General features: G+C 44.6%; 122 protein-coding genes, 11 pseudogenes, 2 riboswitches and 1 other annotated feature (2 of these 136 running past the window's edge). Of the genes and pseudogenes, 89 read left to right on the top strand and 44 right to left on the bottom strand.

Features of this window, described 5'->3' with window-relative positions:
• The 7 genes and pseudogenes from BXP28_RS14655 to BXP28_RS14625 all read right to left on the bottom strand — a co-directional run.
• Positions 1-1569, bottom strand: the 5' portion of a protein-coding gene (locus BXP28_RS14655; protein WP_040931538.1) for an ABC transporter permease. It extends 378 nt beyond the left edge of the window; the window shows 1569 of its 1947 coding nt (coding positions 1-1569); its start codon is at positions 1567-1569; the stop codon falls past the left edge of the window.
• Positions 1556-2326: an ABC transporter ATP-binding protein gene (locus BXP28_RS14650; RefSeq protein ID WP_036654156.1), complete on the bottom strand. Its 771-nt coding sequence runs from the start codon at positions 2324-2326 to the stop codon at positions 1556-1558. Before BXP28_RS14650 ends, BXP28_RS14655 begins: the two co-directional genes overlap by 14 nt.
• 514 nt (positions 2327-2840) lie before the next feature.
• A complete protein-coding gene (locus tag BXP28_RS25625; RefSeq protein WP_046655389.1) occupies positions 2841-3059 on the bottom strand; it encodes a fibronectin type III domain-containing protein in 219 nt (72 codons plus the stop codon).
• 33 nt (positions 3060-3092) lie between these two features.
• Positions 3093-4466: a S8 family peptidase gene (locus BXP28_RS14640; RefSeq protein WP_023484457.1), complete on the bottom strand. Its 1374-nt coding sequence runs from the start codon at positions 4464-4466 to the stop codon at positions 3093-3095.
• Between the two features lie 292 nt (positions 4467-4758).
• A pseudogene (locus BXP28_RS25215) lies at positions 4759-5040 on the bottom strand (DDE-type integrase/transposase/recombinase); the annotation flags it as partial.
• Complete coding sequence (locus tag BXP28_RS14630) at positions 4949-5317, bottom strand: IS3 family transposase (RefSeq protein WP_023484170.1); 369 nt, start codon at positions 5315-5317, stop codon at positions 4949-4951. The pseudogene BXP28_RS25215 and the gene BXP28_RS14630, both read right to left, overlap by 92 nt.
• A gap of 47 nt (positions 5318-5364) precedes the next feature.
• Complete coding sequence (locus BXP28_RS14625) at positions 5365-5652, bottom strand: transposase (protein ID WP_036655393.1); 288 nt, start codon at positions 5650-5652, stop codon at positions 5365-5367.
• A 671-nt stretch (positions 5653-6323) separates the two neighbouring features.
• Between BXP28_RS14625 and BXP28_RS14620 the strand changes: the two genes are divergently transcribed.
• From BXP28_RS14620 to BXP28_RS14605, 4 genes are all read left to right on the top strand, one after another.
• Positions 6324-6980 (top strand): DJ-1/PfpI family protein, encoded by a 657-nt coding sequence (locus BXP28_RS14620; RefSeq protein WP_023483999.1) that lies wholly within the window; start codon positions 6324-6326, stop codon positions 6978-6980.
• Between the two features lie 518 nt (positions 6981-7498).
• Positions 7499-7594 (top strand): IS3 family transposase, encoded by a 96-nt coding sequence (locus BXP28_RS14615; protein WP_237087276.1) that lies wholly within the window; start codon positions 7499-7501, stop codon positions 7592-7594.
• A 120-nt stretch (positions 7595-7714) separates the two neighbouring features.
• Entirely contained in the window at positions 7715-7978 is a 264-nt protein-coding gene (locus BXP28_RS14610) for a helix-turn-helix domain-containing protein (protein WP_046655388.1), read from the top strand.
• Positions 7945-8847: an IS3 family transposase gene (locus BXP28_RS14605; RefSeq protein WP_036655391.1), complete on the top strand. Its 903-nt coding sequence runs from the start codon at positions 7945-7947 to the stop codon at positions 8845-8847. Before BXP28_RS14610 ends, BXP28_RS14605 begins: the two co-directional genes overlap by 34 nt.
• Before the next feature lie 230 nt (positions 8848-9077).
• On the opposite strand, the pseudogene BXP28_RS14600 reads toward BXP28_RS14605, so the two are convergent.
• Positions 9078-9555 (bottom strand): annotated as a pseudogene (locus BXP28_RS14600) (DUF2798 domain-containing protein).
• 327 nt (positions 9556-9882) lie between these two features.
• On the opposite strand from BXP28_RS14600, the gene BXP28_RS14595 reads away from it, so the two are divergent.
• Entirely contained in the window at positions 9883-10020 is a 138-nt protein-coding gene (locus BXP28_RS14595; protein WP_024093187.1) for a transposase, read from the top strand.
• 696 nt (positions 10021-10716) lie between these two features.
• Here BXP28_RS14595 and argS read toward each other — a convergent pair.
• Positions 10717-12419: pseudogene (argS, locus tag BXP28_RS14585) on the bottom strand (arginine--tRNA ligase).
• A gap of 48 nt (positions 12420-12467) precedes the next feature.
• Positions 12468-12731: a binding site (T-box leader), on the bottom strand.
• A 183-nt stretch (positions 12732-12914) separates the two neighbouring features.
• Positions 12915-12959: riboswitch (PreQ1 riboswitch) on the top strand.
• A gap of 8 nt (positions 12960-12967) precedes the next feature.
• Between argS and queC the strand changes: the two are divergent.
• The 7 genes from queC to BXP28_RS14550 all read left to right on the top strand — a co-directional run bounded on the left by queC (position 12968) and on the right by BXP28_RS14550 (position 18832).
• Entirely contained in the window at positions 12968-13639 is a 672-nt protein-coding gene (gene queC / locus BXP28_RS14580) for a 7-cyano-7-deazaguanine synthase QueC (protein WP_023483606.1), read from the top strand.
• Positions 13636-14121 carry a 6-carboxytetrahydropterin synthase QueD gene (queD, locus tag BXP28_RS14575; protein ID WP_023483607.1) on the top strand — a complete coding sequence of 162 codons (486 nt, stop codon included), beginning with the start codon at positions 13636-13638 and terminating at the stop codon, positions 14119-14121. The genes queC and queD overlap by 4 nt, the downstream gene beginning before the upstream one ends.
• Entirely contained in the window at positions 14114-14851 is a 738-nt protein-coding gene (queE, locus tag BXP28_RS14570) for a 7-carboxy-7-deazaguanine synthase QueE (protein ID WP_024093191.1), read from the top strand. Before queD ends, queE begins: the two co-directional genes overlap by 8 nt.
• A gap of 53 nt (positions 14852-14904) precedes the next feature.
• Positions 14905-15396 carry a preQ(1) synthase gene (queF, locus tag BXP28_RS14565; RefSeq protein ID WP_036655389.1) on the top strand — a complete coding sequence of 164 codons (492 nt, stop codon included), beginning with the start codon at positions 14905-14907 and terminating at the stop codon, positions 15394-15396.
• Between the two features lie 408 nt (positions 15397-15804).
• Positions 15805-16608, top strand: a complete 804-nt coding sequence (locus BXP28_RS14560; RefSeq protein ID WP_023483610.1) for a class I SAM-dependent methyltransferase — start codon at positions 15805-15807, stop codon at positions 16606-16608.
• 124 nt (positions 16609-16732) lie between these two features.
• Positions 16733-18175, top strand: coding sequence for a dipeptidase PepV (gene pepV, locus BXP28_RS14555; RefSeq protein ID WP_023483611.1), 1443 nt, complete (start codon positions 16733-16735; stop codon positions 18173-18175).
• 255 nt (positions 18176-18430) lie between these two features.
• Positions 18431-18832 carry a hypothetical protein gene (locus tag BXP28_RS14550; RefSeq protein ID WP_023483612.1) on the top strand — a complete coding sequence of 134 codons (402 nt, stop codon included), beginning with the start codon at positions 18431-18433 and terminating at the stop codon, positions 18830-18832.
• Between the two features lie 105 nt (positions 18833-18937).
• Here BXP28_RS14550 and nhaC read toward each other — a convergent pair whose 3' ends face one another.
• Positions 18938-20350 (bottom strand): Na+/H+ antiporter NhaC, encoded by a 1413-nt coding sequence (gene nhaC / locus BXP28_RS14545; RefSeq protein ID WP_046655172.1) that lies wholly within the window; start codon positions 20348-20350, stop codon positions 18938-18940.
• A gap of 244 nt (positions 20351-20594) precedes the next feature.
• Between nhaC and BXP28_RS14540 the strand changes: the two genes are divergently transcribed.
• Both BXP28_RS14540 and BXP28_RS14535 read left to right on the top strand, forming a co-directional pair.
• Positions 20595-21143: an RNA polymerase sigma factor gene (locus BXP28_RS14540; RefSeq protein WP_036655387.1), complete on the top strand. Its 549-nt coding sequence runs from the start codon at positions 20595-20597 to the stop codon at positions 21141-21143.
• A complete protein-coding gene (locus BXP28_RS14535; protein WP_036655386.1) occupies positions 21130-21747 on the top strand; it encodes a hypothetical protein in 618 nt (205 codons plus the stop codon). The genes BXP28_RS14540 and BXP28_RS14535 overlap by 14 nt, the downstream gene beginning before the upstream one ends.
• Before the next feature lie 117 nt (positions 21748-21864).
• On the opposite strand, the pseudogene BXP28_RS24360 reads toward BXP28_RS14535, so the two are convergent.
• Positions 21865-22217 (bottom strand): annotated as a pseudogene (locus BXP28_RS24360) (ABC transporter substrate-binding protein); the annotation flags it as partial.
• A gap of 534 nt (positions 22218-22751) precedes the next feature.
• Between BXP28_RS24360 and BXP28_RS14520 the strand changes: the two are divergent.
• The 10 genes from BXP28_RS14520 to BXP28_RS25210 all read left to right on the top strand — a co-directional run bounded on the left by BXP28_RS14520 (position 22752) and on the right by BXP28_RS25210 (position 30560).
• Positions 22752-23264 carry a zinc ribbon domain-containing protein gene (locus tag BXP28_RS14520; protein ID WP_036655384.1) on the top strand — a complete coding sequence of 171 codons (513 nt, stop codon included), beginning with the start codon at positions 22752-22754 and terminating at the stop codon, positions 23262-23264.
• Between the two features lie 67 nt (positions 23265-23331).
• Positions 23332-23434, top strand: a riboswitch (TPP riboswitch).
• Between the two features lie 241 nt (positions 23435-23675).
• Complete coding sequence (locus tag BXP28_RS14515) at positions 23676-24308, top strand: thiamine phosphate synthase (RefSeq protein ID WP_023483617.1); 633 nt, start codon at positions 23676-23678, stop codon at positions 24306-24308.
• Positions 24292-24996, top strand: a complete 705-nt coding sequence (locus tag BXP28_RS14510; protein ID WP_023483618.1) for an NAD(P)/FAD-dependent oxidoreductase — start codon at positions 24292-24294, stop codon at positions 24994-24996. Before BXP28_RS14515 ends, BXP28_RS14510 begins: the two co-directional genes overlap by 17 nt.
• Before the next feature lie 65 nt (positions 24997-25061).
• Positions 25062-25256: a sulfur carrier protein ThiS gene (thiS, locus tag BXP28_RS14505; RefSeq protein WP_023483619.1), complete on the top strand. Its 195-nt coding sequence runs from the start codon at positions 25062-25064 to the stop codon at positions 25254-25256.
• 1 nt (position 25257) lies between these two features.
• Entirely contained in the window at positions 25258-26058 is an 801-nt protein-coding gene (locus tag BXP28_RS14500) for a thiazole synthase (RefSeq protein WP_024093200.1), read from the top strand.
• Entirely contained in the window at positions 26055-26981 is a 927-nt protein-coding gene (gene thiD / locus BXP28_RS14495) for a bifunctional hydroxymethylpyrimidine kinase/phosphomethylpyrimidine kinase (protein WP_023483621.1), read from the top strand. The genes BXP28_RS14500 and thiD overlap by 4 nt, the downstream gene beginning before the upstream one ends.
• Complete coding sequence (gene thiE, locus BXP28_RS14490; RefSeq protein ID WP_036655381.1) at positions 26953-27651, top strand: thiamine phosphate synthase; 699 nt, start codon at positions 26953-26955, stop codon at positions 27649-27651. Before thiD ends, thiE begins: the two co-directional genes overlap by 29 nt.
• A gap of 82 nt (positions 27652-27733) precedes the next feature.
• Positions 27734-29491 (top strand): phosphomethylpyrimidine synthase ThiC, encoded by a 1758-nt coding sequence (gene thiC, locus BXP28_RS14485; RefSeq protein ID WP_144029627.1) that lies wholly within the window; start codon positions 27734-27736, stop codon positions 29489-29491.
• A gap of 87 nt (positions 29492-29578) precedes the next feature.
• Positions 29579-30259 (top strand): phosphatase PAP2 family protein, encoded by a 681-nt coding sequence (locus BXP28_RS14480; protein WP_052752965.1) that lies wholly within the window; start codon positions 29579-29581, stop codon positions 30257-30259.
• Between the two features lie 55 nt (positions 30260-30314).
• Positions 30315-30560: a hypothetical protein gene (locus BXP28_RS25210; protein WP_158225745.1), complete on the top strand. Its 246-nt coding sequence runs from the start codon at positions 30315-30317 to the stop codon at positions 30558-30560.
• A 149-nt stretch (positions 30561-30709) separates the two neighbouring features.
• Here the strand turns inward: BXP28_RS25210 and BXP28_RS14470 are convergent, their stop codons facing one another.
• The 6 genes from BXP28_RS14470 to BXP28_RS14445 form a co-directional block, all read right to left on the bottom strand.
• Positions 30710-31060 (bottom strand): hypothetical protein, encoded by a 351-nt coding sequence (locus BXP28_RS14470; RefSeq protein WP_051427942.1) that lies wholly within the window; start codon positions 31058-31060, stop codon positions 30710-30712.
• Between the two features lie 130 nt (positions 31061-31190).
• Entirely contained in the window at positions 31191-31805 is a 615-nt protein-coding gene (locus BXP28_RS14465) for an ABC transporter ATP-binding protein (protein WP_036655379.1), read from the bottom strand.
• Between the two features lie 20 nt (positions 31806-31825).
• Complete coding sequence (locus tag BXP28_RS14460) at positions 31826-32281, bottom strand: hypothetical protein (protein WP_036655377.1); 456 nt, start codon at positions 32279-32281, stop codon at positions 31826-31828.
• A 14-nt stretch (positions 32282-32295) separates the two neighbouring features.
• A complete protein-coding gene (locus tag BXP28_RS14455; RefSeq protein WP_257125642.1) occupies positions 32296-33129 on the bottom strand; it encodes a hypothetical protein in 834 nt (277 codons plus the stop codon).
• Positions 33130-33424: 295 nt separating this feature from the next.
• Entirely contained in the window at positions 33425-33724 is a 300-nt protein-coding gene (locus BXP28_RS14450; RefSeq protein ID WP_036655374.1) for an uberolysin/carnocyclin family circular bacteriocin, read from the bottom strand.
• A gap of 154 nt (positions 33725-33878) precedes the next feature.
• The gene (locus tag BXP28_RS14445; protein WP_036655372.1) at positions 33879-34061 is read right to left on the bottom strand and encodes a hypothetical protein; all 183 of its coding nucleotides are present in this window, start codon (positions 34059-34061) and stop codon (positions 33879-33881) included.
• A 111-nt stretch (positions 34062-34172) separates the two neighbouring features.
• Here BXP28_RS14445 and BXP28_RS14440 point away from each other — a divergent pair.
• A pseudogene (locus BXP28_RS14440) lies at positions 34173-34740 on the top strand (recombinase family protein).
• A gap of 790 nt (positions 34741-35530) precedes the next feature.
• Here BXP28_RS14440 and BXP28_RS22875 read toward each other — a convergent pair.
• Positions 35531-35698 carry a hypothetical protein gene (locus BXP28_RS22875; protein ID WP_024093204.1) on the bottom strand — a complete coding sequence of 56 codons (168 nt, stop codon included), beginning with the start codon at positions 35696-35698 and terminating at the stop codon, positions 35531-35533.
• Between the two features lie 364 nt (positions 35699-36062).
• Between BXP28_RS22875 and BXP28_RS14425 the strand changes: the two genes are divergently transcribed.
• From BXP28_RS14425 to BXP28_RS24350, 6 genes are all read left to right on the top strand, one after another.
• Entirely contained in the window at positions 36063-36440 is a 378-nt protein-coding gene (locus BXP28_RS14425; protein WP_036655370.1) for a lactococcin 972 family bacteriocin, read from the top strand.
• A gap of 858 nt (positions 36441-37298) precedes the next feature.
• Entirely contained in the window at positions 37299-37994 is a 696-nt protein-coding gene (locus BXP28_RS14415) for an ABC transporter ATP-binding protein (RefSeq protein ID WP_036655368.1), read from the top strand.
• Positions 37991-38347, top strand: coding sequence for a hypothetical protein (locus BXP28_RS14410; RefSeq protein ID WP_024093209.1), 357 nt, complete (start codon positions 37991-37993; stop codon positions 38345-38347). The genes BXP28_RS14415 and BXP28_RS14410 overlap by 4 nt, the downstream gene beginning before the upstream one ends.
• Before the next feature lie 346 nt (positions 38348-38693).
• The gene (locus BXP28_RS14405; protein ID WP_257125641.1) at positions 38694-40160 is read left to right on the top strand and encodes a bacteriocin-associated integral membrane family protein; all 1467 of its coding nucleotides are present in this window, start codon (positions 38694-38696) and stop codon (positions 40158-40160) included.
• Positions 40097-40666 (top strand): bacteriocin-associated integral membrane family protein, encoded by a 570-nt coding sequence (locus tag BXP28_RS24355; RefSeq protein WP_257125640.1) that lies wholly within the window; start codon positions 40097-40099, stop codon positions 40664-40666. Before BXP28_RS14405 ends, BXP28_RS24355 begins: the two co-directional genes overlap by 64 nt.
• Before the next feature lie 98 nt (positions 40667-40764).
• On the top strand, positions 40765-40833 hold the full coding sequence (locus BXP28_RS24350; protein ID WP_237087286.1) for a hypothetical protein: 69 nt from the start codon (positions 40765-40767) through the stop codon (positions 40831-40833).
• Positions 40834-40917: 84 nt separating this feature from the next.
• Here the strand turns inward: BXP28_RS24350 and BXP28_RS25205 are convergent, their stop codons facing one another.
• From BXP28_RS25205 to yxiS, 5 genes are all read right to left on the bottom strand, one after another.
• Positions 40918-41091, bottom strand: coding sequence for an IS3 family transposase (locus BXP28_RS25205; protein WP_077585106.1), 174 nt, complete (start codon positions 41089-41091; stop codon positions 40918-40920).
• Positions 41046-41741: an IS3 family transposase gene (locus BXP28_RS14395; RefSeq protein WP_313769642.1), complete on the bottom strand. Its 696-nt coding sequence runs from the start codon at positions 41739-41741 to the stop codon at positions 41046-41048. The genes BXP28_RS25205 and BXP28_RS14395 overlap by 46 nt, the downstream gene beginning before the upstream one ends.
• Before the next feature lie 41 nt (positions 41742-41782).
• The gene (locus BXP28_RS14390; RefSeq protein ID WP_077585104.1) at positions 41783-42172 is read right to left on the bottom strand and encodes a helix-turn-helix domain-containing protein; all 390 of its coding nucleotides are present in this window, start codon (positions 42170-42172) and stop codon (positions 41783-41785) included.
• Positions 42169-42471, bottom strand: coding sequence for a helix-turn-helix domain-containing protein (locus BXP28_RS14385; protein WP_158225750.1), 303 nt, complete (start codon positions 42469-42471; stop codon positions 42169-42171). The genes BXP28_RS14390 and BXP28_RS14385 overlap by 4 nt, the downstream gene beginning before the upstream one ends.
• 110 nt (positions 42472-42581) lie before the next feature.
• On the bottom strand, positions 42582-42887 hold the full coding sequence (gene yxiS, locus BXP28_RS14380; protein ID WP_023483570.1) for a protein YxiS: 306 nt from the start codon (positions 42885-42887) through the stop codon (positions 42582-42584).
• Between the two features lie 324 nt (positions 42888-43211).
• Between yxiS and BXP28_RS14375 the strand changes: the two are divergent.
• Positions 43212-44200: pseudogene (locus BXP28_RS14375) on the top strand (MBL fold metallo-hydrolase).
• Between the two features lie 175 nt (positions 44201-44375).
• Here the strand turns inward: BXP28_RS14375 and BXP28_RS14370 are convergent.
• Positions 44376-45512 carry a conserved virulence factor C family protein gene (locus BXP28_RS14370; RefSeq protein WP_036655364.1) on the bottom strand — a complete coding sequence of 379 codons (1137 nt, stop codon included), beginning with the start codon at positions 45510-45512 and terminating at the stop codon, positions 44376-44378.
• A 277-nt stretch (positions 45513-45789) separates the two neighbouring features.
• Positions 45790-46374 (bottom strand): guanylate kinase, encoded by a 585-nt coding sequence (locus BXP28_RS14365; protein WP_023483567.1) that lies wholly within the window; start codon positions 46372-46374, stop codon positions 45790-45792.
• A 538-nt stretch (positions 46375-46912) separates the two neighbouring features.
• On the opposite strand from BXP28_RS14365, the gene coxB reads away from it, so the two are divergent.
• From coxB to BXP28_RS14335, 6 genes and pseudogenes are all read left to right on the top strand, one after another.
• Positions 46913-47920 (top strand): cytochrome c oxidase subunit II, encoded by a 1008-nt coding sequence (gene coxB / locus BXP28_RS14360; protein ID WP_036655362.1) that lies wholly within the window; start codon positions 46913-46915, stop codon positions 47918-47920.
• Positions 47921-48109: 189 nt separating this feature from the next.
• On the top strand, positions 48110-49918 hold the full coding sequence (ctaD, locus tag BXP28_RS14355; RefSeq protein ID WP_077585260.1) for a cytochrome c oxidase subunit I: 1809 nt from the start codon (positions 48110-48112) through the stop codon (positions 49916-49918).
• Complete coding sequence (locus BXP28_RS14350; RefSeq protein ID WP_046655223.1) at positions 49915-50532, top strand: cytochrome (ubi)quinol oxidase subunit III; 618 nt, start codon at positions 49915-49917, stop codon at positions 50530-50532. The genes ctaD and BXP28_RS14350 overlap by 4 nt, the downstream gene beginning before the upstream one ends.
• A gap of 4 nt (positions 50533-50536) precedes the next feature.
• Entirely contained in the window at positions 50537-50851 is a 315-nt protein-coding gene (locus BXP28_RS14345) for a cytochrome C oxidase subunit IV family protein (protein ID WP_024093219.1), read from the top strand.
• Positions 50852-50977: 126 nt separating this feature from the next.
• On the top strand, positions 50978-51844 hold the full coding sequence (locus tag BXP28_RS14340; RefSeq protein WP_024093220.1) for a cytochrome c oxidase assembly protein: 867 nt from the start codon (positions 50978-50980) through the stop codon (positions 51842-51844).
• Positions 51845-52077: 233 nt separating this feature from the next.
• Positions 52078-52227, top strand: a pseudogene (locus BXP28_RS14335) (helix-turn-helix domain-containing protein); the annotation flags it as partial.
• Between the two features lie 145 nt (positions 52228-52372).
• Here BXP28_RS14335 and BXP28_RS25620 read toward each other — a convergent pair.
• Positions 52373-52509 (bottom strand): annotated as a pseudogene (locus BXP28_RS25620) (transposase); the annotation flags it as partial.
• 605 nt (positions 52510-53114) lie between these two features.
• Between BXP28_RS25620 and BXP28_RS22860 the strand changes: the two are divergent.
• The 4 genes from BXP28_RS22860 (at position 53115) to BXP28_RS14320 (ending at position 57539) form a co-directional block, all read left to right on the top strand.
• A complete protein-coding gene (locus tag BXP28_RS22860; protein ID WP_155116267.1) occupies positions 53115-53255 on the top strand; it encodes a hypothetical protein in 141 nt (46 codons plus the stop codon).
• Positions 53256-53400: 145 nt separating this feature from the next.
• Positions 53401-54306, top strand: coding sequence for an ABC transporter ATP-binding protein (locus tag BXP28_RS14330; protein ID WP_023483562.1), 906 nt, complete (start codon positions 53401-53403; stop codon positions 54304-54306).
• Positions 54299-55567 carry an ABC transporter permease gene (locus BXP28_RS14325; RefSeq protein ID WP_023483561.1) on the top strand — a complete coding sequence of 423 codons (1269 nt, stop codon included), beginning with the start codon at positions 54299-54301 and terminating at the stop codon, positions 55565-55567. The genes BXP28_RS14330 and BXP28_RS14325 overlap by 8 nt, the downstream gene beginning before the upstream one ends.
• A 334-nt stretch (positions 55568-55901) precedes the next feature.
• A complete protein-coding gene (locus BXP28_RS14320; protein WP_023483560.1) occupies positions 55902-57539 on the top strand; it encodes a pyridoxal phosphate-dependent decarboxylase family protein in 1638 nt (545 codons plus the stop codon).
• Positions 57540-57763: 224 nt separating this feature from the next.
• On the opposite strand, the pseudogene BXP28_RS14315 reads toward BXP28_RS14320, so the two are convergent.
• Positions 57764-58582 (bottom strand): annotated as a pseudogene (locus BXP28_RS14315) (MFS transporter); the annotation flags it as partial.
• Here BXP28_RS14315 and BXP28_RS14310 point away from each other — a divergent pair.
• Positions 58562-59047 carry a hypothetical protein gene (locus tag BXP28_RS14310; RefSeq protein ID WP_023483558.1) on the top strand — a complete coding sequence of 162 codons (486 nt, stop codon included), beginning with the start codon at positions 58562-58564 and terminating at the stop codon, positions 59045-59047. The pseudogene BXP28_RS14315 and the gene BXP28_RS14310 sit on opposite strands and share 21 nt — an antisense overlap.
• A 242-nt stretch (positions 59048-59289) precedes the next feature.
• A complete protein-coding gene (helD, locus tag BXP28_RS14305) occupies positions 59290-61650 on the top strand; it encodes an RNA polymerase recycling motor HelD (RefSeq protein ID WP_023483557.1) in 2361 nt (786 codons plus the stop codon).
• A 48-nt stretch (positions 61651-61698) separates the two neighbouring features.
• Here the strand turns inward: helD and BXP28_RS14300 are convergent, their stop codons facing one another.
• The 3 genes from BXP28_RS14300 to BXP28_RS14290 all read right to left on the bottom strand — a co-directional run bounded on the left by BXP28_RS14300 (position 61699) and on the right by BXP28_RS14290 (position 65147).
• Positions 61699-62877 carry a MalY/PatB family protein gene (locus tag BXP28_RS14300; protein ID WP_023483556.1) on the bottom strand — a complete coding sequence of 393 codons (1179 nt, stop codon included), beginning with the start codon at positions 62875-62877 and terminating at the stop codon, positions 61699-61701.
• Positions 62878-63059: 182 nt separating this feature from the next.
• Positions 63060-63866 carry a polysaccharide deacetylase family protein gene (locus BXP28_RS14295; RefSeq protein ID WP_023483555.1) on the bottom strand — a complete coding sequence of 269 codons (807 nt, stop codon included), beginning with the start codon at positions 63864-63866 and terminating at the stop codon, positions 63060-63062.
• A gap of 447 nt (positions 63867-64313) precedes the next feature.
• Positions 64314-65147: a helix-turn-helix transcriptional regulator gene (locus tag BXP28_RS14290; RefSeq protein ID WP_023483554.1), complete on the bottom strand. Its 834-nt coding sequence runs from the start codon at positions 65145-65147 to the stop codon at positions 64314-64316.
• 127 nt (positions 65148-65274) lie between these two features.
• On the opposite strand from BXP28_RS14290, the gene fabF reads away from it, so the two are divergent.
• The 3 genes from fabF to BXP28_RS14275 all read left to right on the top strand — a co-directional run bounded on the left by fabF (position 65275) and on the right by BXP28_RS14275 (position 68260).
• Complete coding sequence (gene fabF, locus BXP28_RS14285; RefSeq protein WP_023483553.1) at positions 65275-66513, top strand: beta-ketoacyl-ACP synthase II; 1239 nt, start codon at positions 65275-65277, stop codon at positions 66511-66513.
• Positions 66514-66995: 482 nt separating this feature from the next.
• Positions 66996-67565: a maltose acetyltransferase domain-containing protein gene (locus tag BXP28_RS14280; protein WP_023483552.1), complete on the top strand. Its 570-nt coding sequence runs from the start codon at positions 66996-66998 to the stop codon at positions 67563-67565.
• A 269-nt stretch (positions 67566-67834) separates the two neighbouring features.
• Positions 67835-68260, top strand: coding sequence for a MarR family transcriptional regulator (locus BXP28_RS14275; RefSeq protein WP_023483551.1), 426 nt, complete (start codon positions 67835-67837; stop codon positions 68258-68260).
• A gap of 159 nt (positions 68261-68419) precedes the next feature.
• Here the strand turns inward: BXP28_RS14275 and BXP28_RS14270 are convergent, their stop codons facing one another.
• Positions 68420-69643 carry an IS256 family transposase gene (locus BXP28_RS14270; protein ID WP_023483236.1) on the bottom strand — a complete coding sequence of 408 codons (1224 nt, stop codon included), beginning with the start codon at positions 69641-69643 and terminating at the stop codon, positions 68420-68422.
• 192 nt (positions 69644-69835) lie between these two features.
• On the opposite strand from BXP28_RS14270, the gene BXP28_RS14265 reads away from it, so the two are divergent.
• The gene (locus tag BXP28_RS14265) at positions 69836-70204 is read left to right on the top strand and encodes a GNAT family N-acetyltransferase (RefSeq protein WP_024093231.1); all 369 of its coding nucleotides are present in this window, start codon (positions 69836-69838) and stop codon (positions 70202-70204) included.
• 145 nt (positions 70205-70349) lie between these two features.
• Here the strand turns inward: BXP28_RS14265 and yedF are convergent, their stop codons facing one another.
• Positions 70350-70577 (bottom strand): sulfurtransferase-like selenium metabolism protein YedF, encoded by a 228-nt coding sequence (gene yedF, locus BXP28_RS14260; RefSeq protein ID WP_036655359.1) that lies wholly within the window; start codon positions 70575-70577, stop codon positions 70350-70352.
• The gene (gene yedE / locus BXP28_RS14255; RefSeq protein WP_036655358.1) at positions 70567-71778 is read right to left on the bottom strand and encodes a selenium metabolism membrane protein YedE/FdhT; all 1212 of its coding nucleotides are present in this window, start codon (positions 71776-71778) and stop codon (positions 70567-70569) included. Before yedE ends, yedF begins: the two co-directional genes overlap by 11 nt.
• A gap of 641 nt (positions 71779-72419) precedes the next feature.
• Here yedE and BXP28_RS14250 point away from each other — a divergent pair.
• Together BXP28_RS14250 and BXP28_RS14245 are read left to right on the top strand one after the other, a co-directional pair.
• Entirely contained in the window at positions 72420-73013 is a 594-nt protein-coding gene (locus BXP28_RS14250; protein ID WP_158673673.1) for a sigma-70 family RNA polymerase sigma factor, read from the top strand.
• Positions 73014-73078: 65 nt separating this feature from the next.
• Complete coding sequence (locus BXP28_RS14245) at positions 73079-73330, top strand: helix-turn-helix domain-containing protein (RefSeq protein ID WP_024093234.1); 252 nt, start codon at positions 73079-73081, stop codon at positions 73328-73330.
• A 208-nt stretch (positions 73331-73538) separates the two neighbouring features.
• Here the strand turns inward: BXP28_RS14245 and BXP28_RS14240 are convergent, their stop codons facing one another.
• A complete protein-coding gene (locus BXP28_RS14240; protein ID WP_036655354.1) occupies positions 73539-73730 on the bottom strand; it encodes an FIMAH domain-containing protein in 192 nt (63 codons plus the stop codon).
• 209 nt (positions 73731-73939) lie between these two features.
• Between BXP28_RS14240 and BXP28_RS14235 the strand changes: the two genes are divergently transcribed.
• From BXP28_RS14235 to BXP28_RS14170, 13 genes are all read left to right on the top strand, one after another.
• Positions 73940-74353, top strand: coding sequence for a phage holin family protein (locus tag BXP28_RS14235; protein ID WP_036655352.1), 414 nt, complete (start codon positions 73940-73942; stop codon positions 74351-74353).
• Positions 74354-74709: 356 nt separating this feature from the next.
• A complete protein-coding gene (locus tag BXP28_RS14230) occupies positions 74710-75135 on the top strand; it encodes an SRPBCC family protein (RefSeq protein ID WP_024093236.1) in 426 nt (141 codons plus the stop codon).
• A gap of 1 nt (position 75136) precedes the next feature.
• Positions 75137-75508, top strand: a complete 372-nt coding sequence (locus BXP28_RS14225; RefSeq protein ID WP_024093237.1) for an ArsR/SmtB family transcription factor — start codon at positions 75137-75139, stop codon at positions 75506-75508.
• A 263-nt stretch (positions 75509-75771) separates the two neighbouring features.
• Positions 75772-76086, top strand: a complete 315-nt coding sequence (locus BXP28_RS14220) for an MGMT family protein (RefSeq protein ID WP_104932611.1) — start codon at positions 75772-75774, stop codon at positions 76084-76086.
• 956 nt (positions 76087-77042) lie between these two features.
• Positions 77043-77528 carry a hypothetical protein gene (locus BXP28_RS14210; protein WP_036655346.1) on the top strand — a complete coding sequence of 162 codons (486 nt, stop codon included), beginning with the start codon at positions 77043-77045 and terminating at the stop codon, positions 77526-77528.
• A gap of 410 nt (positions 77529-77938) precedes the next feature.
• Positions 77939-78421: a hypothetical protein gene (locus BXP28_RS14205; RefSeq protein WP_036655344.1), complete on the top strand. Its 483-nt coding sequence runs from the start codon at positions 77939-77941 to the stop codon at positions 78419-78421.
• 523 nt (positions 78422-78944) lie between these two features.
• Positions 78945-79244 (top strand): hypothetical protein, encoded by a 300-nt coding sequence (locus tag BXP28_RS14200; RefSeq protein ID WP_024093243.1) that lies wholly within the window; start codon positions 78945-78947, stop codon positions 79242-79244.
• An 84-nt stretch (positions 79245-79328) separates the two neighbouring features.
• On the top strand, positions 79329-80369 hold the full coding sequence (locus BXP28_RS14195; RefSeq protein WP_036655340.1) for an oxidoreductase: 1041 nt from the start codon (positions 79329-79331) through the stop codon (positions 80367-80369).
• A 277-nt stretch (positions 80370-80646) separates the two neighbouring features.
• Positions 80647-81708 carry a type I glyceraldehyde-3-phosphate dehydrogenase gene (gap, locus tag BXP28_RS14190; protein WP_024093245.1) on the top strand — a complete coding sequence of 354 codons (1062 nt, stop codon included), beginning with the start codon at positions 80647-80649 and terminating at the stop codon, positions 81706-81708.
• A 123-nt stretch (positions 81709-81831) separates the two neighbouring features.
• The gene (locus tag BXP28_RS14185; protein ID WP_024093246.1) at positions 81832-82422 is read left to right on the top strand and encodes a TetR/AcrR family transcriptional regulator; all 591 of its coding nucleotides are present in this window, start codon (positions 81832-81834) and stop codon (positions 82420-82422) included.
• A 65-nt stretch (positions 82423-82487) separates the two neighbouring features.
• Complete coding sequence (locus tag BXP28_RS14180) at positions 82488-83705, top strand: MFS transporter (protein ID WP_036655338.1); 1218 nt, start codon at positions 82488-82490, stop codon at positions 83703-83705.
• 257 nt (positions 83706-83962) lie between these two features.
• Positions 83963-84946, top strand: coding sequence for a phosphotransferase (locus BXP28_RS14175; RefSeq protein WP_051427941.1), 984 nt, complete (start codon positions 83963-83965; stop codon positions 84944-84946).
• Positions 84947-85277: 331 nt separating this feature from the next.
• Positions 85278-86180: a DMT family transporter gene (locus BXP28_RS14170; protein WP_024093249.1), complete on the top strand. Its 903-nt coding sequence runs from the start codon at positions 85278-85280 to the stop codon at positions 86178-86180.
• Here BXP28_RS14170 and BXP28_RS14165 read toward each other — a convergent pair.
• On the bottom strand, positions 86177-86968 hold the full coding sequence (locus tag BXP28_RS14165) for a YwmB family TATA-box binding protein (RefSeq protein ID WP_036655336.1): 792 nt from the start codon (positions 86966-86968) through the stop codon (positions 86177-86179). The genes BXP28_RS14170 and BXP28_RS14165 overlap by 4 nt on opposite strands.
• A gap of 399 nt (positions 86969-87367) precedes the next feature.
• Between BXP28_RS14165 and BXP28_RS14160 the strand changes: the two genes are divergently transcribed.
• Positions 87368-88099 (top strand): VOC family protein, encoded by a 732-nt coding sequence (locus tag BXP28_RS14160; protein WP_024093251.1) that lies wholly within the window; start codon positions 87368-87370, stop codon positions 88097-88099.
• A 50-nt stretch (positions 88100-88149) separates the two neighbouring features.
• Positions 88150-88632, top strand: coding sequence for a hypothetical protein (locus BXP28_RS14155; protein ID WP_024093252.1), 483 nt, complete (start codon positions 88150-88152; stop codon positions 88630-88632).
• Positions 88633-88705: 73 nt separating this feature from the next.
• Here the strand turns inward: BXP28_RS14155 and BXP28_RS14150 are convergent, their stop codons facing one another.
• The 6 genes from BXP28_RS14150 to BXP28_RS14125 form a co-directional block, all read right to left on the bottom strand.
• Positions 88706-89227 carry a C40 family peptidase gene (locus BXP28_RS14150; protein WP_024093253.1) on the bottom strand — a complete coding sequence of 174 codons (522 nt, stop codon included), beginning with the start codon at positions 89225-89227 and terminating at the stop codon, positions 88706-88708.
• A gap of 157 nt (positions 89228-89384) precedes the next feature.
• Positions 89385-90764 (bottom strand): sensor histidine kinase, encoded by a 1380-nt coding sequence (locus tag BXP28_RS14145; protein WP_036655335.1) that lies wholly within the window; start codon positions 90762-90764, stop codon positions 89385-89387.
• The gene (locus tag BXP28_RS14140; RefSeq protein ID WP_024093255.1) at positions 90754-91455 is read right to left on the bottom strand and encodes a response regulator transcription factor; all 702 of its coding nucleotides are present in this window, start codon (positions 91453-91455) and stop codon (positions 90754-90756) included. Before BXP28_RS14140 ends, BXP28_RS14145 begins: the two co-directional genes overlap by 11 nt.
• A gap of 201 nt (positions 91456-91656) precedes the next feature.
• The gene (locus BXP28_RS14135; protein ID WP_237087288.1) at positions 91657-92526 is read right to left on the bottom strand and encodes an IS3 family transposase; all 870 of its coding nucleotides are present in this window, start codon (positions 92524-92526) and stop codon (positions 91657-91659) included.
• 20 nt (positions 92527-92546) lie between these two features.
• Entirely contained in the window at positions 92547-93230 is a 684-nt protein-coding gene (locus tag BXP28_RS14130; protein ID WP_077585102.1) for a helix-turn-helix domain-containing protein, read from the bottom strand.
• A 92-nt stretch (positions 93231-93322) separates the two neighbouring features.
• Positions 93323-93916 (bottom strand): undecaprenyl-diphosphatase, encoded by a 594-nt coding sequence (locus tag BXP28_RS14125; RefSeq protein ID WP_023484761.1) that lies wholly within the window; start codon positions 93914-93916, stop codon positions 93323-93325.
• 226 nt (positions 93917-94142) lie between these two features.
• Between BXP28_RS14125 and BXP28_RS14120 the strand changes: the two are divergent.
• The 6 genes and pseudogenes from BXP28_RS14120 to BXP28_RS14100 all read left to right on the top strand — a co-directional run bounded on the left by BXP28_RS14120 (position 94143) and on the right by BXP28_RS14100 (position 97841).
• Positions 94143-94872, top strand: a pseudogene (locus BXP28_RS14120) (ABC transporter ATP-binding protein).
• Between the two features lie 45 nt (positions 94873-94917).
• Positions 94918-95106, top strand: a complete 189-nt coding sequence (locus tag BXP28_RS23340) for a hypothetical protein (RefSeq protein ID WP_023484763.1) — start codon at positions 94918-94920, stop codon at positions 95104-95106.
• 5 nt (positions 95107-95111) lie between these two features.
• Positions 95112-95414 (top strand): annotated as a pseudogene (gene tnpA, locus BXP28_RS14115) (IS200/IS605 family transposase); the annotation flags it as partial.
• Positions 95415-95418: 4 nt separating this feature from the next.
• Complete coding sequence (locus BXP28_RS14110) at positions 95419-96432, top strand: RNA-guided endonuclease TnpB family protein (protein WP_024093261.1); 1014 nt, start codon at positions 95419-95421, stop codon at positions 96430-96432.
• A 455-nt stretch (positions 96433-96887) separates the two neighbouring features.
• Positions 96888-97400 (top strand): ABC transporter permease, encoded by a 513-nt coding sequence (locus tag BXP28_RS14105; RefSeq protein ID WP_023485184.1) that lies wholly within the window; start codon positions 96888-96890, stop codon positions 97398-97400.
• A 72-nt stretch (positions 97401-97472) separates the two neighbouring features.
• On the top strand, positions 97473-97841 hold the full coding sequence (locus BXP28_RS14100; RefSeq protein WP_023485183.1) for a hypothetical protein: 369 nt from the start codon (positions 97473-97475) through the stop codon (positions 97839-97841).
• 98 nt (positions 97842-97939) lie between these two features.
• Here BXP28_RS14100 and BXP28_RS14095 read toward each other — a convergent pair whose 3' ends face one another.
• Positions 97940-99163: a BaiN/RdsA family NAD(P)/FAD-dependent oxidoreductase gene (locus BXP28_RS14095; RefSeq protein WP_023485182.1), complete on the bottom strand. Its 1224-nt coding sequence runs from the start codon at positions 99161-99163 to the stop codon at positions 97940-97942.
• A gap of 44 nt (positions 99164-99207) precedes the next feature.
• Complete coding sequence (locus tag BXP28_RS14090; RefSeq protein ID WP_051427940.1) at positions 99208-100230, bottom strand: metallophosphoesterase family protein; 1023 nt, start codon at positions 100228-100230, stop codon at positions 99208-99210.
• A gap of 139 nt (positions 100231-100369) precedes the next feature.
• On the opposite strand from BXP28_RS14090, the gene BXP28_RS14085 reads away from it, so the two are divergent.
• The 12 genes from BXP28_RS14085 to acpS all read left to right on the top strand — a co-directional run bounded on the left by BXP28_RS14085 (position 100370) and on the right by acpS (position 109259).
• Entirely contained in the window at positions 100370-101056 is a 687-nt protein-coding gene (locus BXP28_RS14085; RefSeq protein ID WP_023485180.1) for an SHOCT domain-containing protein, read from the top strand.
• 259 nt (positions 101057-101315) lie between these two features.
• Positions 101316-101606 carry a LiaF transmembrane domain-containing protein gene (locus tag BXP28_RS14080; protein WP_024093265.1) on the top strand — a complete coding sequence of 97 codons (291 nt, stop codon included), beginning with the start codon at positions 101316-101318 and terminating at the stop codon, positions 101604-101606.
• Between the two features lie 54 nt (positions 101607-101660).
• Complete coding sequence (locus tag BXP28_RS14075; protein ID WP_036655324.1) at positions 101661-102326, top strand: PspA/IM30 family protein; 666 nt, start codon at positions 101661-101663, stop codon at positions 102324-102326.
• Positions 102327-102332: 6 nt separating this feature from the next.
• A complete protein-coding gene (locus BXP28_RS14070; RefSeq protein ID WP_023485178.1) occupies positions 102333-102851 on the top strand; it encodes a PspC domain-containing protein in 519 nt (172 codons plus the stop codon).
• Between the two features lie 2 nt (positions 102852-102853).
• Complete coding sequence (locus tag BXP28_RS14065) at positions 102854-103576, top strand: PspA/IM30 family protein (RefSeq protein WP_023485177.1); 723 nt, start codon at positions 102854-102856, stop codon at positions 103574-103576.
• A 117-nt stretch (positions 103577-103693) separates the two neighbouring features.
• A complete protein-coding gene (locus BXP28_RS14060; RefSeq protein ID WP_023485176.1) occupies positions 103694-104560 on the top strand; it encodes a prolipoprotein diacylglyceryl transferase in 867 nt (288 codons plus the stop codon).
• A 3-nt stretch (positions 104561-104563) separates the two neighbouring features.
• Complete coding sequence (locus BXP28_RS14055; protein WP_023485175.1) at positions 104564-104917, top strand: DUF3905 domain-containing protein; 354 nt, start codon at positions 104564-104566, stop codon at positions 104915-104917.
• A 144-nt stretch (positions 104918-105061) separates the two neighbouring features.
• Positions 105062-105490 carry a BrxA/BrxB family bacilliredoxin gene (locus tag BXP28_RS14050; protein WP_077585259.1) on the top strand — a complete coding sequence of 143 codons (429 nt, stop codon included), beginning with the start codon at positions 105062-105064 and terminating at the stop codon, positions 105488-105490.
• A gap of 446 nt (positions 105491-105936) precedes the next feature.
• Positions 105937-106743 (top strand): NAD(+) synthase, encoded by an 807-nt coding sequence (gene nadE / locus BXP28_RS14045; protein WP_023485173.1) that lies wholly within the window; start codon positions 105937-105939, stop codon positions 106741-106743.
• A 204-nt stretch (positions 106744-106947) separates the two neighbouring features.
• Positions 106948-107874: an ABC transporter ATP-binding protein gene (locus BXP28_RS14040; RefSeq protein ID WP_036655321.1), complete on the top strand. Its 927-nt coding sequence runs from the start codon at positions 106948-106950 to the stop codon at positions 107872-107874.
• A complete protein-coding gene (locus tag BXP28_RS14035; RefSeq protein WP_036655319.1) occupies positions 107867-108772 on the top strand; it encodes an ABC transporter permease in 906 nt (301 codons plus the stop codon). The genes BXP28_RS14040 and BXP28_RS14035 overlap by 8 nt, the downstream gene beginning before the upstream one ends.
• 94 nt (positions 108773-108866) lie before the next feature.
• Positions 108867-109259 (top strand): holo-ACP synthase, encoded by a 393-nt coding sequence (gene acpS / locus BXP28_RS14030; protein ID WP_023485170.1) that lies wholly within the window; start codon positions 108867-108869, stop codon positions 109257-109259.
• 78 nt (positions 109260-109337) lie between these two features.
• Here acpS and BXP28_RS14025 read toward each other — a convergent pair whose 3' ends face one another.
• Positions 109338-109826 (bottom strand): hypothetical protein, encoded by a 489-nt coding sequence (locus tag BXP28_RS14025; RefSeq protein WP_023485169.1) that lies wholly within the window; start codon positions 109824-109826, stop codon positions 109338-109340.
• A 158-nt stretch (positions 109827-109984) separates the two neighbouring features.
• Here BXP28_RS14025 and mutY point away from each other — a divergent pair, with 158 nt between their 5' ends.
• The 6 genes from mutY to BXP28_RS13995 all read left to right on the top strand — a co-directional run.
• Positions 109985-111145 (top strand): A/G-specific adenine glycosylase, encoded by a 1161-nt coding sequence (gene mutY / locus BXP28_RS14020; RefSeq protein WP_036657135.1) that lies wholly within the window; start codon positions 109985-109987, stop codon positions 111143-111145.
• Positions 111146-111253: 108 nt separating this feature from the next.
• On the top strand, positions 111254-111556 hold the full coding sequence (locus tag BXP28_RS14015) for a hypothetical protein (protein ID WP_036655317.1): 303 nt from the start codon (positions 111254-111256) through the stop codon (positions 111554-111556).
• 311 nt (positions 111557-111867) lie between these two features.
• Positions 111868-112023: an IS3 family transposase gene (locus BXP28_RS14010; RefSeq protein WP_077585258.1), complete on the top strand. Its 156-nt coding sequence runs from the start codon at positions 111868-111870 to the stop codon at positions 112021-112023.
• A 349-nt stretch (positions 112024-112372) separates the two neighbouring features.
• Complete coding sequence (locus BXP28_RS14005) at positions 112373-112582, top strand: hypothetical protein (RefSeq protein ID WP_024093336.1); 210 nt, start codon at positions 112373-112375, stop codon at positions 112580-112582.
• A gap of 171 nt (positions 112583-112753) precedes the next feature.
• The gene (locus BXP28_RS14000; RefSeq protein WP_198963608.1) at positions 112754-113689 is read left to right on the top strand and encodes an ABC transporter ATP-binding protein; all 936 of its coding nucleotides are present in this window, start codon (positions 112754-112756) and stop codon (positions 113687-113689) included.
• Between the two features lie 15 nt (positions 113690-113704).
• Positions 113705-114357, top strand: the 5' portion of a protein-coding gene (locus BXP28_RS13995) for an ABC transporter permease (RefSeq protein ID WP_023485164.1). It continues 124 nt past the right edge of the window; 653 of the gene's 777 nt are visible here — the first part of the coding sequence; it begins with the start codon at positions 113705-113707; the stop codon falls past the right edge of the window.

Here is a 114357-nt window from a genome sequence, read left to right as displayed (position 1 = left end):
ACCGGACCGGTAAGGATTATAGTAATTTTCGTCTTCCCCGTTCGTAGCTTTATCAATAGCTGCGGTTAATTCCTTACTGCTTTTCTGACCCTTTACATTGATTAAACGGGTTTTTGTTTCCTTTTGGGCTGGATTTGCCTGTAAAGCTTTTTGGTAAATCTGATCAGGCACAATAACGGCGCTAGATAAAGCATTTTTTAATGGGTATTCCCCTTCTTTTACGATTTTTAATTTAATAGTTTCTTTCCCTGCAACTAAGGAAAAAACTTGCGGTTTCTCTTCAAAACCCAATTTCTTGCTTAAAGAAGCAAATAGATTATGCTGAATAGCTTCTCCGATCCCCAGTTTTGGTTCTACATTCCTTCCAAAAGTATCCGCCCATTTCTTAAATTCACTAAACGCTATAATCGTTGGCTTATTTTCGTCATCCAGTTTTTTTGACACATCAAACTTTTTGTCCTCGTCATGCAATCCCCCTTTCACCTGAAGAGTTTTTATCGTAAGATCCTTTTCAACAGGATGATCTCCTTTGAATTCGTTCAGAGCCTGATCCACTTTCTTGTTCACTTCAGGGGAGGTCACTTCGTAAGTATAACTGTATGGATACATCATTTCCGTCTGCTTCCCAACATTAAAGTAAAGAGAGACCGATGTCCCAATAGCTACAAGCGTAACTGCGCTGAGAATAGCGATGGTGGCCAGTGTGGTAGCATTTCCTTTAATCCGGTAGAGGAGTTGGGATGTACTCACCAAATTCATTCCGTTGTAAAAACTGTTTTTATTTTTGCGTCTGATCCTGAGCAAAATAACGGTAAAGAAATGGAACAGCAGCCAAGTTCCGGCAACGGTAAGAAACAAAATAATCAAAGCAAGAGAATCCAACCGCACATTTAATTTCTTAGCAGCTTGAGCAAAATCAGAAGCCAGATAATACCCGGAACCAATCATTATAACGGATAATAGGGCAATCACCAAAGAGCCTTTGGGAACCTTCTCTCCCTGACTGTCCGCCTTAAAGAGATCAATCAGTTTGAAACGGTAAATCAGCCTGTATCCTTGAAAAGATGTATATAAGATGATGACAAAGAAAACAAGGGCCGTGTTGAGAACGGCTGCCGCTGGAATCTCGAAATGGACACCCATTTCTGAATCCATAAGCACCAGCAATAGCTTAGTAAAACCACTGGATAGCAAAGCGCCAATGCCAATACCAACCACCAAGGCTATGAGGCCCATAAACAGATTCTCATAAGCCAGCATTTTGGCGATTTGTCTTTTTCTCACACCCAGAAGCGAGTATAGCCCTACTTCTTTTTTGCGTTTCCGTGTGAAAAAACCATTGGAATAAATAATGAACAAAGCAGAGAACAAGATTAACAATATACTAGCAAAAGTAAGAGCTCCGGATATTTTCTTGGAACCATCAGCTGCTTGCTGAATTTGAGAATTAAATTTAATCGCTACAAAGGCATAGTAGATCACAATACTAAAGATCATGGAAAAGAAATAGATGGAATAGTTTTTAAAATTTCTCTTCATGTTACGTAAAGCAAGATTAAATAACGTCACTTACTCCACCCCCGATAGATGAAAGCATGTTCAGAATGGCGTTAAAAAATTGTTTACGGGTCAGGTCTTCCCTGTGCAGTTCCGTAAACAGCCGGCCATCCTTAATGAACAGGACTCGTTGGCAGTAGCTGGCAGCAAAAGCATCATGAGTCACCATAAGAATGGTCACCCGATCTTTTTCGTTCATCTCTTTCATACTTTCCAGCAGGTCGGTTGCCGATTTTGAATCCAAAGCGCCTGTCGGCTCGTCCCCCAGGATCAGGCTCGGATTGGATACCAACGCACGGGAAGCCGCACAGCGCTGTTTCTGACCCCCGGAAATTTGGTAAGGGTATTTATCCAAAATCGGATCAATGCCGAATTTTTTGGCAATGCGGACTACCCGCTCATCAATTCCAGCAGCTTTCACATGGGAAAGAGCAAGTGGCAGGGCTATGTTTTCCCTGACTGTCAGCGAGTCAAGCAGGTTGTAATCCTGGAAAACAAAACCCAGCTTGTTTCGGCGGAACAGAGCTAACTGTTCCTCCTTCATTTTCACGATACTTTGTCCGTCAATGATAATATCCCCGGAAGTAGGTGTGTCGATAGTGGAAATCATGTTCATAAGAGTTGTTTTCCCGGCACCGGATGGTCCCATAATTCCAACGAATTCCCCTTCATTCACTTCCAAATCGATACGGTCCAAAGCCGTATACAAATTGTTTTTAATACCAAAGACTTTGCTAACACCTTTTGTAATTAGTACAGGTTTTGCCATTGTTTTTTTGCCTTCTTTCAATACAGTTTCTCAACAACTCCAATTATCTATGAAATCTAAATAGGCAACCATTGATTAAAGTGATCCAATCTTACAATTTCGTCACGTAAATATTACTTATGTAAGAAACAAAAGAAACATCATAAATGTTATTAAGTATGCACGTAAGAAGTGTTGGATGTGCTATATTTTACTTGTACATTTTATCGATGGCTCCCTTCAAGTTTGGGAGCTATTTCTTTGCACATTAAGCCGCGAGCGCCTAGAAATTGCTGATTAAGTTTGGTTGCAAAATCACGGTTTTTTGGGTGAGATGGTTGCAAAGAGCTTTTGTCAAGAACTTTTCAAAAATTTTTCCCCAGTTTTTAAGTAATACCCCTTGACAATCCTTCCTACAGCCAAATGCTCAGCCTACTAACATTTCTGTGTATGTAAAAGGGCCTTGAGGTACTTCCTCAGGGCCCTACTCCTTTTTCAAACAGCATATGAATCCCACTGTTTAACCAGATGAATCCTATTTTGTTTTCACCTTGATTTCGTCACTAAATTGTAAATCTCCCCAATTATCGTCGGCAGCTGAAACTTTAAATGCGTACTCGGTATTGGGTTGTAAGCTTTCTATTGTAGTAAACGGCTTATGAACTCCCTTTGCTATAACACCATCGCGATAGACATTATAGTTGGGTTCAACTTGTTTCTCATCAAAATCATAAGGAGTCCACTTTAAAGTCACGCGGTCGGTTTGGATGTCTGTCGGCTTGTAAAACTATTGAGGTTGCTGGGTAAATCCTAATTTATTTAGAATGAGCTTCAAATCGGGCATAACCCCTATTCGGTCAGAGGATGGGTTCTTCGATGACGTCCCTGTATCTGGATCACTTAATAGGTCCCTTACCTCCTCGGGTGTGAATGGTCTTCCTAACTTTGCTTTTGCAATCCCTTGTAAGTTCACAACCGCTCCTGCTATGATGGGAGCAGCACTTGAAGTTCCATTAAAATTATGCCTATATAGATTTTTTATGCTTGGATCATCATTATTGGAATAAGTAGTAGTTACATTTTCGCCCCATGCATACACATCGACTCGGCTGCCGTAACCGGAAGATTTTCGTCGTTTGTGAGGCACATCTGACGAAGCTCCACCTACTATAATGGCCCCGGAATCTTTGAAATCTGGGCTATTTCGATTCATAACATATTTTCCATTTACCGTATATTCATCCAAGTTAACACTACTATTTCCTGCTGACTGAATAACAGTTATCCCTTTATCTGTCGCAAACTTAATGGCTTCAAAAATATCTGGGGTGTTTTCTGGCCGGCCACCATCCCTATACCCCCATGTTAATACAAGAACATCTCCTGGGTTCATCTCTTTCGCTGCACTTGCAATAGCATCAGCATGGCTTTGTTTGCCATTGGCTCGGTATTTAGATGTTACTTTTGCTTTTGCTTTTGGGGATATTCCAATAATGCCCACCTCATTGTCGCATCCGACTACTTCCCCAAGAGTAGCGGTACCGTGAGAAGTTTTGGTATCAATAGGATTTCCGCTACCTGCAACGAGTCCAATTTGTTGATCAACTAGATCTTCGTGGTCTAACAGCCAACCATGTAGTTGCATATCGACAAGCATAATGCCTTCTCCATCACCACCAGGTATCCCCCATGCATATTGAGCATCAATTCCAGCAGGTGCAGGATGCAAGTACCCTTGTTTTTTAAATAGAGGATTCCGATTAGGTTGCGCGAATAGCGTTGGGTCTTCCATTTCGGTAACTGAATCTTCAATAGCGTCCGGTTCAATATAAGCCGTTTCAACAAGAGGAGATTGTTTGAGCCTGTCCACAATAGATTGTGGATCACCTTGATCTTTAGAAATTTGTACTGAATAATAACGGAATAAACCCAAATCTTCGGGTAGGTTATAGGTTTTCATATCTTGAATCATATCTTCTGGCGATACTGTAAAAATGAGACGATTAAATTCCAAGCCAGAAAAGTCACTAAAAAAACCAACATGACCTTGGGTCAAGGTATTCTCTTCTTTTAAAACTAGAGGTGTAGATTGTAGTGCCTGATCCTTAAATTTTACAATAATGTTGGTACATTCATCTTGTGTTGTTAATGTTCTATTCATGTCTTTTTCTCCTTCGTTTCGTTTGAGATATTTCTATGTAAATGCTTTCAAAATTCCTTTTGCTACTACATGTGAATCATCCTCCTTTCGATTACACTTAAAATATAACTTTAAAAATGTCTAAAAAAGCATAGAGTTTTTCACCCATTGATGAAAAAAAGTATTGAAAACAAAAAAAGAGTGAACCTAAATAACAGTGGACTTCTGTCAATAGATTGGACACCTAAAACCGAGAGAATTATGCAGCTAAACAGATCATATGTTCGCATTGATTGGGCGTAAGATACCCGAGATAGTCCGAGGACGCATACTGGCTACCGCGATCCGAATGATGCAACACGGTTCCTTTCGGCCGTTGATGGCGATACGCCTGATCCAACGCCCTCAGGCAGAGCTCCCTGGTCATTCGCTCGCCCATGTGAAACCCGACGATCTTACGTGTGCACAGGTCTTCCAGACTGGCGAGATAGAGCCATCCTTCGTCAGTCGGAATATACGTGATGTCCGCCATCCAGACCTGATTGGGCTTTTCCGCAGCAAACGATTGATTCAAGACATTTTCCGCTACGGGCAAGGTTGTGTTTCGAATTCGTCGTCGCCTTGTACTTCTTAACGGTACGGGATCTCAAACCAAGTTCCTTCATGATACGAGCAACGGTCTTCTGAGAGACGTGAATACCTTGTTTTTTCAATGCATACCACACTTTTGGACTGCCGTACAACTGCCTGGAATCAAAGAAAGTTCTGCGAATCCATCGTTCGAGTTTTTTGCGACGTTTGAGGCGTTCGCTTTCCTTGCGTTTCGTCCATTCGTAATAACCGCTTTTGGAAACGCTGAGCAGAGCGCACATCTTCGTGACACGGAACTGGAAGCGGTGATCATGGATGAATGGATAAATCAGCGCCGGTCTTTTGCGAAGTAGTGCATCGCCTTTTTTAGGATGTCGTTCTCCTCTTCCAGATTGCGAATTCGCTTCTGGAGGTCGCGTAAAGCTTTGTCCTCCGGCTTTAGTTGTCCACTACCAGGGAATGCCTGATTGCCAGCGTTCTTAAATTCCGCGATCCAGCGGTAAAGCGTGTTCTCATGCAAGCCCATTTCCCGGGCTACCTGCGCCACCGATTTTCCCTCTTCCTGGATAAGTCTTACGGATTGAAGTTTGAATTCCTTGTCATACTTTTTCGTCATGTCGGACACCTCGATTATGAATGTTTTTATTGTCGCACTCTCAGTTCTCTGTGTCCAATTTAAAGTCTAGCATCACAGGCCCACTCTCTCGTCAATCTAATATCCTTTTTGAAATAAGACACCTTTTCTGCCGCTATAAGCACCCCTTTATGATTTTGCAACCATTCTCCAATTAAGAGCTAATTTTTGCAACCAGACCGTTTGTGTTAAGGAAAACAAAAAAACCAGCCAAATAACTGGTCGAATGGCCGCTGATTAATGGGTAGTTAAAAGTCGTTCCAATAATCAGAACAAGGAGTAACTTCCATTTCCATCCTCCATTATTATGTGTTAAAAAAGATTAACTACTTTCTTTTCATGGTGAATCCGAGCCCTAATATAACTATTTACATCTTTAAAACCCTTGAATTATAAGGGTTTTTCTTGTTCGTGTCTGTTCGTATCCGAGTGAATTATGGTGATTCCGAGTACATTTCGTCCCCAATTTGTCCCCATCTCCTTAAGAACATCATCTGACCATTTCCTTTACGTGAACTTGTTATAATGCAATTAAAAGCATATACTAAAAAAGACTGCAGACGCGTTAACGTCTACAGTAGCAATAGCCAGACTATTTGGCATTGGCTTATAGGTTTAAGTGAACCCCAAATGTTAAACAAAGGAGAGATCAAATGAAAGTTGTAATACTTCTTTACGATGGGATGACAGCTCTAGATGCAATTGGTCCGTACGAAGTATTTGTTTCCGTAGAGGGAGCTGAAGTGAAGCTTGTAGCCAAAAATAAGGGTTTAATCAAACTAGATTCTAAAATGGGTTATTTGCATGCTGATTTTAGTATTTCTGAAGTTACATCAGCTGATATTCTTGTTGTTCCCGGTTGTCGTCCTCCTAACTATAAGTCTCCGATAAATGACAAAGACATACTGAATTGGATACGTCAAATACATGAGACAACGAAGTGGACCACATCAGTATGTACAGGTTCTTTAATTTTAGGTGCCGCGGGCTTGCTGAATGGATTAAAAGCAACCAGTCATTGGAGTTGTTTGGACCTACTCCATTCCTATGGTGCTATCTCAACTAACGAAAGAGTGGTTCGTCAAGGGAAAATCATTACTTCAGCTGGTGTCTCTTCTGGTATAGATATGGCCCTCCAGCTAGTAGCATGGGAATCGGGGGAAGATATCGGCAAATATGTTCAACTTATTTTAGAATATGATCCTATGCCTCCGTTTGATTCGGGTTCACCAGAGAAAGTGCCTACTCCATTGATAGAACAATTAAAAGTGGCGATACAAGAGGTAAAAAAACAAGAGCCCGAAATTTAAACTTTCACTTACTCCGAAAGAAGTTTCCACTTTTATTATGCTGTCGTAGCTTCACGTTATAAATAGGAAACTTTTATCGGAGAGAATTAAACTTTGGAATCCATAATATAGGCTCCCTGAAAGTTTGGGGGAGCTATTTCTTTGAGCATTGCTATAATAAGCTAAGATATTATTCCCTTTTAGGTAACAGTGTTAGAAGAGCACATGTATGATGTGATCTGGCACTATTTTTCTATTGATGTTTCAAGATCAGGATTCTATAAGTGGAAAAAGAAACAGGGGGATCGGAAGGCAGACAATGATTGTCCACCAAAGAAGTCGGCACCGATCACCTGAAGAATACAGGTTTGCGGTCGCTTCATAAACATGCTCTTTTTATTGTCTACTTGAAGGGTTATGACCAATGGTTGCAAAGAGTTTTTCCCTCAGATACCCTGCTTCCCTCCAAACAAAAAAGACCCGTGAAATATTGAAGTGCACCCCTTACGGAAGGGCTCTACCTTTATGATATACGAAGTTTGGATGAAGCACAAAGACGAATTGAGGAATATATTCATTTTTACAACCAAAGCCGACCACAACGAAAATTAAAGAAGCTGACGCCGGTTGAGTGATATTATCCCCTTTAGGTAGACAGTTAAGAGAATGACTCTTACTGTTAACTTGGAGGGGATTTTTTTAATGAAAAGAATACAACGCACTCACTCAGCTGAATCGAAATATAAGCAGTTCAGATGTATCTTGAATGTGGTTTAGGGTATAAACGCGTTGCTAAAGAGTTAAATATTCCAGAGGCTTCAATAAGACGCTGGGTTAAATATTATGAAAATGAAGGTATGGCTGGGCTAGAAGAGAAACGTGGGAAATCAAAAGGTTTGAACAAAGGCAGGCCGAGAAAGAACCCTCTGAGCCCTGAGGAGGAATTAATTAGATTGCGTGCGGAGAATGAATATTTAAAAAAGCTTTGGGCGCTACAAAGGAGGGGAAGAAAAACGTAAGCAAAATCGCTCAATATGCCGTGGTGGATCAACTCTCATTCAAGGGTTATAGTATCTCAATGCTTTGTGAAATCGCTCATGTATCCAGAAGTGGGTTTTACAAATGGCAGCGAAGACGTGGTACGTCTTCTTGTAAACAACTGGAGGATCAATTCTTAAAGGAAAAGATAGTAGAAGGACATCAACGCTTACGTGGCATCTTAGGATATCCACGGATGCGAATTTGGTTGAAGAAGACGTATGGTATACACGTAAACCACAAAAGGGTTTATCGTTTAATGAAACAAATGGGGATACAAGCTCAGATTCGCAAAAAGAAAAGGTATTATGACAAAAAGGAAGTATGTGTGGTTTCCGATAATGTATTAAACCGAGATTTCCATGCAACCCGGCCAAATGAAAAATGGGTCACCGATATTACTTACATTCCATATAAACAGAAAAACCTATACCTGTCCGCTATATGCGATCTATTCAACAACGAAATCATTGCTTTCCACCTAAGTACCAGAAATGACTTACAACTAGTGATTGATACATTGGAGAAAGCTCGAAAAGTACGTAAAACAAAAGGTGTCCTCCTCCATAGTGACCAGGGGTATCAGTATACTTCCAGGCATTTTAGCAAACTTCTGAAACAATACAAGATGAAAGCAAGTATGTCTCGAAAGGGCAACTGTTTGGATAACGCCTGTATGGAGAGTTTTTTTGGGCATTTCAAATCAGAGTGTCTATACATACAATCTTTTGAATCTGAAGAGGCACTCAAAACCGCTATAGATAAATACATACGGTTTTATAATTACGACAGGTTCCAGGCAAAATTAAGCAACCTTAGTCCGGTGGAATACCGTAATAAGGTTGCTTAGGACCTATCAGTTTTAATGCTGTTTACTTGACGGGGGTAAGATCAGAGTACCGACGCCAGCTTGTTTTCAATGTCTACAAAATGGAGTCTTGACCATATGCTCACAGATCTTTTTTACTGCTACCTACAAACACCTATTTATGATTTTTGCAACCATACATTTTTTTATTTATGGCCACTGATTAATGGTTTCAGCGACCCGACTTAGTAGAGCTGAGTCCATTTAATAATCTATACTACACCAACATTTTTATTTTTCAAAACAAACTTATTAAACAAATGACGAACAAGTGGTTCTATAACAATTAATTGCAATGGGTAAGCAGCGATAAAGCTCTTACTAAATGTAGAAAAGTAACCTAACACTAAGGAGTTAACATTAATACCACCATGAAGATATGTTACTGCCAATCCAAAAAAAAGACATAAAAAAAACCATGCCTATTGCCATAAATGTTGATATTTTAATCATATTCAATTTTTTAGATTTATTTATTGGTAACACCAATTTTTTAACCCCTGGACCAACTATAAATATATTTAACATTAGTGAAATAATAAACCCTATAATAAAATCACCCACAACTATCTGAAATGTAATAGAACCGTTTACTCCATTTAATAATAAATTATAGATAGTCATAACTAAATTCATACCAAAACACATCATTAAACTAAATAGTATATTTTCCTTCTTATTTGTTAGCATTTTTCCATTATCCCTTCTTTCTATCTCTTATTATAGCGACAATGAAAAATTCTCTGTAAGTGAAAATTTTATGAACGTTCTTTTTAATTATTGTGGAGCTACAAAGAAGCTCGATCAATGATTGAGCTTCATCTATATGGAGAACCTATTTTGATATACCTCTTCATAATAAATAGGGATACAAAAGAAAATATAAATAACTTAACGGGAATTCCTTCAACTTTAAGCTCTTTGATCATAGGAATCATACCTCTAAAGCCCCCTAATGAACTTGGACAATAAGAGTGTGTATTGTTTATACTACAAGTGATAGGGGAGGATGAATAAATGAGACGAACGAAATATTCCAACGAGTTTAAGGTACAGGTTGTAAAGGAAGCTCTGGAAACCAGAAACAAAGCAGCCGTGGCAAGACGTTACGAGCTTGCCTCCAATATGCTTACATCGATGGATAAAAGAGTATGAGTCAGGAAAATGGGGAGTGATTTCGGTAGGGGGGATTTCCCCTCTGGAAACAAAGAAGTTGTCCCAAGAAAATGACCACTTAAAACGGCTGCTAGTGGAAAATATTTTTTTTCTATTCTTTGTGAAGAAGAAATATACGAACGGCCAAAAACTAATTCTGCTATAGGAATAGACTTAGGTATTTCAGACTTCGCTATTTTTCGGATGGTCGAAAAGTCGATAACAATAAATTTACGTTCAGAATGGAAAAGAAGTTGAAACGCGAACATCACAAGTTGCCTCGGCGCGCTTTGCTTGCTAAGAAGAAGGGAGTTCATCTTTTTGAAGCAAGGAATTATCAGAGACAAAAACGAAAAGTTGCTAGATTACATGAAAAAGTCATGTATCAACGTACAGATTTTCTGAATAACAATAACCGTAGGAACTGCGGGAATAGCTTGGTATATAAGAGAAACCGCTGTTGGTAGTGTATGCCACTACATAATAAGTACGCTCTGTTCCCAAGAATCTCGTAACTTTAGTCATGAGAGGTTCAATAGCAGAATAAGACTTCAGATTAAAAACAAAGCTTTGCCGTTAAAAGGCCCGCTGGGTAAAATCCACTAACTCCATATTAAACTATAACCCGCATAGCACTTTATAAAAGTGATTATACTGCGGGTTACAGTTTGTATGGCTGGCTTTCCTGATGCCCCTTTACATCTGCTTCGGCGTTTTAAGGCCCAGCAAATGCAATGACCTTCGGATTATTTCCGCAGCCGCGGTTGTAACAATCAGCTTGGCTTTTTGTTCTTTCTCGTCCTCGGCCAATATCCGGTTCAGATTATAAAAGCGGTTAAAAGCTTTGGCAGTCTCTAATGCGTAACGCGCCACCACGGAAGGCTCGTTCCGTTTCACTGCCCGTTCAATAGCTTGCGGATAAAGGGAAAGCTGTTTGATTAGCTGCCAGACGGATGAATGGTTTATGCTGTTCAGATCTGAATGGGAGAGGATGTTTTTGCAATCAGCCAGGGAAAAATTCCACTCTGCTTTCGCAAGTACACTCTGTGTTCTTGCGAATGTATACTGCACATACGGGCCCGTTTCTCCATCAAAATTCAATGCTTCATCCAGTGAAAAATCAATCTCGTTAACTCTGTTATTTTTCAGGTCCCCGAAGACTATGGCTCCGATACCGACAGCTTCAGCCACATGCTCTTTATCCGGCAAAAGCGGGTTTTTTTCTTCAATAATCTCTCTTGCCCGGTTTACGGCTTCCTGCAGTACTTCCTCCAGGGAAACAACACGCCCTCTGCGGGTAGACATTTTTTTGCCTGCAAATTTCATCAGGCCGAAGGGGACATGTTCACAACTTTCAACCCAGGTTTTTCCAAGCTTGCCGAGTACGGCAAAGACTTGCTTAAAGTGCAGTTTCTGCTCTCCGCCTACTACATACAGCAGCTTGTCTCCCTTCATTACATCATGTCTGTATATAGCCGTTGCCAGATCACGGGTCGGGTAAATCGTAGTGCCGTCAGATTTGGTGATGAGACAGGGCGGCATTCCTTCTTCATCCAGCCTGACCACATAAGCCCCGTCACTTTCCTCAAGCAGATTTTGCTCTTTTAAGGCCTTAATTACAGGAACGATTTTGTCATTATAGAAGCTTTCCCCAAGGGTATGGTCAAATTTGACTCCGAGTTTATCATACATGCGCTCAAATTCATTCAAACTGACTTTTACAAAATATTCCCATAAGCGTTTGGCGTCCTCATCTCCCGTCTCCAGCTTGCGGAACCAGCCCCTTGCCTCATCCTCCAATTCCGGATACTGCTCAGCTTCTTCATGAAAACGGACATACAGCTCCAGTGATTCGCGGATCGGGTCTGCTTTCAGCTTCTCCTCGCTGCCCCAATGCTTATAAGCGCAAATCTGCTTGCCGAATTGCGTGCCCCAATCTCCCAAATGATTCACACTTACAGGTTCAAACCCGGTCTCTTTGTACAAGTTATACAAGGCGTTTCCGATCACAGTAGAACGTAAGTGCCCAATGCCGAACGGCTTGGCGATATTCGGGGAAGACATGTCGATAATGACCCGCTTTCCTTGGCCCAGATCAGGTTTGCCGAATTCCGGATTCATCATTCCTTGAAGAAGCAGGTCCCCGTATACAGAGGGAGTAAAGAATAAATTGATGTAAGGGCCTGCCGCTTCTGCCCTGACTCCTTCTGCATGAATGGCGGCCGCAAGCTCGGCAGCTATCTGTGCCGGCGGCTTCCTAAGCAGTTTGGAAGCATGAAAGCAGGGGAAGGCTACATCCCCCATGTCCCCGGAAGGGGGGGTTCCAGTACCTGATGAATATCCTCTGCGTCCAAGGGAAGGACGTCTTTTAGCAGATGGGCCGCATATTTCGTTAACATAGACAAGATACTTCCTCCTTTCAAAAAAAGAAGGCTCCCGTCTCCTTAAAAAGAGACGAGAGCCTGCAGTTCCCGCGGTACCACTCTTGGTGCCGGATAACAATAACGGACAAGTATTATTCATACCAGCCGGTTGTTACGGCCGCTTTGCACGCTAACGGGGTGAATGCCGGATCTTCCTACACAAGCTGAAAAGCTGTTCAGAAGACCATCTCCTGGGGGCGCTTCATCCTGATGCTTAGTACCGGCTTCCACCAACCCGGTTCGCTGTTACCGCTCTATCAGGATTACTCTCCCAATCCTCGATGTTGACAGGTTATAGAATTTTAGATGCTGATCGTTTTCCCTAAATTGTATTCCATTGTACAGCAGCCGTGAAGAGAATACAAGAGGCTGGATAAGAAAGGACATAGCCAGGAGCAGGGGAATCCGGTATAATAGCCTTTGTCCCAGCTGTATGCTTATTTTATAAAAGAAAATCCGTGCTGCTACAGCATGGGAGAGGTTCGAGATCTTCCCTCTATAAAAAACTAAGGAGCTGAATTACTGTGAAACAAGAGAAAGCTATTGTTGTATTTAGCGGGGGGCAGGATAGCACTACGTGTTTGTTCTGGGCTCTCCGGCAATTTGGTGAGGTAGAAACCGTAACTTTTGATTACGGGCAAAGACACAGTTTGGAAATGAAAGTGGCTAAAAGCATTGCAGAAGAACTGGGCTTAAAGCATACGGTTCTGGACATGAGCCTGTTGAATCAGCTGGCGCCCAGCGCTTTGACCCGAAAAGACATGGCCATAGAAGAAAAGGAAGGGGAACCGCCTTCCACTTTTGTAGACGGAAGAAACATGCTGTTTCTTACATTTGCGGCTGTTATGGCTAAGCAGGCGGGGGCAAGGCATCTGGTTACGGGAGTATGCGAAACGGATTTTAGCGGGTATCCGGATTGCCGGGACGCTTTCATCAAGTCATTGAATGTGACACTTAATCTGGCTATGGATTATCCGTTTGTCATTCATACACCTTTAATGTGGCTAAACAAAGCCCAGACATGGGAACTGGCCGATCAGCTCGGCGCCTATGAATTTGTTAAAGAAAAAACGTTAACCTGCTATAACGGAGTTATGGGCAGCGGGTGCGGAGAGTGTCCGGCATGCAAACTTAGAAATGCGGGACTCAAGCAATATGAACAACAACTGGCGGTGAAAGGGGCTGTAATACAATGACGCGTCCAGGTGATTTCCGTATTGTAGATAAGCTGCAGCGGGCAGGTCAGGATATTGCGTGCAGCCAGCTTCGTTATCATCATAAACGGGTGTTAGTCAGTAAAGAATTCACTTTCGACGCGTCCCATCATCTGCATGCCTATGAAGGAAAATGTAAAAATCTGCACGGGCATACCTATAAAGCGGTCTTCGGGATTAGCGGCCGCGTGAATGATATCGGCCTGATGGTGGACTTTGCTGATATCAAGGAAATTTGGAAACAGGATATCGAGCCTTATTTGGATCACCGTTATCTGAACGAAACACTCCCGGCTATGAATACAACTGCGGAGAATATGGTGGTCTGGCTGTTTGAAAAAATGGAGGAGTCTCTTCCGGACCGGATCATGGAAGAACAAGGTGCCCGGGTAGAATTCGTCCGCCTTTACGAAACACCGACCAGCTTTGCAGAGGCCAGACGGGAGTGGATCACCGGTGACTAATATTCCTGTGCTGGAAATATTCGGGCCAACAATTCAGGGAGAAGGTATGGTCATTGGCCAAAAAACGATGTTTGTACGGACAGCCGGCTGTGATTACAGATGCAGCTGGTGTGATTCCTCCTTTACGTGGGACGGAAGCGGCAAAGATCAAATCCGGATGCTGTCTCCGGAAGATATTGTGGAAGAACTGAAACGCCTTGGCGGAAAGAGATTTTCCCATGTTACGATATCAGGCGGTAATCCGGTGCTGCTTTCACAAATGGGGAAACTCGTGAGCCTTTTGCAGTCTCAAGGAATCCGTACAGCCATTGAGACCCAGGGCTCCAAGTGGCAGGACTGGCTTTTGGCTGTGGATGACGTTACTTTATCCCCTAAGCCTCCAAGTTCCGGTATGACAACCGATTGGGGCATGCTTGACAAGATTGCAGAAAAGTTACGGGGACGCATGCAAAGCCACCCCATGCAGCGGGTAAGCCTGAAAGTAGTCGTATTTGACGACATTGATTTTCAATATGCTAAACGGGTTCATCAAAGGTATCCTCTCGTACCGATGTATCTTCAGGTTGGCAACCCGGATATTTATACGGCTGATAACGCAAAACTGCTTGAGCAGCTCCTTGACCGGTATGAATGGCTTATCCGGAAAACCGTTGCATCCGGGGATTTGAATGATGTAATGGTACTTCCGCAGCTTCATGCTTTTCTTTGGGGCAATAAACGCGGTGTGTAGAAAATACGTTACGCAGATGTAAAAGAATGTTATTCGAAAAGGAGCGAACAGAAGTGTCTCATGAAAAAGGAATAGAGGGGCTGACTTTACTCGGAAACCAGAAGACCCAGTATCCTACCCAGTATGACCCGGGTGTTCTGGAATCCTTTGACAATAAAAAACCGGACAGGGATTACTTCGTCAAGTTCAACTGCCCTGAATTTACAAGCTTGTGCCCGATGACGGGCCAGCCTGATTTCGCTACCATCTATATCAGCTATATCCCTGATCAGAAAATGGTAGAGAGCAAATCACTCAAGCTGTACCTGTTCAGCTTCCGCAATCATGGAGATTTCCACGAGCATTGTGTGAATGTCATTATGGATGATCTGATAGAACTGATGCAGCCGAAATACATTGAAGTGTGGGGCAAATTCACTCCGCGCGGCGGTATCTCCATTGATCCTTATTGCAATTATGGAAAGCCCGGCACCAAGTATGAACAGATGGCCGAGCACCGGATGATGAACCATGATATGTATCCGGAACAAGTGGATAACAGATAAATGTGAGGCGGCTTTCTCCTTATAGGGGAAGGCCGCTTTCCATAAGTGGTCTTTTTGCTGAATAAAAAAGAAATCGCTTTCTTTTCCAAGAACATACATATAAGTAAAGAACATTCCATGTTGAAAATGTTTCATATCAAGAATATCTTTTGAAGGAGGGAAAGCCGTGTCTGTCCAGATTCAGCATCCGGGTGAACCGTTTTACGAGCTGCCTTTGGAGACTACCAGACTCACACCCAATTATAGGATTGATCTGCGCAATGCTCGCAATCTGCATCCCGACCGTTTTTTAAACGCAAATATAGTAAGAGACTGGTCTTTGCTTAGCTGGAAAGAGGTTGGAAAGCCATATCAGGTTGAGAATATGTCAAAGACCCGTACTTCCTGGAAAAAAAACAGGGGAAGTCCATGCCTGCCCATACTTCCTGGGAGTATTTCAACAAATCTTTTCATGAATGGTTCGAGAAAAATGTACCGGCTGAAAAATCGGAGGCGGCCAAATCGTTTTGGAAGCATGTGTCGGGATTTAACTTGAAGGAGGTCAGATATGCCTTCAAAGACCTGATGATGATTCATCTTTGGAATTATGCCCACCGTATACAGGATGGCATATGGGATCCAAGGGGGAAAAGGGCACTCTTCCAGGGACTGGATTTGGATAAGCCGCGGATCTTATTTCTGGGAGCGGCAGAGGGATATGAAGCCATGCAGCTTCAAGCGATGTATCCGGGCGGGGAATGCGTGCTGGTCGATTACGACGAGTTTTGCAAGACGACCCGTTTTGGCGACTTCCCGGAAACTTACCCGTTCCTTGGAACAGATTCTTCCACGGGGCAGCCAAAAGTCTGGTATAAAAATGGGATGAATCTGTATTATCTGGTGGAGGATATTCGTGATCTTTCCTTTGGTAAAGAGTTTGATCTGATTATCAGTGTGGGGTTGCTGGAGCATTTTCCCGACGAATACAAGCCGGAAGTTATGGATTGGCACCGGAAATTTCTGAAACCCGGAGGATACGCTATTCTTACAACGCCGCGCAATCAGCCGCGGTCCCGGATTTTTTACCGGGTCATGGAAGATGTGATGAACCATACTTACCGGGAACTGATGGATATTAGGCAAATGGGGCTGTATGTGTATGAGAACGGCTTTGATATCCTTAGACACGGTTTTATCAAGGTACACAACGGTATTGTGGCCCGCCCAAGATGAAGCAGTTCTAAACGGGAAGTTGCCGGAGAGAGAAAAAACCTTAAGCTATAAACCGGGCTTTTCCCTGAAAGCTTCCCGGAGTGTATAATGAAGAATAGCTATAAGAGAAAGCGAGTGGTTGCGAATGACACAATCATGGAAAGAACTGGCCGAATCCAAAAGAGACAGCTACATAGAAGATGCCAAGAAACTTCTGTCGATACCGAGCACACCCGACCCGGCTACGGCGGGGCCCGGAAAGCCTTTTGGCAAGGGCATTGCGGATGCGCTTGAGCACATGTTGCAACAGGCCCGCGGCGACGGGTTTAAAGCCTATAATGTCGAAGGTTATGCCGGCTGTATCGAATATGGAGAAGGGGAAGAGAGCATTGGAGTTCTTGTACATATGGATGTAGTTCCTCCAGGAGAAGGTTGGACAACCCCCCCTTTTGCTCCGGATATAAGAGGCGGCAGGTTATATGCACGGGGAGCCATTGACGACAAAGGTCCTGCTATGGCTGCCTATTACGGGCTTAAACTGGTAAAAGAAAGCGGTCTTCCTTTGTCCAAGAAGATCCGGTTTATCATCGGAACGGACGAGGAAAACAAAAGTTTATGCATGAAGCGGTTTAAAGAGCTGGACACGATGCCGGAAATCGGATTTTCCCCGGATGCGGATTTCCCGATTGTACATGCGGAGAAAGGGCAGCTGAACGTAGATTTGGTATTTAACAAGAAGACGGCCGGACAGGAGCAGGAAGAGGATCAATCGTTCACGCTTCGTTCGTTCGGATCGGGGCATGCCCGCAACATCGTTCCGGATCTGGCAGAAGCCGTGCTGCTGATTCGGGATGAGAAACAAGCGTCCCGGGTGGACAGGCAGTTTAAGCAGTTTTTAAAAGAAAAAGAAGCCGAGGGTTCTTTCGCATCCAGTGGAACAAACGAATGGACGCTCTCCGTTAAAGGTAGGGCTGCTCACGGGTCGGAACCGTACAAAGGGCGGAATGCGGCTACGCTGTTGGCTTCCTTCCTGTCCCGGTTTTCTTTTGCGGGAACAGCCAAGGCATTTCTGTGCTTCCTGGCTGAACGCTTTGAAGAAGACTACTACGGATCGGCACTTGGACTCGCCAGTAAGGACGAAATCAGCGGAAAGCTTACCGTTAACCTTGGCATGGCTTATTATAACAGCGAAGCTGACGTGCCCGGGCGGGGGGATATCCGGATTACCGTTCGTTACCCCGTTACCGGTGTAGGTCAAGAGCTCCAAAAGAGACTGGCCGATGCAGCTGCTTCCTACGGTTTTGACCTGCAGGAGGTGGAAATTGATCCTCCGCATCATGTGCCTGTTGATCATCCGATGATCCAAACGCTTCAGCGGGTCTACCAGGAGCAGACTGGTCACACACCAAGGCTTCTGGCTATTGGAGGAGGTACTTATGCAAGGGAGATGAAGAGCGGGATAGCTTTCGGACCGTTGTTTCCCGGAGCCAAAGATACGGCGCACCAGGTAGACGAGAGTGTGGGAATTGATGAGATGATCCTGTCTATGGCTATTTACGCCCAAGCCATGTATGAATTAGCTAAATAAAGACATGTAATTATAGAAGACCTTCATACCATTTGTATGGTATATTATCGAAGGTCTTTTTTCTGTTTTTGTAAGAAAAAAGCAATTTTCGGTGTAAATCTGCTTCATAAAACAGGTTGATCTAAATGATTATAAAATTTTTGTTAAAAAATGATAAATTTTATTGATTATCATTCTCAATGTAACTATAATAATTACAACTAGTGGAATATGTATGCTAGTTACAATTAAACCAAAAAGAGGAGGAAATATCAGATGAAAAAACTTATTTTAGCCGGAGTGTTGGGAGTTTCTTTGCTTGCAGGAACTAACGTGCCGGGGTTTGAGGCAGAGAAGGCAAGTGCAGCGACAGTGGATAATGAAATAAAAGAGACATGGAAGCACTATTCTCTGCGTTCCTATGAAGTTACTCCAAAGGAATCTTTCTATTTGAAAAAAGGAGAGGAGCTTGGTGTGCTTCTATCTACAGGGTATCCTATCACCTATACCGTGTATGATGCGGACAATCGTGTGATCGGTACGTATAATGCCGCCAACTTTGGCCGGATTTTTAAGGCTGAAAAAGATGGTAACATCTCGGTTCAATTCCAGGCCGGCGTCAATTCCTCATTCGTTAAGACAATGAGCTTTGCAGCTAAATTCACACTTTATAAATAATTTGCATGTGAATATTCCATATTGGATATGAAATGATTTTAAGATAAATACATACAAGCCGATTACTTCGTTTAGGTAACCGGCTTGTTTTTTTTATTAATCATATTATCCAATCGCAGAGTCCTGGCTCATGATCTTGTCCTGCCGTTCATAGAGTGTGAAATCCCTCAGCTTGGGCAATAAAGCATAAGCAAATGTGAGCAGAGGGGACACCCATATAAAGATGGCATAGGGCAAAAAGTCAATCACCGGTACGTGCAAGGTGGTGGCAAAGAAGGTCCCGCTTACCCCCCAGGGAATAACTGCGTTAATTAGGGTACCGCAGTCTTCCAAGGTCCTGGAAAGGGTTTTGGCCGGGATGCCCCTACTGTTAAACTCCTGTTTAAACATTTGTCCGGGCAGCAGAATGGACAAATACTGTTCTCCTGTCAGAAGATTGACCGCGATGGAAGAAGATCCTGCTGCCACTACCATGGAACCGCGATGCCGGATAGGCTGTACCAGCTTGCGGAACAGGGCCTGAATGACTCCGCAATACTGCAGCAATCCCCCTAGACTAAGCGCAATCAGAATAAGGGAAATCGTCGACGACATCATAGATTGCAGGCCGCCGCGGTTAACGATTGCCGCTACTGTTTCATTCGGGATATTTTCCTTATATCCCTGCTGCATTACACGGAACCACTCAGCCACTGACGAATGCCCCTGAAACAGCCATGCAGCCAGCAGTCCTGCCATAATTCCGAATACCAGTGTAGGAATTATAGGTTTACGGCGGAAGGAGCCATATAAGACTGCAAGCGGAGGCAGAAGGGCCCCCCAATGAATATGGAAACTGTCCGTCAGGGCTTTCTGCATGCCCTGGATTGCCGTAAGATCAAAACTTTCGCTTTGTCCTGCAAATGCGAAAAAGACAGCGGTAATGATCAGGGCAGGCACTGTGGTATACATCATATTTTGAATATGAGTAAAAATGGAAACTCCTGTTACGGCGGGGGCAAAGTTGGTTGTATCCGACAAAGGGGACATCTTGTCTCCAAAACAAGCTCCGCATACTATTGCACCTGCTGCCAGCATGGGATTTACTCCCGTAGTAACGGCCACTCCCATCAAAGCTACACCTACTGTACTTACGGTTGTAAATGAACTTCCCGTAAACATTGAAATAATTACCGTAATGAAAAGCGCGCTGATCCCAAAAAATTCAGGGGATATATATTTAATCCCGTAATACAAAATAGTGGGCACTGTGCCGCTCATCATCCATACCGCTATCAGAATCCCGATTAAAGATAAAATGATAACAGGCATAATAGCCGAGCGGATTCCTTTCAGAATAGCCTCTTCCATTTGATTCCAGCGGAAACCGAAAACGGCAAGCAGCAAGGCTGCCAGCACCAGGGTTACAAGCAGGGGAATATGGGGTTCTGCCTTTAACAAGAATATGAAAAAAAACAAAGCTCCTATGATCATAAGAAATATCATGATGCTTTGTATAAAAGTTGGTTCTTTTTTCATTTTGTTCACCAGTTGTCCTTCCGTTCTTCCTAATCTCGTACTTCTCCTCTATAATGCTTTTTTGCTTACACGCTTCTTCACGTCACAGTGAGTATACATTTGTTTCGCCCTTTTGTCAAATATATACTGAAAATTTGTGTTTCTTATGTGTACAAGCCGTTTATTGCCTAAAAATTGTAGAGAAAGAAGAATAGTTTGGAACTTTCTTCCCGCTGAAAGGGTCTTATTGATGAGGTGGTCTATTTTGGAGAAGGACAAGGTCAGCCAGGAAAGGTGGGCAGCGGATCCGGATGCTTTCCGGGATTTGATGAGACAGTATGGCAGGGACGTGTGGAATTACGCTTTCTTTCTGACTAAAAGCTCTCATGTCGCGGATGATATTTCCCAAGACGTCTTTGTGCGGGCTTATACAAAGCTGCATACGTTCCGGGGGGAAAGCTCTGTGAAAACATGGCTCTTTACCATAACAAGAAACCTGGTGATGAACCATAAGCATTCGGCTTTTATTCGAAAGGTGACACTGGTTGATTTCTTTCAGCACGAACATGAGCAGAAATCTGCTGAGGAGAGATGTTTGCAGGATATGAATATCCGGGAGATTTGGAAGCTTGTACTGATGCTTCCTGATAAATATCGGGAAGTGCTGGTGCTGGATGCCAAATATGAGCTGTCCACGGCAGAAATGGCCAAGCTTCTGGGCATCTCCGAAGGAACCGTTAAATCCCGTCTGCACCGGGCGCGCGGTCTGATGAACAAAAAGGTAAAGGAGGGACAGGGTGTTGAAACGATCTAAACCGGTTTGGTATGAACAGTTGCGGCAAGAAGCTTTTGAAATGGACGGATTCACGGATACCCATATCCGGAATATTGAAGAGCGGATTGCCCGGATAACAGACAAAAAGCAAGCTTCAGGTGAGACAAACAAACAATTCGGTGCTATGCTGCTGGGGGCTGCTATGGTATTGGTGCTTGGTTTGCTGCTCTTTATATTTTGGAAAACTTCTCCTAAACCGGTTCAGGATATGGCTGCCGGCCAAGCTGCAAAAGAACCGGGCATGTATGTCAAGGAAATGTCGGAGGCCGGCAGCACACCTCAGAATCAATTAAAGGAGAAATTGCATCTGGGTTTGACCGAGCCGCAACTGAAAGAGGCGATAGAGCAAGCAGGATTTACCCTGGTAAGTGAGACGGAAAGCGGCGGGGTAACGACTTACCGGATTCAAACTGACGATAATAGTGAATTGAAGAATGAAATAAGAGGGTCCCTTAAAGAAGAAGCTCAAAATGCCGCAGAAATAGACATAGAAGTGCACTTTCGAGATGGCGTGGCGGCAAGCATACGCATGTCTTACCAAAATACCGGAGGGGAACGCGTTACAACAGAGATTACCGGATAGAGCCAACAACTATGGAAAAACTTATAACTTTTTAGAATCCGGATAGTTGTATTATGGAAATCGCCCCGGATTCAGAGAGCCGGGGCGATGCAGGACTAAATGGAAGTATATAAAGTTTTATTTGGCACCCTTGTATTTGCTCAGAAGTTCTTTTGCCTTTGCAGGATCTGCTTTTAGCTCGTTTCCTGTTTTGACCATCGGGCTTAAAAACTGCAATATTTCGTCTTGATTAATTGAATAGAGCACGGCCTTTCTTAAATCCTCACTTTTTGCTTGATAAAACGAAGCTTAACGTCCGATATTTTCGGTTCATGTTTCGTTCCCTTTATATAGCCGGGGTTTTTGTGGAAGATAGCTTTATAGTCGTTTTTATACGCCAGAATATACGGACCGCTCGCATAAAGGGTATTATTGTATTTATTTCCTTCCGTTATTGTGTTCTGATCCCCGTATGGAATATCCTTGTTTACATGATTTTTGTATCCAGCCCTTTTCTAAAGCTTCGCAGTTTCATTGCTGCCTGATTGCCTGGTATTTTCCAGATAGCGGGGAGGAATCCCGTTTGGACTTATCTTTGAAATCAACATCTTCCCATGAAAAAGAACACGATTTGGACAGCCTTACCGATTTTTCATTTAATATTTCTTTTTCACCTCTTGGGAGAAGGCGATTTCCTTTTTTGAATGAAGGGGAGAATGGCGCTAAAGAACCACGGGGAAACGTATCCGCTAAAAAAGACTATCCTCCAGGCAGAAAATCTGCCTTTAGGATAGCCTACTAGCAAACTAAGAAGGAATAGCGACCCAATGCCCGCGGGATACTTCCACGAGTTCGGAAAGTTGAAAAAACATAAGTTCTTCCGTAAACTAGAAATGAAGTACGATGAGGGGACAGCGGAAATTGTTCCTTGAACTTTTTTATGTTATTAATTGTTTGACCAAGGCATTTCTTGTCCTTTTAAGAATAGACTAAAAAGAGAAAGAACCATGCGGGAGGTACATACCATGTCGGGATTTTTGAAGAAAATAAAGCTGGGTGCAGAAGGGGTTGGAAAGAAAGCACAGCAAACCTTTGAAGCGAACCGTTTGAAAATACAAATTAAAGAGAAACAAAAGGAAATTGAAAAACGATATACACAGATTGGCCGGGAGGTTTATCAAGCCATCAAAGCCCAAGATGAAGGTAGAGCCAGGGGAGATGTTGATCTGCTTGGCCGCCAAATCCGCCAATTGGAAGAGGAAATCAGAGAGATGAACCACAAGATTCTGGAGTTGAATTCAGAAAAGAATTGTCCTTGCGGCAATGTAGTGCCTCTTGAAACACGATATTGTCCCAACTGCGGCCATAAATTTGAAGAGCCTGTGAAAGTGGACGAAGACAAGGAAGCTCTGCCTGATTCGGAACCCGAAGAGGAACTGGTCGAACTGAAGAGAGTTTGTCCTTCCTGCAGGACTGCCATTGATCCTGACGCCAAGTTCTGCGAGCACTGCGGCAAAATCATTTTACCCGAGGAATGAACTTTTTCCCATTAAAGGGTTCTTTTTGCAAAGCGGGTATGCTATCATAGCAATAACTGAATATTAGTTTTTTCACTAGGGGCGCCCGTACGGGCTGAGACAGAATGGTTTCTGGACCCTTTGAACCTGATCTGGATTATACCAGCGTAGGAAAGTGGGAATGCATGAATAAGAAAGCCTGGATGGAGCGAATTATGCTGCTCTACAGGATTTTTTGTATAACCTAGCCAGGGATGCAACCACTTTTCTATGGAAAAGTGGTTTTTTGTTGTTCAGGACCTTATCCGGCAAATTCATGCGGGTTTCCGCGGCTCTTAAAAGTCCCGGAATAAGTGTCTTAGCCCCGCTTTCTTTCAAAGAACATATGGTGTTTCAGCCTGATGGGCGAGGCAGTAAGAAAGGTGTTGTTTCATGAGGAACATTGTCGAATTTCATCTGATAACTACCGGTAAACAAAGTGTATCACGCCTGATTGGGATAGCGGAACAAGTGCATTCTTATGTAACGGCAATTCATGTAAGAGAGAAGAAAAAAAGTGCTGCCGAACTGATAGAGATAGCTTCCTCCTTGTTGGAAAGAGGGGTTCCGGCTTCTAAAATTTACATCAATGACCGTCTGGATGTAGCCTGTTCCCTGAATCTCGGAGGCTGCCAGCTTGCTTCCCATAGCGTGACCGCGGCCTTGGCAAGAAACGTATGTCCGGGACTGCGTCTTGGTTGTTCGGTTCATGCTCTGGAGGAAGCGAAAGCCAGAGAAGGGGATGGTGCGGATTATATCCTGTTCGGACATTTGTATCCGACTGCGTGCAAACCTGGAATTCCTCCGGCCGGAATACCCTCTCTAAGGCAGTTATGCAGCAGATTGAGCATACCGGTATTGGCCATTGGAGGGATTATACCGGGAAATGTTTCGGAAGTGCTGGAAGCAGGAGCCGCCGGGTTTGCTGTGATGAGTGGGGTATGGGAGGCAGCTGAACCGTTGGATGCAGTCCATGAGTATAGGAAGGCGGTAGAAAGGGGAATGCGGAATGTCTGCACAAGTTGATGCAATTATTGTTGGAGGAGGGGTCATCGGTTGTTCAGCGGCTTATTACTTGTCTTTGAAGGGACTCAAGGTCATGCTGCTGGAGAAAGGCAGAATCGGGCAGGAAGCGTCTGGTGCGGCGGCGGGCATGCTCGGAGCCCAGTCCGAGCTTACCGAGGATGGCCCGTTATGGAAGTTGGCCCGCTGCAGCCGGGATTTATTCCCGAGGCTTGCGGAGGAACTGCGTGAGCTGAGCGGCATCGACATAGCTTTGGTTCAGCGGGGTATGCTCAAAGTGGCGGTGACAGAACAGGATGCCGCCGAACTGAAGCGACTGCTGGACCTCCAGCAGCAGGCAGGGGAGGGCCTCTGCCTGCGGAGCCGCAAGCCGCTGCTCCGCTCTACTGTGGCTTCGCTGCTGGCCAGGGCGCGGGAGCTTGTTCCGGCCTTGGAAGAGGCCGAATGGGAGCGCGCATGGAGCGGTTTACGCCCGCAGACGCCGGATGGCCTGCCTTATATTGGCCCCGCTGCCGAGTATCCCGGCCTGTATGTAGCGGCTGGCCATTTCCGCAACGGAATTTTGCTTAGCCCCGTCACTGGCCGGTATATAGCAGGTCTTATTGTCGAAGAGCATACGGGGGAGGACGTTGAGTTCTGGTCCGATTTCCGCCCGGACCGCAGGTCAGGGTACGTAGAGAAGGCACTCTGAATTAGGGTGCGGAAATTAAGCCCCCGGCAAATTATAAGGGGAAGGAGGGAGAACACTTGCAGATTATGGTGAACGGTGTCGGGACGGAACTGCCGGATACGCTGCGGACAATCTCGGATCTGCTTGCCCACTTTGAACTTGGCGAAAAGATGCTTGTCGTGGAAAGAAACGGTCTTATTTTGGAAAGCGGGAATCACGATGAAACCGGGGTTTCGGACGGGGATTCCATTGAAATCGTACATTTTATAGGAGGCGGTTAACATTCTGAAAATCGGTTCTCATTTATTTACTTCCAGACTGATGCTGGGAACGGGGAAATTCCCTGACTTTCATATTCAGAAAAAGGCGGTTGAAGTATCGGAAACAGAAATCCTTACCTTTGCGGTCCGGCGCATGAAAGTGTTTAATCCGTCTCAGCCTAATTTCCTGTCCATGCTGGATTTGTCCCGGTATACGCTGCTTCCCAATACGGCAGGCGCCAAGACAGCGGAGGAAGCGGTCCGGATTGCAAGGCTCGCCAAAGCGTCGGGAATTTGCCATATGGTAAAAGTCGAAGTTATCGGGGACGATGTAACGCTTCTTCCGGATCCGGTTGAAACACTTCGGGCTTCAGAGATGCTTCTTGAAGAGGGATTTACGGTACTTGCCTATACATCGGATGATGTTGTTCTGGCAAAAAGGATGCAGCAGCTTGGTGTTCACGCTATTATGCCCGGTGCCTCCCCTATCGGTACGGGACAGGGAATTCTCAACCCCCTCCAGCTCAGCTATATCATTGAACAAGCCAGCGTTCCGGTGATTGTGGATGCGGGAATTGGGGCCCCTTCGGATGCGGCTTTAGCGATGGAACTGGGGGCAGATGGCGTACTTCTGAATACTGCTGTTTCCGGTGCCAAAGATCCGGTGAAAATGGCCGAAGCCATGAAGCTAGCCATCCGGGCAGGACGGCTCGGTTTTGAAGCCGGGCGAATACCGAAGAAGCGGACAGCATCCGCAAGCAGCCCGCAGGAGGATATAAGCCGCCCCGAAGCCTTGGCCAAAAGAGGAGGGGAAGAGCTTTGAAAGAAAACAAGGGGAAGCATGGGGGGCCTTCACCCGTCCCAAAGGTTCTTACTATTGCGACTTCTGACAGTGGAGGAGGGGCGGGCATTCAAGTTGACCTGAAGACCTTTCAGGAACTGCAGGTATACGGGATGAGCGTCTTGGCCGCCATTACCGTTCAGAACACCATCGGAGTGAAAGAGGTCTTTTCACTTCCGCCGGAGCTAGTCCGGGCCCAGATGCAGGCTATTGAGGAAGACCTTCCTCCGGAAACTGTCAAGCTCGGCATGCTGCCCAACAGTTCTATTATGGAAACGGTATCGGGAGCACTGAGAGACTTCGGGTGGTCCCGTATAGTATTGGATCCTGTCATGGTCGCCAAAGGGGGCGCAGCCTTAATGGAGAAAGAGGCGGTAAAGACTCTCTGTACCGAATTAATCCCGCTTTGCTTCGTGATTACGCCCAATTTATCCGAAACTGCGGAAATCATTGGATCGGATGTAAGGACAATGGAGCAGCGAAAGGAAGCGGCACGCCGCATTCACGGCATGGGAGCCCGCTATGTACTGATCAAAGGGGGACACGGGGAAGAACAGGACTCCATAGACTTGCTTTACGACGGTTCAGGTTTTACGGATTATGCCTGTACCCGGATAGTTACCCGGCATAATCATGGCACGGGGTGTACGTTTGCTTCAGCGCTTGCGGCAGGGATTGCTAAAGGAATTTCGCCCGAAGAAGCCATTCATGCTGCCAAGCAATTTGTTCAAGCCGCCCTCAGTATCGAACTGGGGCTGGGACATGGACACGGGCCGACCAATCATTGGGCATATGCCCGGTTAAAGAGGGAGCACGGTTTACCTGAAGTAAAGGCAACTGCCCGGCAAAACTTTGAACAGGGAGGCGGGAAGAATCATGCAAGCTCCGGCAGGCTGGTTACCTGAGGCAGTAAGTGCCAGGTTGAAGCTTTACCTGGTATTGGGCAGCCCTTTTTGCAGGCATTCACCGGAAGAAGTTCTTCAGGCAGCCATCCGCGGAGGCATTACCTTGTTTCAATACCGTGAAAAAGGAAACGGGGCTCTTACGGGGAATAAGCTCGTGGAATTAGGCCGGCGTTTACGTTTTATCTGCCGCGAGAATGGCATTCCCTTTATCGTTAATGATGATCTGGAGCTTGCCCTGGAACTGGATGCAGAAGGACTTCATGTGGGTCAGGAGGATGCTGAGAAGGCCGGAGTCGCGGAATTAAGATGCCGACTGGGCCCGTCCCGTATCCTGGGGGTTTCGGCTCACAATGTGGAGGAAGCGGAGGCAGCCGTACGGGATGGAGCTGATTATTTGGGAGTAGGACCGATGTATACGACATCGAGCAAGACGGATGCATGTGAAGTGCAAGGACCTTCCTTAATCCGCAGGTTGAGGGGGGAAGGCATTTTCATGCCTATAGTGGGGATTGGCGGGATTACGGCTTCCCGTTCCGGGGACGTCATTCGGGCAGGAGCGGATGGGGTGGCTGTTATTTCATCCATTACAGGTTCCGCAGATCCGGAAAAGGAAGCCGGGCAGATTCTCGAAATGGTTCATCAAGCCCGCGGGCACGCCGGGATGCTGTAAGGCGGTAACTAATTTGAGGAGGGGTACTGTGAACAGGGAATTTATAAACGGAAACAAGCAACAGAGAGATAAGAATGATCATTTGCCTAAATTGAAGGTTGACCCTTTTCCGGGTAGCCGGAAAGTATACGTGGAAGGAAATCGTCCGGATATCCGGGTGGCCATGAGGGAAATTGTACAAAGTCCAACAACAGGCAGGTACGGGGAGGAAGCAAACCCGCCGGTCCGGGTCTACGATACGATCGGTCCTTATACAGATCCTCAACAATCAGTGGATATTCGCCAAGGGCTTAAGCCTCATCGGCTAAATTGGATTTTGGAACGGGGAGACGTGGAAAGCTATGAAGGCCGGTCGGTCCAACTAGCAGACAATGGAGTAAGGAAAGAGGAGGATCTGCGGGAAGTTCCCCAATTTCCGGGATTAAAATGCAAACCGCTTCGGGCCAAAAAAGGTAAAAATGTAACCCAGCTTCACTATGCAAGAAAGGGGATCATAACTCCGGAGATGGAGTATATAGCTGTCCGTGAGCAGGTTGAGCCTGAGTTTGTGCGTCAGGAAGTAGCGGCTGGACGTGCAATTATTCCGTGCAATATCAATCATCCCGAAAGCGAGCCTATGATTATAGGTAAAAACTTCCACGTGAAAGTGAATGCCAATATCGGCAATTCCGCTGTGGCCTCTTCCATTGAGCAGGAAGTAGAGAAAATGACCTGGGCTATCCGTTGGGGAGCCGATAATGTCATGGATTTGTCTACAGGGAAACATATTCATACTACACGGGAATGGATTATCCGCAACTCTCCTGTTCCTATTGGAACTGTACCTATATATCAGGCTTTAGAGAAGGTAAATGGAGAAGCGGAAGCCTTGACCTGGGAAATCTACCGGGATACTCTGATCGAGCAAGCGGAACAGGGTGTGGATTACTTTACCATTCACGCGGGTGTCCGGCTCGCTTACATTCCTCTGACGGTAAAAAGAACAACGGGGATCGTCTCCCGTGGAGGTTCCATTCTGGCCGCCTGGTGCTTGGCCTGCCATGAGGAGAATTTCCTGTATACACACTTTGAAGAGATTTGCGAAATTATGAAAACATATGATGTAGCCTTCTCTTTAGGCGACGGCCTTCGTCCGGGTTCCATTGCTGATGCCAATGACGAAGCCCAGTTTGCCGAACTGGATACATTGGGGGAATTGGCAGAGATCGCCTGGAAACACGATGTTCAAGTCATGATAGAAGGACCAGGGCATGTTCCTATGCATCTGATTAAGGAAAATGTAGACCGCCAGCAGAAGGTCTGCAGGGAAGCCCCATTTTATACATTAGGGCCGCTCACTACTGACATTGCACCGGGTTATGATCATATTACGTCGGCAATTGGGGCAGCCATGATTGGCTGGTTTGGAACTGCTATGCTCTGTTACGTTACCCCGAAGGAACATCTGGGCCTGCCTAATAAAGATGATGTGCGGGAAGGAGTCATAGCTTATAAAATAGCCGCTCATGCTGCGGACTTGGCCAAAGGGCATCCGCATGCGGGAAGGCGCGACGATGCTCTCTCCAAAGCGCGTTTTGAATTCCGTTGGCGGGATCAATTCCAGCTTTCCCTGGATCCGGAAAGAGCGATGGAGTATCACGATGAGACCCTTCCTGCCGAAGGAGCCAAAACAGCCCATTTTTGCTCCATGTGCGGACCGAAATTCTGCAGTATGAGAATTACACAGGATATCAGGGAATATGCCGCGGAAAAGGGGCTTCAGGAGGATGAGGCTTTGAAAGCGGGGATGAAGCAAAAGGCAGAGGAGTTCAGGGGGCAAGGTAGCGCTATTTATTCATAGGTTCTGAAGCGGGATGTTTGATTTCCATCTTATCTCTTTATACAATGCACAATATATGCTTATATTTGAACAAAGGAGATAAGCCCATTGTCCCGACATTCTACCCGACCGACATTGCATTCTGTTTTACTGAAAGATCTTGTGCTTGGTTTTGCAGCTGCTGTTTTTCTGCTATTTGTTTTTCTGTTAATCTCGAAAAGCCTGGCCTCTCCTTGGATTGACCGGTTTGATTCAGTGATTTCCGCCTGGGTTCAATCCTACCGGGGCGATGTGTTTAACCGTATTTTGATTGGGATTACGAAGCTGGGGAACGGAATTACCGAAACAATCGTTTTCATCATAGTTGCGGGCTATTTATGGGTAATGCACCGCCGAAGAAAAGAGGCGGCTTTGCTGTTTTGCAACTTGGCCGGCTCCTGGCTGTTGAACGAGACGCTAAAGGTGCTTTTTATCCGGGTCAGGCCGGACCGCATTTTTTTTCTGGTTGATGCTACGGGTTACAGTTTTCCAAGTGGTCATGCCATGGTTTCCTCATCCTTTTACGGCTTTATGGTCTATTTACTATGGAAACACCAGAGGAGAAAGTGGCGTGCCGCTTGGTTGATACCTTGGCTCGGGGCATTCGTTATTTTTTTGATCGGCTTCAGCCGTATCTATGTCGGGGTCCATTACCCAAGTGATGTTCTGGCAGGCTTCGCTGCAGGAGGGATTTGGCTGATCGGATGCATAGCGGCAGACAAGATTTTGCAGGAAAGGTCGTTTCGGTGAAGGGGTTGGGGGAGCTATTTTTGGGATTGGATTCTGTAAAGGTTTATTTGAAGATTTGGACTCATGGATAAGGCGAAGACTGCGAATGATTCGGTTACGGAGTTGGCGGAAAATAAAGAAGCTTCACAAAGTGCTAAGAAGAAATGATCGGAAAGGAGAACTTCCTCATCTCAGAATGACAAAATGGCGAAGCTCTGGTAGTCTTCCTGCAAGTGTTGCACTACCAAATGAAAAATTTCGACAACTCCGATTAGTTTTTCTGTTGGATATTTATCAAGACCTACATCCCCAACGGGGATAAACATGGAGGAGCCGTATGCGATGACCCGCACGTACGGATCTGTGAGAGGCGCATGAAATTATTCATGCGGTTAGTAAATTACGCATCGCTTTTTTTATTACCCATCCATCACCATGAGAATAGAGGTAGGTGTATGTGCCGGAAACGTCCTAAAATAATGAATAAATGGATTTTCCTAATGAAAATACGGAGTCTAGCAAAAAAACCAAGGAAAAAAGGATAGTAGCTTTCCAGTTATTCCTTTTATATTGAATAAAGAACATGATCAAAAGCGCTCCTATGAGGGCTGTCGATAGATATAACCACGTATTTTGTATGTTGAAAACCCCTATGAAAATGATGTTGACCATCAGAACAAGCAGCTTAGGCATCAGCGCATAATATAAATGCGTTTTCGTACCTGGAACAAAAACAACCAATAGAAACTTCCCGATGATATATTGGACGAGTACACTCACTGTCGTTACGATTGCTGCGATGGTCGTTATGATTTGACGCAAGCTATCGCCATCTGCTAGAAGTTTTTTCACTTCGGCGAATTCATCAGAGAATCCGGCTATTTGGTGTTCGGTGGCAAAAGTACAAAGAAATAATTGAGCACTACATACAGGATGAATGAGAAAAACGATATTAGTTTTGGATGTTTTTCCATGAAAGTGCTCCTTCCTCTATATGAATAGCACTCGATTTATCATATAACCTTTTGTTTATCATGCTGTGGGACACATATATGATAATCGATGCTTTCCTTTCTGATAGAGCTACTAAACGTTCAGATAGCATTTCAACACTTTCCGAATCCAATGTTGACATCGCTTCATCAATCAATACAATCTCCCAATCCTTCACAAAAAGTAAAGATAAGCCAAGCTTCGCCTTCATCCCCGTGGATGCTTTACCGTATGGAACATCTAATTTGCTATCAAAAAAGTCATTGACCTTGGCGAATTGCTCTGCAGATGGCGTAATGCCGAACGTATTCCACAGGATCTCAAGGTTTTCTCTAATCGTAAAAGGATGGATGCCGATCGGATCAACCGTTAAATATAATGTAGATTTTTCACTGGTGGTAATACGTCCTGAATATTGCTTATCAAGGCCGGAAATCATTCTGAGGAGCGTGCTTTTCCCTGCACCATTTCGCCCTGTCAGATGAAAAAGACCTGGTTGTATGGAAAAATTCACGTTGTCTAGTATATGCGTGTCTTTGAATTGTTTTGTGCAATCTATAAATTCTACGTTCACAGGAATCCCCTTTTCTTTATTTAGAAATGACCTTCAAGCATTGCTGCGATTATTAATACGATTATTGACAGCACATAAAGAGGGATCATTTTTTTCATTAAACCTAAAAATAGCACATACTGGCTCATCCCTTGATAAAACAACATGTTCGGAAACTCCAATAAGCCGTGTGGGATAAGTCTGCTTATGGTCGCATCAGGTCCTTGAATCCGATACGACATTGCGATTTGAAAAGCGGAACCTCCAAAATCGAATAACTGGAGAAATAGCGAAATCGGAAAAGCCAATAAATACATGACGAAGTTTTTTATGTTGTGCGATAAAAAAAGGTACATGAACTCATTCTGCAAAGCTGGAGGGTTCGCCCCAAATAAATCCGTATCGAGTACAGATGCTAAATAAACACCTATACCAACAACGGATATACAAAAAATCATATAGTACACAAGGAAAATTTTGGATTTAGGCTGCGTCATTCTTACGCCTCTTTTCATGCGCCAATAGTGAAAAATGTGACAAATATTAGGATTAAAATGGGTAGAGTCAGCTTTAATATTTTGGATTCATTGCCGCTGGTCAACAATTCCGTTTTTCTGTAATAGATAACCCCTATCAGAAGGGTCAATGGAATCGACAGGACGCTTTTGATGATCGCGGTCGTGTCGGCAGCATTAAGGAAGATCCCGACTAATCCCAATGCCGCGGTGACCATCAGCATTAATGAGTATAAATAGATAGAGCTTGCTTTAAATCGTTTAAATGGGCTAACGATTAAAGAAGATTGTAGCGTTTCTACCCTTGATTTATCGATCATGATTTCTTCCCTTTTTGAGCCAACCAAAATTTCCACAATCGTCATGAAATTTATATAAATAAGGATCGTCGCAGGAATCCCGTGTACGCCATTTAATAGTTGTTGGCAGAAGTACATGATTACAGATACGACTGCGCCAAGCAAGATTAATAGGATCTTATTATTGATTACATAAAATAAAAAAATCTGCGACATGCTCCCGGAGGCATGTCGATTCTCAGAGCCCTTCAAGAATGACGGCCCGTGCGGGATGCGATGGTAATTACTTATGTAAAAATAGATGATAAGCAACTGTACAGCCAGTAGAATGGCGGATACGCCAATTAGAGATGCCAGAATGGACCACAATTGTAACAAGAAGATCACTCTGATAATAACCTTGACGAATATGGATGTCAGTTGAGACAAAAACGAAACGACAACTGAACCTAAAGCTAAAAAGACGATAAGATATTCATGCAATACTACCATGCATGTGACGGATACTAAAACAGCCAGAAGGAATTGCAAGGAATATCCTGTTGTGATTGTAAAAAACAAATGTCTCAATAGCAGCCGCTTAGAAATATACACCAAGCCCGGTTTTTGTTTTCCATAGGGTAACATGCAACGATTGATATTTGCTGTCCCTATCACGTATATGCAAATAAAAGAATACAAGACTAGGTAACGGGTGGGGGCCAAATCATGATAGAAAGTCAGGGCTATAATAACTAATGATGAAAAAAGAATCATCCCAATATAATTGAGATGACCCAATATGCTTTTGTCATGTAATTTAAATAATCTCTGTGTCATTGTGTGATTAGAAAGCTGCTGCTTTAGCTTTTCCTTGTTTTTTAAGGATAGTAAGAATAGTCGCGGCAAGCGCTGACGAAATAGTTCCCACACCGCCGAAAAGACCAATGATTGTAATTACATATGAGACCGTTGAGAATGCGTCTAAAAACTTGACGATTGCTATTGATGTCGTCGTACTAAGACCTAGTTGAGTCGCGATGAGGGCTCCGTTACCGATGGTTAAAGCGAACATTGTGATGGCAAGAAGTTCTGCGGATAAAAGCGCATAAGATCTTGCATTTTTTACAGATTTTGCGTTTATCATGATAAAACCTCCTAATTGTTATTTACTTACTATGAAAAATACACCAAACTATGAAACAATTTTGCAAAGCTTATCCCTTGAAATATGTATCAGCATTTCTATTGTTCGTTTAGCTTGGCACGGTTTAAAAGGGGCTGATCATAGACCTTCACCACTACAATTTTTGGTAGAGTGAGACTAATAAAAATATGGTAGTTAAACTACCTGCTGCAATCAGCGTCATCATTTTACCTGTATTTTTTTCTTTATCTTTTAACTCACGCATAGATTCTCGGGAAACCATGACCCAAATGGCCATAGACACTACCGTTAAAATAAAAAGCATAGTTGAATTCATCTAATACACCTCCAAATATTGTAATCCCCTTACCAAAAGTATTACCAAATACCTTTACAATAAGTGCCTCTCTAGTAAAATAAAAATATACAAGTTTATTGGAGGGTACAAATGATAATCGGTTATGCTCGGGTGTCTACTATTGACCAAAATTTAGATCGGCAAATTGGTATGCTTAGTGAATATGGTTGTGAAAAAATAGTTAAGGAGAAAGCGAAAAGGACTTCATCAACTTTTTGATGTCATCCGGAAAGGCGATACAGTTATAGTGGAAAGCATCTCCCGTTTAGGACGTAAAACATTAGATATCCTCAACATTATTCAACAGTTAGAAGAGATGGGGGTACAATTCATTTCTTTAAAAGAAAATATGGATACAAGAACCTCCACGGGCAAAGCCATGTTCCAAATGATGTGTGTCATTGCTGAATTAGAAAGAAACCTTATTGCTGAGAGAGTTAAGGAAGGACTTGAAGCAAGTAAAAGACGTGGAAAAACATTAGGTAGACCCAAATTGGATAAAGAAAAGTTTGCTGTTGCGCTACGGATGTATGATAGTAAAGAATATTCTATAAAGGAGATAGTCTCAACAACTGGAATATCTCAAGGGTCCTTATATAGAGCATTAGTATATACTTCTTACTTCGATTTTATCACTCTATTTGAATGTATTCAATAGGGGTTGCACAGAAATAGGTGTACAGAATTCCCCAAATTTGGGGGAGCGCAGCTTACCGTCTTTTTTGAAACATTGAAATTTTACTTTGCAACTTATTACCGGTTCAAGAAAACGCCAATCTTTATTTTCCCCGCGAACGAGTTGCCTGGATATCTGATTGAATGAACGGATCACCTCAGAGATGGAGGATGAATCAGCAGCTAAAGGATCTAATCGTTGGAATAAATACGGTTGTAAAAACACGTCTGGATCGTTTTTTCTTGGAAATGTTTCTTGAGCAGACTTTTAGTTGAGGCTTAATGTTAATATAGAATAGAGTCAAGGTGAGCAGCTAAAAAACGCGCGTTTTGGACCGCCCTTTGCCGGGCGGTTTTTGTTTCCGTATTTCTCTGTTTTGAGGAAAAAAAGGGGGTGAAATGGATGGGGATCACATGAATCAAACATAAAAGAAATCATGGTGACCCTGTATCAATATCTACTAATGACCGCTGAGCAATTAGGAGCTTATTTCAATTACGATCTTCGTATGATCTACAACCCGATGAGTCGCCTATGGAAGCAGGGGTGGATTTAACATGTGTTCCTGCCATTTTTGGGGAAAAATCACCGAGCCTACACGTTAACCTTGAGAGGTACAAAAGAAACATCTTTGTTCTTAGATGAACCGTTCCGTTCAAATCAGTGGAAACGATCGGTACCTGTGGATGAGGAATAGTTACAACGACGTCTTTCGAAGGATAATAGATCGTAAATTCATAGCCTGTATCAGGCGCAGGACCTTCTTATGGTTTTACCCAAACACCGTGATCTTGATCTCCAAACACTTTTTTAGCATCTCGTTCTCCCGTTTTAATTGATTGACGTAACGATCTTGGTCGATATACTCCTGGCGCCTTCCCCGCTGATCCAGAAGCCCGAATTCACCCTTCTCTCGATATTTCCTCATCCATTTCTTCATTCGCTGCTTATCCTGAATCCCGAAATATTCATGGATCTGCTGATAAGTTCACTTTTCCTCCAAATGCAGACATGGCCTCAGCCTTTAGTTCTTCTGAATACGTTTTGAACTTCTGTCCTTTGATAGCCATATAAATGCACCCCCTTTGCAATGAGTTTAGATTTTATATACAACTCCTCATTAATATACTTAAAAAAAAAGGAACTTCTATTTTCTTTATTGAATTTATTACATTAAATGTAACTCATCGCCAAAAAGGGCAAGAAACCCTCCCGCATCGGCATGGTAGTGAGCGGTGACAAATTAGCTTGAAGAGTAAAAATATTGACAAAAATAGTCGAATGAATGAGGAGGAATGAACTAAATGAAAAAACTTTTGTATAGGCAAAAGAGGAAACCCTTGACACGAACGATCAAAGCAACGTTAGCCGCGTTGGCGACATCCATCGCTTTGGTGTGGGGCGCCGCGGTGCCTGCCCATGCCTGGGTGAATCCGGGTTGGCACTACCAGTACCCATCGGAAGGTGGAACATGGAGATACGGATTCGTGGACGCCGGACTCCGTTCCGAGTACAACCACCCGACGAAGATCCACGGCTCGACGGTGCAAAGGGTCATCGACGGCAAGGTGGTAAGTACTAACAGGAGCATAGATACGGCTGCGGGGAAATACTCTCACGCCTATGTCGGAACCATAAACTCGCCGGGTCTGAAGGCTCATTACTACTACCGTACCAACTAATCCAGGCGATACTGGTTGCGGTCGCCGGGGCTTAGCATGGCGAGTTCCAGATAGTTCTTTGGGTCCCGCTTTTGTATAAGCTTATTATAGTGGCTGTCGCGGGCTCGTTGTTTACTCTGCCCCGCGCTGCTGGCAGCGATCATCACCAACCTATATGATCGAGACTTTCCGCAGGCCATTGGTGTCCAGAGAGTTAAATCTGCTTTCTGCTTTAATTTCTAGATAAAAACATACCAGGTCATAGGTTGGAGTACCTATCAAATTAGCTTGCCTTACCGCCCACCTACCATGTCGGTGCGGGAGCGGTTTTTTCCCCAGAAGCAGGATATTTACCAACTGGTGGTTTTTATCCCGGTGCTTGCAAAGCTCATAAACTCTGAGAGTTCATGGGGTAATACCCCTCCTTTAAGGGGCGCAGCATTTATAATCGCCCGGGGCTTTCGTTCCAGAATTTTCAGATAATGTTCAGGGATGTACTGGTGATCTGATTGATAAAGGGCTTTTTTGTGACGATATATCAAATTTCCTTCATGGTATATATCCATATGGAAAGGAGATACCTTTTGATATCCTGCCAAAGCACCACACCAAAAAATAGAGCATATCTATGAAAAAGGCCACAAAATGTGACCTAAGGATCATTTCTTTTTGAGGATCCTAGGTTAAAATTTGCCTGCAAAAACTAAGAATCCATGAACCTTTTTATTAACAAAAATAGTCGAATGAATGAGGAGGAATGAATTAAATGAAAAGACTTTTGTATAGGCAAAAGAGGAAATCCTTGACTCGAACGATCAAAGCGACGTTCGCCGCGTTTGCGATGTCCTCAGTAGACGTCGAATTTGATCGGTGGTGCAGATGTTGATTGAAGCCCAGGGCGTTTCAGTAGCAATTGGTGGTCGGCCCGTGCTTGACGGTGAGACTGTTCGTTGCACGCCTGGGATCATGACAGCCCTCGTTGGTCCGAGCGGATGTGGAAAGACCACACTCTTGCACTGCCTCGGGCTGTTGCTCCCAGTGGATCAGGGACGCATCTTGATCGACGGAGACGATGTCACAAGGTACGGCACTGCGGCACGGCGTCGGTTCTGGCGTGATCACGCGGCGTTCGTACTTCAGGATTACGGCATCATGGATGAGGAGTCGGTTGCCTTCAATGTCACCATGCAGGCGAGCGTCCTGGGACGACGCGTCACGGGAAACCAGGAACGGTTGGCGCAGGTGCTCGAGCAGACGGGTCTCCAGGGTCGGGAAGGTGAGTTGGCCAGCCACCTGAGTGGGGGCGAGAAGCAGCGACTCGCGCTGGCTCGTGCCATCTACAAGGACGCTGCGATCCTGTTCGCCGATGAGCCCACCGCCTCGCTCGACGCAGCCAACCGGCGAAAGGTCATCGATCTGTTTGCGGACTTCGCCGTACACGACCGCACGGTCATTGTGTCGACGCACGACTCCGAGATGATCAACGCGTGTGGCGCCCGGCATGAGGTCGGTTCCAACAGCTCGTCACACCACTCGTCGACCAGCGATCCCGCTAGCCTAGGATGGTCCTTATGAAGTCAGCCTCTAAGATCATTATCGGTATCGTTATTGGCTCACTGCTGGTAGTGGGAGCAGTTGCGCTCCTAAACGGCTGGATCCCAGTATCAAGAGACACGCACCCGCCGTGCGACCAGCTGCCGACTGTAGCGGAGGCCACTGCGGCGCTTGCCAGCCATCAAGGCCTCGCCAAGGAGATCAAAGCGCTGGGTGATGGCATTGCGGTCGAAGTGGGAAAGCCGTGTCCCGATGACCAGGACCGAGGGCTGGTCATGGTGAGCTATGCTTCGAGATCCGAGCGTGACGCCATCGCCGACCTGCTTAGCCGCCGCGACGGGTTTGGGGTTCCGGTGCATCTGGTGAAGCATTAACGCGGACTTCCGCACAGCCGGTTCGGCGCAATCGTTGTCTGCCGCTTCTGTGCAAGGCTGGCTCGCCGATGTCGTCAAGCCGAACCTGGCGCCGACCACCTACGCCAAGTACGAGGCGCTGGCTCGGCTGTACATCATGGCGCCTTTGGCGAATGGCAGGTGGGCGGTGACAAATTAGTTGAATAGTAAAAATATTGATAAAAATAGTCGAATAAATGAGGATGATGAAATAAATGAAAAAACATTACTTGCTAATCCAAGCGACTACGCCTGGCCCCGGCGACACCGGTTGCGGTCGCCGGGGCTTAGCATGGCGAGTTCCAGATAGTTCTTGGAGGGCGCGCTTATGTATAAGCGTATCATAGTGGCTGTCGCGGGTGCGTTGTTTACTCTGCTTGCGCTGCTGGCGGCGATCATCACCGACCTATATGATCGAGACTTTCCGCAGGCCATTGGTGTCGAGAGCAGGCTTAGCCTCAACTTCAGCGAATCGGGCTTTTCCGTCACTGAAGCGTTTGCGACGCTGGAGGAGCTCGATGCGCGCTGGGATCTTGGTCTGGTCAAGGTAGCGCCGGACCTTGACCGCGACGGCGATGGCCAGATCTTCGTAGCACTTAACGATGGAGATCTGCCCGCCGAATTTACTTGGTTCGGCGGCGATGGTGTAGGCAAGATCGTCGGCAAGGACCGACTTGCCGCCTCCTATCCCAATGGGTTCTATCTCGTGACCGGTGAAAACGCTCACTTGGGCGAGTTCGAGGACGCGCTGAAAAGTAAAGGCGTGAAGGTTGGCCGCAGGGATGTGTCAATTTTTGACAACCTTGAATTCGTGGTGCGGGAAAGAGGATTTGCTGCCGCCGTTCTTGCGTCGTTTGCGCTGATCGCGGCGCTGGCGCTGTTCTGGTTGTCGCTGAGGGCGCGGGGGCGTGCCCTTCGGGTTCTGGGCGGGTGCCCGACCGTGCGGATCCAGGTGCAGGACCTGGCCGGGTTCGGGGGTTTGCTGCTGGTTTCGGCGGGCGCCGTAGCGCTGGCTGCGGCGGGCTATGTGGGTGTGTTTCATGGCTGGATGTACGTCGGTACCTTCCTCAAGGCGTTGGTCAGTCTGCAGGTCGCCGTCATCGCCGTATCTCTGCTCGCTGCGCTTGTCATGTCAGCCTCTGCTTGGCCGAGCGCTACCATGCTTGCCACCAGACAACCGGCGGTAAAGAGCCTGCGTTCGGCGGCGATCGTGATCCAGGCGCTAACGTTCCTCCTGGTGGTGGCTGCGGCTGGGCCTGCTTGGTCCGCATACAAACACTCATCCGCTATGGCTGCTGAAATGGCGCAGTGGAAGCAACTCGCAGACCAGGCCGCCATTGTGTTCGCGACAGACGTTGACGAGATGGACCACATGGAGCCGTTGATTGGCGAGCTGGTGAAAGATGCGGAATCGCTTGATACGGTCGCTCTTTCCTACACTTACACTCAAGAAATGTCAATGCCGGTCGATTTTGGAGAGTACTCGGCCATCTCCTTCGTGAACCAGCGTTGGCTCGATCTGGTGACCAAGGGTGCGCCACAGCCGGCTGTCACATCGGTACCTTACCACAGCATTCCAGAAGGGCTTGTCCGAATGGTTCGAGAAGAGGCTGAGCTCTTGTCGAGGAAAAAGCTTTCCGAGGAGCTGCTCGCACAGTTCCAGTTCTTGCGGCCGGTCGACGGGTTCCGGATGCCAGTAGCACAAGGAGGAGGGGGGAAAGGCTTCACTTTATGGACGATGTTCTGCTCGTCGTCGTTCCCTCGCTCTACGACACCTATAACGATTCTTCCTTGACATCCATGATCTCGGGTAGCAACGTCGTGTTCACCGGTGTGACTGCAACGCAGCAATTGCTAGAGCGACACGGCCTAGACGTACAGGCGCTGCGTGATCGTGGTCTCAAAGGTGAACTGAAAGTTGTCTACATTGCCGAAGAGGGGATTCTCCACGCGCAGTTCGCAGCATACGTTGTGTGGTTGCAGAATCTTGCGCTGGTTGCATTGGTTGTTGCTTTCACTGTCGCTGCTGCGATCAGTGCGTTGATCACTGCACTGCTGCAGGCGAAGCGTGACTTCCCGCTGCGGGTAGCAGGCCGGTCATGGGTGCGGATCCTTCAGAGCCGCGTGGCCAAGGAATTGCTTGCTGGGCTCGGTCTCGTGGGCGCCGTTGTCGTGTTCCAAAGGCCTGATGCGATAGGGGCCGTACTTGTGGCCGCAGCGTATGGGTTGCTTGTTGTGTCGCTGAGCCATCTATTTGCTGCGCGTTGGTGTTTCGATAGTGTCAGTAGACGTCGAATTTGATCGGTGGTACAGATGTTGATTGAAGCCCAGGGCGTTTCAGTAGCAATTGGTGGCGGCCCGTGCTTGACGGTGAGACCGTTCGTTGCACGCCCGGGATCATGACAGCCCTCGTTGGTCCGAGCGGATGTGGAAAGACCACACTCTTTGAAGTGCCCCCTGTCAAGTAGACAGTGTAAAAAAACAAAAACAGTTAGTTTGTTTCCCTCAGTTCTGTTAAATTGAACTGAGGGTTTTATTTTCTTCTCTCATTTTTATGCAGCTTGTTTTTGATATTCGCTGGGAGACAGGCCACTTAAACGCTCTGTATAGCGGTAATTGTTGTAGTAGTGGATATAATTTCTCACGTCTTTGAGAACGTCTTCATAGGTGTCGTGTTTCCTTAGATAAAAGCTTTCTGCCTTAAATGTACCCCAAAATCGTTCAATGGTTGATTATCTAGACATCGGCTCACCCGAGACATACTTTTAGTAAAACCGTACTTAAGCTGAAGTAGACTGTATTCATGTGAAGTATACTGGAAGCCTTTGTCGCTATGCAGAAGTGGAGTCCTCCAGTAGGCCTTATTCACCGTATCCATGACGAGTTTTTTGTTGTTGGAGGGGCTTAACACCCATGAAACGATGGAGTTATCGTATACATCAACGATAGCACTCAGATAGGCTTTACGACCATTCCCATACTTCAATTCTGTGACATCTGTGCACCACTTTAAATTGGGAGAGTCCGCGTGAAACCCGCGGTTCATCCCATTTTCAGCCACATGTATTGCAGAGGATTTCACGTAATTCGGTCGTTTCCTGCGAATCACCGCTTTTAATTCAAGAGCGCGCATGATTCGATAATAACGTTTTTTGTTGTAACTCTTTTTGAGTTTCCGGTTCAATTGTGTGCGGATTTGACGATAACCAAGTACACCCTTTCTCTTGTCATAGCGAAGTTTCGCTTCCTTGGCCAATGAAAGGATTTCAAGTTCCCTGATGGATGGTTTCCATTTTAGCCATTTATAATAGGCAGATCGAGCGACTCCGGCTAGCTTGCACAGCTTCGTGACGGCATAGCCTTTCTCAGCGTGCAGTTCTTGGATAGCTTGATACCAGTCTGCATGTCGGACTAACGTTAGCGTGTATGTCGTCGCCGGATCTCTGCCAACTTTTTTGCCAGAGCGTTCTCCATTTCTAAATACTCGTTCCGTGCTTCTAATTCTTTGATCCGAAGCTTGAGTCGTTCATGATCATCCAACTCTTCCGCAGGCTTGTTACGACCGCGATTGTCCTTGAGGGCTTCCTCACCGCCAGATTTATATTTACGAACCCATGCGTACACCTGTGAATAAGAAACATCATATTTCTCCATGGATTTCTGATAATCCAGATCGTTTGCGATCGTATACTGTGCAATTTCAATGCGTTCTTCGAAAGTGGTTTTACGTCCTTTGTTCATACGAGATAGTCCAATTCCTTTACGAGTAGATTTTATTTCTACCCCATTAGTATACTTGGAGATCATCTCGTCAAAACACTTTTACTAGAAATATGATACTTCTTTGTCGCCTCTCGTATAGAATGACTACCGGATAATACATCTCTGATTGCAGCCAGCTGCAGATCCTCTGAGTAAGCTTTACATCCTCTGGATTCCTTTAATCCGTCAAGACCATCTGCTTTATACTTCCTTACCCAATCTGTTACCGTGTTTTTGTCTATTCCCAGCTGTTTCGCCTCATAACTTGGGTTTGTCTCATTCTGAAGACATCGCTTTACGACACGTAGCTTTACCTCTAAAGAAGTTGGACTCCTTTTGGACATTGTAAAAACTCCCATCATTGTAGAGTAGATGTTTTTGTTTTTTCTACTGTCTACTATGAGGGGAGCATATCAAAAAAAAGGGAGGCTTCTGCGTCAGATTATACAGATACTTATTTTGTTTTGGACCGGTTGGCTATTTCTCTGTTCGCGATGAAGGCCAGGTCCTCATTTCCAAACAGGGATAAGACCCCTAACAGAGTCTCGTCAGCAATTTCTCCGGCTTCTTCTTTTGGTACGGTTAACTCTATAGCCTCCTGAAGAGCTTGATTAACACCTTGTGTGGGATAGGCTTCTTTATATAGCTGCACGGGATCGAGATCATGGTTGATGCACCATTGGGCAAATAATAGAATCATCATTTTTTCTTCTTTCTGATAGTTCTCGATGATTTGTTGTTCTATTTCTTGACGGCTCATATTGTTCTCCTTCCTGATAAAATCAAAGTAAGTATTTGTGCTTCTATTGTAATAGAAGAAAGAGGGTCTGCCTACTCTATGACAGAAGGCGGCAAAAGCTACTTTTTAGTAACAGGGGTTTTTTTGGTAAAAGGAAAAGAGTGGTGGTACAATGATGGAAAGAATACAATAGATGCAAACCAAAGCGGAAGCTGAAAAGAAAATACAAAATATAAGATGCAAAATAAAACATTAGTTAGAAATTGGGGGAAATATGAAAATTAAAGGAATGCGCCCAAAATAAGCAGGAGATCAATCAGGGAAAGAGACAGGGAGGATTGACAGATGAAGCGTTACACCAATATGGATGACAAAGCAACGCCCACTTCATGGAAAGATATAAGAAGATGGCGTAAAGAACGGCGTTCCAAAATAAAAGATATGTCGTATGTGGTGGAGCAGGCTCCGGTTAAGGCAATCTCATACTTGCGACATAATCAAACAGAAACAACGCTGACCTGGATAGGCCACTCCACTTTTCTGCTGCAAATGAACGGTTTACATATTTTGACTGACCCTGTTTGGGCCAGGACAATGGGAGTTGCCTCCCGTTTAACTGAACCCGGACTTGCTATCCGTGAGCTGCCCCCATTGATGTAGTATTGCTGTCCCATTCCCATTATGATCATTTACATATAGGGTCCTTACGAAAACTTCCCGGAAATCCCAAATTGCTTGTTCCTGAAGGATTGGCCAAAAAATTAAAAAGGAAAGGCCTCCAAAATGTAGAAGAGTACGGGTGGTGGGAACATACGGAGATTCAGGAAGTCCAGTTTCATTTTGTTCCGGCCCAGCACTGGACAAGACGGACGCTGCTGGACACGAATACATCCCATTGGGGAGGATGGATAATCCAGAAGGGAGAGAACGGGCAGGGAGACACCATTTATTTTGCCGGTGACAGCGGATATTTCCATGCCTTTCAGCAAATTGGCAGTCAGTTTGATATCCAGTATGCGTTGATGCCCATTGGTGCATATGAACCGGAATGGATTATGTCCACTCAGCACGTTAGTCCTGAAGAAGCGATACAGGCGTTTTTGGATGTGCGGGGGCGGGTATTCATTCCCATGCATTATGGAGCCTTCCGGCTTGCGGACGATACGGTGAAAGAAGCCCTGGACCGGTTAACGGCTGAATGGGGGCGCAGGGAGATGAAGAAAAAATATGGGCTGCGTATTCTGAAACTGGGTGAAACTCTAAGGCATACGGTAGAACAGAAGGGTAAGAACGGAACCCGTACAGAAGGGGAAAAAAACGGACAGATTGAATGATCTGTCCGTTCAGACTGTCCGTTTATTTCAAGTTTTCCGGATTTAGGCATTCCAGTTCCGGAACGACAAAAAGCACTCCCTTTTCATATATGTAATTTGCTGCTTCGCCGGACAGCAAGGACAGGAAGCGGCAGAAACCCCCTTTTATTTAGCTGATAAATATAAGCTGCGGGATTTAATCGTTACGGCGGGTCATTTGCTGCCAGACCGTTCCCTCCGCCTCATGTCCGCCTTCAATACGTTCAAGAGCAATCTGAACCTGCAGGCTGACTTCAAATTCAGGGTCGCCAGCAGCTTCCTTCAAAGCCGGCACGGCACTTTCATCCCCGACTTCGTACAGGAAACGGGCAGCACGCCAGCGGACCAGTTTGTTCTTATCCTTAAGCGCTTTAATCATGGCCGGAATCGCGGCGGGATTACCGATATCCGATAGCGTATCGCCGGCGGTTCGGCGGACGGCCGCAGTACGGTCTTCAAGCGTACGGTACAGATGAGGCAGTACTTCAGGCTCTTTAATGTCACCCAGAAATACGGTGGCAAGGCGCCGGATGGATGTATTCTCATCATTAAGGGCCTCTATGAGGAGAGGCAGCGTTTCGAGAGAAGGTTCAACGCTCTGCAAGGCCGCGTATCGCTTTTTCCAATCAGCGTCCTTTAACTGCCCGGCAATTTCCTCGTTTGACAGCTTGGCCGCCTTAATGACTTCCTGAGACTGGGATGCCTCATAAGTGGCGCTGGAGGCTTGTTCTACAAGTTTGGCCAGCAGGTCATCATCTAATGAGGCGTCTACTTCTTGAATTACCTCGTTTAGCACTTCGTCAAGCTCTCCGTAGCGTACGCCAAGGTCTTCCAGCTTCCGTTCTTTCAGAAGAAGCGGGGAGGAGGCAGTCGCCTTCATAGTGGCATCTGAGAATCGCTGCGGCATTGAAGCCCGTTTCTCTTCCGCATCATTATTTACGCGAACCTGGATTGGAATACCGCGGAATACCTGCAGCTTTACGGTTACTTCGCCATATCCGCTATCCTGAGCGGCTGCATCTTCAACTGATACCCCGGATTCGCCGAAAACTTCCCGGGCCGCGGCCAGGATCTGCTTCCAATCCCCCTTTGGTGTCCGGTCCAGTGCGATAAAATCGGTGACCTGGAAGACGCTTTTTACATCAGGAATATCTAGAAGCCGGCGAATATAGCCCGGGGCAGAATTTCGTTCTTCCCTTGTGAAGGAATACATTTTGCCCTTAGGAAGAGCAGTATCCAGATTGAGTTTCATTGAGTTTGGGCTTGGGGTGGGTTCGATTGAAACAATTTTCATCTATTTTCGCCCTCCTTTTTATAAGCACGCTGCATAGCTGTCCGTCCCTGCCAATCGGGAAGTAAGGCCCAGATAGGCCACAAGCTCCGTATTGCTTGGATATAATGAAACGATATGCATATGACCTGGCTCCTTCTGCTTAGTTTCTTGTCTGGCTGAACTTTTAGGCTGAAAATCCCGCCACGCGCCGCACCGCAACGCGCGCCGAGCGGATTCAGCCATAAAAAAACCAGGGGGGTTTAAAGGTGATTCCCTCTGGTTCTATTATCTCACAAAATCAGTCTAATTCGAGCAAGTTTCGCTCCAAGTAACGATCAAGCGCTTTTGTTAAATCAAAAATAGTATGGGCAAGGTCAATATTTTCAAAGCTGTATTCACACTGGGGCTTATAGGCCATCTCATCCTCGTAATGCGCCATGTATCGTGTGATCATTTCTTCCGAGTCACCGCTTTTGGCTAAGCGTTCAATTACGTGATTTCGGTCTGCATAAATGAAAATACGTACCAGTTTGTCACCGTAAATTTTCTTCAGTGTATCCGATCCATAACGGTCCAGGATAAGATAAATGCTTCCTGCTGACTGCAGCATAAGCTCTACATCTGCACCTTGCATGCCGTATAAATGACCGTTGATTCCACGTACTTCCACAAACTTCCCGAGATGCTGATCTTCCAAGAACTTTTCCCGGGAGACGAAATGATAATCCTGACCGTCAACTTCAGTTTTCTTCGGAGGCCTGGTGGTATAAGAGAGCACCTTCTTTATACCGAGCGTATCTCCCGCCATCTCGGCAACCGTCTTGCGTCCTGCACCATGAGGGCCGGTGAATACAAAAATCATTTCTTTTCCTTTCCATTCCATAGAAAACCCTCCTCACGTTCATGAAAATATTGGTACGGGTCCTGTTTCATATGGCTTCGTTCAAAGACTTTCCGAAAAGGAACTACGGCATCGTTGTATCTTTTATTTTACATCTTTAAGACCATCTGGTAAAGAATGCCTTATTCATCCCCGAGAAAGAATAGATGCGGCAGTAAATCCAGTTTTGAACAATTCGGAACAGGTGTACGGATTTTGGTTAAATTTTGTTAACATAATACAGCATTATCAGATGGGGATTTCTCCATTTTATAACAGGAAAAAAGACTAATATTGTCTTTAAATGTCAAGTTTTCACTGGAAAAAACGGACCTGAAAATACAAAAAATAACCTATTTATGGAAACCCATATTTTTCTAACATTTGACAAATCCTTGATTTTAGAACAATTTGTGAACTTCTATAGAGTAATTGACAAAAAAGTTTTACCTAATTATAGTTAATTAAGTGAAATGCTTGATTGACATGGGTATGTCGTTCGTGGTAAAAATATTGGTTTACGAAGTGGGGTTGATAAGCAATGAGTCGATGGAAAATGTTAAAGCGTCTGATCCCCCTATTTGCGGTGATGACGTTCCTCTTATCGGGTTGCGGTGACCCGACCATGTCCGCTTTGAAGCCGAAAGGACCCGTTGCTCAAGAACAATACTATTTGATGCTGATCAGTATTTCGATCATGGTTCTTGTTATCGTTGTGGTGTTCGCGCTTTATTTGTACGTCATTATACGATTCCGCAAACGCAAAGGACAAGAGGATATCATTCCTAAACAGGTGGAAGGTAACCACATCCTAGAAATTGTCTGGACAGTAATACCGATCGTTCTCCTTATTATTCTTGCTGTTCCTACCATCAATTACACATTCAAACATTCCGCTAACAACTTAGACAACAAAGATGCTATTCAAGTTAAAGTGACAGCCAGCCAGTTCTGGTGGAAATTCGAATATCCTGAATTGGGGATCAAAACGGCACAGGATCTTGTCATCCCGGTCGGAAAGAAAATCGCTTTTGAAATCGTTTCAAATGACGTGGTGCATTCCTTCTGGATACCGTCTCTCGGCGGTAAAATAGATGCCAACCCCAGCGATTTGAAAACAGTATATACGCTGCAAGCCGATGAAGCAGGCGTTTACAAAGGGAAGTGTGCGGAACTTTGCGGACCGTCCCATGCGCTGATGGACTTTAAAGTAGATGCCAGGTCGGAGGAAGACTTCAACGCTTGGGTACAGAAGATGAAAACTCCGGTGGCTACCGTTGCTGCGGACGCCCAAAAAGGGGAAGAAATCTTCAAAAGCAAATGCTTGTCATGCCACGCGGTGGAAGCGGATAAGGACGGTATGGGACCTAACCTGAAAGGGTTTGCAGACCGCCAAATGGTAGCAGGAGTGCTTGAACATAACGAAAAGAACTTAAAAGATTGGATCAAAGACCCCGTTACTGAGAAAATGGGCACCAAAATGCCGACTATTCCTCTTCAGGATCAAGAGATTGATGAGCTCGTGAAATACTTGAATACACTTAAGTAAGATATACTTTCAAGAGGAAACAGCTCGCTGCCCGTTTATGATGGCGATCGTTTCCGGTGAAATATAAGGCAAAAAATAAGTAAGTCACTTAGTGTTCTTATATTGAAAAAAGGAGGGAATCACACGGTGGCTCAAGTACACGCAGAGGCGCACGCACATGCGCACAAGGTGAAGAAATATAGCGGGCTTATGGACTGGTTAACCACAGTAGACCATAAAAAGATCGGCATCATGTATTACATAGCCGGGGGGCTGTTCTTCCTGATTGGCGGAATTGAAGCCGTTCTGATGAGACTTCAGCTCATGTACCCGGATCAGAAGTTATTTGTTTTCGATACATTCAATCAGCTTACGACCATGCATGGAACGACCATGATTTTCCTTGCCGTGATGCCCGTCATCATCGGCTTTATGAATGCTGTCGTTCCCTTGCAGATCGGAGCAAGGGATGTTGCTTTCCCTTTTCTTAATTCATTAGGTTTCTGGCTATTTCTGCTTGGAGGCATTCTGTTAAATACAAGCTGGTTCCTCGGAGGGGCACCGAACGTGGGATGGACGGCATATACGCCGCTTTCCACACTGGATCTTGATTTCAAAGGCGTGGATTTCTACGCACTCGGTCTTCAGATTGCAGGGCTTGGTACATTAATCGGGGGTATCAACTTCCTCGTAACGATCATTAACATGCGTGCACCAGGTATGACGTTTATGCGCATGCCGATGTTCACCTGGACTACATTCGTAACTTCCGTACTGATCCTGTTCGCTTTCCCAGCGATTACAGTGGGACTGGTGCAACTGACATTTGACCGTATTTTCCATGGCGGTTTTTATGATCCTGCCAAGGGTGGAAACAATATCCTTTGGGAGCATCTTTTCTGGATTTTCGGCCATCCTGAAGTATATATCTTGATTTTGCCGGCCTTCGGCATTATCTCGGAAGTTGTATCCACCTTTGCCAAAAAACGTTTGTTCGGCTACAGTTCCATGGTATTTGCAAGTGTCTTAATCGGTTTCCTTGGCTTCATGGTCTGGGTTCACCATATGTTTACTGCCAGCCTTGGGCCGGTAGCGAATTCGATCTTTGCCGTAGCCACAATGGCGATTGCAGTACCTACCGGAATCAAAATCTTTAACTGGCTTTTCACACTATGGGGTGGCCAGATTACGTTCTCGACAGCTGCCCTGTGGGCAACGGCATTTATCCCTACCTTCGTTATGGGGGGAACAACTGGGGTCATGCTGGCTGTTCCGGCTGCCGATTTCCAGTACCACGACACGTATTTCGTCATCGCCCACTTTCACTATGTGCTTGTCGGTGGTTTAGTGTTCGGATTGTTTGCCGGTTCTTTTTACTGGTGGCCCAAGATGTTTGGCCGCATGCTGAACGAAACACTCGGCAAAATTCATTTCTGGTTTTTCTTTATCGGATTCCATCTGACTTTCTTCCCTCAGCATTTCCTTGGTCTTATGGGAATGCAGCGCAGGATCTTTACTTATGCCGGCGGGGAAGGTCTGGATGAAGGTAACCTGATTAGTTCGGTCGGTGCAATCTTAATGAGTATAGGTGTCATCATTTTTATGATCAATATGATTGTGACGGGTATGAAGCCTAAAGGGGCTCCTAATGACCCTTGGAACGGCCGTACACTGGAATGGACGATCTCTTCACCGCCTCCGGAATACAACTTTAAGCAGACTCCGCTTGTTCGTGGTCTGGACGCATTCTGGGTTGAGAAGATGGCCGGAAACAAAGAAATGACGCCTGCGGAACCGGTTGGTTCCATTCATATGCCGTCTCCGACAATTCTTCCGCTGGTGATGACCATTGGATTGACGGTTGCCGCTTACAGCCTCATTTTCGGAACTGCACCGTATCCGATTACCATTGTCGGTATTGCCATTACTTTTATAGCGATGTTTCTGCGTTCAGTATTTGATGACCATGGGTACCATATTGAACCTTCGGAGCTTGAAGACAAGGGGGGGAAAGCATGAGCGCGAATGCACACGGTGTAAATGAACTTCCAATGGAGCCCGAAAAGGCTACACTGGAGGGAAAAAATAAAGTACTCGGCTTTTGGCTCTTCCTTGGCGGGGAGACTGTATTGTTCGGATGTTTGTTTGCCACTTATCTGGCCCTCCGCAACTCTGTCGGGGACGGAAAGACATCAGATGAATTGTTCCAGCTTCCAATGATAGCATTAGCGACATTCCTTCTGCTTACCAGCAGTTTGACCAGTGTATTTGCCGTTATGGCCCTTCATCGCCATAGACTGCAAAGCATGCTGAGATGGCTTGCTATTAGCGTAGTCCTGGGCTTGGCTTTTCTGGGGCTTGAAATTTATGAGTTCGTGGAGTATGTGCATGAAGGTCACGGATTTACAACAAGCGCTTTTTCAACCTCATTTTACTCGCTCGTCGGTTTTCATGGAGCACACGTTCTATTCGGGATTCTATGGATCAGCTTGTTGATCATTCAGGGATCAAAGAAAGGACTTACCACAGTTACTGCGCCGAAGTTTTATATAGCTGCTCTCTACTGGCATTTTATTGACGTAGTCTGGGTATTCATTTTCACAGTAGTTTATTTGATGGGGAAGGTGGCATAAGCATATGAGCGGTTCAAATGAAGTCTCTTCTCAGAGCAGACGCCATAAGCATGAAGGCCCAAGAAACCATATCATCTCCTACATCATTTCGTTGTTGCTTACTATGCTGGCTTTTGCGGCTGTCCTTTACGGCGGGTTAGATAAAACCTTTCTCTACCTGTTTCTGTTGCTTCTGGGTGTTGTTCAAGTGATTTTCCAGCTTGTTTACTGGATGCATATGAAAGAGAAAGGTCATGTGCTTCCTATTATCAGCCTTATCTTCGGTGTTGTTGTAATGCTGACTGCAGTGGCCGCTGCTGTATTATGGACTTGGATATAAGGATGAAGGATGGGGCGGCCTTTGTTTAAGGCCGCCCTCTTGCACGTATAAACTTACATGACTCTGGGGAAGAACATCAAGCCGCAAAGCAGACCCGGAAGCGGCTTAAAAGGAGTTAGATGATATATGGGTGGCAACACCGTCAGTATATTTCAGCTATGGAGTCCGGCTGTCCTGGTTACCGCCATTGCTGCTGGCTGGTTGTATACAAAGATAACGGGATCATGGAGTGAAAAGTTTCGCGATGCTGAACCCGTTCCGGTCAATATGAAGCGAAATTTTTATTTGGGGCTGATCTTGTTTTTTGTTTCGGAGGGGACGCCTCTAGGTTATTTGGGGCACAATTACATGTTCAGTGCGCATATGACGCAAATGTCCCTGAACTATTTGATCATTCCTCCGCTTATTTTGACAGGTCTGCCGGCTTGGGTGATCCGGCCTATCATTGAAATGAAGGGAATCAGAGGGTGCATGAAACTGTTTACTCACCCGATTGTCGCGGTACTGCTGTTTAATCTTTTCTTCTCGTTTTATCATATCCCGTTCATCATGAATACCTTGATGGCGAATGACCTGCTTCTGTTCTTGTATCATACATTGCTTGTGGTCACTTCCTTTACGATGTGGTTTCCGGTATTTTGCCCGGTTCCGGAATGGGACCGAATCACGTCGTTGCAGAAGATCGCATTTGTGGCGGTCAATGGGGTTCTGCTGACGCCTGCCTGTGCGCTGATTATTTTCGCCCAGACGCCTCTGTATGAGATGTACCTGAATGTAATTGTACCTTTCCCGTATCTGTCTTTACTCGATGATCAGCAGCTGGGCGGTGTGATTATGAAGATTATGCAGGAGATTACGTATGGTATTGCCATTGGCATTATTTTCTTTAAATGGTTCCGTACAGAGCGTTCCAAGAATCCGGATCTGCAGATGGATGCTCCGATGGAGCCTCAGGAAAACAATTCCCTTCAACCCTCAGCTTTTTTAAAATAGGATCTGTTAAACGATAATACTGAGAATTCAACAAAAAAGAAAAGGACCCGTTTGCGGTCCTTTTTTTAGGTTTCTGTTTAAACTAAAGCACACTATTTTGCCAAAAAAGAACGCTTCATTTTAACGTAATACACCAGAAGTCTCCTTCCTCTATAGGTGGGAGATGAAGGGTGTTTTCTTTTATCAAAACATACGCTTTATTATATAATGGAATAGAAAAGAGGTGGTTTGATATGGCAAACAAGGCATATAAGTTCCGTTTGTACCCAACTCCACTACAAGAGCAATTGCCTGCAAAAACATTTGGTTATGTTCGTTTTGTCTACAACGAAATACTGGCTGAACGAAAGGAAACCTATGAGCAATTCAAGGATGACAAAAAGTTCCAACAGCCTCACCCCATGTGGTCTTTCTTTAAATCCATCTCAGTCTATCATAAGTTACATGAATAGAAAATAACAATCAAGGCTATGCCTGATTTTTATAAACATGTTCTTTCTTTTCATTGCGGTGAAATCATACCAAGAGTCAAAGTAACAACATATGATTCAAATGCCAAATGAAAAGTGCAGAAACCAGCAATACGATCGCGTTCAGATATTGGTGAGTGGTCACTTTCTGGATTCCCAGACGTGCGTGGCATACGCTGTCAAATAGGTTTTCAGCCACTTCCTTTCCTTGTTTTGTATTGCAATAATTTACCTATGTAAAATTCTACAACATCAAAACCAAATAGAGACAAAAAGTTGAAGAAATTGAACAGAGCAGAATTAATTAATTCAGTTGTTTGTTTGGTGATAATTTATTTTTTATTGTTTCTATGTATAAAGAAATTTTGCAAAAACAAAAAATCAAAAAGTGTACTTTTCTGGTCGATATCTATTTTATCTGTTCTGGGAATTCTCTCGATTTCAACCGTGTTTTTTATAGCTAATTGAACAGAGATATGTTATCATCTACAATAAAAGTAAAATATAGGAAATAGAGGGGCGAGAAAAGCAAGAGAAGAAATTTTTGATGTTCCTCTCACTATTTGCTCTTATCTAGTATGGGCAGCAACAAGTGATAGATTAACCAAAGTTTGAACAGCATTATATAGCTTGGATAAATCTGATCCATTTGTAAGTGAAACAGATTGAAAAATACAGTAAGCTAACAGAAAAACAAAAACAACGATTAATTGAAATTTTATATGACCCCAATATCACCTTTTGACACTATGCAAACATAGGATGCTGGAAAATCTGTTTCCTTGTCAAATGAAGAAGTAATGATAAAAAACGAAGTAGAAGGCAGCACAATAGCCATTTACGTATATGGGACAGCTATTCTTGGTTTTATCTCGGCCTCGGTAGCTATTGTTATTCAACCAAATCCAGGTTATGTAACAGGATGGAAAGAATCTGTATAGAAAATTATTCAAGTTGAAGTTTAAAACGATCATTTATCCAGTATGTTTCAACATGCTGGATAATTTAGTTTCATTTATTCTCTAGAATCATTGAAAATGTATTGACGTAAAAACTTAAAAAATACGGTACAAAGGAGAGAAGAAAATGACAACAGCATTATTGGCAGATGGAATCAGCAAACAATACGGAAGTACCACAGCCGTGAATCATTTGGAACTCCAGGTGAAACGGGGTGAAATCTTTGGCCTGCTCGGAGGTAACGGTGCGGGTAAAACGACGACGATGCGGATGGTGCTAGGATTAATCTATCCCGATGGAGGCCGAATTGTATGGGACGGGAAGGAACGCCATCCCCGGCTTAGCAAGCTGATGGGTTACCTGCCCGAGGAACGGGGACTTTATCCCAAAGTAAGGGTAAGTGAGCAGTTAATCTACCTGACCCAGCTTAGAGGTCTGAAAGCGAAAGAGGCAGACCGCAACTTGAAAAAATGGCTGGAACGTTTCGGTGTACCGGAATATTACGACAAGCGTGTAGAAGAGCTGTCAAAAGGGAACCAGCAAAAAATCCAGTTTATCGCGTCTATTATTCATGATCCCCAAATCCTGCTGATGGATGAACCGTTCAGCGGATTAGATCCTGTTAATGTGGAACTGCTCAAGGATACGGTGAAAGAGCTGAGAAACGAGGGCAAGTCCATTCTGTTCTCCAGTCACCGCATGGATCACGTGGAGGAACTGTGTGAAAACATTTGTATTTTGCATAAATCTAATACCGTCCTAAAGGGAAACCTCAAACAAATTAAGCAGACATTCCCGAAAGAGAAAGTTGTTCTGGAAACAACCGGTCAAGTAACAGGTTTGGAGCAGCTTTCAGGTGTAGAGCAAGTTGGCTGTGACAATGGGCGTTATATGATCCGCATTAAAGACGAGGGAGCAGCCCCGGGGATTCTTGAACATGCTATGAAGCAGGCGATTATCCACCGTTTTCAGGTAATGGAGCCGACGCTCAACGAAATCTTCATCCAAAAGGTAGGTGTCAGCCATGAATGAGATTATGACGATTATCAAATTCACTATTTCAAGCCGTTTCCGCATGAAGTCCTTCAAAGTCATGACATTGTTGTTTGTCATTTTAATTACCATCGGAGCTAATGTTCCTTATCTGATTAAACAATTTTCATCTGGAAGTGATAAGGCTACAGAGGTGGGGATTGTAGCGGATGAAGCGAAATTAGGAGAAAAGTTAACCCCAATCCTGACTAAATATCCCGGTGAAGTCAAGTTCGTTCCTGTACAGGGAGGAGAAGAGAAAGCCAAGTCTCTATTGAAGCATAAAGAGCTTGAAGGGTATCTTGTTCTAAAAGACGGAAACAGTGCAGATTTTCCCGATGTAATCTATAAAGACCAGAGAACCACGCCGGATACGAGTATGAAGCTTAAGCTTCATACCATTTTACAGACGGTCAAAAGCAACTATATTCTTAGCGAAGCGGGACTGACAGAGAGCCAGCTGAACGCTATTCAATCTCCGGTTCATATCGAGACAGAGCAGGTCAATGCATCCGATCAAGAAGCAGGGAAGACTCAGGGCGAGCAGGCCATTGCCTATATTTTTGTATATGCCATTAACTTCCTGCTTTATATGAGTATACTTGGTTACGGACAAATGGTCGCTACTGAGATTACAGCCGAGAAAAGTTCCCGTGTCATGGAAATTCTCATTACCAGTGTGTCCCCGCTTAAACAAATGTTCGGTAAGATCTTTGGAATATGTATACTGGGACTGGTTCAGATCTTATTATGCGTGATAACGGTATTTGCTAACCTGATGCTGCCTTGGAACAGGGAGTTGCTATCCGGTTTGAACCTTAGTTTCAGAGATCTGCCAATCGATCTGATTATCTATTTCGTTATTTTCTATCTGGCTGGCTTTTTTATCTACGCAACCATGTATGCGGCTGTCGGCTCCATGGTTAGCCGTACGGAGGAATTGGGCCAGGCGGTTATGCCTGTGATGTTCCTGGTGATTATCTCGTTCTTCATAGCTTCATTTGGTATGCAGAATCCGAATTCAACTTTGGTAACGGTAATGTCCTTTATTCCTTTCTTCTCACCGCTGATCATGTTCCTGAGAATTGGGCTCAGTGATCCCGCCTTGTGGGAAATCCTCATATCAATTGGCATCATGTTCGCGTCCATCGGGATTCTTGCCTGGTTATCCGCAAAAATTTATCGTGCCGGAGTCCTGATGTACGGCAAGCGCCCGTCCTTTAAAGAATTACGCAAAGCGATGAAGTCGTTTAATGCATGAGTAACGTTTACAAATAAGACTTTTCATGCAAATCCCGTTTAAGCCCCAATACATCAAATATTTGGATGTTATTGGGGTTTTTAATATCGTTCATGAAACAAATGACATTCCATAAAACTTATCCATGAAAAATTTTTGAAACGGTCACATTTGTTTAAGAAAATAAATGTTAAAATTATGGAATAAAGCACCTTATTTAGCAAAAAATGATGCACGATGAATCCTAATTCAACAATTTAATGTTTAAACGGATGAGTTTCATAACTTTATGATATAGATTCAAACTAGCACATTACGTTGAAAATACTGGTGTCACTATTGGGGGAACAGACGTATGAAAACAATTTTGGAAAAAGAAGAAGAGTTTTTACATCCGCTAGAGGATAATTTAGAGACGTTACTGAATAATATAGCTTTTCTCCAAAAACAAATTAAAGGCCGTAATTATCTTAATCCCAAATTTGCTTCAGAGCCATTTCTTTACAAAGAGGATTTGGCAAAGAGCCATGTACCCGAAAAGGGGAAAAGTACGGAAGAAGTCTTTAAGACACTTTCTGAAATGTTCGAAGGAAGCATTCGCCCGCAGTCTCCGTATGCCCTTTTTAATATGGTACCGTCCCCGTTGTTAGATACAGTAGCTGCAGCGGCAATGACGCAACTATATAATATAAATAGTCTAATGGATGCTTTTGGCGGAAAAGCTATATTGTTTGAACAGCGCATAGCAAGGGCTGTTGGCCGTCTAGTAGGCTGGGAGCAATCATACGGGGTTTCTTGTAATGGCGGAAAGCTAACCCTTTTTTATGCTATAAAATCAGCAATTGCTAAGATTGCCCCTGACTCCGGACGCGAGGGGGTTCCCAAAGATCTCGTTGTTATAACCAATGAGGGGGCGCATTATTGTGTTGAACACGTTTGTTCCATACTTGGGTTAGGGGCGAATCAATGTATCCGGATTGGAAGCAAAGAAGATTGGAGTATGGATGTAACTGAGTTAAAGCAGGTTATGCTGAAGCAATTAGCCCAAGGTAAACGCATTGCAGCCATCGTCTGCTGTGGCGGAACGACCATTAACTTTGCTTGTGATGATGCCAATGAAGTTTATGAATGTGTAGAACAGATCTTTGAAGAAACGGAACAAACGTACTTTCCATATTTTCATCTGGATAGTGTTATCGGCTGGTTATGGTTTCATTTTATGGGATTAAGTGAAATAGAGTGGGAACAACGGATTGTAAACCCTGAAATTCGTTTTAAAATCAAACGCGCGGCAGAAAAAATGAAAGGGGTTTCCCGCTTTGATTCATTTGGCGTAGATATGCATAAAAATGGCTTATGCCCCTATGCAACAAGCTTCTTTATTTCAAAAACAGAAGAATGTTTTAACCGCCTGAATGAAGGTACATATACTTATAGAGAAAAAGATTTTGAGTTTGGGAATTTTCGCGCATACCGATATACGATTGAAAACTCCCGGCCGGCCACAGGCATTGCTGCTGCATGGGTGGCAATGAACCGATTGGGGAAAAGAGGATTTCAAGAGTATTTAATCCGGCTGCATACACTAAGCTTACTGTTTAAAAAAGAACTTCAAACTATAAGCGGAGTGTCTGTTATCAATACCGTTTCACTTGGATGGGAAATAGTGTTCACCATTTCATTCAACCGGATTCAATTAGACACTTTTTATGATGAGTCTGACGAGATTGCCAAAGCGTTCATTCAATATTGCTGGAATGAAACTAACAAAGGGCGGGAGATCCCACTAATTAGCATTGTACCGGAGTATAAAGTATGCCCGGGGGATAGATTGAAAACGGCTTTCTTGCTATATCCGATGTCCCTATTTTCAGAGGAAAAAGTAGAGGAAATTGTACGGGCATTAGCATCCTGTATCTATGAATTTGAAATGAAAGTGGTAGAGAGGGAAACTCCAATCAGTGATGCACCTTTGGAAAAACCAATCCGCTGAGAGATTCATCATATATGTCCAAATCTTTTAAGAGATGCTTCTAGTGGTGGCTGGTATTATTAAAGCTCTTCTGTCTGACAAATCTGTTCAAAACAAAAAAAGACCTGCTTAATACAAGCCCTTTTAAACAGATATTTTTTCATATGCTTACTTCAGTTTTTACAAGTTTCATCAACTTTTCCCATAACTGATTATTTGAGGGGTGACTCCTATACTTCGTTTTCTTATTTTTCGTTCAGGGTAATCTCAGGTTTACCAGTCTTGATAGCAGCTGCATGATCCGGTTTCCCGCTTTTTCCAGGCAAAGCCATACGTTCCTTACCCATCATAAACGTAAACAGCAGGGCCAGTACGGCAGGAATAAGTGCCCATACGAAAGTCTGGACAATGGAAGAGGAGAGGGCAGACGTTATTTTGTCCAGGACCGGTCCGGGAATGCTGGCCCGTGCCTGTTCGGATAAGATTGCGCGCGGGTCGTCAGACGTCATGCCCTGCGGCGCACATCCCATACTGGCAAAGGTATCGTTGATTTTACTTGTCATGCCGTTTCGTTGAATAATACCATAGACCGTTATCCCGATCGCCATGCCTAGAGACCGCAGGAAGGCCATGGTAGAGCTCGCAGATCCCCGCTGGGTTGCATCGAAACTATGAATAGCGGACATTCCGAGTACGGAGAAGGATGCCCCGATTCCTAGGCCGGTAACAATCATGTACAGAGTAACGGTAGTACGGGTTGATTCCGGTGTTAAGGTGGTCAAAAGGAATATTCCGCCGATGAAGATCACACCGAAAATCAGCATAATATTGCGGTAGCTCATTTTACTCGAAAGAAATCCGCCCATTTGTGCGGCTACCGTCGTACCAAGCATCATTGGAAGCAGAAGCAGTCCTGAATTTGTAGCGGAACCGCCCATCACGCCCTGTATGAAGATGGGGATGTAAATGGTCGCGACAATAAAGGCTCCACCGGTAAGGAAACCGACGATATTGCTGGCGGCAAACAGCCGTTTCCGGAACATTTGGAACGAAATGATCGGGTCGGCAGCTATCTGGCAGCCGATCCCAGGGTTGATTTTATTTCATGGAAAGAAAAAGATTGGATTTATGCTGTTCAAGGGCAAACAGCAAAAGAGCTCAGGTTTAAAACAAATGGAGATTTAACCGATCCTTATAGGCAGAAGTGGGCAGTAGAGGGGAACTTAGGGGTATTGGATTTAAACACTGATCCATCTAAGGGATCATTGGGTTACGGACAATACCCGGATGCATTACAGCGTTTATCGGGTGCTTTAAATTCTCACCAGGGGGAATTTTTGGTTGTAACCGCAAAGCCGGGGTATGAACTGGCAGACAGAAGTTCACCGAAACACAAAGGCGGTGGAGGCCACGGTTCTATCCGTCAACAAGAGTCGCTGATCCCCTTAATCATATGCGGAACAGATCAAAAGCCGCAGTATTTACGAATTATTGATTTAAAACCTTTTATATTGAAGCTTTTGAAATAGGTAAAAGAAAATCGAAGTTAACGGCCGGTGGATTGGAAACATAAAAAACAATAGTGAAAATATAAAAAAAAGGAGACACCTGTGTCTCCTTTTGTATACATATGGATTGAAAGCACCGAGATCTTATGATAAAATATCGATTGGTCTCTCATTTTTTTGATAATTTAATTTAAAACATTCCAATATTATGTTATCAGAAAAAAAGGTCCGTGTCAATACTTTATGAAAAAGGGAGTGGTTTCATGAATGAACAGGATCGGTTTGAAGAGGAACAGCGATTAGTACGCGTCTTGTCGGAAATCGACCGGCGCTTTGGTGATATTAAGAAATATGCCAGTGCAAAGAAAGCGGATATCGTGGATAACCGAAAAAATTTCTGGGAAGATGTGAGGATTAATTTTGATGATGCCGGTGAAGCCGCCGAAACCTACCGCAGTATAAAGCAGCAGGCCGATGTTCTGCTGGAAAAAGAACGGAGCTACAAGCAGGGACAGAAACAGTTGAACATGTTGAAGCGGATGAGGCAGTCTCCTTATTTTGGCCGTGTTGATTTTAAGGAAGACGGTGGACCGCGGGAACAAATTTATCTGGGTATTGCTTCCTTGCTTGATAAGGATGAAATTGATTTCCTGGTCTACGATTGGCGTGCCCCTGTCTCCAGTCTTTATTATGATTATTCGCCCGGTCCTGCCAGTTATAAGACTCCTGGCGGGGAAATATACGGGGAAATGGAATTAAAAAGGCAGTATATGATCCGGGATGGTCATATTGAGAGCATGTTTGATACGGGAGTGACCATCGGAGATGAGTTTCTGCAAGAAGTACTTGGAAAACAGGCGGACGCTCAAATGAAGAGTATTGTAGCTACCATCCAGAAAGAACAAAACCGGATTATACGGGATGAGCGCAGCCGATTGCTCATTGTTCAGGGGGCAGCAGGCAGTGGTAAAACTTCAGCAGCCCTTCAACGCGCCGCTTATCTGCTTTACCGTTATCGCGGTACACTGCGGGCCGATCAAATTGTATTGTTTTCACCCAATACGATGTTTAACAGCTATGTTTCTTCCGTTCTTCCCGAACTGGGAGAAGAGAATATGGAACAAACTACCTTTCAGGAATATCTGGATTATCGTCTCGGAGACATATTCAAATTGGAAGGTCCGCTGGACCAGATGGAATTCGCTCTAACGGGCTGGAATCAAGAGGGGTATGATGCACGGATAGAGGGCATTCGGTTTAAATCATCCGCAGATTTTATGGAAGTCATTGAACGTTATACAGATCTTTTACGTGGTGAAGGCCTTCTCTTTAAAGATGTCATGTTCCGTGACCGCGTACTTATACCGGCAGAGCGGATAAAAGAGCATTTTTACGGTTTGGATGATTCCATACGGTTCCCTAACCGGATGAGACTGGTCGTCGAATGGCTGCTTCAGGAGCTGAAAGAAAAAGCACAGTTGGAGCTAAAGAAGGGATGGGTGGAAGAGGAGGTCGAACTGCTTGATAAAGACGAGTATGAGTCGGCTTACAGAAAGATGCTGAAGGAAAAACGAAAGGCAGAAGATACCTTTGATGATTTTGGAAGGGAACAGGAATTGCTTTCGGAGAAAGTAGTCAAAAAATATTTTGTTCCGGTCCGTTCCTTTGTTAAGAAGCTTCAGTTTGCCGACATAACGGCTGTTTATCGCCGTCTGTTTGAGGATGGGCAATTGGCTTTACGGCTTCTTCCTAATTTGGAGAGCACACAGTATTGGAGGGAGATTTGCAGTCAGACGATCAAGGGCCTGGACCGCAGAGAACTCTTCTATGAAGATGCGGCCCCCTATTTATTTCTGAAAGAACAAATAGAGGGGTTTCAGACCAACAATATGATCCGGCACGTGTTTATTGATGAAGCACAGGATTATTCGCCGTTCGAATTTGCTTTTCTCAAAAAAATGTTCCCCCGCAGTAAAATGACGGTATTAGGAGACATGAACCAGGCTATTTATTTTCATTCCGGGTCGAATTCCGGCTTCTCACCCCTTTATTCTGTTTTTAAAAAAGAGGAAACCGAGTCGGTCATTCTGACCAGGACTTACCGGTCCACCAAACAGATCGTTGATTTTACCAGAGGTATGATTGCGGGAGGAGAGAATATTGTCCCTTTCAACCGGCAGGGACCCAAACCAACTGTAACACAGGCGGCAGATCAAGCAGATCTTGCTTCCAAAATTGCAGGCCGGATCAAACTGCTGCAGGTATCCGGACACCGGACGATTGCCGTGATCTGTAAAACGGCAAAGGAGAGTACAGAAGCTTACGAGGCACTCCGCAACCTTGTTCCGCTGAGGTTAATCGGAAAAAATACGACTTCTTACGATGCCTCTACATTGGTTATCCCTTCATATCTGGCTAAAGGGGTAGAGTTTGATGCGGTTCTTATTTTTAACGGTTCGAAAGAAATGTACGGTAGGGAAAGTGAACGTAAACTTTTCTATACGGCCTGCACCAGGGCGATGCATGAACTTCACCTTTATTTTACCGGAGTAATGAGCCCGTTCATTGCGGATACTCTTCCCGAAACGTATCTTCTGGAGGATGGACGTTTTTCAAATCAATAATTTTCCGAAGAAGGGGAAGAATATACTGGAACGCTGCTGGCCGAAATGTCAGCAGCATTTTTCCTTGATTGCCCTGTTTATTCTATCCAATCCCTCTTTCAAAAGAGCCCGTGGGGCAGCCAGGTTAATCCGGATAAACCCTTCTCTCTCAGACCCGAATGTATATCCGGATACTACTGCTACTTTAGCCTGCCGGATCATCAAATTTTCGAGGTTTTTACCGTCTATATGTAATCCGCGGCAATCCAGCCAAGCCAGGTAGGTTCCTTCTGATTCGGTTACCCGGATCTCCGGAATGTGTTGATTTATATAATCCTTAAGGAATTCCAGGTTTTGTTTCACATAGGCAAGACATTGTTCCAGCCACTCAGCCCCTTCCCTATAGGCAGCTTCTGTTGCAACCACTCCAAACGTATTGCTGGCTTCGAGATAATAGTTGCCGGCAGCAGTTTCAAATTTCTCCCGCAAATCCCGATCCGGGATGATAATATTCGCAGTTTGAATCCCGGGCAAATTGAACGTTTTGCTCGGTGATGTGCATACAAAAGAACGGCCGGAAAATTCCTTTGAAATTGAACCAAAAGGAGTATGGCTGTTGCCGGGATAAACAAGATCGGCGTGGATTTCATCAGAAATGACCAGGACATTTCTTTTCAGACACATTTCGCCAACTTGTTTAAGCTCATCTTTGGTCCAAACCCGCCCAACAGGATTATGCGGACTGCAAAGAAGGAAGATTTTAACTCCCTTATCCAGTTTCTTTTGCAGATCATCAAAATCTATCAGGTAGCGGCCGTTGTCATATCGCAATGGACTGGTCACCAGCTTGCGGTTGTTTCTCTTAATAACTTGTGAAAAAGGAGCATACACAGGAGGCTGAATAAGAATGGAATCCCAGGGTTCAGAGAAATGGGAGATAATTAGACTGATTGCCGTCATAACTCCGGGGCTGTAGCAGATCCAGTCTCTCCGGATGGACCATTGATGCTTGTCTGACATCCATTGGACGATAGTATCGTAATAGGAATCGGGTCTGAGGTTATAGCCGAAGATTCCATGGTTGGCCCGCTGAATCATTTTTTCAATAACAGGCAAAGGGGATTTAAAATCCATATCGGCAACCCACATTGGCAGCAGATCGCTTTCACCAAACACCTCTTTGAGTCCGTCCCACTTTTTTGAAGCTGTTTGCTTTCGATGGATAAGCTGATCAAAATCGTATTGCATCGTTACACTCCGATCTTTTTGGTTAATGTTCTAAATGTTCTAAATCTATTATTAACTATACCAAACTTTAGGGAGAGGGTGAAAGTGGTGTCAAACACAGAACAAAGGAAAAGGAAATAACGAATGATCAATTGACGTCAAAAAATAACCGGCCCTCTTTAAAAAGAGGCACCGGTGTATTTTTATTTCTTCGCAGGTATGTCCAGCAGATCAGGCACGGTCGTCATTTTAATTCCTTCCTTGCGGAAACCTTCAATGATTCTGGGCAGAGCCTCGACTGACCCCGAGAGGTCCTCCCCGACGCCTCCCCCGCCATGTTGAAGAATAATAGAACCCGGCCTTGCATGGCCCAGGACATTGGTTACAATTTGGTCGGCTGTGAGCCCTTTCCAGTCCAGGGAATCCACATTCCAGAAGATGATATACATCTTTTGGCTGGCCAGCCATTTTACCTGCTCCTCTGTCACATTGCCATAAGGAGGGCGAATCAAGGCAGGTTCATAACCGATAAGTGATTTCAGGACCGCCTGTGTTTTTTTGACCTGATCATGGAAAGCCGCATCGGACAGTTTCACGAAATTGGGATGATCATACGAGTGATTTCCGACGAGATGCCCTTCATTTACCATTCTTTTCACAAGATTCGGGTACTGCTTGGCACGGTTACCCACTACAAAAAAGGTTGCCTTCACGTCATATTGTTTCAGTATATCCAAGATTTTGGAAGTGTACCGGGGATCCGGTACGTCATCAAATGTTAAGGCCACTTCCCGTTTATCGGGAGACCCGCTTACACGGAAATACGTCGGGTATTTTTTATGCAGCTCTTCAAGCGTCAACGGACTCGGCGGTGTACGCTCTTTGGCATGCCCCCCTTCAAGAGCGGGCATTGGTGCTGCAGGCTGGGTTGTACCGGTTTCCAAGGGTGCACCGTATACGATTGTACAGCAGAAAGCCATCATTACGGCGAACAAAAGGATTTTTTTCATTATGTTTGCCTCCAAAGTTTTGTTTATTGGCTGTTTAAGTCAGTTTCATTATGCGCAACATTGTAAAAGATATCCGCCATAAATTAACAACGGATTAACAATCTCGGACACAACTACGGGTGCTTATTATTCGTTTGACTATGCCAATGCCCACTTCATAGTGTTGAATACTAATGAAGATTCAGAGGAATACAGGGATTTTACTCCTGCCCAGATTGATTGGATGAAAAAAGATGTGGCTGCAGCAAGAAAAGCGGGATCGGAGTGGATCATCGTCAATATGCATAAAGGGCCGTATATCACCTCTAATCATGCCACTGATGAAGTATCATGGGAAAGAACGGGGTTCGGAACAAAGTCGCCGCTATTATTTCCGACTTGGGCAAAGCGGAAGTATAATTCTGGCAGAAGAAGAGCAAGTCGTTCATTTCGCAATTTCGCTATTGCCTACCCCAGAAGCTGGCGCAGTTTCGTTTCCGTCGGTGAATCCGGGTCCGGCGTATAAATGCTGCATCGTAAATCGGCATTTCCCTGTACCTGTAAGGAAGTAAGATGGAACTGCATCTTGCCGGCCCTGGCGTGGCGGAATTCGATGACCACTTCCGGGGCTGAACTGACCCGGCTTTGTTCCCAAAGCTGTGTGAAATCCCGATGCTGCTCTTTCATTTCCTTAAGGAATTGTTCATACCATTCGTCTTCAACATATTGGCCGTAGTAAGCGCGAAAAATGGCCAGGAACCCTTCGACAAAATCCTCCCAATTTACCGCTAATCTCCTGAATTCTTTCCGTGTAAACAAAAGCCGAATCATGTTCCGTTGCTCAGGTGGAATTTGTTGAAAGTCCAAAAAGACCTGAGAGGCGGCCTGATTCCATCCGACAATCTGGCACTTCCTATCGGAGATGATAGTGGGACAGAACCTCAACTCTTGCAGGATTCTTTGCAAAGACGGGCTAATTTCGGGCTGTTCTTCTCTGGGATGGGTAATCCCTGCCCCCGTTTCAAGGGCAAGGGCATACAAATATTTACGTTCATCCAGCGTTAATTGTAAGGCGGATGCCACATTATCCAGGACGGATGCGGATACCCGGATATCCCGGCCCTGCTCCAGCCAGGTATACCATGTTGCACTTACTCCAGCCAGCTGGGCAACTTCCTCCCTCCGAAGCCCGGGAGTCCGGCGCCGGGTTCCGGCTGGCAATCCGACGGATTGGGGAGTAAGTTTGGCCCGTTGAGCTTTCAGAAAAGCCGATAAAGCCTGAAGTCTTGTTTGTTGATTCATCAGTATCCCACCCTTTGCGACATAGTAAACAGGTACATCTTATACTAGTATAAACGATAACTTGTACTAGGATAACCACTGTGACATGATAGTTTCATGACAGATATTCCATAAGGAGGGAATACGGATGGAAAGAGTTGTGATAACGGGAATGGGGGTTGTTTCTCCCCTGGGAAATGATGCGGATACGTTCTGGAACGGACTGATTCAAAGAAAATCCGGGATCACTCTAATTGATACATTTGATCCTTCGGAATACAAAACGAAAATAGCCGGCCTTGTCCGGGATTTTGATCCGGATGCCCGGTTTGGACGCAAGGAGGCAAGACGAATGGACCGGTTCTGCCAGTTTGCTCTGGCAGCTGCCGAAGAGGCTATGGAGGATTCGGGTCTTATGCCCGGCCAGGCGGACCCGGAACGGATGGGCGTCTATGTAGGTTCAGGGATTGGAGGCATCCAAACTTTGCTTCAGCAGTATAATATGCTGCAAGAGCGGGGACCGGGACGTGTAAGTCCGACACTGGTCCCGATGATGATCTCCAACATGGCCGCAGCCATGATCAGTATCCGGTATGGAGCATTAGGCCCTGCCTTATCACCCGTTACCGCTTGCTCTATCGGCAATACGGCCATCGGGGAGGCTTTCCGACTGATCCGGTCCGGCGGAGCGGATGTCATGTTAGTAGGCGGCGCTGAAGCGGCCATTACCGGGATTTCCCTGGCCAGCTTCGGCAATGCCATCGCTCTATCCACCCGCAATGAAGATCCTGCCGGAGCCAGCCGGCCGTTCGATGCGGGACGAGACGGTTTTGTCATGGCTGAAGGGGCCGGTATACTGGTGCTCGAATCCCTTTCCCATGCTCTGAGGCGGAATGCCAGAATCTATACGGAGGTGATCGGCTATGGTGCCAGTTCCGACGCTTATCACATGGTAGCCACCCTGACGGAAGGTACAGGAGCATATCAAGCCATGAAATCGGCCCTTCGGGAAGCGGACATTTCCCCTGAAGATGTGGATGTCATAAGTGCCCATGCTACAAGCACGGAAATTGGGGACCGTTCGGAAACGGCCGCAATCAAAAAACTGTTCGGAGAACAGGCCAGCCGCATTCCCGTTACCGCGAATAAATCCATGACCGGCCATATGTTGGGAGCTGCGGGAGGAGTGGAAGCTATCGCTTTGGCCAGAAGCCTGAAGGAAGGAATCATTCCCCCGACAATAAACCAGGAACAGGCGGACCCGGCTTGTGACCTGGACTATGTCGCGAATGAAGCACGCAAGGCCAAGCTAAAAATCGGCATATCCAATTCGTTCGGTTTTGGCGGACATAATGCCGTCATTGTTTTAAAAGCTTTTGGTGATTGAACAGCTTGAATGGAGAAACATTTTATTTTACTTTGGGCAAGAGAGGAATACTCTCTTGTTTTTTGTTGTTGCCCCAAAGCGGGCCTCTTGGAAAACTTTCTGCCAGTACATGTGGATATCGACACCGACGAAGAAAAACCTGGAGCATTCGGCATACTATTCAACTATGTGTAGGCATACTGCTATTGAGACGAAAAAAGGGTTGTCCCTAAAAGGGGAGAGGATAGACCAGTTTCCAATAAATAAGGGAGGTCGTTTGTCAGTTGTAAGGTTGAAATCTATGTTCCGTGTTCGGGTCTTAGCTCCAATATCCCTTTGAGTCAGGATTGGTTTTAATTGCGGGAAATGTTAATGTTTGAAGAGACCGGTTTCCTGTTTCTGAGTCAAGGGGAGAGTGACGCAAAGGATTCGTAAGAGGCATATAGGGACTCAAGATTTATAGATAGAATTGATTTGATGATACCAGAAGGGAGAGGACAATCATGAGAACAGAGAAGGATAAAATGTTAAATGGCGAACTTTACTTTGCCTCGGATCCTGAACTTGCCGAAGAAAGAAAGCGTGCAAGGAAGTTAATAAGGCTGTTTAATCAATCCGTGGAAACGGATGAGGAGATCCGTACTGCTCTACTCCGGGAATTATTCGGCTCGGTAGGCAAAAGAATAAACATAGAACCGTCGTTCCGCTGTGATTACGGATATAACATTCATGTAGGAGACGACTTTTATGAGAATTTTGATTGTGTCATCCTGGATGTCTGCAAAGTAAGCATTGGAAATCATTGTTTTATGGCGCCGGGTGTACATATCTATACGGCTACACATCCTCTGGAGGCAGAGGTACGAAACACCGGGGCCGAGTCCGGAAAGCCCGTAACAATCGGGAATAGTGTATGGATTGGCGGCCGAGCCGTCATTAATCCGGGAGTTACCATAGGCGATAATGTAGTTGTGGCTTCCGGAGCTGTTGTAACCAAAGACGTACCCGATAATGTGGTGGTAGGAGCAAATCCGGCACGTATTCTTAAATCGCTGGAGAGAAATCCATCATAATTAACCTTCAAAAAGCCCAGAACCTTCGGAGTCACCGGATTATTTGACTTAAAAAGACTGCAATCCTTTAGTATTTAAGGAAAGCAGTCTTTTAGGTTTAGAATTGTTATGAAGTAGTGAAGATATTTAGTCTTAAGATCCATGTTTGATAAAGGTAATAAATTACCAGAACAAACATTTGACAAGAAAGATTAGTTAATCTAAAATAAACTTAAAATATTTTAATTAAATTTTTATAAGTTATTTTATGAAGCAAAGGAGAAATAAATATGTTGAATGATCTTTTTGAAGATTTCTATATGAAACTTACGATGAGTTTTTATAAAAATGCATCTCAAAACCAAACTGTAGACATTGAAAATATAAGTGCCGTAGAAATGTCATGTCTCGAAGTTGTTTATTTTCTAAAAAATCCTACCTATAGCGAACTCGCAGAGTTTCTTAATATATCACAGCCGAACGCAACTTATAGAATTAACAAGTTGATTAAAAAAGGATACCTTGAAAAATTCAATGACAAAAAGGATAAACGTGTATATTACCTTCAAGTAACAGATAAATTTATGAAGTATTACTGTCTTAATGATAATTATATTAATAATGTAATAGCAAACTTGAAGAAAAGATGTACTGCTGATGAATTACAGCAATTTGAAAAGATGTTGAAAATACTAACCAAAGAAGTTATGGAGTGATAATAGATGGAATTGAAATTTAAAAAATATGATAAAAAATATTTAGAAAGTTGTGCAGCTCTTATACGTAGTACTTGGGAATTTGAGAAGGAGTTTATTCAGCCCAAAAAGCCTGGATCAAGTCCAAATTTGTGTGTAAATTCCCTCAGCTAGACTGTGCTACATAATGCGAGTCACTTTGGCATCGGACTTTGGCCGATCCTTCCGCCATTCCATGTACTCGGTCATGTCGAGATATTTCTTGCCGGCTGCCCATTTTTCATCCTGTTCCATCAATAGAGCACCAATAAGACGAATCACGGATTCACGGTTTGGGAAGATGCGAATGACACGTTCCCGGCGTCTAACCTCTTCGTTGAGACGCTCAACGCTATTTGTCGTGCGCAGCCGTTTTCGGTAACGCTCTGGCAGCATTAAGACGGCGGTAGCATCGTCAAATCCGCTTTCCAGCACGCCCATCGCCTTACCCGCCTTATCTTCATAAGCCGCTAAGGTCTGTTTTAATAAAAACCTTGCCGTTCCAGTATCAGGAGCATCTAGAATCGACCGTAGACGGCCATGGATCTCATCCTTCAAGGCTTTGGGTGAGGCTTCTAATACATTTCGCGTGAAGTGAGTCTGGCATCGCTGCCATGTTACCCCTTGCAGCTGCTGCCGTACCGCGCGTACAAGGCCGCCATGATCGTCGGAGGTAATGAGATCCACACCTCGTAATCCACGTCCTTTTAGAGAGCTGAAAAACTCACTCCAGCTTGCTTCAGATTCTGTGTCACCCAGCATCAGGCCAAGGACTTCACGATAGCCCTCGGTGTTTACACCAATGGCAATCATGATGCCTCGTGAGCGTACACGACCGTCTTCACGGACCTTGAGATACATCGCATCTACGAGAACAAACGGAAAGAGGCTGTCTGCCAGGCTTCGATTATTCCAAGCAGTTACGATGGGATCCAGCCGCTTACAAAGGTCTGAAACAGTGGATTTAGAAAACTCGGTTCCGCAGAGTTCTTCGGTTACTTGCGAGACTTTACGCGTAGAGACGCCGTTTACGACCATTTCCATCATCGCTAAGATTAACGCTTGTTCACTTCTCTGGTAACGACTAAAGAGCTCTGTCGTGAACTTCCCGCCACGGATGCGCGGAACACTTAGTGTAATGGTTCCCACCCGCGTATGCAGCCCATGTGGATACGATCCATTCCGGTACGCTTTTCGATTCTCTGTTCGTTCATAACGATCTGCTTCCACTTGTTCACTCACCTGTGCTTGTAAGACTTGGTTCAGTACAGACTCGAGCAGCTTGGCTACACCCGCATCCTGAGAATTTCCCAAAAATAGTTGATGCAAAAGCTGCGAATCTACGTTAATCTGGTATTGAGCCATTTCATAACACCTCGTATATTTAGAATTTTGTGTCCCAACATTATTCTAACTGAGGGCTATGAATATGGCTCCTTTCATTTTTTGGAACCTAGCTTTTTACACAATTATACGGACTCAACTAAAGCCTGAGCTTATTTATCAATATTATGTATTGTCTTGTGTAAACTCCATGGAATTAAAACTGACCTGAGAATGCTATTTTATTTATTGCGTGGGGATTTTGGAGACCGTAAAACAGCCTTGAGAATTAGAAATGAACATATTGAGGTAGATAAATTAGGAGAAACGACTGATAGGCCATTTGATAGTGAAGTCAATTTATTTATTATAAGTCCAGAACTTCGTGGTATGGGGTATGGAAAAAAATTGATGGACCGATATATAGAATTCTGTAAAGAAAATGAACTTCATAGTACATTTTTATGGACAGATATCGGATGTTCTTATAACTTTTATGAAAAATACGGTTTCAAACTATATAAACAATTTTTCCATGATTGTTTAACCGAAAGTAATAAAAAACAACCTAATGGAATGATCTATTATTTAGAGATTGAATAGAATAATAGGCAATTTTACTACTACTTTGGTCTTGACCACCGGTATGTGTCCTGGCGTTTTCAATTTTCACACGTAAATCAAACCCTCAAGTTACACAAAAAAAGGATTAGGGCAGCGAGTTTTTCGCGCCTAATCCTTTTGTTCATCAAGCGATGATATAAAAGAAAAGTTCCTGTCCCTTTTTGACGGGTTCTTGAGCGAGGGTATATCCGTGTTTGACTACTTCTTCCGGCACGTTTCGGAAGGCTGCCGGGCAGTCGGCGATGATTTGAAGCAGTTCGCCCTTTTTCATATCGCGTAATGTTTCCAATGTATAGATTACCGGATACGGACAAGATTCCCCTCTTAGATCTAATGTGTAATCAATTGACATGGTTATAGTCTCCTTTCTTGAACCCAACCCCGAAGCGGTAATTTTTTTGCCAGTAGACGGCGATAGCGAATCCGATACCCAGAAGAACAAGCGTGGCCAGGAGGGCGCCGGCAGGTCCCATGAGTGTGATCAGATTTAATTTAGCCCCGCCGCTTTTCACAAGCAGGTTATAGACACCCAGATGATCCCAGGCATAAGCCAGGCCAGTGGCACCGATGATGTTGCCGATAAATACAGGCAAAAAGACAATCTGCCCCTCCATCAACCGGTACATCATACCGGTCTCACAGCCGCCGGCCAGTACGATCCCGATTCCAAAAAGCACACCGCCAATGAAAGTGCTTGGAGCGGCAACTTTAGTGATCGGTTCCAGGCCGTACATCAAGATGATAACCAGTGTTGCCACTGAACTGATGGCCATACCGGCGGTGATTGCTTTCGTCATGGTAGCCCGGCCGCTGATCCATAGATCGCGGAAAGCAGATGTAAAACAAATTTGCCCCCGCTCAATCAAAATACCAAAGGCGGTTCCAAATACGGCAGCTACCCCCAACATCTTTTGTCCGGAGATGAAGAAGTAAACGATCAGACCTGTATATAATAAAGCGATGATCCCCCCTACGTAGGGTTGGATCTTTCTCGTCTTGGCATCCGGGGTTGCTGTATTTCCTTTTTGCAAGGCGGGCTTACCCTTCCACCATTTTGTATTTACCATTTTAGTGCCCAGATAAGTCCCGATTGCGGTAGCGATAATAAATATCCAGGAATGCAGGGAAAACTGGGGAACTCCTGTGAAGAAGGCGGCCAGGTTGCAACCTAAAGCCAAACGGGCGCCGATGCCTGCGATGATCCCGCCGATAAGGCCTTGCAATAAGCGGCGTTTTTGCTTGGGAATTCTGATTTTAAAGTTATTGCTGAACAACACCATGATCAAGGCACCGATAAACATTCCCCATACAATCCAGCCGTTCGTTCTGCCGAATGTAGTTCCATTCATATGGATCAGATTAAAATAACCCCAACCGGAAATGTCTACTCCAAACATCTGTAAAATATGACCCCCGAGACGGGTGAACTCCCCGGTTACTGCCCATACGGTTCCTGTTATTCCGAAGTATAAGGCACTTAGGATGCCTGCGATACCCATCGCGGTATAAGGGCTCCAATCATTGTTGAACATACTGCCAAACGTGTGTTTCATCTTTTCTTACCCCTTCAATCTATCAAATGCAATCTTGTTTGTATGAAGCTATTCTCACTTTATGTATCTCTGAAGTAAAATAACCCATCCTTTCATTTTACTATATTAGCACTGTATGTGGGGGATATGGCAATAAAAAAACAGGTAACAATGTTTGATGACCCTTATAATTTAGCGCCGTAAAACCCCTTGCTTCAGCTATGGGGATGTAAGGGGAAAACGGGAGACAGGGTCATCTTAGACGGTGGCCATGGGATTGTACAAATATGCGGACACGGTGAATAATCGTTATAAGGTATATATGTAAAGCAGGCTCTACCAGATAAACTGGTGAGCCCTGCTTATTTTACTTCGTATAATAAACGTAATATTCTACTGCTCCGCGCTGCTTGATCACATCTGCAAGCGTAATTGTTACTGGAACTGCCAGGATCGTTAACGAGAATCATTTTCTGTTTCTATTCTTTAAAGTGGTCTTTTTTGATAGAAATACAACCTTAAGAGAAAAAAATAATCAACTTAAATAAGAAAGTGAAGTTTTTTGAATGTTCTGTAAAAAAATAATTAAGGTGGTTGTAAATTTGGTTGTTTCTTCCACTATAGAAGATAAAAGATACAATAAAAGGGAGGTGAGTATTTTTATGTATAAGAAAGAAGGGGATAGAAGTTATAAGAAAGAACCTGAGCTCAAGGAATATTATGTTCATCCTATTCTTCGGACTTTTTTAGAAAATAGCGGTAACTATCAATTGTTAACTGACGCATTGAAGAAACCGTCTTTGCAAACCAAAGAACTTGTCGATCAGGCTTTTAAAGAGTTTTATTCGGAGATGCGTCTGGTAAAGTATATTTCTTCCTTAATCCATTACAGTTCCATTGACTTTGATAGGAAACAGCGGAAAATTCGCAGTAAGGCTCAGCTGATTCTCGACCAGCCTCTATCAGAGGATAAAGAGAATACGGCAATCAAAGACCTGATACCCGCTGCGAACTCCGAACCTTCGTCATTGCTAGAGGAGGATTGCAATACTCTCGAAGATTTGGCTACAACATCAGCCTTATATAACTCAATCCGATCTCTAACGGAAAAGGAAAGATCCGTATTAACATGGCATTTTATACACGGGCTGACGGATACGGAAATTGCCAGGAAAACCGGCGTATCACAACAAGCCGTTACCAAAACGAAAAGGAATGCATTAAAAAAGTTGAAGCGGCAGCTTCAAGCCATGTAACAAACTCTTGCCAAAGGACTGGTCAGGTGTTTTTGCTATCTAATTTCATTTGAGGGGGTACGAAAATGGAGACATTCATTACCCTTGTTAAGGAAGCAAAACAAAATAACCGGCATGCTATGCAGTTAATTATCAACCGATTTAAGCCTAAGCTGGACAGTTCACTGACTCAAACATCATCACAGGAACGGGAAGATTTGAAGCAAGAGGTAAGTTTACGAATTATTGAAGCCATATACCGCTATGATTTAAACTCCACACCTGGATTTTGGGAATTTTATGAGAGTGTTCAGAGCAAAGTTAACAAGGAAAAATGAGGTGTACAATGAAATCGGATTTGACGAGTAGGAGCTTTACATGTAACATATCCATATAAAAAATTCACCTGAGCAGTTGCCTTAGGTGAATTTTTTTAAATGCAGAAGGAAGGATTACTGCCTTTTGAGGATAACAAGCGCAAACCTTCATTCCTATCTCCACTGTCTAATCAAGTACTCCGCTTTAATCTTAACAAGCTGATAGGCCTTATCCGATACAGTTTGTTTTTTTATGATTCTCTAGCAAATTTACAAAACCATTTAAATACCGGACGGCATTTTTCCAATTTTCCCGTCCCTCCAAACGGCTGACCAGATTCAAATGGGCCTGGAAGGAACCTCTTCTGCCCCTTTTACTTTTCTCTATAAGTATCCGTTCTGCACGTACTCTTTCTTTCATTGGGCATCAACTTCTCAATGGTTTTCGGATATTCACCTCCTTATTACTATTAACAACATCTTCTGCACACAACTGTATCGCTTGATCAAGAGAATGATGTAAAGGCTAGAGGGGAACAACTTGCAATACATATCTTCAAAAAAGACTTTTATTAACAGTTGTGATTTATGAATCCAATCCCACTTTATATAAAAATGGTGATAGGGTGGATGAGCAAAATGGAATACTATCTGAAAAATCTCTTTGCCGTAATATGCGGAAGTCTGTCGGGACTTTATGGAAATTGGAACATTCTCTTTCAGGTTTTATTGATCTTTGTCATTGTTGATTATATAACGGGTATACTGGCCTCCGGCATTCAAGGAAAGCTAAGAAGCAGTATCGGTTTTAAGGGGATTAGCAAGAAGATATTCATGTTTTTGCTTATTGCCGTTTCTCATCAAACCGATAAGGTCTTGGGTTATGTCCATTATTTTCAACATACCGTAACTTTCTTTTATATGGCTAACGAACTGCTAAGTATTATTGAAAATGGAGTGATACTGGGAGTTCCCATTCCCGGGGTTATAAAGCAGGCAATCTTCAAATTGAAGGAAAAAGGGGGGTGGGGACAAACGGACTAGGATTGATTTTTGCTGAAAACGGTGTGAGTGGAAACCGGATGTATGGAGGCCAAATGCATGGAAGGGTTGCCTTAAGGCCGGTTGTTCTTAAATGTTGGGGTATGGAAGGTTCATCAGCCGGCCTAAATTCTCCGAAGTAGTCCATACTCTATTGACATGAAACCTGACTGGTTCTGTATCGATGCAGGATGTGTAATTTTGGTAATCCTTTATTGACATGAAACCATAAGGTGTCATATAATTCGATGTGAAACCAAAAGGTTTCGCAAAGGTTGATCAGTGTATTTTCGTTATCAGAATAAAGGAAAAAGCACAACATAGAAACAGGACGATTCCAAAAAAATGGAGGCAACAAGATGGAAAACAACTCAAATAACACATTACCGGATATTCGGAAGACGTTGGTATTGAATGCATCGATACAGAAAGTATGGGATGCCGTCGCAACTGCGGAAGGAATTGCCGCATGGTTTATGCCGAATGATTTTCAGCCTGTTGAAGGCCATGAATTTCATTTGAACGCAGGCCCGTACGGCATGTCGCCGTGCAAAGTGACGGTTATTGACCCGCCTAACAAACTATCTTTTAACTGGGGCAAGGATTGGACCCTTACGTTCGAATTGGTTGATCAGGACGGCAAGACGGAGTTTACACTCATCCATGGCGGTTGGGATGCCGATAAAGTTACGGAATTCGGGCAGTCCCATACCATTATCTGCGGGAATATGGCAGAAGGATGGGAAGGACTCAAGCACAAGCTCGCTGCCTATGTCGAGGCTTAACATGGCAGCTACGCCAAAGCACGATGTATTCCAGGCTATTGCCGACCCTACGCGACGTCAGCTGCTGAAGCTGCTTGGTGAACAGGAAATGTCTGTCACCGTCATCAGCAGACACTTTCCGATGAGCCGCACCGCCGTGTCCAAACATTTGCGCGTTCTGGCAGATGCCGGACTTGTCAAGGACCGGAAAGTCGGCAGGGAAACACGGTACCGCCTTGAGCCGGAACCACTGCTTGAATTGAAGAGGTGGCTCTCATATTATGAACAATATTGGGATAATAAACTGTCCGTCCTCAAACATCTGGTAGAATCGGATGAGCCGAGCAGCGAGGCTTCGCTCCCCCGGTTTGAAGTCATCGAAAGGAAGGAATAAAAGAGGCCGAGATTTCGGCCTCTTTTGAGCTTGTCGAGAAACCCACTTCACGCAGAAATTGTCTGCATAGGCCGGTAAAGAGTAGATCTCTCCGCTGTTGGAACCCGTGAAAGGAATTGAATTAACGGTATTTTCACGGGTTCTTTCATCCCAACGGGATAGTAAAAGTCGGTTCTCCTTGTCAGATGATGGTATGATATCTATAAGAGTTGGCGATTCACAACCAATTTTTTTGGATGCAAAAGGAAGGAATAGAGGTTATGTTGCAGCTATTTACAGCAAAAGTCATTGATATCATTAAGTTAATACCAGAGGGAAAAGTCATGACGTATGGGCAAATTGCAGCTTTGGCCGGAAGCCCCCGAGGAGCCAGGCAAGTAGTAAGAATTCTGCATTCGATGAGCAGTAAGTACCAGCTTCCCTGGCACAGAGTTATCAATTCATTAGGTGAGATATCCATCAAAGATGATGAATTGAGCGCTTTGCAGAAAGCTTTTCTTGAAGGGGAAGGGATAGAAGTAAAAGAAGATAACCGTATAGATTTAGAAACCTACCAGTTTCATCCGGAGCGGATTTAGTATCATTTTTGAAGAAGGTATCTCACGGGCATTCAATATCTTAATAAAGGTACAGGTAATTATTGGAATACCCCCTTAGAATATTGATATAACAAAAATGACCAACCAGTCGGTCAATATGATGAAAGGGACTTTATGCTCGAGGGCGATATGGAGATGATTCAATTAACCTATGATGTAGGGCTCGGAGGAAAGAATTCCAATAAAAGTTCTGTATACTTTGGATCTTCCACTAAGGAGTTAATAGCCTTCGTAATGCATTCTGTCTTTCTAAGATCGGGCGGCGAATTAAATAAGATTCCATCCTGGTTTTGGAAATACGTCGTGGTAAAAACTCTCTGCAAGGTAGTTATCATAATAGTATCCTTCTGGTAAACCAAGCACCTTTGTTAATGCATCCAGTTGTTTGACAGTAGTAGGTCGAAAAGCTTTGCTTCGTAGGCATGCACACTAAGATTACCGATAGATGGACCGCCGAATTCTGCAAGTCTTGATAGCGTACAACCCGTTTCGGCTATGTTTTTTTCAAGTTCATAACGTAACGCCATCCTGGTATCCATTGTTTTTCTCACCTCATGAGTTTGATTGTACCATAATTTTTTTCACGACTATTTGACAAGAAGAGCCCTGGGATAACAAATCATGTTTCCGTCCTTCCTTTTATTAGGACTACTTATATACCTGGGAAAACTATGGTAGAGTAGTTTTTTATAAGGATACTTTTTTAATCCGAGATATTAAAAAAATCTGCCATTAAGGAATTGAAACATCGCATGATCAACATCATGGTTAATGCCGCTGCAAAAGTTTCTGGCGTACCTACAAGAAATTTGAACCAGAAAATGGTTAAAAGAATATACTTTTACCTTGGATGAAATAAGATCTCCTTGATATTATATACATTTATTGTATTTTGTTATAAAATGTAATAAATTGAAAAAAAGGAGATAAGAAAAATGTCCGTTGATATACCATTGTCCCTAATTAGCAAGCGAAGAATACAGCAGCTGCATGAGGATGATTTTAAACTTAGAAGAGAAATTGAGTTTCACGAAGAGAGAATTGAAGAACATCAGAACATAATTAAAAAGATCAGAGAGAATCTGGAATATAACCGGATCGAAAGAGAATTTTATAAGGAATTGTCCGGCCGGGATAACGAAAAACACCCCAAAGTTTCGGCCCCGCATAACAATATAGGTGATGGTCAGAAAAGGAAGAGACGAAAAAGAAAATTGTCTGAAAAGAAGCTTGCCTTAAAGAAAGCCCTCACAAGCATTTTTGCCGAGAAAGAATGTTTGAATATAAGAGAAATTATGGAGAAATTAAAGCCGCACGGAATAGAATGGGCAACTTACCAGCTTGCTTTTCAAGAATTAACTCAAAGCGGCTTTCTTATCCGGCAAGAACGGGGTATGTATAAATTTAACGAAGAACAATAAAAATCTCACGGGAACCTGTTTCACGTGATCCCCCAAAGTTAGATCAGGGAACTGATGAAACTTTCTCCAATCAATCACCTCACCTTTTATGAAATTTCCTCCCTATTTGCACTACTTAAACCTCTGTTTATTGTAGTGTTAATAGGCACCTCTCATCCTTTATCACTTTACCATGATAAAATAAATTATCTACCAGTAACTAAAACGATTTAAGTAATAAATACCCCGAATCTCTTTTGGGGCAGCTTACTATGTACTTTAAATGTTGTTACCTGATTTTTAACCGAAATTTACCAATGGTCATTTTAGGTCAAAAAAATATACAATGTTTCGTATACTATTGTATATACATTTATAAACATTTTGTTATAAAATGTAGTAAAACAACAAAAAATAAGGAGGTATCAAGAATGTCTGTTGAAATACCTATATCCCTAATTAGTATTCGGAGAATACAGCAGCTGAATGAGGAAGATTTTGAGCTTAGGAGAGAAATTGAATTTCACGAAGAAAAGATTGAAGAGCACCAGAATAAACTTAAAAAGATTAGAGAGAACCTGGAATATAACCGGGTAGAGAGAGAACTCCATAAGAAATTGGCTAATCGTGAAAGTGATGAGCTTCCCCGGGCCTTCGTTCCGTATAGGGAAACCAATCAAAGAAGTGAAAGACCTAAGCAAAACAGGAATTTATCGGAAAAGAAGTTAGCCCTAAAAAAGGCGCTTGAAAGCGTTTTTACAGGGGATGAATGCTTGAATATCAGAGAAATCATGGAGAAACTGAAATCTCACGGAATAGAGTGGAGAACTTATCCGCTCGCCTTTCAGGAATTAACCAAAAGCGGTTTTCTGATAAGACAGGATCGAGGCATGTATGGGCTAAACAGGGAATAATGGATAGCCAAAATTGATCAGCATACCGACTTTGTCGCCGATTCTTAATCGAGTATAAAACCAGGGGGTCGGCGGCAACAGGAATCTGTGAAGTGAAATTTTTTTGGTAGATATAGTTACCTTATGAGGAATTGAAAGTCTGAACGAAACGTTTCCACGTTTGCCCTGAAGGCCCTCATTTCTTCAATCCATACTATGATATTGGTATCTTGTTTGCATATCCCCGTTATAATTGCTTTCCAACCCCATTTTCGTCCGCCAATTTTTAAACAGGAAAGGAAAAGTAAAACCGACATGGTTAAGAAAGTCGTTCATGGGAAAATCCCGTAGCAGCGAATTGTCGTCGACCCCCAATAGCGTAAAAAACCGGGGGATCGACGACAATCTTTTTTGTAACAAAGCCTATAATATCAAGGGCAAATAGGGTACAGTGATTTTAGAAGGTATATTTCTTTGGTTACATCTTTATAAGAAATGCTGTTATTGAAGCTTTTTTACGGGTTTCTAACGTACCTATAAGGAATTGAAACTACTCATACCGTACGATGTCGCCGGGCTTGTAGGCGGTTATTTGATTTTGTCCGGTTTTTTATGGAAAAGAAATATCTGGCAGTTTATCGCCTTGCTTTATGTAGTATCTGCAGGGGTTTTGTTTGCCCTGGATCACTTACAGGGAGGAGGTTCCCGGTTTTTCCCTATCGCTTTGCCCATCGCTACCCTGGCTATTCTGCCGCTTGCGTTGTTGATGTGCGGGGGAGAACTGGCGGTTCCAAAGCCGCTGAAAGACAGACGGTCGGGCAAATTCCGTAAAGCCTTTGGGTAAAGAACTCATTTATGGCTGGTGGTTTTTTGCGGCCTTGGGTAAAATGGGTATCATAACATGTTTATCACCCAAGGAGGGATATATATGACGATTCAAGTAGGCATTATCGGATATGGTTTGTCCGGCTCAGTATTTCATGCCCCGTTTATACATAGTATGGAAGGATTTGATCTGAAAGCGGTGGTCTCTTCCAAACCTGAGAAGGTTCACAAGGATTTCCCTGAAGTCGAGGTTGTACCCGGGTTAGAAGATCTGATTCAGAAGGAGGAAATCCGCCTGATTATTGTGACCACCCCTACGTACACCCACTATGACTATGTGAAACAAGCATTGAAAGCTGGAAAACATGTGGTAGTAGAGAAGCCGTTTACAGTGACATCATCCGAGGCGGAAGAACTTATCCAACTGGCCAAAGCGCAAAGAGTAGTGCTAACGGTGTACCAGAACCGGCGCTGGGATGGAGATTTTCTGACGGTAAAACGTCTCGTTGAATCTGGGGAGTTGGGCAAGATCGCCCTGTTTGAATCCCGGTTTGACCGTTTCCGCCCGCAGGTACAAAATCGCTGGAAGGAGCAGGATGTAGGAGGCTCCGGGATTTTGTATGATCTGGGTGCGCATCTGGTGGACCAGGCTGTGCAGTTGTTCGGAATGCCGGAGGCAGTGTTTGCCGACTTGGCCAGACAGCGTAAGGGAGCTGAGGCTACGGATTATTTTCAGATCACGCTGTTTTACGGGACCATGCGGGTAATGTTGAGTGCCGGTTCGCTGGTACGCCAGCCTGGACCGCGTTTTGAGATACACGGTGACCGGGGAAGCTATACCAAATATGGCCTGGATCCCCAGGAAGGAGCTTTGCGCGAAGGCATGCAGCCTGGACAAAAGGGTTGGGGAGAAGAACCCCAAACGGATTACGGGACACTTGTATACGAAGTGAACGGTCTACCTGCCGAAAGCCGGATACAGACGAAAAGAGGCCGATATGAGGCCTTTTATGAAAATCTTCGTTCTGCCATTGAGCAGGGCGTAAAACCGCCTGTAGACCCCTCCGACTCCAAACGTGTTATCCGGCTGATTGAATGCGCAATGCTCAGCAGTCAGGAACAAAAAGTGTTTCGGATAAACTAAAGTCTCCGATGCTGTCGGGAGGAAACACAAACATATCCTGTTGGTAATAGCCATACAGTGACGGATAATATAAAAAAAAGACGAAGCCAGAACATCTGAGCTTCGTCTTTTTTAACTCGTTTAACAGATTTCGTATGGCCTTAGGCGGTTAATAATCCAACAAATGAAAGATTAAACGGATTTATATTGTGCATGATCTTTTTATATGGTATGTATTATATAGAGATTAATATGTATTAAACATGGGTTAATTCATTAACGGGAGGTCATACATGCGATGAAAGTGGGAATCAGTGGTTTAGGACGGATAGGTAGATTAGTCCTCAGGTCTATTTTTGGAGAAGAACAGCCTAAAGTTAATGTGGCTGCCATCAACTGTTCACATCCGGCCTCCACTATTGCACATTTGTTGAAATATGACAGTGTACATGGGATTTGGAATGCTGATATTTCTTATACAGAGGACGAGATAGCCATAAACGGACATCCGGTTAAAATCGTCAGGGAACGGAAACCGGAGGAGCTTCCCTGGGATGAGCTCGGAGTAGGGTTTGTCATTGATGCAACAGGAAAATTCAATAACCGGGAGGGAGCTGTCCGGCATTTGGCCGCAGGAGCCCGTAAGGTGCTTATTACAGCCCCCGGAAAGCAGATGGACGCCACCATCGTTATGGGGGTCAATGAAAACTCGTACTGCTCGGAGAATCATCACTTGTTATCTGCTGCCTCTTGTACGACCAATTGTGTGGCACCTGTTCTTAAAATCATGGATGATGCTTTCGCGGTAAAAAGCGGATGGATTACTACAGTACATGCGTTTACGAATGACCAGAACCATCTGGATAACCCCCATAAAGATTTACGGAGAGCAAGAGGCTGTACCCAATCGGTAATTCCTACTACAACAGGTGTAGGCAAAGCACTCCTGGAAATTCTCCCTCATCTGGCCCCTCACGTGCACGGAATTTCTCTAAGGGTTCCCACGCCGGACGTTTCTCTGGCCGACCTGACACTGGAATTGGAACGTGAAGTTACCGTTGAAGAGGTACGGGATGTGCTGAAGGGAGCCGCACAAGGAAGTTATGCCGCAATATTCGGATATACGGAGGAACCGCTCGTATCATCTGATTTTATCGGGAACGACAAATCTGCTGTTGTAGATGGTTTATCCCTAATGGCCACAGGCAGGCAGCTTAAAGTACTTGCCTGGTATGATAATGAGTGGGCGTATGCCTGCCGGGTAGTAGATTTGTGCCATTATATTGTTCAGCAGGGTCAGCTTGCTCTTCATATGAAGAGAACTGAGCTTATGGTACCCCAAGTAGCGTCCGGCATTTAACTTTGTTCCGGTTTAATATCCCTATAGAAGATAAGCCCGGGTTTTCCCTATGGAAATCCCGGGTTTTATTTGGTATACTATAAATAGACCGTTCGGTCAGTAAAAGACAAAGGGGGAACAAATATGAAAAAACGCAAAAGAGAAGGAGAGCAGACCAAACAGCGGATTGCAGACAAGGCGAAGGAATTGTTCTCCCAGAAAGGGTATGCTGCAACTTCAATGGAGGAAATAACAGAAGCCGCGCAAACGAGCAAGGGAAACATTTATTATCATTTTAAGAGTAAGGAAAATTTATTCCTGTACCTTTTAGAGCAATCTATGATGGATTGGATTGAGAAGTGGAATATGAAATCCACTGCCTATTCTTCAGCCAAAGAAAAGCTGTATGGTATTGCCGAACATACCGCATTGGACTTTGCCGGCCCCTTAATCAAAGCGCTGGAAGAATTTGCAGGAAGCCAGCTTGCCGATAAGCTATTGCTTGAAAAGGCCAATGAAATTGGCATGCTTCCGCTGCATTCATTCCGCAGCGTCATTGAGGAAGGGATGGCATCCGGGGAGTTCAAGCAGGGAAATGTGGATGAGATGACTCTTATTCTTACCGGCTTTATGGCTGGAGTGGGGAGTTATTATCATGATTTAACCCAGGAAGAACTATTGGCGCTTTATAAGAAAAGTGTCGATATTATGCTTTATGGGATGGCAGCTTCTTAGAATTAGCTGCTTTTCTTTATCCCCTAACTGACCGTACGACCAGTCTATAAAAAGGAGTTTGGTTTATGAACAGCTTACTTAAAAACAAAGTATTTCTTCGTGTGATGCTTTCCGACATTTTACAGAATATGGGTATATGGATCCGGAACATCGCACTGCTTTTTTTCATCATGGAGCATACAAACCATAATCCGGTGATGGTTTCTATGCTTACTGTAATAGAATACGCTCCCATTTTCCTGTTCTCGTTTATTGGAGGGGCACTTGCCGACCGCTGGAACCCGAAAAAAACGATGGTCTGGGGAGATTTCCTCAGTGCAGCCTCCGTAGCGGTTATCCTTCTTCTCGTTTGGATGGGATACTGGCAGGCTGTCTTTCTTGCCACTTTTGTCTCGGCTATAGTTTCACAGTTCTCCCAGCCTTGCTCTTCTAAAATTTTCAAACGCTTTGTTCCCGAGGAACAAGTGGGTACTGCTATTGGCCTGGTGCAAAGCCTGTTCTCACTCTTCTTTATTGTGGGTCCGGTCATCGGAACTTTTATTTACGTGCAGCTTGGTATTTTCCCTTCTTTAATCTGCTTGATCGTGATCTTTATCTTGTCAGGTTGTGTGCTGATAGGATTGCCTGAAACAGAGAAGGAGGATGAAGAACCATCCAATTTTACCGAGGAGATCAAAAAGGGTTTTTCGTATGTCAAAGGAAATTCGAATCTGGTTGCGATCTGTTTGATGTTTATGGTAATCGGTTTATCAGGAGGTCTCATTCAACCGTTGGATGTGTTTATTGTTACTGAAAGGCTTGGTTTAGATAAAGAACATCTCCAGTGGTTCAGTGCCCTTGCCGGGGTGGGGATGCTGATTGGAGGGATCGTAGTTTCTTCTTTAGCCGGGCGTCTTAACGTGAGAACTACATTAATGGCGGTTTTTTTGTTTGACGCAAGTGCAATCGTGATCGAGGCTCTTTCCACTACGGTATGGATTACTGCCCCCCTTCGGTTTTTAACCGGCTTTTTCCTTGCATTCACTCAGGTGATGCTCAGCATGTTTATGATTACCAATGTGGAAGAGAAATATATTGGCCGTGTGAACGGGCTGATTTCTCCAATTATGACGGGATTTCTGCTGATCGGTACCCTTTTCTCGGGACCTTTCATGGCATCTTTTTCCTTGGTCTTGGTATTCACTATCTCTGCCATCATTCTGCTCCTGGCCTTGTTCCCATTGTCAAGGCTGAAGGTAAATCTGGGAAAGAAGGCCGCCCAGTCCAATCAGGCAAAAGCTTGATTTCATCCTAAGAATTGCTTTTTCAGGCCATCTTCTGCCCGTAAAGAGATGAGCCTGGTTTATTTTCGATTTATTATGGAACCAAACGGGGTATAAAAGTGTCTAATATGTAAGTTTTTTCTGTTCTATTCTGACCGTCCCGGGAAAACAGGGGAATAATCAGACAATACGGCGGATGGCCAATTGCAGGCTTTTTTTCGCGAATATCGTCCATATAAAGAAGAGAGGGATAGGCAGATAAAATAAGGGGGGTTACTATGGATGTGCATATGCACTCTATTCAGGATGAAATTATGGAAACGCTCTCTGCTATACTGTCTTTGCAGGTGCTGGACGCGGTTCCCATCCATAGGGGATGGTTGAACTTAAAGTGGAAGGTAATAACAGATGAAGGGGTCATGTTCGTCAAACAATATAGTGCAGAGCGGTGCCAGAATATTGACTTGTCCGAGATTTACCTGACACTCCGCTTTCAGGAGTTCCTTCACCACAGCGGCATTCCCTGTCCTCTTCCTATAGCCAAATCAGGGAATCTTCTGCATCAGACTCCGGGAGGACAGAGGTTTGTCGTCATGCCGTTCTGTCCGGGGGAAATGGTCAAGCCGGGCAAGCTGAACGAGCATCAGGCCCATCATTTGGGGCGAATGACCGGTAAAATGCACCGTTTGCTGAACGAGGGGCCATCCGCTCATCGTCACGAACTGTTCTGGATACCGCCTTCTATAAGTGAGCAGTTGCAAGTATGGCAGAAGGCCAAGGACCAGGCGGAACGGTCCGGAAGTCCCGGTGTATTGCAAAAGCTGGAAAAGCGGAGACATCTTATTGAAAGAATGAATGTACAAGAATTCGAAGAAGCACGCACGGGATGGACCCATCAGGATTTATGGGTGGATAATCTGCTTTTCTATCCCAGAGAGCTTTCTTCTATTTTGGATTTTGACCGTCTGCGATACAGCTATCCTGAACTGGACGTAGCAAGGTCCGTGTTGTCCGGCATGCTGGAGGGAGAAACCCTGCACATTAACAGGGTATCGGCTTTCCTTGACGGATACAGAGAAGAGATTCCTTTCGCACCAGGGGAAATAGCTCGCTCTCTGCGACTGATATGGTGGCTGGAATCCCCTTATTGGCTTACAGAGAATATGGAAAATTTCGGCACCTTTCCGCACCGTTTTTCCGAAGAAATGTCCTGGCTGATGGATCACTGGGACGAACTGGATGAGAGGTTGGGACAAGCTTAGCCGGAATGCCTAGGTTAAGGTTAACCCCCGGGTCAACGTTCTTGGCCTGGGGGTTAGTTTTTTTCCGAAGCTTCATCATCTCTAAAGCTCAAACCTTTTTCTTTTTACAATAATAATTAATTTTAAATTAATTAATTCGATATAAGTGAAGGAATGACATTGGAAGCGGTTTCTTAGTTTAATAGCATGGAATCCATGTAAAAAGGTGGTTATTTTACTGCGTTATCCAGATAAATAGTTAAAGCCGGGTTGACGAAATGCCTCTTAATTTCTTAAAGTGAAGAAAGCGCATATGTGAAATAGATCATATAGAAAAAGGAGTTTGAAAGGCATGTGGGTATTGTACGCTTTTGGTGCAGCGGTGCTGTTCGGACTCAGAGGAGTTTTGTACCAATGGACTTCCAGCAGACCGATTCCACGGGATTTGATGTTGTTTGCCGTGTATGTATGCGGTGCGATAATATCCATTCTGCTGACAGCCGTTAACGGGCAAACTTATACGATGGCTGCATTGCTTGGATGTGTGATGGGGCTGCTCTCTTATATATCTAACTCAGCGATGTACAAAGGGTTTGCTACCGGGAAAGCTTCTCTCGTAGCCCTGCTTACAGGACTTTCGCCTGTAGTCGTGGTACTTTTTGCTTTCGGCCTTTGGGGCGAAACATTGACCGTTGGTCAAATTATAGCTTTTCTGATTATTTTGTCCGGAATGATCATGATTCGTTACTCAGGGGATTTATCCCTGTCCAATATGAGAGGTGCCCAGTGGGGGCTTCTGGCTATGCTTGGCTTTGCTTTTACGGATATTACCTCCAAGCAGTCCATGTTATGGGGCGGACAGACTTTACCTATTCTGGTCGGGATGTATGTAACCGGGGCGGTCTTGTTCGGATGCACGTGGATTATTGGTATTTTGAGAAACAAAAGGGACATGCATGAAGCTCACTCTGTCGCTCATGAAATAGCGGCAACGTTAGAACAACCTGTGTGGCCTGCGTCCAAAACAGTAGCCTGGGGATTGTTCGTCGGTTTGACCAATATTTTTGGAATGGTTTTTCTGCTCAAGGCCTATGAAACCGGAATAACTGGCCTTGTTTCGGCCATTGAAGCCAGCAATGTACTGCTTGTGATCTTTTATGCCAGACTGTTCCTGAAAGAAAAGTTTTCCAGGATGGAAGTTTTCGGGATCACTTTTACCATTGCCGGGCTTATGCTGATCCGATTAATTGGCTAAAAATCAGATGTGATAACCGGAGTTGCAAGCGTTAGGGTCCATGCTCCGGTTTCAGTGTGCTGATGAACGGCCGCCTGTACATTCACCGTATTGTCTCCGCTTTGGATCTTCGTTTCTATGTAGGGAGAATGGAGAGTAACATTTCTTGATTGACCGTTTTCGTAAGCTTCCAGCCGTGATGCAGACAAGGATGCGGCCACTTGGGCCAAAACGGATTCTGCTTTGGACTGGTCAAGATTTCCGTCCGTCCGGATAGTTTCTCCCCGAAGCCCGGGAGTGATTTCGCCGCGAAGCATTATACGCCATTCCGGGGATATCCCCTGTGAGTTAAGCTGTTTTTCCACCCGTTGTTGAGCTTCTTTAATCTGGATCAGATCTGTTTCGGAATGGAACGGAAGGGAGATTAGCATATAAGCATCCCCGGAATCCATTTCTGCTAAGCGCAGAATCAGCGGGGCTCCCCCGGGTAAAGTGGTTTTTCCCTCGTATATGGCATGTCCGGATTCTTCTAGTAAAGAACTCCGGGTTATGCCGAATTGTCCCGCTAACCGGTTCCCCAACTGCTCAAGTTCTTTCCTGTTGATGATTCCTGTATAAACAGTTCCGAAAGTCATCGTAATTTCCGGGGTCTCCTTCATCATACCTGAGGCAGTATTCCAGAGCAGTTCGGTTTCTCTGGAAGGCTCACTTTCCACGGTAGATGGAATAAGGATAAAGCAAAGAGTTGCCGCTATTATTATGGCCGCTGCCGCTGCCCATTTGTTCCGTTTCCAAAAGCAGGATGCCATTACGGGGTCCCCCTCATGAATAGATTTCCCTAAGTTCTCTTAATCTGTGTTTCTATATCTTTAATCTATGTTTCTTTATTTTTCTGCAAAGTGATAATCTAGTAACCAGCATGGACAGAATAATAGATTTTTATACAGCCGAATCCAATTTCATCAAACTAATGCTTAAATGCGGTTCAGGTTTTTCTACGGAGATCAGTGATTTGATTCCCGGACCGGATTGATCAATGGAGAACCCGATGGAAGTGCGAACCCTGCCATTCATAACGCAACTTTAGGCCGGATATTTCGTTAAAAGATTTGCTTGACGAAAAGTCCGCTCATCGTGTCTATTTAGTGAAGAGCCATCGTTCAACCAGATTCAAAGGCGGGAACGAGAAAAAGGGGAGGTTTGCAATAGTGACGTTTGCCTGTTTAGTTGAAATCCATCTGCCTGTTTTGGATGTAGCCATTTCAGCGGAATGGTATCAGAAATACTTCGGTATGAAGGTAATTCATCAGGAGGAGCAAAAGGTGAAGCTGGCCATGCAGGAAGGAACCCTGCTTTCGCTGGAGCAAGCCATGGAATTGAATCATTATGTGGAATGTCCGTTCAATGTGAACGTATATGAAGCGGTGGAAGTCTACGAGAGATTGAAAAGGGGCGGGGTGAAGATATACGAAGAACCGGGACCCTTCCATCATATGACCTGTTTCAAAGTGGCTGATCCAAACGGATATCCCATTGGAGTAGTCAGCTGGCGGGAGGAAGGATACGAAAATATTCCAATTATTCGTCTGGGAGGTGCGTTTCTGCCGGTCAGCAGTCTCGGCAAAGCCCTGGATTGGTACGAGCGCTGTCTTGGAATCACCCGCCGGTATGAATTTACAATCCGCGTGCCCGGTTACGCTGAGGCGTTTCAGGCGGCTACGCTTGGCAATATTAACTTAACCCTGGTTGAAATACCATCAGCTGTTTCTCTGCAGGGCAGACCTTTCTCTATTGGAACGACGAACCCTAAGGGCCAATACAAACAGCTTCGCGCCAAAGGGGTCATGGTCAGCAGTTACGAGGATTGCGGAGGAAAAAGCTCTTTCCAATTCCTGGATCCGGATGAACATGAAATCGGCGTAGTCGGGATTTTACAGTAGCATCCTCTTTGCGGCAGGCATATACTGCCAGTGAAAGCGGAGGGGATAACATGAGCCGTATGGACAAGAACAAACGGCCGATCATGGATCAAATTGAACAGTTTCTCGGGCAGCCGCTTCCGGAATTCATTGATCAGCTGGCCAGAATCGAATCTGCTGTCGAAGGTGTTCTAAAACAGGTGCTGCCGGACTTCCAAGGCGGGAAAGAGACCCGGGAAGTACGTTCAAAGAAAAGCAAACCGTTAAGCACATCAAAAGGGCCTCCTTCTGCGGAAACCTTTGAGACGCATACCCATGTATATGCACGCATACGTCTTCACCGGCGGGAAGATCCGAAATCTTTGCAAGTGCTTGTCAGGTCTGATCATGTGAAAATCATCGGTTTGCTGTATGAGCCGGAGATGATCATTTCATTCCCCAGCATAGTGGCACCTAAAACTGCCAAGGCCAAAGTGAGAGACGGGTTTCTGCAAATAGAGGCGCGTAAACGTAAAGCGAAAGATTCTTATTATGAAACATTTATTGAGTTGTAACCAAAACAACAAAAGCACCTAACAGGGAAGAAGAAAATTCCTCCGGTGTTAGGTGCTTTATGTTAAGTAAGAATTACAGTACGCGGCGTGCGGTTACATAACGTTTGGACCAGTTGCCTTCCAGCTTGGAGTAAGTTACGCCCGGTTTGCCGTAAGTATGAAGGATTTTGTTGTCTCCCGCATAGATGGCTACGTGAGTGACTTTACCTTTACGTTTACTGCCTTTTGAAGGCCCAAAGAAGATCAGATCGCCTTTTTGAAGGTCTTTTCTGTCTACAAACTTACCTTGTTTTGCCTGATCTTTGGAAGCACGTTTCAAGGTGATTCCGTTTTGCTTGTACACATATTGAACGAAAGAAGAACAGTCAAAATTTCTGGTTTGTCCTGCTTTGGCCCCGAATTTATAAGGGGTCCCCATATATTTTTTGCCAAGCTTGATAATTTTATCTGCAGTTGCGGCTGCGGAAGTAGAAGCAGATTTATCAGATGCGGCCGCACTTGCTTTTGGAAGCTCAGCAAGAAGCCCTCCGGAAAAGGTAACTGTCAAAGCAATGCCTGCTACAAGAACTTTTTTGGACCATGATGTTTTTTTCATAGTTGCCTCCTTAAGCTGTTCTGTTTAAAAAACTGACAAGCCCAAGTATAGCAAACCTGAAAAAACCTCCGAAAAGGAATGTAAGCGTTTACTATCAGGTCTGTTAAGAGGTTCACTCCTTTTATGAGAGAACCATTAGAAAGATATGAAAATATTTTTATCCACGTTTTCCCTTGTACGGAAGCTTGATGGTCACCGTTGTCCCTTTGTGCAAAACACTATCGATACGGATCGAGCCGGCATGCAGCTTGACGATATTTTCGGCTATAGCGAGCCCGAGTCCGGAACCTCCGCTTTTGCGGCTTCGGGCTTTATCGGTCCGGTAGAAACGGTCGAATAAATGGGGGAGATCTTCCTTGGCAATTCCGATTCCCTGGTCCTTTACCCGGAGCATAATGTGACGTTCTCCAGTCAGAACTTCAAATATAATTTCTTTTTGGCTGTATTTGATGGCATTGTCCAGGACGATAATAAGCAGCTGTCTGATCTTCTCAGGATTAGCCTCGATGAGGATCGCTTTTTCCTCGGGGATCCCCCTTAATTCAATATTCCTATGAAAAGTAAAGCTTAATGAAGAAATCGTGGAATGAATCAGGGGCAGAAGATCCACCTCCACAAAGCGCTTTCGTTCTTCTTCATCCGAATCAATGCCTATAAGCAGATTGTTGGTCAGTTCTTTCAAACGGACGGCTTCACTCAAAATGGCTTCGGTCGCTTCTTTCCTGATTTTAGGGTCATTATGAGCCCAGCGTTTCAGCAGGCGGGCATAACTTTCAATTATCGTCAGGGGGGTTCTAAGTTCATGGGAAGCGTCTGCAAGGAACTGTTTTTGTCTGTCAAACGTTTGCTCCAGACGTTCTATCATACTGTTGAACGTTCTGGTCAATTGCGCCAGTTCATCATCTTTAGAAGAAAGAGAGACCTCTAGACGCCGGAAAGTACCGCTTTTTTGAATACTTTCCATCGTGCGGACCAAATGTGTGATGGGACGGAAAAGCATTCGGGTATATAAGTAGCCCACCCCAATGGATAAAATAAAGGCTACAGCAGTTGAATACACCATAATAGAGAACAGGATATCCAGATTTTTATTCAGGGAATCCAGCTTCCGTCCAATTTCAAGTACGGCGGCCTGAGCACCCTGTTTTTCTATGGGAAACTGTACATACATCTCGAATCCGTTTTCTCCGTTAATCAGTTGGGAAACAGGGTGGCTTATCGCATGGTAGATAGAAGGATGGTTCAGAAGGTCAGGCTCGTTTTGAATGGAGTCCACTACGGTATGATCCGGTTTTATGATCCGAATCATCTCGTTGGAGGTAAGCACTGGTTTAGTGAGATCCTGGGGAAGCCGCAGTTCTGCGAAAATGGAGTTTATGTCTTGACTAAGTAGAGTTGTCCCTTTTTGTTCGATATCCTGTTTTTCGGTTTCACTGGAAATTTTGATGAAAAAGAAGTAGATAAAGGCATGAACCACGAGCAGAATCAGACAGACCATGGCCGTTTGAAGGAGGGACAGGCGGAGCTTAAGACTCACAGTCCTCACTTCCTTTCAGCAAATAACCAATACCTCTGATGGTATGGATGAGTTTTCCTTTAAATCCTTTTTCTATTTTTTGGCGAAGATAACGGATGTATACGTCAACAATATTCGTATCTCCTACGAAATCGTAACCCCATACGTCGGAGATGATGTCCTCACGTGTTCTAACCTCCCCTTTATGTTCCATCAAATATTGAAGCAGGTCGAACTCTTTGGGTGTAAGTTCAACCCACTGGCCATTCCTGCGAACTTCGCGGCTTTTCAGATTCATATCCAAGTCGTCGACATGAAGGGTCTGTTCATTTTCAGGTTGGTTCTGCTGTTCCGTAATTCTTAACAAGTTGCGGATACGAGCCAATAGTTCTTCGATAGCAAAAGGCTTCGTTACATAATCATTAGCCCCCTGATCGAGTCCGCTGACCCTGTCGGGAACGGCATCCCGGGCAGTAAGGAGAATAACGGGAACCGTCGGGTTATTCTGGCGGAGCCTGCGAAGAACTTCCAGTCCGCTCAGTTCCGGGAGCATAATATCAAGCAAGATCAAGTCCCATTTCTCTTGTAAAGCCAGTTCAAGTCCTGTGCGGCCATCTTCCGCAGTTTGGACCTCATATCCTTCATACTGCAGTTCGAGCTGCAATACCCGTGCAATTTTATGTTCATCCTCTACCAGTAAAATACGGCTCACAGCCTGCCCGCCTTCCCTGCTTATTTCTGCTTGTATCCATAGAGTTCCAGAAGGGGAGGATTTCCATACATGCCAAAGGTATGACCGCGAGAAAAAAAGAAGGAACCCGGTTAGATTATGAACTGACCCCTGTCAAGTAGACAGTGTAAAAAACAAAAAAAGTTGTGGCACTAACCGTATCCCCATGGTTGGTGCCATTTTCTATGCTGCTGAACTTAGAAGGTATTGCCTATATTCCAACGGCGTCATACAATTAAGTCTTTTCTGGTATCGACGAGTATTGTAGTAATCGATGTATTCTATCACGGTTGCTTCCAGTTCCTCATATGTATAGAACTTACGAAGATAATACATTTCGGATTTCATCATTCCCCAGAATGATTCCATTGGGCCATTATCTATACATCTGGATACCCTGGACATGCTTTGAGTCATACCTGCATCGTCTAGTTTTTTCTTGAAGATTTTACATGTATATTGGAAACCCCGGTCACTGTGAAAGAGGGGTATAGCGTCAGGATAAGTCATATGGGCGATATCAAAAGTTTTAAATACAAGTTCATTGTTGTTGGAATGCCCTACCACAAAAGAAACAATGCTTTTATCCGATAAATCAAGGATTGCACTAAGATAAGCCTTGTTTTGGTTGCCATACTTCATTTCAGTCACATCTGTGAGCCATTTTGTACCGAACTCAGAGGATTCAAAGTCTCTGTTCAAGATATTTTCCGCCGTAATTTCAGGCGTGGAATGGATGTAGTTTTTTCGCTTCCTGCGGCATACCGATTTAAGGCCTAGGATGCCCATAAGTCTGTATATTCGCTTATGATTGACAGTTAAATGGCGTTCCCGGTTTAGTTTAATGGTCATCTGGCGATATCCAAGGATGCCATCCTTTTCCTCGTAGGCATCTTTAATCATGGGAAGCAACGCTTTATTAAAGATCTCATTCATGCTTTCTTTCCGGTTGATCCATTTATAATACGATGAACGTTGGATCCCAATAAGATCACATAGTTGACATATGGGATATGACTTCGTTTCATGGAGCTCGCGTATTGCAAGGTATATCGTTTCATACCTTACCTGGCTTAGAACCGCCTCCTTTCGATCTCGTCCAGCTTTTTTAGCAAATCGATCTCCATCTGCTTCCTTCTGTTCTCAGCCTGTAACAGCTTATTCTGAGCCCTTAGTTTCTCCACTTCGGACATCTCATCCTCAGATTTTCTTTTCCCGCGTCTGTCCTGAAGTGCATCCACACCAGATGTTAAGTATTTATTTGTCCATGAATACACTTGCTGATAGGATACCTGGAATTTATCAGCTGTCTGGGCATAATTGTGTTGATGTTCAATGCAGAATCTGACGATTTCAACTCTCTCATCGTAAGTAGTTGTTCGTCCTTTTGTCATGATCGGCGCTCCTCCCGTTCCAAAAGTGTTCAACTTCTCATGACCATTATACTTCAGAATCCAATCGCGCAATTGGCAAGTTGACTTAATGCCATATCTTTTACATATATCCATGTGAGAACCGCCGCCAGCCAAATAGTCCTCGACAGCTATTCTTTTTAACTCTGCGGAGTAAGATGCATTCTGTGATGTTTGAAGCAATCCGTTTGGGCCTAGCGACTGGTAAGTCTGAAGCCATTGCCTAACGGATGAATGGCGTACATCAAGAAGTGCTGCTAAATGATTAAGCGAATCTTCTCCACGTAAATACTTTTCAACAGCTGCAATCTTTTCTGATCCTGATACTTTTGCTTTAGGGGACATGAAAAAATGCTCCTCCTTACAGTAAACAGTTTTATTATTTCAACTGTCTACCGCAAGGGGAGCATATCAGAGCAGAGGGTTCCTTCTTTCCCTTATTTAGGAAGGCTTGTTTTATTATTTCGGGGCTTGACCTTCGACAATAGTCGGTCATACAGGCTAATGGGTAGCTGAACCAAAGGTTCAAGACGATGTCTGGATTTATAAATAATCAGACTGGTCAGGAGACCGATGATGGCTCCGGCGATGATATCTGCCGGAAAATGCACGCCGATAAAAACCCGGGAGAGGGCAGTAAAGGCAGCGAGTCCCAGCATGTACCCCCCGGAACGCTTCCTCACCCAGTAGATAGCGAATGAAATAGAAAAGGCCGCCGTGGAATGATCACTTGGGAAAGAACTATCCGGCGCATGGTCCACCAGTTGAGTACCCAGATGCTCCACGAATGGACGGGGATGAAAATAAAACATGCCAATAATCTTTGAAATAAGGATAGCCAAAACAAAAGAAAATAGCGCGTAAAGGCTTGCCTTTTTCAGCTCCTTTTGTCCGGAAACCCATAACAGCACGAGAATTAACGGGAAAATATATGTGATGGTATGAGTAAAGAAAATCATAAGATTATCCAGCCAGGCAAACTGCCCGGCCCAGTCATTCACCACATAAAACAACTCGGTGTTTAAATTCATAGTATCGCCTTCCTTTCTGTTTGAACGGGACGGGTTGTTTTGTAGATGCTTTCCATTGTAATAAAAATCAGATCAAAAGGGAAATTTCAAACTCAAAAATAAGGGAAGGGCAGCCAATTCGAAACTTCAAGTTTGCCATGTTAAAATAGTTACAAAAAATAAATGAAACCCGGTTATAAGGATGGCTTTAAAACAAGAATCGGCAACAGAAAGAAGGAATGTGGAGATGGAAGTACTGCAGGTACACATTGAGGAAGCTGGTTACGATAATCAGACCACGGTTCTGCAAAACGTTTCTTTTCAAGTGGAAAGAGGCCAGCTTCGGTCTTATAGGGCCGAACGGGGCCGGCAAAAGTACCACAATCAAAGGGATTTTGGGTCTGTTGAAAGAGATGAAGGGAACTATAGAGTTTTTTGGGGAGCGAAAAGCGTTTGCCTATATTCCCGAGCATCCGATTTTGTACGATGATCTGACGCTTTGGGAACATCTGGAGCTTACGGCTTCCGTTTATGAGATGGAGGAGAGGATATTTCAGGAGAGGGCGGAGGCTTTGCTCAAACAGTTCCGGCTTGAAAAAGTGAAGCATCATTTGCCGGGAAGTTTCTCCAAAGGGATGCAGCAAAAAATGATGCTGATTATAGGTTTTTTAAACAGGCCCGACGTGTACATTGTGGACGAGCCGTTTATTGGTCTGGACCCTTATGCAACCAAAGATCTTCTCCATATGTTGGAGACTGAACGGGAACGGGGAGTCCCCATTTTAATGAGTACGCATGTCCTGGATACGGCTGAGCGGGTTTGTGACCGTTTCGTACTAATTTCGAATGGGACCCTTGCGGCGGAAGGCACACTGGATCAAATTCGTGACCAGGCTGCATTGCCTTCGGGAACTTTGTTGGAATGTTTTCATGAAATTTTGCAGCAGAAAGGAATGGGCGGACTTCCGGATTCTTGACAGTAGAAAGGAACCCATGTTTAACAAGAAAGGACTGTTTTGCCCATGATTACTGTTCAACAGTTAGTCCGAAGAAGGATTATAAGCAATCTGCTTTATCAATATAAAGCTTTGCGTTCTGCCGTGGACTGGACAGTGGCATTGTATCTGGTCATACCGGCTATAGCTATGGCTATGTATGAATACATACGAATGTGGCTTTTTCCGCCTGAGTGGTTTTATGTTCTGCCCTAGTAAAACAAGTGGAAATTCGATTCAAGGAGCTATTGGCTGAAATATGCCATCAGAATAGCTGGTTTATTGTGGCAATGGAAGTTATGGCCGATCATGTCCATCTGTTCCTGAATGGTCTTCCCACCGATTCTCCATCAGACGTAATGGCAAAAGTGAAGGGAGTGACCCCTCGAATATTAAGGCAAGAGTTCAAGCATCTTGCTCATTTGCCTAGTCTGTGGACACGTTCTTTTTTCGTTAGTACAGCAGGAAACGTATCAAGCGAAACAGTAAAGCGTTATGCCCAAGAACAAAAGAAAAGGGGGTGAACACATGCAAGCTTTAACCGTTAAGATACGCATATTTCCTGATCAACCAGCCATTCTACGTCAATTGGGAAATGAGTACATTCGGGTAGTCAATCAATTAACCAAACGGGCTGAACAATTAGGGGCATTTCCGAAAATGACTACAAAAGATGTAGAAACAGTTCTTCCGTCTGCCGTTTGTAATCAAGCGATTCGTGATGCCAAAAGTGTTTTCAGTAAAATCAAGAAACTTGGTGTTCGTCCAATTCTTAAAAAATCTGTATATTTCGTTAACAATCGAAACTACACAGTATCCGAAAATACAGTTGCGTTTCCTATCGTTGTAGATAAAAAGACGAAGAAAACAGCGTTTCGGGCTACAGCGACTAGCAGAGATATGGAACTGTTAAGAAAAGCCAAACTTGGATTGATGCGTATTATCGAAAAGTCAGGAAAATGGTACGCTCAAATTTCAATAGAAGTACCTACAAGCGTAACAAACAACGAAAACATCATGGGTATTGATCTTGGTTTGAAAGTTCCCGCTGTTTCTGTAACTTCTACGGGTAAAACCCGATTCTTTGGAAACGGCAGAGAAAATAAGTACATACGAAGAAAGTACCAACAACGCAGACGTAAATTAGGTAAACTCAAAAAATTGTCTGCCATTCGTAAGCCAGGTAATAAAGAGCAACGTTGGATGAAAGATCAAAATCATAAGATTAGTCGGCAAATTGTCGATACAGCCATTCAGGAAAATGTGTCCATAATCAAGCTTGAACGACTGGAGAATATTCGCAAGACGGCAAGAACAAGCCGCAAAAACGCAAAGAATCTGCATAGTTGGACTTTTTATCAGCTTCAACAATTCATCTCCTACAAAGCAAACCTAGTCGGCATAAAGATTGTGGAGGTAAATCCTGCCTACACTTCTCAAACATGTCCTGCTTCATGCGGATTCAACGCTCATCGAGATCGGGTTGGAGCGATCAATATCATGAATCAACCTGTGGCAGATGGTAACAGTCTGTCAGCCTAAGATGCTATATGCACTGTCTTAGGACGGGCTGATGAGACAGCCCTGAACTTGGGGGAACTACGGTTAGCAGAAATGCATGACCGACTACCACCCAAGAATCCCAGTGATACCAAAGGTGTCAGCTTGCGGCTTTAGCCGTGGGAGTCTCAACGCCTGCAACCTACTTCCGTTGGCATTATGCTGGTTATTTTGACGGCTTTCAAATGTTCAATGGGAATGCTGAAACAGATATACAGCTTAAAATGGCGAGGGTTTAAATGGTTTTTATTTTGGATGCCCACTCTCATTTTGTCCTGGTTTCTTCTGATGGTGTCCCTATTATGGGTAGAGAACCGTATTTGGATTAGTATTGTTCTTGCAGTATTGTTTATAGGGCCCTGCTTTTCCTGATTCCGGTCCGGCTTCGGCAAGAAGGAACGTTTTATTTAGAGGTTGACCGCTAATATAAGGCTAAAATGTGGCTGACGGGGTTACTGCTGCTTCAGGTTGTGGAAAAGCCCAGCCGTATCCGCAAAAGGCCCTGGCTGTTCCGTTCCTCCCAAAGGCTGTTCCGTAAACGGACACCTGCGAATGGACTGACAGAGGCTTTGATTAAACAAACATTCCGCAATCAGAGAGAAAGACTATCGTACGTTCAATTTATTATGATAAGTAGCATAGGAGCGGGGCTTGCTCCTGAGACAATCCGGATAATAGTATGGGTAGCGATTGCCTGCCTATTGACGTTGTGGGTCAAAATGAATGTAAAGGAGGGCCTTCAAGCTCCGTTTCTACGGCTGTTCTTTTTAGAAGATTGGGATAAAATTCAAGCCGTCCGTAAATCGGTTTTTTGGATTTCTTCTGTTCTCTTCGCCCCGATCAGTCTGGCAGCCGAAGTTGCATCTTTCGGATGGGCCGGGATTGTATTGGGTCCTTTGGCCGGGGCAGCGGCCGCATTCATTGCTTCGCAACTTTTCACCACCTGGTAAGGGCTTTCGAAGTATGGAGAAGCAACGAAATGCGCATGCTACGCATACAGTGACTCACAGGAAAGGAAGAAGATGAGCATGAGCAGTGCCCCGGTTTTCTTTTCATTTCAAAGCAAGGAATCAGTCAGGATGGCTTATGATACGCTGGCCGAGCTTGGATATCAACCGCATTTAGAAGAAACGGAAACATCAACACTTCATATCCATGTGGATGATCAGGATTTGAGCTCAGCGCTGCAAATCGTTCAGGCTCATGGCGGAGAGATGGTTGAGCGGTCAGGGGAAATAAACGAACCGGAGGCTTATGAGCGGGCTTACCATGTGGATGAAATACGGATTCCCGCTCATCTGGTGAATGAAGATATTCCGGATGCGGAAGCCCCGCATTTTGACCCTTCGGAGGACGATTACGACCATTTTTCAGGCGGTATTCATATTTGAAGCACAATCCCAATTTTATCGGATCGTGCACAAAAATTAAGCCAAGCTGGCGCCGGTATTCATCAGGTGTCAGCTTGGCTTGGTTTCATTTAAGTTTTTTATCTCGTTGAACAGCTTAATGCAGCATTTCTTCCTGCTGTATATCCGGTTGAGAAAGCAGCCGTAATGTTATATCCTCCCGTATACCCATGGATGTCCAAAATCTCTCCGCAAAAGAACAAGCCGGGCATGAGCTTGGACTGCATGGTCTTCGGATCTACTTCTTTCACATGAACGCCTCCTCCTGTAACAAAAGCTTCTTCCAGTGATAAAGTGCCGTTTATCTTGACAGGAAACTGTTTCATCAACCGGGTCAGTTCCATCCAGGGCTGCTTAGGAATATGATCATATGTCACAGCTTCATCAATCCCCGCACGTCCCAATAAAATAGGGACCAGTCTATCCGGAACATATCTCTTCAAAACATTTTTTACGGCTTTTTTGGATTCGGTCCGGGCATGCTCCAATGTTTCTTTGTACAGCTCGTCCTGACTCTTTTCAGGAAAAAGATCAATGGTCAATAAAACGGTACTTAGCCTGCTTCTTTTAAGTTCTTTTACGACAAATTGACTGCACCGTAAGGCGGCTGGGCCGGACAGTCCAAAATGGGTAAAGATCATACCCCCTTCATGCTGAATCAATTTTTTTCCCTTAAAGTTCCATACTGTTAACGTTACGTTCCTCAGGGATAACCCTTGAAGTTCCTTATCCCGGATGATGGAAGCCGAAGATGTGAGGGGGACCTCTGTAGGATAAAGTTCTGTAATCGTATGTCCGGCCGCTTCTGCCCAGGTATACCCGTCACCGGTTGAACCCGTATGGGGGACGGACTTTCCTCCTGTCGCCAGGATAATACAGGAAGCGGACAGTTTTTCACCGCTGTGAAGCAATACCCCTGAGGTCTTTCCGTCATCATACAGCACTTTCTTAACAGGAGAATTAACCCGGATTTCCACTCCTGTACTTTTCGCTTTCCCTATAAGCGTAACAACCACTGTTTTTGCTTTATCCGAAACGGGAAACATTCGTCCCCGGTCCTCTTCTTTCAGGGCAATTCCCATTTGTTCAAAAAAAGTGATAATATCCCTGCTTCCGAAAGTTTCCAAAGCACTGTGCAGAAACCGGCCGTTTCCCGGTATATTCCGGATCAGTTCATCATTTGTTTTGGCATTTGTGACGTTACAGCGTCCTCCACCCGAAATGCCGAGTTTTCTGCCTAACTTATTCCCTTTATCGATTAACCCTACCTTTGCACCGTATTCTGCCGCTGCTATGGCGGCCAATTGTAGGGGGATAAGTTGGAAAGGGAGGGTGGAAGACGAACCTGCTATTTGTACTTATAAACAAAAGGCTGCCCTGCCCACTCCTTCCTCGTATGATCCCTTACCCGGAAGATCACTTCTTTATCCGTAACATCAATGGTTAGGCTTTGGCTCCGGACAGGATGGATCGGCTCATTGTCGGCACCGTAAGTAAGGCGTACCGACCCGCAGCCTGCCATCATGAAAGTATCGCGGACAAACTGCTTCGTTTGCGCCGCATCATAATGGGTATGTCCTGATATAAAGACCACTTCGGGATGCCGATCCAATATCGCCCTTAGTTGTTTGTGCTGAGTAATCCCCAATTCTTTATCCGTCCCTTCCAGTGTAAAAGGAAGGGGCTGATGAAGAAAAACAAAAACCGGTTTTCGGGAGTCTTTCTTTTCCCGGGTTCTCGGCTTTAGACGCTTTTCCAGCCAGGCCAGTTGAATATTTGATAAATAAGCGTTCTCAAATGTCTCGGGATGGTCGTCCCGGTAAGATTCGGAACCAAGAAAAATAAACTGGAAACCGTTAATCCAGGTTTCGTGGTACACTTGTTTATAAGGGAAATACTTCAGAAACAGTTTTTTCGCCTTTTCGGAGGACCAGTTCGGGTTAAGCTGTTTCGGATTCCACGATCCGCCCGGTTGACGCCAAATCTGGTAATAGTCATGATTTCCCATGACCGCATGTAATGGAGGGTGGGGGGAAGCGGATAAAATCCCGGACAAGGCTTCATAATCCTGCTCCATACCTCCCGTCAAATCACCGTTAAGAACCATCAGCTTGCTGTCCGGCACATGTTTATGATAATCTTCCAGAGCATTCCGCAGCAGCCGGTGACTTTTTTTATCACCCTTTTCAATATGTAGATCACTCAATACTTGAAAAGTAAGCAGCTTGGGTTCCTGGGAGAGGGCTTCATGAGATCGAATCTCCTTGTCGTCCGAGAAAACACCGGTAGAACCGGCTATAGAAAATGAACCTGTTGCAATCAGCAAACCCAGCATCCCAAGTAAACCAAGTATTAATTTCGTTCGTTTCATTCCCGGTAACCTCCGCCTTAACAAAAGTTATGGTTAGTGTGGGAAAGACCGGGGAAAATATGCATAGGAAAGCAACCCAAACGCCTGCCGAATCGTAAATGATACAAGAATAAACAAGTAAGGAGGCGAACCATATAGGATGAATCTCTGGAAAAGGGTCATACAAAGAAAGTTATCACTAGCCTATTTTCTTATCAGTCTGCTTTTCATAGTGGCAGGGTTCTGGTTTGCCATTCCCAGGTTAAAGGGGTTAGGTATTACATGGACACTCATTTCCGTTGTTATGGGTATTTATTACGGATTGGATTTATTCACTAAAAGGGGAGTCTTCCGGGCCGCTGAAACTGTTGACAGAGAAGCAAAACGTCATTCTAAATCACAAACTTTATCTTCTATGATGGATAAAATCACAGCTTGGCTTCACGGTTTAAAAAACCGGCTTACTTCTCCCAAAGTAAACAGCAGGGAAAACGAACGCGAGGTAAGAGCTCAAGCTGAAACCAACCGGGATAGTCATGAAACTGTTTCTCAATCCCGGAACCCTTATTTCCAAGAAGATGATGACTTAACAACAAGAACCAACGACCAGCTGCAGAAGGCCCAAGACCAGGCAGCTTCTTCCAGAGAGGAGACCTCGGAAGGTTTCATAATCCCGGACAGCCAGACAGCCATTCCTATGCCGCCTGCAGGAGGTTTTCATGATGAACGTGTGCAGGACAGTTTTGAGATCCGCCTCCGGAGTTTAGAGCACCTGCGCCGGGATGGGCTTATATCGGAAGAGGAATACCAGGAGAAACGCAAGCAAATTTTAGAGGATAAATGGTAACAGATGGACCTTTAAAGTTAAAGTATATGACTCATGCTAAAAGCCGCCATTAAGCGGCTTTTGTAATATATATTAGCTTTTGGTTGGGCTGGTCCAGGCCTGTCCTTCCCCACGGTCTTAGATTCACCCCGATTTAGGTCCAGTAACAAATACCGACGCGGGTCCGTTTTGGGGGGACCTGAATTCGACTAGAATAAAGACATAACAAAGACAATAACAAATTTACCAGATGACTTGGTGAAAGGCGGTGAATAGGGACATGAAGAAAAACAGCGGAATGGCTTTGGTACTTATTCTTTTTGGAGTATGGATGTTACTTAGCAAGCTGGGAATTCACTTAAGTCCGATCATGGGGTACCTGGTGCCGATTGCAATGGTAATTATCGGGTACATCGGGATTAAAAACGGCAGTGTGATGGGATGGATTGTTGCCCTGCTCGGAGTATTCGTACTACTTGGCAAATTAACAACTATCTTCATTATCATCTTCGCGGTTGTACTGATCGGTATAGGTTTTTCCATGCTGAAGAAACCGAGTAATCCTTATTAATGGAAGTAAAGAAAGGACGATTGATCCTCATATAATAAAGGTGGTTAGATAAGAATGAGCATAATGAAAAGAATCCGCGATATAACTGTAGCCTCCTTCAATGAAATGCTGGAAAAAGCGGAAAACCCGGTCCGGATGATTGATCAGTATCTATACGCCAAAAGAGAACAGCTGTACCAGGCCGACCGGCTTTATCAGCAATGCCAGAACCACTCTTCTTCCTTAAGACAACAGTATCTGGCTGCACTGGAACTCAAGGAAAAGCGGGAACATCAAGCTGAACTCGCACTGAAAGCCGGAGAAGAAGACATTGCCAGAGTGATTCTTCAAGAAAAAATGCAGGCGGAAGAAAAAAGTGAACAATATCGGGAACTATACGAGCAGGCCCAGCAGTCACTTCAGGATTTGGAAGAAGACCTCCATGTAATGCGCCGGGATTATCAAGAAGTTGCGGATAAACGTACTTACTACGTATCCCGGATGGAATCAGCTATGCTGCAGCGCCGGATAAACCAACAATTCGGGCACTCAGGAGATTTTGGTCCCTCCTCCCGCATGTTTTACCGGATGGAAGACCACGTAACCGACATGGAACTTGAAGCAAGAGCCATGCGGGATGTAAGAAGGGCTACCCAGGAAGGCATGGCGCCAAGAACTCATCATCCTGCCTTAGAACGAGAACTGGAGGCCCTTCGCAAAAAGTTAAACCAGGAAGGGTGATAACTGATGAATAAACTTTACCGATCCAGAAGGGACAAGAGGATAACCGGTCTTCTGGGAGGTCTTGCAGAAAAGTTTAATATAGATGCAACCTTACTCCGGCTGGTCGTAGCCATTGCGACTATCTTTAGTGGGGGTACCATTGTCCCTCTATATATTATAGCGAGCATTGTAATTCCCAAAGAACCACATTATCCTTACGATCCTTATGCTAATCCATACGACAGACCCGGATATGGCCCTTACGGGGAACCGTTCCAAAGAGATCCGTATCAAGGGGGAGATCAGGCGGGAAACGGCAGATACTCCCATACATGGAGGCCGGACCCTTACAGGGAGCCGTCTTATAGGCCCCGTACCGAATCATCCTATGAAATACCTAAAACAGAGCCTAAAGACAATATCGATAGCATGATGAAAGATATCGAGCGTAAAGCCATGGAAAAAGAGCTGGAGGAACTCCGTAGGAAAGTGGCGGACTTGGAAAAAAAACAAAATCAAAACTTTAACAAAGGAGATGTGTAACGATGGGAGTATTTTCTAGAATAAAAGATATGACAAGAGCATCTGTAAATGAAATGCTGGATAAAGTGGAAGATCCGATTGTAATGTTGAACCAATATATCCGTGATATGGAAGAAGAAATAGCCCAAGCGGAAGTAACTGTAGCCAAACAAATTGCCAATGAGCGTAAATTAAAACAGCGTCTGGACGAATTTGCCCGCCTTGCGGCTGACAGGGAAAGCAAAGCAGCTGCTGCACTTGGGGCAGGACAAGAAGCAATGGCACGCCAAGCTCTTGAAGAAAAACTGTACTACGATGAAAAGATAGCGGAATATGCAGATTTGCACGCAAGCTCCAGAAGTCAGGCTGAAGAACTGACTCACCAACTGCATCAAATGAAAGATGAATTTTATAAAATGCGCAACAAGCGCAACGAACTTGTATCCCGAGCCCAACTCGCTAAAGCGAAGAAGCAAATGGCCCAGGTTACTTACAATGGTGTTATTGAGAGCGGGGCTGCCTCCCGCGGCTTCCACCGGATGGAAGAAAAAATCATGCAAATGGAAGTGGAAGCGGAAATGGTGCGCAAGCCTTACATTCCCGGAAGCAGCCTAGGTTCGGCTAACGGATGCGGTAGCAGCAACCAACCCCCTGTTGACCCGGCCAAACAAGCCAAACTTGAAGAACAAATGGCTTTGCTGAAAGAAAAGATGGGCGTAACCACTCCGAAAGCAGAACAAGAATAAAATCTTTCCAAGCCAGCGGCTAAATGTCGCTGGCTTTTTTGTGTCTTTTTCGTTTACGATAAGGGGTAAGGATCCTGCCTTTCGGAACAGACGGGCAGCTAAAGGAGAAAAAAAGGTATGGATATTTGGTCAATAGGTCCCTTTCAACTTAAAGCTGAACTGATTATTTCCCTGATCAGTGCAGCAGCCGGACTTGCAGCTATCAAGATAGTCCACCGAAAGTCCGGCTGGCACAGTGCACCGGTGACGGATTTGGTATTTAACGGACTAGTTATTATCTTCTTGTTTTGGAAATTCGGGCATGTGCTTTCTGACCCCTCCTTATTATGGGAAAATTCATCATTAGTGGTCCTGGCAAGCGGAACCGGCAAAGATATTATTCTCGGGACGCTGGTGGCAATTCTATATATTTCAGCCCAGGCGGGGAAAACTTCTCTGGATGGGGCAACATGGCTGGACTTCCTGGCTTATGGCTTGACAGCCGGGGGGAGCATGTATTTTATTCTGCATCAGGAGCCTTCCTTCGTTTTTGCATGGCCATGGGAAACGGATTCAGCGGCATTTTCCCAGCCCGTTTCCTTGTATATGGGGATATTGCTTGTTCTGCTTGGATTACGCTTCATTCTGCTGCCTCCCGGTAGGAGGGGGACGGCATTCAGCTTTCTGCTGATCTGGTTTGGGCTAAGCGGACTTATCGTAAGCCTGTTCTCACCCCAGACTATCTGGCGATGGGGCCTGAGCAGCGGACAGTTCGTTTATTTGTTTTTTCCGATTATAGGTATGATACTGGATTGGTTATTTTTTCGGATGGAGAAGAACAGATTGGAACATACTACATCCCGAAAGGAGATGAATACCATGACAGACAAAAATAACTCCAAGGCTCAGGATTTGCAAGAACAGGAGAACAAAAATAGAAAAAAGAACAGTCATACAGGCGGTGTGGATAAAAAATTAAACGGTCCTAACCGTCCTTCCACTTAAACGATGGCCAGACGGCGCAAAAAAAGACAACTATCGCTGGACCCGTTCGAAATTAATTTTCTTCCTGAATTTGAACATGGCCGGGGCCCGAGAGAACCGTTTGTCAACCAATACGGAGTCGTGATAGGAGATTATGAATATGCTTCTCCCCATTCTCCTCTGGAGCAATGGGATAAGCATACCGATCCGGCCGTCATGGCGGGTGACCAGTGGGTTCATCCATATAAAGATATCGGGTTTCATACTGCGGAGAACAAAGCTTATTTTGAACGAGGGATTCCCCCTCAAGGAGAAATGTTTATGCATCCTGCTGAAAATACTTCCGCTAACCTGGAACCTCCTAAATCCGGGGATTAATATTCCCCGGTTTTTTAACCAAAAATTACCTATTTATTTGTCAGGAGGTTCATACACTCTCTTTGCTTTCCTTCTTCATACAGGTATAATAAAAGGAACGAAAGTGCCCACATAAACAGGATATAAGGAGTGAAAGCTACTATGATGTCTTTTAATTCATATATGAGAGACATGGTTCAACCGATGAGAGATGAACTGACACGCTTGGGAATCAAGGAGCTTTTGACACCGGAAGATGTAACGAATGCATTGGAAGGTTCAAAGGGAACTCAACTTCTTGTGATTAACTCTGTATGCGGCTGTGCCGCAGGTCAATGCCGCCCGGGGGTTGCTTTGGCCCTCGAGCATTCGGTTAAGCCGGATGAACTGTACACAGTATTTGCCGGACAGGATAAAGAGGCAACGGCCAAGGCCAGGGAGTACATTGAGGGATACCCTCCATCATCTCCGTCGATCGCTTTATTTAAAGATGGCAAGCTGGTTCATTTCATTCAGCGTTATCAGGTGGAAGACCGTACCGCAGAGATGATCGCAAGCGACCTGATTGCGGCTTTTGATGAGCATTGCAAATAAGAACGATTCATACTGGTTCGACGCATACCCCCGTTCAGCTATGTCTGGCGGGGGTTAACTGTGCGCGAGTATCTGAAGTCGCAAGTATCAATCGTTAGCAGACTCTTTGATTTTGTCCCTTAGTGCCACTCTCCCTTTGACTCAGAACAATTCATAATACGGGCGTTTTTTGAAGGTACGGGTAGGCTCTTTCTGAATGAAGGGGAGAGTGGAGCAAGGCAGCGATATCATACATAGTTTTGGTAAGCAAGGGGCAGGGTCAAACTGGCGGATTTTTTGGGGATTTCATTGTCTTTGCGGTTTCCGAGTCGGTTCTTCTTTTGGCACAGTCATGTCAGTTTTGAATTCTCAAGCTTAAAAGACTATACTGACCTTAATATGAGAGTCTGTAAAACCGACCGGTCCCGAAGGGCATACAGAGAAAGGATAAGGAGGAACTATTTGTCATGGGCATTCAGCAGGATATTATTCGTGAATTAGGGGTTAAACCCACCATTAATGTGGATGAGGAGATCAGAAAAAGAGTCGATTTTCTGAAGGAATATGTATTGAAATCCGGAGCGAACGGTTTGTTGATCGCCATTAGTGGAGGGGTTGACAGTGCGGTAGCAACTGGTCTCTGTAAGCGTGCTACAGATGAACTGAGCAAAGAAAAGGGGAAGGAGTATAAAACGGTTGGTGTTTTCCAGCCTTACGGGGTCCAGGAAGATATTGAGGATAGTTATGCAACGGCCAAAGCGTTTGGTCTGTCTCATACGATAGAGACCAATATTGAAGAAGCAGTTAATGAAATTGCCCTTGAGGTCGAACATGGTCTGAAGCCTTATGTGAACCGTCATATGAGCAAGGAAGGAAAAGGAAACATAAAAGCGCGTACCCGGATGGTCGTGCAGTATGCCATTGCCTTTGAGCTTAATCTGCTGGTAGTAGGAACGGACCATGCCTCCGAAGCTGTTACAGGCTTTTATACAAAATGGGGTGATGGCGCTGTTGATATTACTCCGCTAAGTTCACTCAACAAACGTCAGGTCCGCATGCTGGCCAGGGAGCTGGGCGTGCCGTCCAGTGTACTCGATAAAGCTCCGACCGCAGGCCTTTGGGAAGGACAAACCGATGAGAAAGAGCTTGGAATCAGTTATGAAGATAACAGCGACTATCTGGAAGGGAAACAGGTTTCACCGGAGGTACAGGAAAAACTGGAGCGTCAGTATGTGAAAACGGCTCACAAGCGGAATGCAATTCCGGGCATCTAAATTCCCGGCACTTGACACATTGATAAATAATGTTAAAACTTTGCCGAAGACAACTCTGTCTTCGGCTTTTGGTCTTGGTTTTTTTTGAGCCAAGGTCCAGGGGGAAAACTAGACCAAAGTCGGTACGACCCATCCGTGGTGCTTTTTATAATAAGAAGAGAGTTTTGCAAAAAGCCAGGAAACGGATTGAAGGAGGAAAAGAAGTTGGAACAGATTCCGATACTTCAAATTGAGAATGTAACCAAACAGATCAGGAGAAAAACGATTATCGACAATTTGTCTTTTGAGGTAAATAGAGGGGAGGTCTTTGGCTTTCTGGGGCCGAATGGAGCCGGGAAAACTACACTGATTCGAATGGTAGTTGGATTGATGTCCATCACTAAGGGAGATATCTATGTGGGAGGACAAAGCGTCAAAAAAGATTTTGAGAAGGCTCTCCTTCAAGTAGGAGCAATCGTGGAGAATCCGGAAATGTACAAATATTTGTCCGGTTACCGGAATCTGATTCATTATGCCCGAATGATTCCGGGAATAACACCTGAACGGATAGAAGAGGTAGTGGAGCTTGTCGGACTGAAGAACCGGATTCATGAGAAAGTGAAACGGTATTCTCTCGGTATGCGGCAGCGACTGGGAGTCGCTCAAGCCCTTCTGCACAAGCCTTCCCTGCTTATCCTGGATGAACCGACCAATGGGCTGGACCCTGCGGGAATCCGGGAGCTTCGGGATTACTTGCGAAGGTTAGCCCAGAAAGAAAATGTGGCTGTAGTAGTATCCAGTCACCTTCTTTCCGAAATGGAGCTTATGTGTGACCGTGTCGCTGTTATACAGCAAGGGAGGTTAATTAATATTCAGGATATTAGAAGTGGAAATGAGGAGCAAACCGAATGTCTGATTACGTTTGAAGTTGACCGGAAGGAATCAGCTGTACGGGTACTGGAGAAGTGGAAAAACCAGACGGGAATCAGTTTGGGTGAGCATTCGGTAACACTGGAGCTGAGCCGTGAAGAAGTTGCTGAAGCCAACACGATCCTAGTAGAGGCGGGGATCAAAGTGTATGGGATCAGACAGATAAACAAAACCTTGGAAGATAAATTTTTGGAAATGACGGGAAGTGATCAAATTGCTTAATCTTATATGCAATGAGCAGATGAAAACCTATCGGAGAGCGCAGACGTGGGTTATGGCGATTTTGCTGATAGGTTTGGTCGTCATGATGTCTTTAATGATGAACGATAAGGCCCAAAAGGACTGGAAGACCCATACACAGGAAACCTTGCAGTTCTACAAGCAGGATGATACAGCGAATAGGCCGGGAGCCAAAGAACAAGTTGCCCTGCTTGAAGCACGTCTGGACCGCAATATGCCTACATCTCCGCTATGGCAAGATGTAAGACAAATGTCGGTTCTGGTATCTTTGATCACTGTATTTACTGTAGTCGTTGCAGCTGACAGCGTTGCGGGCGAATTCGGAGGCGGAACGATCAAGATGCTGCTGATCCGGCCGATCCGCAGGTGGAAAATCCTGCTTTCCAAGTATATATCCAGTTTTTTGTTTACTCTCGCTATGCTTGTTCTTTTGTTTGGCACTTCCATTTTGGTCAGCATGTTTGCTCATGGCTTTGATTTTGGCCATTTGGCATACCTGGATTTAAACAGTCAAGGGGAGGTTGTGGAAAGGAATATCCTTATCACCATTTTCAGTTCATACGGTTTGGAGCTCATTTCTCTGATTATGATCGTGACAATGGCTTTCATGGTATCTACCTTGTTCCGGGGCAGTTCTATGGCGATCGGAATCTCCTTGTTTGCCTTGTTTGCCGGTAATTCGGTAACAATGATGCTAAAAAAGTTTGAATGGTCCAAGTATTTATTGTTCCCTAACATGAATTTAAGCCAGTATATATCCGGCCCCCTTCTGTATGAGGGAACCACCGTGCTCTTTTCCTTGCTTGTTCTGGCCACTTACTTTATTGTGTTTAATGTAGTATCCTGGACTGTTTTTTGTAAACGGGATGTAGCCAACTAAATTAGCTAACATAGAAGTAAGGAGATTCCCGAAAAAGTATAGATAAAGAAACAGCTGTAAAATATGGATAAAAGACGCAGGACGGAGGAAATTGATGATTATCGGAATAGGGACGGATTTAGTGGATATTCAGCGCATCCGGACAATCTTGAAGAAAGAGTCGGGACGCAAACTGATGGAACGGATTCTTACACCGAAAGAGATAGAACTCGCCGAAGAGGGAAAAGGACAGACTGCCCAATTTACAGCGGGCCGGTTTGCTGCCAAAGAAGCCATCGTCAAAGCACTCGGCTGCGGAATTGGCGAATTGGCCGGGTTTATGGATATCGAAATTTTACCGGATGAGAAGGGAAAGCCGGTGTGTACCCTATCGGACAAGGCTAAGAAAAGACTTGGATTGGGCAGCGATGTTCGGATTCACATCAGTATTACTCATACGGATGAATTGGCAGCAGCCTATGCTGTGGTGGAAAAGCGGTCCGCTTAGCGTAGATGTTACACCTGGTTTTATAATCAAAATAGGGGTCTGTCTATAGAAGACAGACCCCATTTTGATCATCCGGCATCAGCTTCTGCGAAGCATGCAGCCGGCAGCAATAAGGCAACTTCCCCCTGCTACCGGAAGAATAATAGGAGTGTACCCCAAGTAGCAGTATCCGGAAATTCCGGTAAAGAGAAACAACAGCAGGCCGATATAAACAAAAGAACGGTTTAACCAGGCTCCGGACATAACCAGACCCACAGATAGCAGAAGTGAGCTGAATAAAGGAACGAAAAAGTCATCCATAACCCCAGTCCAGGACAAGAATAAAACAGAAGCGATAAGCATCGCTACAGTGAGCAAGCCAATCAGCCAATTTCCATCTTCTTTCCGTGAAAGGGCTTCTTTGCCACGCAGAACAATGATAAGGGTAGCCAAAACAGCAGAACCAATCAAAACGGGATTTACCCAGGATAGGGAGTACCAATCTTTGGCGAATTCCAGTACCCCGTCTGCCGCCCACTCCAATCCCCAGATCCATAATAAAGGGGATAAAAGTTGCCTATTTTTCATTTTAAAATCACCTCGAATATTCAAAGGATAGCCGATTCCCGTGTACAACACAAGCAGCGTTAGGGGGTATTTTTCTAAAATTCCAGAGTTTTCTCCTTTTTAACTTTTTCGTATAATGGAAAGATGGACAAGGAGGGACAAAGAGATTGGTAGAACAAATCTTTTCAGAAGAAAGGAAGGAGTATTTCTCGGAGCATTTGCTCAGCTGGTATGAGGTGCATAAACGGGACTTGCCGTGGAGACGGAGCAAGAACCCTTATTATGTATGGGTGTCCGAGGTTATGCTGCAGCAGACACGGGTAGATACGGTAATTCCATATTTTCATAGATTCATAGAGAAATTCCCTACCATTCAGGATCTGGCTTTGGCTCCTGAAGAAGAAGTGTTGAAGATGTGGGAGGGGCTTGGCTATTACTCCCGGGCGCGCAACCTGCAGGGGGCTGTCCGTGAAGTCCATGAACGGTATGGGGGCATTGTACCTGATGAGAAGGAGGAAATCTCCTCTCTTAAAGGAGTCGGCCCGTATACATCGGGAGCGGTGCTCAGCATCGCTTACAATAAGCCTGAACCGGCGGTGGACGGTAACGTAATGCGCGTATTGTCGCGCTTTTTTCTTATCGGTGACGACATCACAAGGCCCGCCACGCGCGTGAAGATGGAGTACCTCGCCAAAGCCCTGATCCCCGAAGGCCGTGCCGGGGATTTCAACCAGGCGCTCATGGAGCTTGGCGCACTTGTATGCACGCCGCGCTCCCCGCAATGTCTCACCTGTCCGGTGATGGAACATTGCGAGGCGCGCTTGACCGGCAGCGAAGAATCACTGCCGGTCAAGAAGAAGGCCAAGCCGCCCCGCCCGGAACGGCGGCTTGTGGGCCTTATCGTGGGGGAGGGGGAACATGCGGGCAAAATCCTTATCCGGCAGCGGCCGCCGGAAGGACTGCTTGCCCGCATGTGGGAGCTCCCCCACGTTGCGCTTCCGCTGCCTGCAGCGGAAGCAAACACTCCGCCGGCAGTGGCGGAGTGGGGGACGGAGGCGCAGCAGAAGGAGATGCTGCACCGGGAACTCGCGGACGGGGAGAAGATCTCCGTCCGCCCGATTGAGTGGTTCGCGGATACGAACCATACATTCAGCCACATCTTCTGGGACATGAAGGTGTACCGCTGTCTGCTGGGGAGCGGCCAGGAAGGTCCTGGTTCGGAATGGATTCCGTTTCATTACAAATGGATGGATTTAACCGAAATGGGGCAGTATGCGTTCCCTAAGGTATTTCTTGGGGTGTTGCGCCAATATGCCAAAGAACAGGGGACCAAGATCTGATGAAACACCCGGGTTTGCTTTGCATTTATCCTCCAGTACAGTACAATAAAATACAAACTAGGCATCATGGAGGTGCAATCTACCATTATTAGTTATGAGGTACAAAAAATGAGAACAGGACAAAGAGGGAAAAAAACGGTCATGAGACCAAAGAAAAAACGGTTTTGGCTTAACCTCAGCTATTTCCTTTATATAATCTGGATGGTGGGTACCGTTTTTCAGTTGTTTTCAGTGTCTCAACGATTTGCATTTTTATCTTATGTCTGGCATTTCGTTTTCAGCGGATTGTTTTTGGTGCTCGGGTCCATCATTATGCCAGCCAAGCGCTTTATGATGAAAGAAGAAGTTTTTGCCGTTTTTATCCTGATTATCCCGCTCTTTTTTGCCGCTTACTATTATTTTGCAACGTAAAATAAACCTCCTTCCGGCCTAAACACAAATGATCGGGAGGGTAGGCATTTTTTTGAAATGTCCACCCTTCAGATCCCGGTTCAGAAGGAGGTTTGAAGTTTTTATACTGCCGCATATTTCTTATCCTTGAATATTGAACAAATAGATACGGTTTGGATTTTAATAGAAAGATACTTATGAGAATCATAAATATGACAATGAAGTAAAAGTTTCGAACATATAGTAAGCTAGCGTCAAGGTAAGCCCTAACTGAAACGGCCCCAGGAACAGGGGGAACCTCTGAAAATGCATTAAAACAATCCTTTTACAAAATAAAAAGAGAGCTGATTCAAGGTATTACATTTCAAACACCTGAACAAGCTCGAAAAGAAATATTTAAATATATAGAATTGTACTATAATACCAAAAGAATGCATTCTTCTTTGGATTATCTTGCTCCTATTGAATTTGAGAAGGCTCATTCATAAGATTCACCTAACCTAGCGTCCAGTAAATGTTGACAAGTCCAATGTTCTAAACGGCTTTAGCTCTATATTCCTTAGGGCTGAGGCCGTTTAGTCGTTTTGGTAGCGATCATAATTATAAAGTAGGGCAATGGCCAGACGCTTTTCTTTATGAAGTTCCTGGATTGCAACATACTTAGATTCATATCGTACTTGACTTAATGTCGCCTCCTTTCGAGTTCCCTCTAAATGCATTCTCTGCTCGTAAGCGTTCGTTTTCTCTTTCAAGCTTCTTCATTTCTAATTTAATTTTTTCTTCTGGTGAGAGTTCTGTTTTTGCCTTATTTCTTCCACGTCAGGGGAGAAGAATCGTATGCGTTGTCGATCTCACAACACCAAATTGGCTGGCAAGGAACATATTAAAGTCCAATGCGAATATAGAGGGATTGACATGCTCTTGCTCGCGACCGAAACCACTGTTCTTTCGATCGGGGTTTGTTCTCCCGTACTACCTTCAGGAATTGGCATTACGGCAATCATGGGTCTAGATCGATTGACGCCAAACATTGGTTGTCAGTACTAATAATGGTCATGAAATGAACCTGCAATGTATGTGCATAAAACCACCATCATCTAATCCGTTTAGTTTGAAAAATCAACCTTGTAATCGACCATTCAGTTGATTTATTTCTTTGATCTAAACGGTAAGATGAAGACATAAAAATTTAGGAGTGAGCACTATATGACCTCGAATTTGCCAATCATCGAAGTGAGCGGGCTAAGCAAAAGCTTTGGCAGCCGCATGGCTTTGAACAATGTAACGTTTGATGTATATCAGGGTGAAATTCTATGCTTTCTTGGCCCGAATGGGGCAGGGAAGACGACGACAATCAATATTTTGTCGACCACATTACACGGTGACCAAGGCAAAATCCATTACTGTGGTGAGCCGGTGAATCGACATACAAGCCGATATAAACGCGAGCTTGGAATCATTCCGCAAGATTTGGCGGTATATGAGGACATTTCGGCCGAGGCGAACGTTCGTTTTTTCGCTTCACTATACGGTTTGAAGGGAAAGGAGTTGGAACAAGGGACGAATGATGCACTTGAATTCGTAGGCCTAGCAGACCGTAGAAAAGATAAGCCTAAGACATTCTCCGGGGGGATGAAACGGAGGCTGAATATGGCCTGCGCCATCGCTCACCGGCCCAAACTAATTATTATGGATGAGCCCACGGTAGGAATTGACCCGCAGTCCCGCAACCATATTCTCGGGTCGATACGCAGGCTAAGGGACGAAGGGGCAACTATCATTTACACAACGCACTATATGGAAGAAGTAGAGGAAATATCTACCCGAATTTTAATTATTGATCACGGTGAGGTTATTGCATCCGGCACCAAAGAAGAATTGAAGGAACGGCTCGCTGACGAGAAGCGCTACGAAGTGGAGGTTGAAGAAACAAGCGGGCTGAATGAAATTGATCTGTTTCAGATTGACGGCATCAAGGGGGTTAACATTATTGGCAACCGGATTCATATCTCAACATTGAAAGGGATTGATAATCTGGACCAAATTATTGCAAAATTAACGTCCTCTGGACTGAAAATTTTAAATCTGACTGGTTTTTCTCCTAGTTTAGAGATGGTTTTTCTCAATCTGACCGGCCGTACACTTCGGGATTAAGGGAGGGATGAGAAGATGATTGATTCAGAGAAAAAAACAGGGCAGCTGTACCCATTTTTCATTATTTTGAAGCGTGATTTTATCAACCTTATCACCAATATCGGACTTATCGTGACCAATACTTTATTTCCGTTGCTTTTAATTTTAACGCTCGGTTATTTGGGAGGGGGTCTTTATGGTGGAAAGGACGTTACCGCTTACGATTATTACGGCATAACGATTCTAATTTACAATGCTTTGAACGTATCAATGACAGCTTCAAACAGTTTTATGGAGCATAGTGTGAAGCGCAGCAATCTTCGCATATTGTACGCTCCGATTCCAAAGTCATTCGTATACTTGTCCAAAACAGCAGCCTCGTTTCTTTTCACAAGCCTGTTTTCCGTTGCACTTGTGATGCTGCTGCAAATGGTATTTGGCATTCATCTTGGTGGATATAATGCGGTTTATACGACAATTGTGCTTCTGTTTTTTAATTTGTTTTCATCAGCATTAGGTATCTTATTCTGTTGCCTCTTTAAAGGTGAGGAATTGACAAACAAATTTCTTTCGACGATAAATAGCGTGTTGGCGGTACTGGGCGGTATATTTTTTCAATTAGACGGCTTTGGCGAGACAGTGAAAAACATATCATATTTATCCCCGGTCAAATGGGTGACGGAAACGCT

Origin of the sequence: Paenibacillus larvae subsp. larvae, assembly GCF_002003265.1 — a bacterium.
GTDB classification, from domain to species: domain Bacteria; phylum Bacillota; class Bacilli; order Paenibacillales; family NBRC-103111; genus Paenibacillus_H; species Paenibacillus_H larvae.
This window is presented reverse-complemented; position numbering and strand designations above follow the sequence as displayed.

What these genes read in the sequence shown, in the direction of transcription:
- BXP28_RS14650 (WP_036654156.1), bottom strand. Translation starts at nt 2,326, where the DNA reads ATGGCAAAACCTGTACTAATTACAAAAGGTGTTAGCAAAGTCTTTGGT.
- BXP28_RS14640 (WP_023484457.1), bottom strand. Translation starts at nt 4,466, where the DNA reads ATGAATAGAACATTAACAACACAAGATGAATGTACCAACATTATTGTA.
- BXP28_RS14630 (WP_023484170.1), bottom strand. Translation starts at nt 5,317, where the DNA reads ATGTGCGCTCTGCTCAGCGTTTCCAAAAGCGGTTATTACGAATGGACG.
- BXP28_RS14625 (WP_036655393.1), bottom strand. Translation starts at nt 5,652, where the DNA reads ATGACGAAAAAGTATGACAAGGAATTCAAACTTCAATCCGTAAGACTT.
- BXP28_RS14620 (WP_023483999.1), top strand. Translation starts at nt 6,324, where the DNA reads ATGAAAGTTGTAATACTTCTTTACGATGGGATGACAGCTCTAGATGCA.
- BXP28_RS14610 (WP_046655388.1), top strand. Translation starts at nt 7,715, where the DNA reads ATGTATCTTGAATGTGGTTTAGGGTATAAACGCGTTGCTAAAGAGTTA.
- BXP28_RS14595 (WP_024093187.1), top strand. Translation starts at nt 9,883, where the DNA reads ATGAGACGAACGAAATATTCCAACGAGTTTAAGGTACAGGTTGTAAAG.
- queD (WP_023483607.1), top strand. Translation starts at nt 13,636, where the DNA reads ATGACGCGTCCAGGTGATTTCCGTATTGTAGATAAGCTGCAGCGGGCA.
- BXP28_RS14560 (WP_023483610.1), top strand. Translation starts at nt 15,805, where the DNA reads ATGCCTGCCCATACTTCCTGGGAGTATTTCAACAAATCTTTTCATGAA.
- pepV (WP_023483611.1), top strand. Translation starts at nt 16,733, where the DNA reads ATGACACAATCATGGAAAGAACTGGCCGAATCCAAAAGAGACAGCTAC.
- BXP28_RS14550 (WP_023483612.1), top strand. Translation starts at nt 18,431, where the DNA reads ATGAAAAAACTTATTTTAGCCGGAGTGTTGGGAGTTTCTTTGCTTGCA.
- nhaC (WP_046655172.1), bottom strand. Translation starts at nt 20,350, where the DNA reads ATGAAAAAAGAACCAACTTTTATACAAAGCATCATGATATTTCTTATG.
- BXP28_RS14520 (WP_036655384.1), top strand. Translation starts at nt 22,752, where the DNA reads ATGTCGGGATTTTTGAAGAAAATAAAGCTGGGTGCAGAAGGGGTTGGA.
- BXP28_RS14515 (WP_023483617.1), top strand. Translation starts at nt 23,676, where the DNA reads ATGAGGAACATTGTCGAATTTCATCTGATAACTACCGGTAAACAAAGT.
- BXP28_RS14510 (WP_023483618.1), top strand. Translation starts at nt 24,292, where the DNA reads ATGTCTGCACAAGTTGATGCAATTATTGTTGGAGGAGGGGTCATCGGT.
- thiS (WP_023483619.1), top strand. Translation starts at nt 25,062, where the DNA reads ATGGTGAACGGTGTCGGGACGGAACTGCCGGATACGCTGCGGACAATC.
- thiE (WP_036655381.1), top strand. Translation starts at nt 26,953, where the DNA reads ATGCAAGCTCCGGCAGGCTGGTTACCTGAGGCAGTAAGTGCCAGGTTG.
- BXP28_RS14460 (WP_036655377.1), bottom strand. Translation starts at nt 32,281, where the DNA reads ATGACGCAGCCTAAATCCAAAATTTTCCTTGTGTACTATATGATTTTT.
- BXP28_RS14450 (WP_036655374.1), bottom strand. Translation starts at nt 33,724, where the DNA reads ATGATAAACGCAAAATCTGTAAAAAATGCAAGATCTTATGCGCTTTTA.
- BXP28_RS14445 (WP_036655372.1), bottom strand. Translation starts at nt 34,061, where the DNA reads ATGAATTCAACTATGCTTTTTATTTTAACGGTAGTGTCTATGGCCATT.
- BXP28_RS22875 (WP_024093204.1), bottom strand. Translation starts at nt 35,698, where the DNA reads ATGAAGAAATGGATGAGGAAATATCGAGAGAAGGGTGAATTCGGGCTT.
- BXP28_RS14425 (WP_036655370.1), top strand. Translation starts at nt 36,063, where the DNA reads ATGAAAAAACTTTTGTATAGGCAAAAGAGGAAACCCTTGACACGAACG.
- BXP28_RS14415 (WP_036655368.1), top strand. Translation starts at nt 37,299, where the DNA reads ATGTTGATTGAAGCCCAGGGCGTTTCAGTAGCAATTGGTGGTCGGCCC.
- BXP28_RS14410 (WP_024093209.1), top strand. Translation starts at nt 37,991, where the DNA reads ATGAAGTCAGCCTCTAAGATCATTATCGGTATCGTTATTGGCTCACTG.
- BXP28_RS14405 (WP_257125641.1), top strand. Translation starts at nt 38,694, where the DNA reads ATGTATAAGCGTATCATAGTGGCTGTCGCGGGTGCGTTGTTTACTCTG.
- BXP28_RS24355 (WP_257125640.1), top strand. Translation starts at nt 40,097, where the DNA reads ATGGACGATGTTCTGCTCGTCGTCGTTCCCTCGCTCTACGACACCTAT.
- BXP28_RS14390 (WP_077585104.1), bottom strand. Translation starts at nt 42,172, where the DNA reads ATGATCTCCAAGTATACTAATGGGGTAGAAATAAAATCTACTCGTAAA.
- BXP28_RS14385 (WP_158225750.1), bottom strand. Translation starts at nt 42,471, where the DNA reads ATGTCCAAAAGGAGTCCAACTTCTTTAGAGGTAAAGCTACGTGTCGTA.
- yxiS (WP_023483570.1), bottom strand. Translation starts at nt 42,887, where the DNA reads ATGAGCCGTCAAGAAATAGAACAACAAATCATCGAGAACTATCAGAAA.
- BXP28_RS14370 (WP_036655364.1), bottom strand. Translation starts at nt 45,512, where the DNA reads ATGAAAATTGTTTCAATCGAACCCACCCCAAGCCCAAACTCAATGAAA.
- BXP28_RS14365 (WP_023483567.1), bottom strand. Translation starts at nt 46,374, where the DNA reads ATGGAATGGAAAGGAAAAGAAATGATTTTTGTATTCACCGGCCCTCAT.
- coxB (WP_036655362.1), top strand. Translation starts at nt 46,913, where the DNA reads ATGAGTCGATGGAAAATGTTAAAGCGTCTGATCCCCCTATTTGCGGTG.
- ctaD (WP_077585260.1), top strand. Translation starts at nt 48,110, where the DNA reads ATGGACTGGTTAACCACAGTAGACCATAAAAAGATCGGCATCATGTAT.
- BXP28_RS14350 (WP_046655223.1), top strand. Translation starts at nt 49,915, where the DNA reads ATGAGCGCGAATGCACACGGTGTAAATGAACTTCCAATGGAGCCCGAA.
- BXP28_RS14345 (WP_024093219.1), top strand. Translation starts at nt 50,537, where the DNA reads ATGAGCGGTTCAAATGAAGTCTCTTCTCAGAGCAGACGCCATAAGCAT.
- BXP28_RS14340 (WP_024093220.1), top strand. Translation starts at nt 50,978, where the DNA reads ATGGGTGGCAACACCGTCAGTATATTTCAGCTATGGAGTCCGGCTGTC.
- BXP28_RS22860 (WP_155116267.1), top strand. Translation starts at nt 53,115, where the DNA reads ATGATAAAAAACGAAGTAGAAGGCAGCACAATAGCCATTTACGTATAT.
- BXP28_RS14330 (WP_023483562.1), top strand. Translation starts at nt 53,401, where the DNA reads ATGACAACAGCATTATTGGCAGATGGAATCAGCAAACAATACGGAAGT.
- BXP28_RS14325 (WP_023483561.1), top strand. Translation starts at nt 54,299, where the DNA reads ATGAATGAGATTATGACGATTATCAAATTCACTATTTCAAGCCGTTTC.
- BXP28_RS14320 (WP_023483560.1), top strand. Translation starts at nt 55,902, where the DNA reads ATGAAAACAATTTTGGAAAAAGAAGAAGAGTTTTTACATCCGCTAGAG.
- helD (WP_023483557.1), top strand. Translation starts at nt 59,290, where the DNA reads ATGAATGAACAGGATCGGTTTGAAGAGGAACAGCGATTAGTACGCGTC.
- BXP28_RS14300 (WP_023483556.1), bottom strand. Translation starts at nt 62,877, where the DNA reads ATGCAATACGATTTTGATCAGCTTATCCATCGAAAGCAAACAGCTTCA.
- BXP28_RS14295 (WP_023483555.1), bottom strand. Translation starts at nt 63,866, where the DNA reads ATGAAAAAAATCCTTTTGTTCGCCGTAATGATGGCTTTCTGCTGTACA.
- BXP28_RS14290 (WP_023483554.1), bottom strand. Translation starts at nt 65,147, where the DNA reads ATGAATCAACAAACAAGACTTCAGGCTTTATCGGCTTTTCTGAAAGCT.
- fabF (WP_023483553.1), top strand. Translation starts at nt 65,275, where the DNA reads ATGGAAAGAGTTGTGATAACGGGAATGGGGGTTGTTTCTCCCCTGGGA.
- BXP28_RS14280 (WP_023483552.1), top strand. Translation starts at nt 66,996, where the DNA reads ATGAGAACAGAGAAGGATAAAATGTTAAATGGCGAACTTTACTTTGCC.
- BXP28_RS14275 (WP_023483551.1), top strand. Translation starts at nt 67,835, where the DNA reads ATGTTGAATGATCTTTTTGAAGATTTCTATATGAAACTTACGATGAGT.
- BXP28_RS14270 (WP_023483236.1), bottom strand. Translation starts at nt 69,643, where the DNA reads ATGGCTCAATACCAGATTAACGTAGATTCGCAGCTTTTGCATCAACTA.
- BXP28_RS14265 (WP_024093231.1), top strand. Translation starts at nt 69,836, where the DNA reads ATGCTATTTTATTTATTGCGTGGGGATTTTGGAGACCGTAAAACAGCC.
- yedF (WP_036655359.1), bottom strand. Translation starts at nt 70,577, where the DNA reads ATGTCAATTGATTACACATTAGATCTAAGAGGGGAATCTTGTCCGTAT.
- yedE (WP_036655358.1), bottom strand. Translation starts at nt 71,778, where the DNA reads ATGAAACACACGTTTGGCAGTATGTTCAACAATGATTGGAGCCCTTAT.
- BXP28_RS14250 (WP_158673673.1), top strand. Translation starts at nt 72,420, where the DNA reads ATGTATAAGAAAGAAGGGGATAGAAGTTATAAGAAAGAACCTGAGCTC.
- BXP28_RS14245 (WP_024093234.1), top strand. Translation starts at nt 73,079, where the DNA reads ATGGAGACATTCATTACCCTTGTTAAGGAAGCAAAACAAAATAACCGG.
- BXP28_RS14240 (WP_036655354.1), bottom strand. Translation starts at nt 73,730, where the DNA reads ATGAAAGAAAGAGTACGTGCAGAACGGATACTTATAGAGAAAAGTAAA.
- BXP28_RS14235 (WP_036655352.1), top strand. Translation starts at nt 73,940, where the DNA reads ATGAGCAAAATGGAATACTATCTGAAAAATCTCTTTGCCGTAATATGC.
- BXP28_RS14230 (WP_024093236.1), top strand. Translation starts at nt 74,710, where the DNA reads ATGGAAAACAACTCAAATAACACATTACCGGATATTCGGAAGACGTTG.
- BXP28_RS14225 (WP_024093237.1), top strand. Translation starts at nt 75,137, where the DNA reads ATGGCAGCTACGCCAAAGCACGATGTATTCCAGGCTATTGCCGACCCT.
- BXP28_RS14210 (WP_036655346.1), top strand. Translation starts at nt 77,043, where the DNA reads ATGTCCGTTGATATACCATTGTCCCTAATTAGCAAGCGAAGAATACAG.
- BXP28_RS14205 (WP_036655344.1), top strand. Translation starts at nt 77,939, where the DNA reads ATGTCTGTTGAAATACCTATATCCCTAATTAGTATTCGGAGAATACAG.
- BXP28_RS14195 (WP_036655340.1), top strand. Translation starts at nt 79,329, where the DNA reads ATGACGATTCAAGTAGGCATTATCGGATATGGTTTGTCCGGCTCAGTA.
- gap (WP_024093245.1), top strand. Translation starts at nt 80,647, where the DNA reads ATGAAAGTGGGAATCAGTGGTTTAGGACGGATAGGTAGATTAGTCCTC.
- BXP28_RS14185 (WP_024093246.1), top strand. Translation starts at nt 81,832, where the DNA reads ATGAAAAAACGCAAAAGAGAAGGAGAGCAGACCAAACAGCGGATTGCA.
- BXP28_RS14180 (WP_036655338.1), top strand. Translation starts at nt 82,488, where the DNA reads ATGAACAGCTTACTTAAAAACAAAGTATTTCTTCGTGTGATGCTTTCC.
- BXP28_RS14175 (WP_051427941.1), top strand. Translation starts at nt 83,963, where the DNA reads ATGGATGTGCATATGCACTCTATTCAGGATGAAATTATGGAAACGCTC.
- BXP28_RS14170 (WP_024093249.1), top strand. Translation starts at nt 85,278, where the DNA reads ATGTGGGTATTGTACGCTTTTGGTGCAGCGGTGCTGTTCGGACTCAGA.
- BXP28_RS14165 (WP_036655336.1), bottom strand. Translation starts at nt 86,968, where the DNA reads ATGGCATCCTGCTTTTGGAAACGGAACAAATGGGCAGCGGCAGCGGCC.
- BXP28_RS14155 (WP_024093252.1), top strand. Translation starts at nt 88,150, where the DNA reads ATGAGCCGTATGGACAAGAACAAACGGCCGATCATGGATCAAATTGAA.
- BXP28_RS14150 (WP_024093253.1), bottom strand. Translation starts at nt 89,227, where the DNA reads ATGAAAAAAACATCATGGTCCAAAAAAGTTCTTGTAGCAGGCATTGCT.
- BXP28_RS14130 (WP_077585102.1), bottom strand. Translation starts at nt 93,230, where the DNA reads ATGTCCCCTAAAGCAAAAGTATCAGGATCAGAAAAGATTGCAGCTGTT.
- BXP28_RS14125 (WP_023484761.1), bottom strand. Translation starts at nt 93,916, where the DNA reads ATGAATTTAAACACCGAGTTGTTTTATGTGGTGAATGACTGGGCCGGG.
- BXP28_RS23340 (WP_023484763.1), top strand. Translation starts at nt 94,918, where the DNA reads ATGATTACTGTTCAACAGTTAGTCCGAAGAAGGATTATAAGCAATCTG.
- BXP28_RS14110 (WP_024093261.1), top strand. Translation starts at nt 95,419, where the DNA reads ATGCAAGCTTTAACCGTTAAGATACGCATATTTCCTGATCAACCAGCC.
- BXP28_RS14105 (WP_023485184.1), top strand. Translation starts at nt 96,888, where the DNA reads ATGTGGCTGACGGGGTTACTGCTGCTTCAGGTTGTGGAAAAGCCCAGC.
- BXP28_RS14100 (WP_023485183.1), top strand. Translation starts at nt 97,473, where the DNA reads ATGAGCATGAGCAGTGCCCCGGTTTTCTTTTCATTTCAAAGCAAGGAA.
- BXP28_RS14090 (WP_051427940.1), bottom strand. Translation starts at nt 100,230, where the DNA reads ATGAAACGAACGAAATTAATACTTGGTTTACTTGGGATGCTGGGTTTG.
- BXP28_RS14085 (WP_023485180.1), top strand. Translation starts at nt 100,370, where the DNA reads ATGAATCTCTGGAAAAGGGTCATACAAAGAAAGTTATCACTAGCCTAT.
- BXP28_RS14080 (WP_024093265.1), top strand. Translation starts at nt 101,316, where the DNA reads ATGAAGAAAAACAGCGGAATGGCTTTGGTACTTATTCTTTTTGGAGTA.
- BXP28_RS14075 (WP_036655324.1), top strand. Translation starts at nt 101,661, where the DNA reads ATGAGCATAATGAAAAGAATCCGCGATATAACTGTAGCCTCCTTCAAT.
- BXP28_RS14070 (WP_023485178.1), top strand. Translation starts at nt 102,333, where the DNA reads ATGAATAAACTTTACCGATCCAGAAGGGACAAGAGGATAACCGGTCTT.
- BXP28_RS14065 (WP_023485177.1), top strand. Translation starts at nt 102,854, where the DNA reads ATGGGAGTATTTTCTAGAATAAAAGATATGACAAGAGCATCTGTAAAT.
- BXP28_RS14060 (WP_023485176.1), top strand. Translation starts at nt 103,694, where the DNA reads ATGGATATTTGGTCAATAGGTCCCTTTCAACTTAAAGCTGAACTGATT.
- BXP28_RS14055 (WP_023485175.1), top strand. Translation starts at nt 104,564, where the DNA reads ATGGCCAGACGGCGCAAAAAAAGACAACTATCGCTGGACCCGTTCGAA.
- BXP28_RS14050 (WP_077585259.1), top strand. Translation starts at nt 105,062, where the DNA reads ATGTCTTTTAATTCATATATGAGAGACATGGTTCAACCGATGAGAGAT.
- nadE (WP_023485173.1), top strand. Translation starts at nt 105,937, where the DNA reads ATGGGCATTCAGCAGGATATTATTCGTGAATTAGGGGTTAAACCCACC.
- acpS (WP_023485170.1), top strand. Translation starts at nt 108,867, where the DNA reads ATGATTATCGGAATAGGGACGGATTTAGTGGATATTCAGCGCATCCGG.
- BXP28_RS14025 (WP_023485169.1), bottom strand. Translation starts at nt 109,826, where the DNA reads ATGAAAAATAGGCAACTTTTATCCCCTTTATTATGGATCTGGGGATTG.
- BXP28_RS14015 (WP_036655317.1), top strand. Translation starts at nt 111,254, where the DNA reads ATGAGAACAGGACAAAGAGGGAAAAAAACGGTCATGAGACCAAAGAAA.
- BXP28_RS14005 (WP_024093336.1), top strand. Translation starts at nt 112,373, where the DNA reads ATGCGTTGTCGATCTCACAACACCAAATTGGCTGGCAAGGAACATATT.